The 115,343-nt window shown below is 35.4% G+C and carries 117 protein-coding genes, 15 tRNA genes and 4 other annotated features (1 of these 136 running past the window's edge); of the genes, 117 read left to right on the forward strand and 15 right to left on the reverse strand.

Annotated elements, in window-relative coordinates:
- The first annotated feature begins 30 nt into the window (after positions 1-30).
- The 17 genes from FC66_RS00005 to FC66_RS00085 all read left to right on the forward strand — a co-directional run bounded on the left by FC66_RS00005 (position 31) and on the right by FC66_RS00085 (position 9,071).
- A tRNA-Asn gene (locus tag FC66_RS00005) sits at positions 31-103 on the forward strand.
- A gap of 17 nt (positions 104-120) precedes the next feature.
- Positions 121-210 (forward strand) — tRNA-Ser (locus tag FC66_RS00010).
- 9 nt (positions 211-219) lie between these two features.
- Positions 220-291 (forward strand) — tRNA-Glu (locus FC66_RS00015).
- 27 nt (positions 292-318) lie between these two features.
- Positions 319-391, forward strand: a tRNA-Val gene (locus tag FC66_RS00020).
- A gap of 6 nt (positions 392-397) precedes the next feature.
- Positions 398-470 (forward strand) — tRNA-Asp (locus FC66_RS00025).
- 6 nt (positions 471-476) lie between these two features.
- Positions 477-549: transfer RNA gene (locus FC66_RS00030), tRNA-Phe, on the forward strand.
- A 16-nt stretch (positions 550-565) separates the two neighbouring features.
- Positions 566-636: transfer RNA gene (locus FC66_RS00035), tRNA-Gly, on the forward strand.
- 13 nt (positions 637-649) lie between these two features.
- A tRNA-Ile gene (locus tag FC66_RS00040) sits at positions 650-724 on the forward strand.
- 13 nt (positions 725-737) lie between these two features.
- Positions 738-825 (forward strand) — tRNA-Ser (locus FC66_RS00045).
- An 11-nt stretch (positions 826-836) separates the two neighbouring features.
- Positions 837-908: transfer RNA gene (locus tag FC66_RS00050), tRNA-Glu, on the forward strand.
- A 12-nt stretch (positions 909-920) separates the two neighbouring features.
- Positions 921-994 (forward strand) — tRNA-Met (locus FC66_RS00055).
- Between the two features lie 2 nt (positions 995-996).
- Positions 997-1,069, forward strand: a tRNA-Asp gene (locus tag FC66_RS00060).
- Positions 1,070-1,148: 79 nt separating this feature from the next.
- Complete coding sequence (gene metK / locus FC66_RS00065) at positions 1,149-2,336, forward strand: methionine adenosyltransferase (protein WP_057973327.1); 1,188 nt, start codon at positions 1,149-1,151, stop codon at positions 2,334-2,336.
- A gap of 42 nt (positions 2,337-2,378) precedes the next feature.
- Positions 2,379-3,842: an MDR family MFS transporter gene (locus FC66_RS00070; RefSeq protein WP_057973328.1), complete on the forward strand. Its 1,464-nt coding sequence runs from the start codon at positions 2,379-2,381 to the stop codon at positions 3,840-3,842.
- 28 nt (positions 3,843-3,870) lie between these two features.
- Positions 3,871-4,076 (forward strand) — a binding site (T-box leader).
- Positions 4,077-4,133: 57 nt separating this feature from the next.
- Entirely contained in the window at positions 4,134-6,548 is a 2,415-nt protein-coding gene (gene leuS, locus FC66_RS00075) for a leucine--tRNA ligase (RefSeq protein WP_057973329.1), read from the forward strand.
- 146 nt (positions 6,549-6,694) lie between these two features.
- A complete protein-coding gene (locus FC66_RS00080; RefSeq protein WP_057973330.1) occupies positions 6,695-8,344 on the forward strand; it encodes a putative polysaccharide biosynthesis protein in 1,650 nt (549 codons plus the stop codon).
- A gap of 13 nt (positions 8,345-8,357) precedes the next feature.
- Complete coding sequence (locus FC66_RS00085; protein WP_057973331.1) at positions 8,358-9,071, forward strand: 16S rRNA pseudouridine(516) synthase; 714 nt, start codon at positions 8,358-8,360, stop codon at positions 9,069-9,071.
- Positions 9,072-9,104: 33 nt separating this feature from the next.
- Here the strand turns inward: FC66_RS00085 and FC66_RS00090 are convergent, their stop codons facing one another.
- Complete coding sequence (locus FC66_RS00090) at positions 9,105-9,911, reverse strand: NAD(P)H-hydrate dehydratase (protein WP_057973332.1); 807 nt, start codon at positions 9,909-9,911, stop codon at positions 9,105-9,107.
- A gap of 123 nt (positions 9,912-10,034) precedes the next feature.
- Between FC66_RS00090 and pepV the strand changes: the two genes are divergently transcribed.
- Entirely contained in the window at positions 10,035-11,432 is a 1,398-nt protein-coding gene (pepV, locus tag FC66_RS00095; protein WP_057973333.1) for a dipeptidase PepV, read from the forward strand.
- 228 nt (positions 11,433-11,660) lie between these two features.
- Here pepV and FC66_RS00100 read toward each other — a convergent pair.
- The 4 genes from FC66_RS00100 to FC66_RS00115 form a co-directional block, all read right to left on the reverse strand.
- Positions 11,661-11,744: transfer RNA gene (locus tag FC66_RS00100), tRNA-Leu, on the reverse strand.
- Between the two features lie 8 nt (positions 11,745-11,752).
- The gene (locus tag FC66_RS00105; protein WP_057973334.1) at positions 11,753-12,031 is read right to left on the reverse strand and encodes a hypothetical protein; all 279 of its coding nucleotides are present in this window, start codon (positions 12,029-12,031) and stop codon (positions 11,753-11,755) included.
- 103 nt (positions 12,032-12,134) lie between these two features.
- Complete coding sequence (locus tag FC66_RS00110) at positions 12,135-12,383, reverse strand: hypothetical protein (RefSeq protein WP_057973335.1); 249 nt, start codon at positions 12,381-12,383, stop codon at positions 12,135-12,137.
- A 126-nt stretch (positions 12,384-12,509) separates the two neighbouring features.
- Positions 12,510-13,034 carry a GNAT family N-acetyltransferase gene (locus tag FC66_RS00115; RefSeq protein ID WP_057973336.1) on the reverse strand — a complete coding sequence of 175 codons (525 nt, stop codon included), beginning with the start codon at positions 13,032-13,034 and terminating at the stop codon, positions 12,510-12,512.
- Positions 13,035-13,138: 104 nt separating this feature from the next.
- Between FC66_RS00115 and FC66_RS00120 the strand changes: the two genes are divergently transcribed.
- From FC66_RS00120 to FC66_RS00150, 7 genes are all read left to right on the forward strand, one after another.
- Positions 13,139-13,585, forward strand: a complete 447-nt coding sequence (locus tag FC66_RS00120) for a universal stress protein (RefSeq protein WP_057973337.1) — start codon at positions 13,139-13,141, stop codon at positions 13,583-13,585.
- A gap of 116 nt (positions 13,586-13,701) precedes the next feature.
- Positions 13,702-14,025: a hypothetical protein gene (locus FC66_RS00125; protein ID WP_057973338.1), complete on the forward strand. Its 324-nt coding sequence runs from the start codon at positions 13,702-13,704 to the stop codon at positions 14,023-14,025.
- Between the two features lie 94 nt (positions 14,026-14,119).
- Positions 14,120-14,473, forward strand: coding sequence for a hypothetical protein (locus FC66_RS00130; protein ID WP_057973339.1), 354 nt, complete (start codon positions 14,120-14,122; stop codon positions 14,471-14,473).
- 157 nt (positions 14,474-14,630) lie between these two features.
- Positions 14,631-17,639 (forward strand): YhgE/Pip domain-containing protein, encoded by a 3,009-nt coding sequence (locus tag FC66_RS00135; protein WP_057973340.1) that lies wholly within the window; start codon positions 14,631-14,633, stop codon positions 17,637-17,639.
- A gap of 84 nt (positions 17,640-17,723) precedes the next feature.
- The gene (locus tag FC66_RS00140) at positions 17,724-18,164 is read left to right on the forward strand and encodes a MarR family transcriptional regulator (RefSeq protein WP_057973341.1); all 441 of its coding nucleotides are present in this window, start codon (positions 17,724-17,726) and stop codon (positions 18,162-18,164) included.
- A 174-nt stretch (positions 18,165-18,338) separates the two neighbouring features.
- Positions 18,339-19,526: an acetate/propionate family kinase gene (locus FC66_RS00145; protein WP_057973342.1), complete on the forward strand. Its 1,188-nt coding sequence runs from the start codon at positions 18,339-18,341 to the stop codon at positions 19,524-19,526.
- 183 nt (positions 19,527-19,709) lie between these two features.
- Positions 19,710-19,904, forward strand: a complete 195-nt coding sequence (locus FC66_RS00150) for a hypothetical protein (protein WP_057973343.1) — start codon at positions 19,710-19,712, stop codon at positions 19,902-19,904.
- A gap of 54 nt (positions 19,905-19,958) precedes the next feature.
- Here FC66_RS00150 and FC66_RS00155 read toward each other — a convergent pair whose 3' ends face one another.
- Positions 19,959-20,579, reverse strand: a complete 621-nt coding sequence (locus FC66_RS00155) for a DedA family protein (RefSeq protein ID WP_057973344.1) — start codon at positions 20,577-20,579, stop codon at positions 19,959-19,961.
- 155 nt (positions 20,580-20,734) lie between these two features.
- On the opposite strand from FC66_RS00155, the gene FC66_RS00160 reads away from it, so the two are divergent.
- From FC66_RS00160 to FC66_RS00235, 16 genes are all read left to right on the forward strand, one after another.
- Positions 20,735-21,466 (forward strand): LicD family protein, encoded by a 732-nt coding sequence (locus tag FC66_RS00160; protein ID WP_235804028.1) that lies wholly within the window; start codon positions 20,735-20,737, stop codon positions 21,464-21,466.
- Positions 21,467-21,620: 154 nt separating this feature from the next.
- Complete coding sequence (locus FC66_RS00165; RefSeq protein WP_057973345.1) at positions 21,621-21,812, forward strand: hypothetical protein; 192 nt, start codon at positions 21,621-21,623, stop codon at positions 21,810-21,812.
- Between the two features lie 15 nt (positions 21,813-21,827).
- Positions 21,828-22,697 (forward strand): SPFH domain-containing protein, encoded by an 870-nt coding sequence (locus FC66_RS00170; RefSeq protein ID WP_057973346.1) that lies wholly within the window; start codon positions 21,828-21,830, stop codon positions 22,695-22,697.
- 56 nt (positions 22,698-22,753) lie between these two features.
- On the forward strand, positions 22,754-23,203 hold the full coding sequence (locus FC66_RS00175) for a YaiI/YqxD family protein (protein ID WP_057973642.1): 450 nt from the start codon (positions 22,754-22,756) through the stop codon (positions 23,201-23,203).
- A gap of 29 nt (positions 23,204-23,232) precedes the next feature.
- On the forward strand, positions 23,233-24,597 hold the full coding sequence (locus FC66_RS00180) for an MATE family efflux transporter (RefSeq protein WP_057973347.1): 1,365 nt from the start codon (positions 23,233-23,235) through the stop codon (positions 24,595-24,597).
- Positions 24,598-24,644: 47 nt separating this feature from the next.
- Positions 24,645-24,715 (forward strand) — tRNA-Gly (locus FC66_RS00185).
- A gap of 260 nt (positions 24,716-24,975) precedes the next feature.
- Positions 24,976-26,631 (forward strand): ABC transporter ATP-binding protein, encoded by a 1,656-nt coding sequence (locus tag FC66_RS00190; protein ID WP_157051979.1) that lies wholly within the window; start codon positions 24,976-24,978, stop codon positions 26,629-26,631.
- Entirely contained in the window at positions 26,631-28,400 is a 1,770-nt protein-coding gene (locus tag FC66_RS00195; RefSeq protein ID WP_057973349.1) for an ABC transporter ATP-binding protein, read from the forward strand. The genes FC66_RS00190 and FC66_RS00195 overlap by 1 nt, the downstream gene beginning before the upstream one ends.
- 388 nt (positions 28,401-28,788) lie before the next feature.
- Positions 28,789-30,480, forward strand: a complete 1,692-nt coding sequence (gene argS, locus FC66_RS00200; protein WP_057973350.1) for an arginine--tRNA ligase — start codon at positions 28,789-28,791, stop codon at positions 30,478-30,480.
- Between the two features lie 286 nt (positions 30,481-30,766).
- On the forward strand, positions 30,767-31,477 hold the full coding sequence (locus tag FC66_RS00205; RefSeq protein ID WP_057973351.1) for a Crp/Fnr family transcriptional regulator: 711 nt from the start codon (positions 30,767-30,769) through the stop codon (positions 31,475-31,477).
- 70 nt (positions 31,478-31,547) lie between these two features.
- Positions 31,548-32,015 (forward strand): arginine repressor, encoded by a 468-nt coding sequence (locus FC66_RS00210; protein WP_057973352.1) that lies wholly within the window; start codon positions 31,548-31,550, stop codon positions 32,013-32,015.
- Between the two features lie 146 nt (positions 32,016-32,161).
- On the forward strand, positions 32,162-34,288 hold the full coding sequence (locus tag FC66_RS00215; RefSeq protein WP_057973353.1) for a PBP1A family penicillin-binding protein: 2,127 nt from the start codon (positions 32,162-32,164) through the stop codon (positions 34,286-34,288).
- A 76-nt stretch (positions 34,289-34,364) separates the two neighbouring features.
- Positions 34,365-34,709: a YlbF/YmcA family competence regulator gene (locus tag FC66_RS00220; RefSeq protein ID WP_057973354.1), complete on the forward strand. Its 345-nt coding sequence runs from the start codon at positions 34,365-34,367 to the stop codon at positions 34,707-34,709.
- 72 nt (positions 34,710-34,781) lie between these two features.
- On the forward strand, positions 34,782-36,002 hold the full coding sequence (locus FC66_RS00225; protein WP_057973355.1) for a metallophosphoesterase family protein: 1,221 nt from the start codon (positions 34,782-34,784) through the stop codon (positions 36,000-36,002).
- The gene (locus tag FC66_RS00230) at positions 35,989-38,679 is read left to right on the forward strand and encodes an ATP-binding protein (protein ID WP_057973356.1); all 2,691 of its coding nucleotides are present in this window, start codon (positions 35,989-35,991) and stop codon (positions 38,677-38,679) included. Before FC66_RS00225 ends, FC66_RS00230 begins: the two co-directional genes overlap by 14 nt.
- Positions 38,680-38,689: 10 nt before the next feature.
- Positions 38,690-39,664, forward strand: coding sequence for a 3'-5' exoribonuclease YhaM family protein (locus FC66_RS00235; protein WP_057973357.1), 975 nt, complete (start codon positions 38,690-38,692; stop codon positions 39,662-39,664).
- 96 nt (positions 39,665-39,760) lie between these two features.
- Here FC66_RS00235 and FC66_RS00240 read toward each other — a convergent pair whose 3' ends face one another.
- The 3 genes from FC66_RS00240 to FC66_RS00250 form a co-directional block, all read right to left on the reverse strand.
- Positions 39,761-40,666 (reverse strand): peptidylprolyl isomerase, encoded by a 906-nt coding sequence (locus FC66_RS00240; protein WP_057973358.1) that lies wholly within the window; start codon positions 40,664-40,666, stop codon positions 39,761-39,763.
- A 133-nt stretch (positions 40,667-40,799) separates the two neighbouring features.
- Positions 40,800-41,123 (reverse strand): hypothetical protein, encoded by a 324-nt coding sequence (locus tag FC66_RS00245; RefSeq protein WP_057973359.1) that lies wholly within the window; start codon positions 41,121-41,123, stop codon positions 40,800-40,802.
- On the reverse strand, positions 41,123-41,554 hold the full coding sequence (locus FC66_RS00250) for an HIT family protein (protein WP_057973360.1): 432 nt from the start codon (positions 41,552-41,554) through the stop codon (positions 41,123-41,125). The genes FC66_RS00245 and FC66_RS00250 overlap by 1 nt, the downstream gene beginning before the upstream one ends.
- A gap of 113 nt (positions 41,555-41,667) precedes the next feature.
- On the opposite strand from FC66_RS00250, the gene FC66_RS00255 reads away from it, so the two are divergent.
- From FC66_RS00255 to rpmF, 32 genes are all read left to right on the forward strand, one after another.
- Entirely contained in the window at positions 41,668-42,405 is a 738-nt protein-coding gene (locus FC66_RS00255; RefSeq protein ID WP_057973361.1) for an ABC transporter ATP-binding protein, read from the forward strand.
- A complete protein-coding gene (locus tag FC66_RS00260) occupies positions 42,402-43,619 on the forward strand; it encodes an ABC transporter permease (protein ID WP_057973362.1) in 1,218 nt (405 codons plus the stop codon). The genes FC66_RS00255 and FC66_RS00260 overlap by 4 nt, the downstream gene beginning before the upstream one ends.
- 65 nt (positions 43,620-43,684) lie before the next feature.
- Positions 43,685-44,473 (forward strand): phosphotransferase family protein, encoded by a 789-nt coding sequence (locus FC66_RS00265; protein ID WP_057973363.1) that lies wholly within the window; start codon positions 43,685-43,687, stop codon positions 44,471-44,473.
- A 73-nt stretch (positions 44,474-44,546) separates the two neighbouring features.
- Positions 44,547-45,206 carry a tRNA (guanosine(46)-N7)-methyltransferase TrmB gene (gene trmB, locus FC66_RS00270; RefSeq protein ID WP_057973364.1) on the forward strand — a complete coding sequence of 220 codons (660 nt, stop codon included), beginning with the start codon at positions 44,547-44,549 and terminating at the stop codon, positions 45,204-45,206.
- Between the two features lie 193 nt (positions 45,207-45,399).
- The gene (gene pepA, locus FC66_RS00275) at positions 45,400-46,479 is read left to right on the forward strand and encodes a glutamyl aminopeptidase (RefSeq protein ID WP_057973365.1); all 1,080 of its coding nucleotides are present in this window, start codon (positions 45,400-45,402) and stop codon (positions 46,477-46,479) included.
- 5 nt (positions 46,480-46,484) lie between these two features.
- A complete protein-coding gene (locus tag FC66_RS00280; protein ID WP_057973366.1) occupies positions 46,485-46,805 on the forward strand; it encodes a thioredoxin family protein in 321 nt (106 codons plus the stop codon).
- A gap of 15 nt (positions 46,806-46,820) precedes the next feature.
- The gene (locus FC66_RS00285) at positions 46,821-47,279 is read left to right on the forward strand and encodes a universal stress protein (protein WP_057973367.1); all 459 of its coding nucleotides are present in this window, start codon (positions 46,821-46,823) and stop codon (positions 47,277-47,279) included.
- 2 nt (positions 47,280-47,281) lie between these two features.
- Positions 47,282-47,920, forward strand: a complete 639-nt coding sequence (ytpR, locus tag FC66_RS00290; RefSeq protein WP_057973368.1) for a YtpR family tRNA-binding protein — start codon at positions 47,282-47,284, stop codon at positions 47,918-47,920.
- Positions 47,921-47,986: 66 nt separating this feature from the next.
- Positions 47,987-50,491: a DNA translocase FtsK gene (locus tag FC66_RS00295; protein ID WP_057973369.1), complete on the forward strand. Its 2,505-nt coding sequence runs from the start codon at positions 47,987-47,989 to the stop codon at positions 50,489-50,491.
- An 80-nt stretch (positions 50,492-50,571) separates the two neighbouring features.
- The gene (gene murC, locus FC66_RS00300) at positions 50,572-51,903 is read left to right on the forward strand and encodes a UDP-N-acetylmuramate--L-alanine ligase (protein ID WP_057973370.1); all 1,332 of its coding nucleotides are present in this window, start codon (positions 50,572-50,574) and stop codon (positions 51,901-51,903) included.
- A 136-nt stretch (positions 51,904-52,039) separates the two neighbouring features.
- Positions 52,040-52,741 (forward strand): Bax inhibitor-1/YccA family protein, encoded by a 702-nt coding sequence (locus tag FC66_RS00305; protein WP_157051971.1) that lies wholly within the window; start codon positions 52,040-52,042, stop codon positions 52,739-52,741.
- A gap of 151 nt (positions 52,742-52,892) precedes the next feature.
- Positions 52,893-55,574, forward strand: a complete 2,682-nt coding sequence (gene polA / locus FC66_RS00310) for a DNA polymerase I (protein ID WP_057973372.1) — start codon at positions 52,893-52,895, stop codon at positions 55,572-55,574.
- Positions 55,575-55,595: 21 nt separating this feature from the next.
- A complete protein-coding gene (gene mutM / locus FC66_RS00315; RefSeq protein WP_057973373.1) occupies positions 55,596-56,429 on the forward strand; it encodes a DNA-formamidopyrimidine glycosylase in 834 nt (277 codons plus the stop codon).
- Between the two features lie 2 nt (positions 56,430-56,431).
- Positions 56,432-57,031, forward strand: coding sequence for a dephospho-CoA kinase (gene coaE / locus FC66_RS00320; RefSeq protein ID WP_057973374.1), 600 nt, complete (start codon positions 56,432-56,434; stop codon positions 57,029-57,031).
- A gap of 33 nt (positions 57,032-57,064) precedes the next feature.
- A complete protein-coding gene (gene nrdR, locus FC66_RS00325) occupies positions 57,065-57,538 on the forward strand; it encodes a transcriptional regulator NrdR (protein ID WP_057973375.1) in 474 nt (157 codons plus the stop codon).
- Between the two features lie 21 nt (positions 57,539-57,559).
- Positions 57,560-58,957, forward strand: a complete 1,398-nt coding sequence (locus FC66_RS00330; RefSeq protein WP_057973376.1) for a replication initiation and membrane attachment family protein — start codon at positions 57,560-57,562, stop codon at positions 58,955-58,957.
- 2 nt (positions 58,958-58,959) lie between these two features.
- Positions 58,960-59,898 (forward strand): primosomal protein DnaI, encoded by a 939-nt coding sequence (dnaI, locus tag FC66_RS00335; protein ID WP_057973377.1) that lies wholly within the window; start codon positions 58,960-58,962, stop codon positions 59,896-59,898.
- Between the two features lie 328 nt (positions 59,899-60,226).
- Positions 60,227-62,173 carry a threonine--tRNA ligase gene (thrS, locus tag FC66_RS00340; protein ID WP_057973378.1) on the forward strand — a complete coding sequence of 649 codons (1,947 nt, stop codon included), beginning with the start codon at positions 60,227-60,229 and terminating at the stop codon, positions 62,171-62,173.
- Between the two features lie 60 nt (positions 62,174-62,233).
- Positions 62,234-62,372 (forward strand) — a sequence feature (ribosomal protein L20 leader region).
- A 56-nt stretch (positions 62,373-62,428) separates the two neighbouring features.
- The gene (infC, locus tag FC66_RS00345; protein WP_057973379.1) at positions 62,429-62,929 is read left to right on the forward strand and encodes a translation initiation factor IF-3; all 501 of its coding nucleotides are present in this window, start codon (positions 62,429-62,431) and stop codon (positions 62,927-62,929) included.
- Between the two features lie 26 nt (positions 62,930-62,955).
- Positions 62,956-63,156: a 50S ribosomal protein L35 gene (rpmI, locus tag FC66_RS00350; RefSeq protein ID WP_057973380.1), complete on the forward strand. Its 201-nt coding sequence runs from the start codon at positions 62,956-62,958 to the stop codon at positions 63,154-63,156.
- 57 nt (positions 63,157-63,213) lie between these two features.
- Positions 63,214-63,573, forward strand: a complete 360-nt coding sequence (gene rplT / locus FC66_RS00355; RefSeq protein ID WP_057973381.1) for a 50S ribosomal protein L20 — start codon at positions 63,214-63,216, stop codon at positions 63,571-63,573.
- 73 nt (positions 63,574-63,646) lie between these two features.
- On the forward strand, positions 63,647-64,306 hold the full coding sequence (tenA, locus tag FC66_RS00360) for a thiaminase II (protein WP_057973382.1): 660 nt from the start codon (positions 63,647-63,649) through the stop codon (positions 64,304-64,306).
- Positions 64,307-64,460: 154 nt separating this feature from the next.
- Positions 64,461-64,994 (forward strand): YqeG family HAD IIIA-type phosphatase, encoded by a 534-nt coding sequence (locus FC66_RS00365; protein ID WP_057973383.1) that lies wholly within the window; start codon positions 64,461-64,463, stop codon positions 64,992-64,994.
- Entirely contained in the window at positions 64,987-66,123 is a 1,137-nt protein-coding gene (gene yqeH, locus FC66_RS00370; RefSeq protein WP_057973384.1) for a ribosome biogenesis GTPase YqeH, read from the forward strand. The genes FC66_RS00365 and yqeH overlap by 8 nt, the downstream gene beginning before the upstream one ends.
- 17 nt (positions 66,124-66,140) lie before the next feature.
- Positions 66,141-66,455 (forward strand): ribosome assembly RNA-binding protein YhbY, encoded by a 315-nt coding sequence (gene yhbY, locus FC66_RS00375; protein ID WP_057973385.1) that lies wholly within the window; start codon positions 66,141-66,143, stop codon positions 66,453-66,455.
- A gap of 26 nt (positions 66,456-66,481) precedes the next feature.
- Complete coding sequence (locus tag FC66_RS00380; RefSeq protein WP_057973386.1) at positions 66,482-67,129, forward strand: nicotinate-nucleotide adenylyltransferase; 648 nt, start codon at positions 66,482-66,484, stop codon at positions 67,127-67,129.
- The gene (yqeK, locus tag FC66_RS00385; RefSeq protein ID WP_284060665.1) at positions 67,119-67,715 is read left to right on the forward strand and encodes a bis(5'-nucleosyl)-tetraphosphatase (symmetrical) YqeK; all 597 of its coding nucleotides are present in this window, start codon (positions 67,119-67,121) and stop codon (positions 67,713-67,715) included. Before FC66_RS00380 ends, yqeK begins: the two co-directional genes overlap by 11 nt.
- 10 nt (positions 67,716-67,725) lie before the next feature.
- Complete coding sequence (gene rsfS, locus FC66_RS00390) at positions 67,726-68,082, forward strand: ribosome silencing factor (RefSeq protein WP_057973388.1); 357 nt, start codon at positions 67,726-67,728, stop codon at positions 68,080-68,082.
- On the forward strand, positions 68,082-68,822 hold the full coding sequence (locus FC66_RS00395; protein WP_057973389.1) for a class I SAM-dependent methyltransferase: 741 nt from the start codon (positions 68,082-68,084) through the stop codon (positions 68,820-68,822). The genes rsfS and FC66_RS00395 overlap by 1 nt, the downstream gene beginning before the upstream one ends.
- Positions 68,823-68,824: 2 nt before the next feature.
- Positions 68,825-69,976 carry a nucleotidyltransferase gene (locus FC66_RS00400; protein WP_235804029.1) on the forward strand — a complete coding sequence of 384 codons (1,152 nt, stop codon included), beginning with the start codon at positions 68,825-68,827 and terminating at the stop codon, positions 69,974-69,976.
- Between the two features lie 80 nt (positions 69,977-70,056).
- On the forward strand, positions 70,057-70,605 hold the full coding sequence (locus FC66_RS00405; RefSeq protein ID WP_057973391.1) for a YceD family protein: 549 nt from the start codon (positions 70,057-70,059) through the stop codon (positions 70,603-70,605).
- 55 nt (positions 70,606-70,660) lie between these two features.
- Positions 70,661-70,840, forward strand: coding sequence for a 50S ribosomal protein L32 (gene rpmF / locus FC66_RS00410; protein WP_057973392.1), 180 nt, complete (start codon positions 70,661-70,663; stop codon positions 70,838-70,840).
- A gap of 82 nt (positions 70,841-70,922) precedes the next feature.
- Here the strand turns inward: rpmF and FC66_RS00415 are convergent, their stop codons facing one another.
- The gene (locus FC66_RS00415; RefSeq protein ID WP_057973393.1) at positions 70,923-71,426 is read right to left on the reverse strand and encodes a hypothetical protein; all 504 of its coding nucleotides are present in this window, start codon (positions 71,424-71,426) and stop codon (positions 70,923-70,925) included.
- A gap of 185 nt (positions 71,427-71,611) precedes the next feature.
- On the opposite strand from FC66_RS00415, the gene gndA reads away from it, so the two are divergent.
- The 3 genes from gndA (at position 71,612) to FC66_RS00430 (ending at position 75,544) form a co-directional block, all read left to right on the forward strand.
- Entirely contained in the window at positions 71,612-73,033 is a 1,422-nt protein-coding gene (gndA, locus tag FC66_RS00420; RefSeq protein ID WP_057973394.1) for an NADP-dependent phosphogluconate dehydrogenase, read from the forward strand.
- A gap of 316 nt (positions 73,034-73,349) precedes the next feature.
- Positions 73,350-74,036 (forward strand): response regulator transcription factor, encoded by a 687-nt coding sequence (locus FC66_RS00425; RefSeq protein WP_057973395.1) that lies wholly within the window; start codon positions 73,350-73,352, stop codon positions 74,034-74,036.
- Positions 74,037-74,074: 38 nt separating this feature from the next.
- Positions 74,075-75,544, forward strand: a complete 1,470-nt coding sequence (locus tag FC66_RS00430) for a HAMP domain-containing sensor histidine kinase (protein ID WP_235804030.1) — start codon at positions 74,075-74,077, stop codon at positions 75,542-75,544.
- A gap of 29 nt (positions 75,545-75,573) precedes the next feature.
- On the opposite strand, the gene yidC is transcribed toward FC66_RS00430, so the two are convergent.
- Together yidC and FC66_RS00440 are read right to left on the reverse strand one after the other, a co-directional pair.
- Positions 75,574-76,506 carry a membrane protein insertase YidC gene (gene yidC, locus FC66_RS00435; protein WP_057973397.1) on the reverse strand — a complete coding sequence of 311 codons (933 nt, stop codon included), beginning with the start codon at positions 76,504-76,506 and terminating at the stop codon, positions 75,574-75,576.
- 86 nt (positions 76,507-76,592) lie between these two features.
- Entirely contained in the window at positions 76,593-76,868 is a 276-nt protein-coding gene (locus FC66_RS00440; protein WP_057973398.1) for an acylphosphatase, read from the reverse strand.
- Between the two features lie 133 nt (positions 76,869-77,001).
- On the opposite strand from FC66_RS00440, the gene FC66_RS00445 reads away from it, so the two are divergent.
- From FC66_RS00445 to FC66_RS00480, 8 genes are all read left to right on the forward strand, one after another.
- The gene (locus FC66_RS00445; RefSeq protein ID WP_057973399.1) at positions 77,002-77,766 is read left to right on the forward strand and encodes a TrmH family RNA methyltransferase; all 765 of its coding nucleotides are present in this window, start codon (positions 77,002-77,004) and stop codon (positions 77,764-77,766) included.
- 119 nt (positions 77,767-77,885) lie between these two features.
- Complete coding sequence (locus FC66_RS00450) at positions 77,886-78,386, forward strand: HD domain-containing protein (RefSeq protein WP_057973400.1); 501 nt, start codon at positions 77,886-77,888, stop codon at positions 78,384-78,386.
- 118 nt (positions 78,387-78,504) lie between these two features.
- Positions 78,505-78,849, forward strand: coding sequence for a winged helix-turn-helix transcriptional regulator (locus FC66_RS00455; protein WP_057973401.1), 345 nt, complete (start codon positions 78,505-78,507; stop codon positions 78,847-78,849).
- 44 nt (positions 78,850-78,893) lie between these two features.
- Positions 78,894-79,127 (forward strand) — a binding site (T-box leader).
- Positions 79,128-79,193: 66 nt separating this feature from the next.
- A complete protein-coding gene (gene pheS, locus FC66_RS00460) occupies positions 79,194-80,240 on the forward strand; it encodes a phenylalanine--tRNA ligase subunit alpha (RefSeq protein WP_057973402.1) in 1,047 nt (348 codons plus the stop codon).
- Positions 80,241-80,246: 6 nt separating this feature from the next.
- Positions 80,247-82,667, forward strand: coding sequence for a phenylalanine--tRNA ligase subunit beta (pheT, locus tag FC66_RS00465; protein ID WP_057973403.1), 2,421 nt, complete (start codon positions 80,247-80,249; stop codon positions 82,665-82,667).
- A gap of 53 nt (positions 82,668-82,720) precedes the next feature.
- Positions 82,721-83,857: an endolytic transglycosylase MltG gene (gene mltG / locus FC66_RS00470; RefSeq protein WP_057973404.1), complete on the forward strand. Its 1,137-nt coding sequence runs from the start codon at positions 82,721-82,723 to the stop codon at positions 83,855-83,857.
- 83 nt (positions 83,858-83,940) lie between these two features.
- Entirely contained in the window at positions 83,941-84,423 is a 483-nt protein-coding gene (gene greA / locus FC66_RS00475) for a transcription elongation factor GreA (RefSeq protein ID WP_057973405.1), read from the forward strand.
- A 79-nt stretch (positions 84,424-84,502) separates the two neighbouring features.
- Positions 84,503-85,171 (forward strand): potassium channel family protein, encoded by a 669-nt coding sequence (locus FC66_RS00480; RefSeq protein WP_057973406.1) that lies wholly within the window; start codon positions 84,503-84,505, stop codon positions 85,169-85,171.
- A gap of 49 nt (positions 85,172-85,220) precedes the next feature.
- On the opposite strand, the gene FC66_RS00485 is transcribed toward FC66_RS00480, so the two are convergent.
- Positions 85,221-87,857, reverse strand: a complete 2,637-nt coding sequence (locus FC66_RS00485) for a YfhO family protein (RefSeq protein ID WP_057973407.1) — start codon at positions 87,855-87,857, stop codon at positions 85,221-85,223.
- Between the two features lie 235 nt (positions 87,858-88,092).
- Here FC66_RS00485 and FC66_RS00490 point away from each other — a divergent pair, with 235 nt between their 5' ends.
- From FC66_RS00490 to FC66_RS00515, 6 genes are all read left to right on the forward strand, one after another.
- Positions 88,093-90,171 carry a peptidoglycan D,D-transpeptidase FtsI family protein gene (locus FC66_RS00490; RefSeq protein ID WP_057973408.1) on the forward strand — a complete coding sequence of 693 codons (2,079 nt, stop codon included), beginning with the start codon at positions 88,093-88,095 and terminating at the stop codon, positions 90,169-90,171.
- 154 nt (positions 90,172-90,325) lie between these two features.
- Positions 90,326-90,475, forward strand: coding sequence for a 50S ribosomal protein L33 (gene rpmG, locus FC66_RS00495; RefSeq protein ID WP_057973409.1), 150 nt, complete (start codon positions 90,326-90,328; stop codon positions 90,473-90,475).
- A gap of 110 nt (positions 90,476-90,585) precedes the next feature.
- The gene (locus FC66_RS00500) at positions 90,586-91,260 is read left to right on the forward strand and encodes a rhomboid family intramembrane serine protease (protein ID WP_057973410.1); all 675 of its coding nucleotides are present in this window, start codon (positions 90,586-90,588) and stop codon (positions 91,258-91,260) included.
- Between the two features lie 20 nt (positions 91,261-91,280).
- Positions 91,281-91,481, forward strand: coding sequence for a YqgQ family protein (locus tag FC66_RS00505; protein ID WP_057973411.1), 201 nt, complete (start codon positions 91,281-91,283; stop codon positions 91,479-91,481).
- Positions 91,482-91,511: 30 nt separating this feature from the next.
- On the forward strand, positions 91,512-92,477 hold the full coding sequence (locus FC66_RS00510) for an ROK family glucokinase (RefSeq protein WP_057973643.1): 966 nt from the start codon (positions 91,512-91,514) through the stop codon (positions 92,475-92,477).
- A 20-nt stretch (positions 92,478-92,497) separates the two neighbouring features.
- Positions 92,498-92,905, forward strand: a complete 408-nt coding sequence (locus tag FC66_RS00515) for a rhodanese-like domain-containing protein (RefSeq protein ID WP_057973412.1) — start codon at positions 92,498-92,500, stop codon at positions 92,903-92,905.
- A gap of 48 nt (positions 92,906-92,953) precedes the next feature.
- Here the strand turns inward: FC66_RS00515 and FC66_RS07840 are convergent, their stop codons facing one another.
- Positions 92,954-93,130, reverse strand: coding sequence for a DUF3042 family protein (locus FC66_RS07840; RefSeq protein ID WP_083478910.1), 177 nt, complete (start codon positions 93,128-93,130; stop codon positions 92,954-92,956).
- Positions 93,131-93,256: 126 nt separating this feature from the next.
- Here FC66_RS07840 and FC66_RS00520 point away from each other — a divergent pair, with 126 nt between their 5' ends.
- The 10 genes from FC66_RS00520 to FC66_RS00565 all read left to right on the forward strand — a co-directional run bounded on the left by FC66_RS00520 (position 93,257) and on the right by FC66_RS00565 (position 101,309).
- Entirely contained in the window at positions 93,257-93,994 is a 738-nt protein-coding gene (locus FC66_RS00520) for a glycerophosphodiester phosphodiesterase (protein ID WP_057973413.1), read from the forward strand.
- 2 nt (positions 93,995-93,996) lie between these two features.
- Positions 93,997-94,920 carry a tRNA (adenosine(37)-N6)-dimethylallyltransferase MiaA gene (gene miaA / locus FC66_RS00525; RefSeq protein WP_057973414.1) on the forward strand — a complete coding sequence of 308 codons (924 nt, stop codon included), beginning with the start codon at positions 93,997-93,999 and terminating at the stop codon, positions 94,918-94,920.
- 21 nt (positions 94,921-94,941) lie between these two features.
- The gene (locus FC66_RS00530) at positions 94,942-96,195 is read left to right on the forward strand and encodes a methionine gamma-lyase family protein (RefSeq protein ID WP_057973415.1); all 1,254 of its coding nucleotides are present in this window, start codon (positions 94,942-94,944) and stop codon (positions 96,193-96,195) included.
- A 100-nt stretch (positions 96,196-96,295) separates the two neighbouring features.
- Positions 96,296-96,685: a MerR family transcriptional regulator gene (locus FC66_RS00535; protein ID WP_057973416.1), complete on the forward strand. Its 390-nt coding sequence runs from the start codon at positions 96,296-96,298 to the stop codon at positions 96,683-96,685.
- 25 nt (positions 96,686-96,710) lie between these two features.
- Positions 96,711-98,054 (forward strand): type I glutamate--ammonia ligase, encoded by a 1,344-nt coding sequence (glnA, locus tag FC66_RS00540; protein ID WP_057973417.1) that lies wholly within the window; start codon positions 96,711-96,713, stop codon positions 98,052-98,054.
- Positions 98,055-98,206: 152 nt separating this feature from the next.
- Positions 98,207-99,091, forward strand: a complete 885-nt coding sequence (locus FC66_RS00545; RefSeq protein WP_057973418.1) for a hypothetical protein — start codon at positions 98,207-98,209, stop codon at positions 99,089-99,091.
- Entirely contained in the window at positions 99,091-100,023 is a 933-nt protein-coding gene (locus tag FC66_RS00550) for a hypothetical protein (protein WP_057973419.1), read from the forward strand. Before FC66_RS00545 ends, FC66_RS00550 begins: the two co-directional genes overlap by 1 nt.
- A gap of 49 nt (positions 100,024-100,072) precedes the next feature.
- Positions 100,073-100,615 carry a dUTP diphosphatase gene (locus tag FC66_RS00555; protein ID WP_057973420.1) on the forward strand — a complete coding sequence of 181 codons (543 nt, stop codon included), beginning with the start codon at positions 100,073-100,075 and terminating at the stop codon, positions 100,613-100,615.
- Between the two features lie 254 nt (positions 100,616-100,869).
- Entirely contained in the window at positions 100,870-101,067 is a 198-nt protein-coding gene (locus tag FC66_RS00560) for a DUF378 domain-containing protein (protein WP_057973421.1), read from the forward strand.
- 32 nt (positions 101,068-101,099) lie between these two features.
- Complete coding sequence (locus FC66_RS00565; protein ID WP_057973422.1) at positions 101,100-101,309, forward strand: CsbD family protein; 210 nt, start codon at positions 101,100-101,102, stop codon at positions 101,307-101,309.
- A gap of 1,056 nt (positions 101,310-102,365) precedes the next feature.
- Here the strand turns inward: FC66_RS00565 and FC66_RS00570 are convergent.
- Positions 102,366-102,439, reverse strand: a tRNA-Arg gene (locus tag FC66_RS00570).
- A gap of 173 nt (positions 102,440-102,612) precedes the next feature.
- On the opposite strand from FC66_RS00570, the gene FC66_RS00575 reads away from it, so the two are divergent.
- From FC66_RS00575 to FC66_RS00655, 17 genes are all read left to right on the forward strand, one after another.
- On the forward strand, positions 102,613-103,245 hold the full coding sequence (locus FC66_RS00575) for a TetR/AcrR family transcriptional regulator (protein ID WP_057973423.1): 633 nt from the start codon (positions 102,613-102,615) through the stop codon (positions 103,243-103,245).
- A 53-nt stretch (positions 103,246-103,298) separates the two neighbouring features.
- Positions 103,299-103,384: a sequence feature (ribosomal protein L21 leader region), on the forward strand.
- An 18-nt stretch (positions 103,385-103,402) separates the two neighbouring features.
- Positions 103,403-103,711, forward strand: a complete 309-nt coding sequence (rplU, locus tag FC66_RS00580) for a 50S ribosomal protein L21 (RefSeq protein ID WP_057973424.1) — start codon at positions 103,403-103,405, stop codon at positions 103,709-103,711.
- Positions 103,712-103,732: 21 nt separating this feature from the next.
- Positions 103,733-104,062: a ribosomal-processing cysteine protease Prp gene (locus FC66_RS00585; RefSeq protein WP_057973425.1), complete on the forward strand. Its 330-nt coding sequence runs from the start codon at positions 103,733-103,735 to the stop codon at positions 104,060-104,062.
- 22 nt (positions 104,063-104,084) lie between these two features.
- A complete protein-coding gene (rpmA, locus tag FC66_RS00590) occupies positions 104,085-104,372 on the forward strand; it encodes a 50S ribosomal protein L27 (protein WP_083478911.1) in 288 nt (95 codons plus the stop codon).
- 72 nt (positions 104,373-104,444) lie between these two features.
- On the forward strand, positions 104,445-105,506 hold the full coding sequence (locus tag FC66_RS00595) for a M24 family metallopeptidase (protein WP_057973427.1): 1,062 nt from the start codon (positions 104,445-104,447) through the stop codon (positions 105,504-105,506).
- A gap of 80 nt (positions 105,507-105,586) precedes the next feature.
- Complete coding sequence (gene efp / locus FC66_RS00600) at positions 105,587-106,147, forward strand: elongation factor P (protein ID WP_057973428.1); 561 nt, start codon at positions 105,587-105,589, stop codon at positions 106,145-106,147.
- 20 nt (positions 106,148-106,167) lie between these two features.
- The gene (locus FC66_RS00605) at positions 106,168-106,599 is read left to right on the forward strand and encodes an Asp23/Gls24 family envelope stress response protein (RefSeq protein ID WP_057973429.1); all 432 of its coding nucleotides are present in this window, start codon (positions 106,168-106,170) and stop codon (positions 106,597-106,599) included.
- Entirely contained in the window at positions 106,599-107,045 is a 447-nt protein-coding gene (gene nusB, locus FC66_RS00610) for a transcription antitermination factor NusB (RefSeq protein ID WP_057973430.1), read from the forward strand. The genes FC66_RS00605 and nusB overlap by 1 nt, the downstream gene beginning before the upstream one ends.
- Positions 107,046-107,149: 104 nt before the next feature.
- Positions 107,150-108,001, forward strand: a complete 852-nt coding sequence (folD, locus tag FC66_RS00615; protein ID WP_057973431.1) for a bifunctional methylenetetrahydrofolate dehydrogenase/methenyltetrahydrofolate cyclohydrolase FolD — start codon at positions 107,150-107,152, stop codon at positions 107,999-108,001.
- Positions 107,994-109,337, forward strand: a complete 1,344-nt coding sequence (xseA, locus tag FC66_RS00620) for an exodeoxyribonuclease VII large subunit (protein ID WP_057973432.1) — start codon at positions 107,994-107,996, stop codon at positions 109,335-109,337. Before folD ends, xseA begins: the two co-directional genes overlap by 8 nt.
- Complete coding sequence (locus FC66_RS00625; RefSeq protein WP_057973433.1) at positions 109,338-109,571, forward strand: exodeoxyribonuclease VII small subunit; 234 nt, start codon at positions 109,338-109,340, stop codon at positions 109,569-109,571.
- Entirely contained in the window at positions 109,564-110,454 is an 891-nt protein-coding gene (locus tag FC66_RS00630) for a polyprenyl synthetase family protein (RefSeq protein ID WP_157051972.1), read from the forward strand. Before FC66_RS00625 ends, FC66_RS00630 begins: the two co-directional genes overlap by 8 nt.
- Positions 110,455-110,462: 8 nt before the next feature.
- Positions 110,463-111,287, forward strand: coding sequence for a TlyA family RNA methyltransferase (locus tag FC66_RS00635; protein WP_057973435.1), 825 nt, complete (start codon positions 110,463-110,465; stop codon positions 111,285-111,287).
- Between the two features lie 86 nt (positions 111,288-111,373).
- Entirely contained in the window at positions 111,374-111,829 is a 456-nt protein-coding gene (locus tag FC66_RS00640; RefSeq protein ID WP_057973436.1) for an arginine repressor, read from the forward strand.
- A 59-nt stretch (positions 111,830-111,888) separates the two neighbouring features.
- Entirely contained in the window at positions 111,889-113,568 is a 1,680-nt protein-coding gene (gene recN / locus FC66_RS00645) for a DNA repair protein RecN (protein ID WP_057973437.1), read from the forward strand.
- A gap of 56 nt (positions 113,569-113,624) precedes the next feature.
- A complete protein-coding gene (locus FC66_RS00650) occupies positions 113,625-114,824 on the forward strand; it encodes a betaine/proline/choline family ABC transporter ATP-binding protein (protein WP_057973438.1) in 1,200 nt (399 codons plus the stop codon).
- Between the two features lie 2 nt (positions 114,825-114,826).
- Positions 114,827-115,343, forward strand: the 5' portion of a protein-coding gene (locus tag FC66_RS00655) for an ABC transporter permease (RefSeq protein ID WP_057973439.1). Its footprint extends 113 nt past the window's final position; only the first 517 of its 630 coding nucleotides appear in the window; it begins with the start codon at positions 114,827-114,829; the stop codon falls past the right edge of the window.

Consider the following 115,343-nt stretch of genomic DNA (forward strand, 5'->3'; position numbering starts at 1 on the left):
GACGTTGCCATGCTTTTTTTATTATTTTATTCCGGCATAGCTCAGTTGGTAGAGCGCTTGACTGTTAATCAAGATGTCGCAGGTTCGAGTCCTACTGCCGGAGTTCTATTTTTGTAATGTGGAGAGTTGTCCGAGTTGGTCTAAGGAGCATGATTGGAAATCATGTAAACGAGGTTTCTCGTTTCAAGGGTTCGAATCCCTTATTCTCCGTTGCAAATTGACCCGTTGGTCAAGTGGTTAAGACACCGCCCTTTCACGGCGGTAACATGGGTTCAAATCCCGTACGGGTCATATAAGTATATTGTTAGAAAGCATGTTGGAGGTTTAGCTCAGTTGGGAGAGCGTCTGCCTTACAAGCAGAGGGTCACAGGTTCAAGCCCTGTAACCTCCATATGAAGGTCCTATGGTATAGGGGTTATTACGTCCGCCTGTCACGCGGAAGATCACCGGTTCAAATCCGGTTAGGACCGTTTAATGGCTCAGTAGCTCAGTTGGTAGAGCAATGGATTGAAGCTCCATGTGTCGGCAGTTCGATTCTGTCCTGCGCCATTTATTTATATATTTTGCGGGTGTAGTTTAGTGGTAAAACCACAGCCTTCCAAGCTGTTGTCGCGAGTTCGATTCTCGTCACCCGCTTTTTTATGATTTTGGGCCTATAGCTCAGCTGGTTTAGAGCGCACGCCTGATAAGCGTGAGGTCGATGGTTCGAGTCCATTTAGGCCCATCAATTATTTTATGGAGAAGTACTCAAGTGGCTGAAGAGGCGCCCCTGCTAAGGGTGTAGGTCGTGAAAATGGCGCGAGGGTTCGAATCCCTCCTTCTCCGTTTTAGTTTATGACCCGTTGGTCAAGTGGTTAAGACACCGCCCTTTCACGGCGGTAACATGGGTTCAAATCCCGTACGGGTCAGTTTAATATTATCGCGGGATGGAGCAGTCTGGTAGCTCGTCGGGCTCATAACCCGAAGGTCGTAGGTTCAAATCCTGCTCCCGCAATTGGTCCTATGGTATAGGGGTTATTACGTCCGCCTGTCACGCGGAAGATCACCGGTTCAAATCCGGTTAGGACCGTCATACAGGTATTTATTGGAACCTAAACTTTTATAGTTGAGGTTCTTTTTTAATTTCATACACTTTTAAGGAGATAAAAATGACTGAAAAACATTTATTTACATCGGAATCAGTATCAGAGGGGCATCCGGATAAGGTCGCAGATCAAATTAGTGATGCAATATTAGATGCTCTTTTAGAAAAGGATCCTAATGCCAGAGTCGCTTGTGAGACGACTGTGACAACCGGATTAGTACTTGTAGTTGGTGAAATATCTACGAATGCATACGTAGATATTCAGCAAGTAGTTAGGAATACAATAAAAGAAATTGGCTATATTAATTCTCAGGTTGGTTTTGATGGTGATAATTGTGCCGTCATGGTTGCTATAGATGAACAATCTCCTGATATTGCATTAGGTGTTGATACATCGTTAGAAACAAGAAATGGCGATTTAGATTCGTTTGATCAGATTGGTGCGGGCGATCAGGGATTAATGTTTGGATATGCGGTAGATGAGACACCTGAGTTAATGCCATTACCAATCGCAATTAGTCATAAATTAATGCGTCGTGTTGCAAGTTTACGAAAAAATGAAGAACTAAAATATTTGAGACCGGATGCAAAGGCCCAAGTAACCGTAGAGTATAATGAAAAAGGCCAACCATTTAGGGTAGATACGGTTGTTATTTCTACGCAGCATGATGAAAAAACAGGATTAAAACAAATTCAAGAAGATATGATAGAAAAAGTCATTAAAGTCGTTATCGATCCTAGTCTACTAGACTCGGAAACGAAATACTACATTAATCCAACGGGCCGATTTGTTATTGGTGGTCCAAAAGGTGATGCCGGGCTTACCGGAAGAAAGATAATTGTTGATACATATGGTGGGTATGCTCATCATGGTGGGGGCGCATTTTCAGGCAAAGATGCGACAAAGGTTGACCGATCAGCTAGTTATGCTGCCCGCTATATTGCAAAGAATATTGTTGCAGCTAAAATTGCCACACAAGTTGAAGTTCAGCTTGCATATGCAATTGGTGTAGCACAGCCAGTTTCAATTAATATCAATACATTTGGTACTTCTAAGTATAATGAATTAGATCTAGTTGGAGCCGTTCGAAAAATATTTGATTTACGTCCTGCGGGAATTATTAAAATGTTAGACTTACGTCGCCCAATATACAAGCAGACAGCAGCTTATGGGCATTTTGGACGTACTGATATTGAGTTACCTTGGGAAAAAACGGATAAAGTTCAAAGTTTACTCAACGAATTATATTAAATTAATATTTAATATAATCGTTTTTTATTTAGGAGGCGTTTCATGAATTCAAAAACTAATGTACGTTTAGTTACGGTTGCTATCTTTGTTGCAACATTTTTGACTGCAGTTGAAGGGACTATAATATCAACCGCAATGCCCACAATTGCTGGGGAACTTCACGGTGTATCGTTAATGAATTGGGTTTTTTCAATTTATTTATTAACCAACGCCATGATGACACCAATATACGGTAAACTCGCAGATGTTTTAGGACGTAAGCCAGTTTTTATATTTGGTCTTGTAGTTTTTCTGGTTGGATCAACACTTTGTGGCTTTTCCAATAGTATGGCTACCTTAATTGTTTCACGTGCAATACAAGGTATTGGTGCTGGGGCAATAATGCCAGTATCTTTTACCATTATTGCTGATATTTACTCTGTTGAAAATCGAGCAAAAGTGATGGGATTGAATGGATCAGCTTGGGGAATTGCCTCAATAGTTGCACCTTTGTTGGGTGGTTTTATTGTGGATCATTTAAATTGGCATTGGGTATTTTTTATCAACCTGCCAATAGGTTTGATAACGATAATAATGATTCAGATGTTTTTTAAAGAAGAACGTAAAATAATGAGTTCAAAAATAGATTTTTTGGGTAGTTTTCTTTTGATGACTGGCATCCTAGCGATTTTGTATAGCTTCCAACGATGGGGTGATGTTGGAATGGATTTAGTTGTTTTACTCTGTTTCTTTGGTTTTATGGTTTCGCTTTTTTTATTCATTAAATGGGAAAAAAGAGTAGAGGATCCAATTATTTCGTTAAAACTTTTTAATAACAGAACGTTTGTAATTCAAAATATTGTAGCCGCACTAATATCGGGATTCTTAATTGGATTTGAGGTTTATATTCCAACATGGACCCAAGGAATACTTGGATTAAAAGCTTCTATGGCAGGATTTGCGGTGACACCAAGTTCTATTCTATGGATTGCGGGTTCTTTTTTTGCAGGCAATATGATGGCGGCATGGGCACCAAAGAAAGTGTTATCGATTAGTTTGCTTTTTATTTTAATTGGATCCGTTGCGCTTGGTCTCTTGCCAATAAATACACCATTCTACCTATTTTTAATTATTTCCGCAATATTGGGAGTTGGATTTGGAATAACGATTACAGCGACGACGGTTACTGCACAAAGTTTAGTACCACAGTCTGATATTGGCGTGGCGACATCATTTAACACGCTAAGCCGGACTCTTGGACAAACATTGATGATTTCAGTATTTGGAATTATATTTAATATGCAAATGCATAAAGAAATAGTAAAAGCTCCAGGAACAAAGGATAGTATGATGGACATTTTAATCAATCCACAGACTGCAGATCAATTACCAAAGCATTTGATACCTAAGTTACGTGAAGTTCTGTATCAAGGTCTTCATGGTATATATTTGGCAGGAATTTGTATTGTAGTTCTCGCAATGATTATTAATTTATTCGATAAAAAAACTAAAGATTATTTGCAATAATAAGATTCGTTTGCTACACTGAAATTAATATAAAACGATTAAGAGGAACTAGTAATTTAACCAATTATTTTAGTGAGTATATGGTAGTGAGAATATACATAAATGGTTATTTGAACTCATCCTTGAGTTTTCTCACTGAACAATAGTAGGTGCGAACGTTATTTCACGTTATGAAAAAGAGTCAGTAATTTATACTGGAATAATAGGTGGTACCGCGGAAAATTCGTCCTATAGAAGTTAATCTTCTATAGGACTTTTTTGTATATATAATCAGAAAGGAAGTTAGTATACATGACTTATAATCACAAAGTAATAGAACAAAAATGGCAAGCATTTTGGGATGCCAATCAAACATTTAAAACGACTGAAAATCCTGAAAAGGAAAATTTTTATGCGCTTGATATGTTCCCATATCCATCTGGTCAGGGACTTCATGTGGGGCATCCAGAAGGATTTACAGCTACAGATATTTTGGCTCGAATGAAAAGAATGCAAGGATTTAACGTTTTGCATCCAATGGGATGGGATGCTTTTGGACTTCCAGCCGAACAATACGCGCTAGATACTGGACACAGCCCTAAGGCATTTACGAAAACAAATACAGATAATTTTAGGCGACAAATAAAATCTTTAGGTCTTTCATATGACTGGAGTCGTGAACTAAATACGACTGATCCTGATTATTATAAATGGACACAATGGATTTTTGAAAAGTTATACGAAAAAGGATTAGCTTATGAAGATGAGGTTGCCGTTAACTGGAGTCCTGATTTAGGTACTGTTGTTGCTAATGAAGAGGTAATTGATGGTAAAACAGAACGAGGTGGTTACCCAATCGTTAGAAAACCTATGCGTCAATGGGTTCTAAAAATTACGGCTTATGCAGACCGTTTACTAGACGATTTGGATGATTTGGATTGGCCAGATAGTATTAAAGAACAACAAAGAAATTGGATTGGTAGGTCAACGGGCGCAAGTGTCAATTTTAAGGTTGATCAATTTGACGATTTAAAAATAGAAGCTTTTACAACACGCCCCGAAACTATTTACGGTGTTTCTTATATTGTTATTGCACCAGAGTTGGATATCCTTGATAAAATCACAATAGATTCTCAAAAAGAAGCCGTTAAAGCTTATCAAAAAGCAATTGAAGTTAAGTCTGACTTGGAACGAACTGATTTGGCAAAAGATAAAACGGGTGTATTTACGGGATCGTATGCAATAAATCCTGTAAATGGTGAAAAATTACCAATCTGGACTGCTGATTACGTTTTAGCATCATATGGTACTGGTGCTGTTATGGCCGTTCCTGCACATGACGAGAGGGATTTTGAATTCGCAACAAAATACGGATTAAATATTTTATCTGTCATTGAAGGCCCCGAAATTACTGATGAAGCAAACACAACTCCCGGCAAGTACATTAACTCTGGATTTTTAAACGGTTTGGAAAAAGCCGAAGCTATCGAAAAAGCTATTGCTTGGATGGAAGAAAATAATGTTGGTCAGAAGAAAATAAATTATAAATTAAGAGATTGGTTATTTTCAAGACAACGATATTGGGGTGAACCAATTCCTATTATTCATTGGGAAGATGGTGAAACGACAACAGTTCCTGTTGACCAATTACCACTTGAGTTACCTGAAGCAACGGATATTAAACCATCTGGCACAGGTGAAAGTCCCTTAGCTAATTTAACTGACTGGATTAACGTTGTCGATGAGAACGGTCGTAAAGGTAAGCGTGAAACGAATACAATGCCACAATGGGCTGGTAGCTCATGGTACTTTGTTCGTTTTATTGATCCTCATAACCCAAATGAAATTGCTGATCGTAAAAAATTAAAAGAATGGCTTCCCGTTGACGTTTACGTTGGTGGTGCTGAGCATGCTGTCTTACATTTGCTATATGCAAGATTTTGGCATAAATTCTTATACGATATTGGTGTCGTGCCTACTAAAGAACCTTTCCAAAAGCTAGTTAACCAAGGAATGATTTTAGGTGATAACCATGAAAAAATGTCTAAATCTAAAGGTAATGTCGTTAATCCAGATGATATAGTTGAGCGTTTTGGGGCAGATACGTTACGCCTTTATGAAATGTTCATGGGACCATTAGATGCTTCAATTGCTTGGAGCGAAGATGGATTGAATGGGTCACATAAATTTATCGAGCGCATTTGGCGATTAATCATGACCGAAGATAATAAGATTAGCTCAGCAGTTGTTGATGAAAATGACGGTGAACTTGATAAAATATATAACCAAACAGTTAAAAAAGTAACTGAGGATTATGAGGCCCTTCACTTTAATACGGGTATCTCACAGTTAATGATTTTTGTTAATGACGCTTATAAAGCTAAATCGTTAGCTAAGGAACAAATTGAAGGATTTATTCAATTAATCGCGCCAATCGCACCACATATGGCTGAAGAAGTTTGGTCACTATTAGGACATGAAGAATCTATTAGTTACGCTAGTTGGCCTACATTTGATGAAAGTAAACTTGTTGAAAATACAGTTGAAATTGTCCTACAGGTTAACGGTAAAGTTCGTCAACATAGTGTTGTTTCTAAAGATGCTACTAAAGATGAATTAGAAGAATTGGCTTTAAATGATGATAAAATTCAAGAAGAACTTAAAGGGAAAACAATTCGTAAAGTGATTGCTGTTCCCGGTAAATTAGTTAATATCGTTGCAAATTAAATAACATAAACGGGTATCACAAATTAATTATATTTTGTGATACCCGTTTATTTTTTGATTAAAAATAAAAAAATAAATTGCAACTGAAATTTAAAAGCTATAAAATGGTAAGATTAAGTGTTATGGGAAAGTAGGGTACAAAAGTAATGAATGAAGATGTAAAATTAACAGATCAAATGGCGTCTGAACAAAGTAATGCTAAACGAAAAATGTTGCAAGGGTCAGCCTGGATGACTGCGGGTAGTATTTTTTCAAGAGTACTGGGAGCTATCTACATTATTCCATGGAACATGTGGCTGGGTCCAGATAGACTACAGGCAAATGCTTTGTACAGTATGGGATACAATGTTTACAGTTTCTTTCTAATGATTGCAGTAGCGGGAGTACCTTCTGCCGTCGCTAAACAAGTTGCGCATTACAATGCACAAAATGAGTATGGCATTGGGAGACGATTATTCAAATATGGAATGGCATTGATGGCTATAATGGGCGTCGTTTGTGCGGTTATATTATGGATTATTGCACCATACATCACGAGTGGGGATAAAAATGTTATCCCTGTTTTTAGATCATTGTCTTGGGCCTTATTAATCATTCCAATGATGAGTTTAATACGAGGTTTTTTTCAAGGTTATCAAGAAATGGCGCCATCTGCTATTTCGCAATTTTTTGAACAAATTGCTAGAGTGATTTACATGCTAGCTGCAACATTTATTATTATGAAAGTTAGCCATGGTAGCTATATTACCGGTGTGACACAATCAACTTTTGCGGCCTTTATTGGTGCATTGGGCGGTATGCTAGTTTTAGTCTGGTACTTTTACCGTCGAAAACCCGAACTAGATCGATTAGTCGCAAATAGTGATAATAAATTGACGATTTCTACGCAGCAAATCATTAAAGAAGTTATTCGAGAATCAATTCCCTTTATTATTATCGGTGCAGCCATTACAATATTTGGGTTAATTGACCAATATACTTTTTTTGGTATTATGACACACGTTACTAATTATACGCGAACTGTTCAAAATGAATTATGGGCATTATTTAGTTTTAATGCTAACAAATTGGTGATGATTATCATTTCCATTGCTTCAGCAATGTCAATTACAGCTATACCGCTACTATCAGAAGCGTACACACGAAATGATAAAAAAGCATTGAGTGAGCAAACTTCGGATACATTACAATTATTCTTTTTTGTAATGTTACCATGTGCTCTAGGAATGGCTGCCGTAGCTCATCCACTATATGTTATTTTTTATGGATACGATCCAGTCGGAATTTACGTTTTACAGTTCTCAGCATATGAATCGATTTTCTTAGGATTGTTTACGGTTGTTTCTGCCATTTTACAAGGCGTTTATCAAAATAAGAAGGCAATTGTTTATTTCTTCATTGGGATGATAATCAAATTAATCGTTCAATATCCTTTAGTTGCCTGGCTTGGTGCATTCGGACCATTGGCGGCTACAGCGATTGGTATGGGTGTGAGCTCATGGTTAATGATCCGATCGTTACATAAAATGTTCCATTTAAATGTAAGACTGATACAGGCAAGATTAAATAAAATGATGATTTATGCACTTATAACATTTTTTATCGCACTTTTGGCAGTAAAAGTTATCTACCTATTTTTACCGATGGACAGTCGAATTAGTGCTATTATAACAATTATTATCGCTGCCGGTTTGGGCGGGTATGTTTATGTCTACTGTAGTTTAAAAACAAGATTAGCTGATAAGATATTAGGCGATCGCGTTGCTGGACTACGACGGAGATTGAGAATTAAGTGAGGTTTAAGCTGAAATGAGAATTGATAAATTTTTGAGCGAAATGCAATTTGGTACGAGAAGTGATGTTCGTAAACTCATAAAAACGAAGCAAGTAGTTGTTGATGACGAGAAGGTGACCAGTGCAAAAATTCAAATTAATCCGGTAGAATCAATCGTTCAGGTAAATGGAGAAGTAGTTCAATATCAACAATATTATTATTACCTTTTGAACAAACCGGCGGGTGTATTGACGGCGACTAAAGATAAAAAGCAAAAAACAGTAATGGATTTATTTAATCGTGTGGACTACCGGGATGATTTGTTTCCAGTCGGACGCTTAGACAAGGATACAACTGGATTATTGCTTATTACAAATGATGGTCAATTAGGTCATCGAATGCTCTCACCAACACGCCACGTGGACAAGGTGTACTTTGCTAAAGTTGAAGGGCATGTCACCGATGCTGATGTGTCAAAATTTGAGACGGGACTTTTACTGAAGGATGGCACACGAACAAAGCCTGCCAGATTGAGCATAGCATCTTATCAAAGTGTTACAAATATATCTGAGGTTTTTGTGACAATTACCGAGGGGAAATATCACCAGATTAAACGCATGTTTGGGGCAATCGGGATGAGGGTCATCCGACTTGAACGTAAGAAAATGGGAACCTTAGAATTAGAACAAACATTGTCTTTAGGTCGTTATCGTGTTTTAACGGACGAGGAAATTGAATCGATTCAATAAAAAATTGCCGACTAGTTAAAGTCGACAATTTTTTTATAGCGTAAATTCTTTTAAAAATAAGGGAATGTTATCAACGATACGTGAAGGAAGAGCCGGGAATTGTGAACGAGAGATTTGATCTTCGATGTAACCATGGAGGTAAATGGCTGCTGCAACTGTTTCTGACGTATTAGAGGATAAAGTAGCGAGTCCGGTAATTATCCCAGTCAAAGAATTTGTGCTTGTTTGTGACGTTTTTAATGGGCTCGTTAGAACGGAACCATCTTTTAAATATAATTCAGTATTCGTCTTTTTTATGACAATTATGGCGTTATTTTTTTGTTGGAAAATTTCCATTGAATCTGATGTTTGTTGTTCGATTGGGACATTAGAAAAATTAGCCCATTCTGCTTCATCCATAACCAAAATTAAGTTAGTTTTTGGAAGAGGATGCTCCGATTCTTTTATTATTTTAAGGGCGGCGTCGCTCAAAATTAGTGTCTGATTGAGTGACGCATTTGCAAGAACAACATCTAGAATATCAGAACTTCTTAAATCAGATCCTAATCCGGGACCCGCGACAATAACTGATGCATTTGATATCGCATCAGCAAGTAATACTTTGTCGAAATAATTAATATAGTCAGTTTCGGGTAGGTTCGCGTACAAAGCACCTAAATTTAATTTGTCTGTTGCTGTTGTGACTGGATTCCCACTACTATACAAAGCAGATTTTGCAGTTATAAAAGCAGAGCCACCACCATTTTCATTGCCGCCAACGACAACAATACGTTGCTGAGTAACTTGTTTTTCTTCCTCATTAAATATGTTCGTTAAAATCGATTTAGATATTTTTTCCATTTTCGACACTCCTTTATTGAATGACTAGAGTATATCAATTTATTTGATTTAATGCGCTTTTGAATACCGATTATTAAAATTTTGTGATAAAATGGTCTTACTAATATTATAGGAGGAAGTCAAATGAGTATAGATTGGAAAGCAGAAGTTGAAAAGCGTCAAGATGCCTTATTAGAAGATTTATTTTCAATGTTAAAAATTGAAAGTGTTCGTGATGAATCAATTGCAACAACCGAAGCCCCCTTAGGTCCTGGACCTAAAGCTGGGTTGGATAAATTTTTGGAAATTGGAGCACGTGATGGTTTTAAAACCTTAAACCTTGATGGTTTGGCTGGTCATATTGAATTTGGTGAAGGGGACGAAACGTTGGGAATTTTAGCTCACGTTGATGTTATGCCTGCCGGAAACGGCTGGGATACTGATCCGTTCTCTCCAGTTGTTAAAGATGGCCGAATTTATGCTCGTGGTGCTTCAGATGATAAAGGGCCAGGAATGGCTGCATACTATGGTTTGAAAATCATTCAAGAGTTGGGATTGTCCGTTTCAAAAAAAGTTCGTTTTATTATTGGAACTGATGAAGAGAGTGGCTGGAGAGGGATGACACATTACCTTGAAAATATGCCCGAACCAGATTTTGGATTTTCGCCAGATGCATTCTTCCCAATCATTAATGGTGAAAAGGGAAATATCACTTACTTCTTGAACTTTAATGGCTCGAATGGTGAAAAGGATCAATTGCTTGAATTTGATGCTGGACTCCGAGAAAACATGGTTCCTCGCGATGCTAAAGCCGTGATTAAAACGGAAAATGGTGCCGAGATGGAAGAAGTCTTTAATGAATTTATAGCTGCTAACGTCGTTACCGGCGAGTTAGAACGCCATGATGATATGGTAACTATTTCGATGGTTGGTAAAGCTGCCCATGCGCAAGAACCTAAAAACGGTGAAAATGCGGGAACTTTCCTAGCATTATTTTTAAATCAATTTGATTTTGGTGGTGACGCGGGTAATTATCTACGTCTAGCTGCTGACTACTTACACAAAGATTCACGTATGAATAATTTTAATATTGCCTTTACTAATGACATCATGGGTGATTTAACAATGAACTCTGGAATATTTACTTTTAAAGCTGATAAGGGTGGGCAAATGGCCTTGAATTTCCGCTTCCCTAAAGGTATGACAGAAGTTGATATTAAACGTGGAATTGAAAATATTACGAATGAAATGGACGTTACAATTGAGGCCGGTCGTCTACAAGGCCCTCATTATGTATCACCAGAAGATCCTTTGGTTAAAACGTTATTAGGCGTTTATACGAAACAAACTGGCGAAAAGGCCGAAGGTTTAGTTGTTGGTGGCGGAACTTATGGTCGTCTCTTGAAACGCGGTGTTGCCTTCGGAGCGATGTTCCCAGGCGTTCCCGATACGATGCATCAAGCTAATGAATTTATTCCATTGGACGATGTGTTCAAAGCTGCAGCTATTTACGCTGAAGGAATATATGAACTGATCAAGTAGAGGAATATAATTATTAAAAAAAGTGTGCGATTTTGCTAAATGCAGAATCGCACACTTTTTTATTTGTTAAATTTTAAGATTTAACAATGAATTTAATCAAAAGATTAACAAAATATTTAATTCAGCTAGATTGTTAAAACAAGTTAAAGGTTATTTGGTTAAAATAAAAAATCCAATTCGTAAATGGATACGAATCGGATTTAAACACTGGTGTATCAACGTTGATGATGCGCCTGACAGGAATCGAACCTGCACTTGGAAACCCAAACAGCGATCTGAACGCTGCGCGTCTGCCAGTTCCGCCACAAGCGCGTATAAATTTATTTAGAAAACTCGATAACGGTACCATAACCATGCAAGACTAAGAATCTAGGCGCAATTGTTACGCGAACAGTTTGTGGTTCAAAGTGGACGTTAATAATACCATCGCCGCCTTTATTAATTGCTCGTTCGGCTAATTCAGCGCGAACGTCATCGTATAATGAATCAAAATCGTCAACACGATCAATTTCGTCGGCTTCTAATATAAGTTTAGCCGTCGCATTTACAATGCCTTTAATAGCATATGAACGATTAACATCTCCAGTAGTTAAAAACATAAGAATCACCTCTTAACTAATAGTTTAAGATAAAAACGTCGAATTGACAAGAATTAAAAAAACTAGCCCCCAAAGTTAGTCTCAACCGGGCTAGTTTTGTGGGTTACATGAAGATACGGTAATTACGTTTATTAATTGAGATTAATTCTTTTGCCTTACTCTTTGAACTGAACTTAAGTAAGTTCTTAATTAGACGTTCGAGTTTTTCATCATCCTTAGAAACTTTTTCAAAAATATCATTGTCAATCTTTATTGTTAGATCTTCCTTTTTGCTTGGAACCTTAAATGTTTTAGAAGTTTCATCACTCGTGATGAAGTTTTTCTCAAGATCTGCTAATAAATTTTTGCTCATATGTTTTATTCCTCCAGTTTCTTACTATTTAATCATAACACCTAGATGGCCAAAATCATAGGAAATGAAAGAAGATAACCAAATGTTAGTAAGAAATACTGGATACATGTTAAATAATTTTCTAATTTAAAGTGTTAATTTAGAAAGAATAGCGGGGATGTTACTCCCATCAGAACTTTTTAAAACTAATGGTTGCTGATCAATGAACCCTAATTTTTCTAATAATATTTGATTTGTTGTTTCTTGTTCATATTTTAAAGTTTGAACATTTGTGAATTGTTCAGATTTAAGAGACTTAAAAAATGCTTTTGATAAATGGGTGGCAATCCCTTTTCCTTCATCGGCCTTCGAGACAAGAAATAAACCAATCCAAACGGTCTGAACTTGAGGGTAATCTGTTAGAAAATCAATAATAGCAACAAGTTTTTCATCTTTAAAAAATCCAAGAGTCCATTTTTGATTCTGGTTAACTGAAAGAGGGACAGATGTTAAGTCGGATTTGATTTCATCAATTGTTAAGTCAGACTTTCCTTGAAACTTTAAGTAATCCGCCTGCCTTTTTTCTAACGCTAACATTTGAGGTAAATCTTTTTCCGTTAATTCACGAACGGAATAGGGAGCGCTAAAAATAGAAATTCTTTTTAATAACATAGTAGGAACCTTCTTTATTTCAAATTTTGTAGGTAAAACGCTAACATCTAATACAATTTTAATGATATACTGTAATCATAAATAAAAGATATGGGGTGGCAAATATGGAACAAGAATATAAAAATATTTTAGTCCCAGTTGATGGATCAGATTCAGCTGAAAAAGCATTACGTCGTGCTGTAGAAAGTGCCAAAGCTAACCATGCACATTTAGACATTTTAAACGTTATTGACACACGTCAATTCTCTGTTAGTTTTTCAGGGATGATGGACGGTGGCGGTTCAATCGTTTATCAAACATTTGAAGATACAGAAGCATATATGAATGAATTGAAAGATAGCATCGTAAAAGATGGTTTCACAGATGTTGACATCCACATCCGTTTTGGAAGTCCTAAGACGGTAATTGCTAAGGACTTCATTGAGGATCACCATTCAGATTTAATTATTATGGGACAATCCGGTTTGAAGGCAGTCGAGCGAATGCTAATGGGCGCAGTTACAAATTATGTTACCCGTATAGCACCTTGTGACGTTTTAGTTGTAAAATAATGGATGGGTTGCGGTATCTTAGCAACTCTTTTATTATTTTACGGCATAAATTAAGTATAGAGGAAAAAGTGATTAAAGGGTAGCTGTATTAAACTAAAAAGAGAGTAGGGGTGCTAATGGAAACAATTTTGTATTTAATTATGGCAATATTGATTATTTATAATATTAGATTGTCATTACAATTAACCAAAGTACGTCAGGCTAATGTTAGAAGTGTGGATTCATTAGGCCCAGAAGAAACTAAAATATTAGCGGATTACGCAATTGAGAAACGAAAATGGCAGATTCTTGGTAATATTTTGTTCTCACTGGCGCTTGTTTGTGCCTTTATTGGAACGACCATCGAAACCTCTTTTTTTGTCACACTTTACGTTGTGACGATGATTGCTGTAAATCGATCAAGAATTAGGGTAAATAAGTTATTACAACTGGATAATTAACTTAATAAATACTAAAGGTTTTCACTAAGTATCAGCGTTTTTGATTAAATTATGCTAATCTAGAGTGAACAAGAAAAATCTCTGGAGGGTCATTGTGAAACGATTTAAATATTATTCAGTATCCTTACTTAAAGGGTTGGTTCCTTTAATCATTCTTTTAGCGATTGGGAACTTGTGGAGTGCACCAAATTGGCGGTTATTAATCAATTATTATTTGATATTAAATTTTTTAACTTTTTATCCATACAATCTTGAATTAAATGGATTTAATCAAAAAGAAATAAAAAAAGATAAAGAGGATGAGACACCTCAGTCGAGACAGGAAATGAATACGCGTGAAATTTCAACTGAAAATGTGACTAAATTATTAATTTTCGTTGTTCAATTTGCCGGACTAATTCTTATTGCGCCTGGTCAATTTATCTATTACTATTTGATCAAAAATTAAATTATAAGAGATTCCACTCATTGTTATTGAGTGGAATTTTTTTGTAAAATCATTTGACAAAAGAATTGAAAACGAATATAGTCATAATATTGTTAACGAGGTTAACGAAGTGAATAATCGTTAATGCCATTAACTAAAATAGAAAGGGTGGATGATTTTGTTCAAAGAACTTATGTCAAAGAATAAGAGGTTGATTGGCTACATTGCAATCGCGTGCTTAATCCCGAGTTTAATTGCGTACGGGACGTACAAATTAGTTTCAAGTAAGCAACAAATGGACACAGGTAATTTAAAAGTTGCTATTATAAATAACGATAAAGAAGCATCATTCAAGGGTAAAAAAATAAACGTTGGTGAGGAAGTTACTAAAATTCTTAAAACCAATAAACAAGCGAAATGGGAGTTTGTCAGTGCAGATACTGCGAAGAAGCATTTAGATTCAGGTGATTATACAATGTCGGTCACCTTACCAAATGATTTTTCATCAAATGCAACAACAGCACTTGATGAAACACCAAAAGTAAGTTTGTTAAAAACTAAGCAATCGGATACAAATAACTATGTTTCTCAATTAATTACAAAGCAAGTGGCCGAACAATTGAAAACACAAGTTCTTACGAATATTCAAAAAGCATATGATTCCGCATTACTTGGTTCTGTTCAACAATTAGGGTCAGGCGTTAAAGAAGCTTCAACCGGAGTTAAAACGTTGAACAAAGGAACAATCAAGCTTAAGAACGGGAGTAAAGAGGTTACAAGAAATTTAGATACATTAGCAACAAGTATGGTGACCTTTGATAAGGGAAATCAAACATTAAAAACCGGATTAAATACGTATACTAATGGTGTTGATACATTGGCTGACGGTGTAAATACGTATGCTAATGGTGTAAATACGTATACAAACGGTGTAGGTACTTTAGTTAATGGGAACCAACAACTATCAACCGGTATTAATACACTTGTTGCTAGTGCACCAAAATTATCAGACGGTGTCACTCAGTATGTTGATGGGAATAAAACATTAGATGCTGGATTATCTACTTTACAAAGTGGAGGCGCAACCTTAGCGGGTGGTGTTGATAAATTAGCCGCTGGAGCAAGCACGCTTGATTCTAATTCATCAGCCTTAAACAGCGGGGTAAAAACGTTAGCTGCAGGAATGTCGGGTAGTCAATCATTACCCATGGCCGTTGCAGGATTAACAGCATACTCAACTGGGATTAAAACGGGTGTTACACAAATTCAAACGAAGCTGAGAGCCCGCAGTGAAATTATTGAACATATTCCAGAACTTATCTCACAAATAAAAAATGCACGACAAGGATCAAAAGAACTAAAGGCCGAACTTGCTGAAATTCAAGAGTCAATGACGACATTGAAAGCATTACCTGCCTTGGTAGAACAATTAATGGCGGCAGGTGATCAGTTAGAGACTGTACAGGCTCAACTGAATAAAATTAATGCAAGTACAACTGGTAAGATGGCAAGCGCATTAATTTATAATGGCATGGCCACAAGTTCTAATGATAAAGTTAGTGAATTAATTAATGCATCAACGACGATGAGTCAAGATGAAAAAAATGCAGTCTTGAAACAAGTTACAACGACTGGTAAAGATATTGAAAAAGTTGGTACAAATGCAAATGGAATAAAAGATAATTTATTAACAACAAAAGCTATCCTAGAGAAGACTATGGGTGAGATGGGTTCACTCATGGCTGAATTTAAATCAACGATGGGTAACGTGGATCTTAAAGACCTCTTAACTAAATTTGATACAATTACAACGCACGCTAATGCATTATTAAATAGTACAGATACATTAACGAGTGATTCAATGATTGGTCTCTTGGGTGATACAAAAGACTTAAGTGATCAAATTGATGAGTTAGTAACAGCTTCTAATTCAAATGAAGATGTTGCTAAGAAATTAAACGCTAGCGTTAATGGATCAAGCGTTGATACAACAAGTGCACAAACAATTAAAGATACAATTAATCAATCAATCATGACAAATAGTGTCGGTAAGTTATCTGCTGGGATTTTAGCTTATACGGCCGGAACTTCTCAAGTAGCAGGTGGGATTAATCAATTAAACAGTAACGTTCCTACCTTAACAAGTGGTGTATCGGCGCTTAAGGCTGGTTCACAAAAACTTGTTACAGCTGGCGGACAACTTGAAGCCGGAACACAAACATTAGTTGCGGGTGGAACTCAGTTAAAAGCGGGTTCTGATAAAATTGTTGACGGTGGCTCACAATTAACGGCCGCTACGCCACAATTAGCAGCAGGTGGTTCACAGTTAACAGCAGGTGGTTCACAATTAACGGCTGCTAGCTCACAATTAACAGACGGTGAAACACAATTAGCAGCAGCTAGTCCACAATTGGCAGATGGTTCGAAAAAATTAGCCGATGGATCAAAACAAGTAACAGATGGATTAGGAACAGCAGATGCAGGTGTCACATTATTGAATACTAAATTAGCCGATGGTGCAGCACAAGTTGGTAATATTAACTCATCACCAAAAAATGTGGCACAATTCGTTGAACCTGTTAAAACTCAGGTTGAAAGCGACAATCTTGCTAAAACATTGAAGAATACGTTTGCCCCATTAGTGATTGTATTATCATTATTTGTTGGTGCAATCGTGACTCAATTAATTTTATTCAGATACCGTAAGAAAAATGAATTGTCACCAAATTGGTTACAAAATCTTTTCTTAATGCTATTCATCTCTTCTATTCAAACAGCGGGCGTTCTGTTGTTAACATTATTCTTTGGTGTAACAATCGAACATCCAATTAGTTTTGTAATCTTTACATTCCTTTCAGGATTAATCTTTACGCTCCTATGTGTCGTTATCGATGAACTTCTTGGAACGATGGGAATTCTCTTATCACTAGCATTATTACTTGTTCAATTAGTTATCACAGGACAAGTTATTCCAAATACAATGTTATCAAATGCTTATCAAGTATTTGCAGCATTCTTACCTGTTACACATGTTTTAAACGGCTTTACCTATGCAATTAATAGCCAAGGTACGGGCATGATTGGATCAGTACTCGCATTAATGGTCATGGTCGTCGTATTGGGTGCAATTTGGGTTTTTGTAAATCGCAAACAATTGGCTGCGCAAACTGAACAAGCAGAAAAATAAAAATACAATCATTTAGGATAGTAATTAACCGTGTTGTGTGCTAAATTTAACTATACGTAAACGTATGCAAGAGGAGAATTAGCAATGACAACAACTAAGTTAATGGAAGACTATATTGACATGTATTTGGGAACATTTAAGTATGTGGAAGGATTTATCTCACAACCTACTAGTGAGTATAATTTGTCTTTTGAACAGTTTTTAATTTTAAAAGATATTCAAAATACTGAAAACATTAGCATGGTTGATATTGCAAAAAAAAGAAATGTTTCAAGGAGTGCGATTGCACGCCAATTGAACGTTTTGAAACAATTACAATATATCTATCAAGAACAAGACACGATTGATAGAAGAAGAATAAATTTACGTTTATCTGATCAAGGTGCAAAAGTAGAACGTGTTGTTACCGAGTCAATCAAAAAAAGATTTGATACTTGGGTAGACGTTTTAGGTGAAGGTAAAGTCGTGGATTTGCTTGGATTAATGAGAGAATTCGGACAAAAAATAATGGTAGACGGAAGATAAAATTCCGTGTACCATTATTTTTTTGGAAAATATTGTATGCGTTTTCTAAAAGAGGTATGCTAGCATAATACATTACCGAAAATATAATAGATTTTGATTGCGTTTTTTTGGGATTAAAGTAATATAAACAGTATAATAATGTTAATTAAACGAAATCATAACTGGAGGAAGAATATGTCAAAAATTATTGCAATCAACGCAGGTAGTTCAAGTTTGAAATTTCAATTGTTTAGTATGCCGGAAGAAACCGTCATTGCCAAAGGATTGATTGAAAGAATAGGACTTAAAGACTCAATTCTTACAATTAAGTATGATAATGGTAAAAAATATGAAGATGTATTAGATATAGATAATCATTCGGTTGGGGTCCAATTATTATTAAAACTTTTACTTCAATTAGATATTATTGCTGATTTTAACGAGATATCTGGTGTTGGTCATCGTGTCGTTGCTGGTGGTGAATTCTTTAAAAAATCAACATTAGTGAATGCTGATACGATTGCAAAAATTGATGAATTATCAGAATTAGCACCATTACACAATCCGGCGAACCTTTTAGGTATTCAAGCCTTTGAAGAAATCTTACCTACTGCAACGAGTGTCGCAGTATTTGATACAGCATTTCATCAAACAATGCCTGAAGAAAGTTACATGTATAGTGTTCCTTATGAATGGTATGAAAAGTATGGCGCAAGACGTTATGGTGCCCATGGCACAAGCGTTCGTTATGTTGTTTCAGAAGCTGAAAAGTTATTCGATAAGGATCCTAAAGAATTAAAATTGATTACTTTACATTTGGGTGCTGGGGCATCCATTACAGCGACTGTTGGTGGTAAATCTATTGATACATCAATGGGCTTCACACCACTTGCTGGTATCACAATGGCAACGCGCTCTGGAGACGTAGACGTGTCATTGGTCGCTTACATGATGAGACAATTAAAAATTACGGATATAGATGAAATGGTCAACATTTTGAATCGTAAGTCAGGTTTACTTGGTATTTCAGGTATTTCTCCTGATATGCGTGACGTTAAAGCGCAACTAGGTAAAAATCCGCGTGCCGATTTAGCAGTAAAAATCTACGTTCAAAATATCATTAAATATATTGGCCAATACATCGCAGAAATGCAGGGCGTTGATGGCATTATTTTCACAGCCGGACTTGGTGAAAATGATCGTATCGTTCGTCGCCGTGTAATAGAACATTTATCTTACTTAGGTATTGGGTTTGATGCCGAAAATAATGAAAAAATGGGTGAACAGGTAATGCTTAGTACGCCAGAATCTGCCGTTAAAGTTTTCGCCATACCTACTGATGAAGAATTAGTAATTGCGCGTGACGTTCAGTCGTTAATGTAAGAAGAAAATGTCAAAAAGAAGACTATAAAGTGAGGAAGATATCGCATTGCGATATCTTTTTTATTTTGTAACAGAACGGTAATATTTAAGGGGTTAACAAGCAATTGAAAAAGTGTTAAATTAGACCTTATAAATAATTAATACTGGCAACAAATAGTTGTCATCATTCGGAGGCGTAACATAATGAGTAGGTGTAAACTTGATATTATGAGTGAGTATCAAGCAGCAATGCAAAAACTTGCTGATCTTAGAAGTAACATTGGAAACAGACAACAATCATCAATTCGAGATAGCTTTTTCCAAGAGGAAAAATCGCTTGAAAGAGAATGTTCAGAACTGAACATTTTATTAGAAGCTATCGATGTTGCGGAAGATTAACCCAACTTTTTGAAAAATAAAAGTAGTAAAAACGATTAAATTCAAATAATGAATTTAATCGTTTTTTTTGTCTCTATTTAATTTGATTAATTTATAAATACCAAAGAATGACAAGATGATTAAAACAATCCCAACTAATGTGGCGAAAATATCAACCGTTGCAGCAACTTTTGCCCATGCATTACCGGCAAATGCGCCAAGATAAATCAACGCAGTATTCCAGATTAATGTTCCAAAGAATGTTAATGGAATAAAGAAACGTAACTTATATTTTGTAATACCAGCGGGTATTGAAATCAAACTGCGGACAATTGGCACGAAACGGCCCAAGAAAACGGCTCGATTGTCATATTTTACGAAAAATTCGGTGGCCTTTTCAATATGAACCGGTTTTAGACCAAGCCATGAGCCATACTTACTCGCAAAAAAACGATTTAAGCGGTCAGTACTTAAAAAACGGCCAATGGAGTATAGAATTAAAGCACCAATGGTCGCGCCGACCGTAGCGGATAAGATGAGACCAACTGGTTCAAGATTGCTTGATAATGTCATAAATCCAGCAAACGTTAAAATGATTTCGGAAGGAATAGGTGGGAAAATGTTTTCAATTGCGATGAGTAACGCAACACCTAGATAGCCATGTTGGCCGATTAAGTCAATAATGGTTTCTTGCATTTGGACACCCCTTTTATTTAATAGATTAAGCATAACATGACGCGAATAAATAAAGTAATGAAAATGATTAGCTTAATAGAAATTAAATATTTTCGTGTTTTGTATTTAATTTGGTACAATTAGGAAAAGAAATCAGACGACATAGGGTGATAAAAATGGAAATTGAAGAACTACACAAAGTGGAATTGGATTTAATTCAGGAAATTATTGAAATTTGTCAAAAAAATCAAATTAAATATTTTATGATTGGTGGTAGTTTACTTGGCGCGGTCAGGCATCAAGGATTTATTCCATGGGATGATGATGTCGATATTGGTATGGTACGGGAGGATTACGACCGATTCTTACAGGTTGCACCTGCTGAGCTCAGTCAGCCTTATTATTTTCTACAAACGGATCAAAGTGACCAAAACTACGCGTTTGGTTACGCAAAACTACTAGATGAGTCAATATATATTGAAGAGAAAAGAAATATAAATGATGCGAGAAAAGGTGTCTTTGTTGATATCTTTCCGTTTGATAAAATACCGATGGGAGATGTTGAACGGTCGATTCAACAGTCTCGATATAAATATCTTAATGCTAAAATTATTTTAGCAAGTAATTATCGATTGATAGACACTGAAATTACCGCAAAAATTAGAAAGATGCAACCTGACCAAAGTCGTAAAACAAGGGAATATAAAGAAAAAAGAGATGAGCTAGCAAGGACTTACAATCAAGATGAGACAATTCAAGAATATAAAAATTTAGCTTCACAGTACTCATATGAAAAAGAATTGCTTTCAGAAAAGGAATTGGCAACCGTAGTTGAAGTTCCTTTTGAAAAACCTTACGGTAACGATTCTAAGTGCTTACGATGCTATTTTGAGCCGTCTATACGGTGATTATTTACAGTTACCACCTGAGGATAAGCAAATTGAAAAACATATAGAGAAAGTGACTATTTTAGATCGTAAAGAATTTACTTTCGACAATAGAATAAATTGATTTTGTGGTCTAAATAAGATACGTTAAGAGTAACAAATGGAGGGTTTTCAGATGGATAAGGAATCAATTATTGATGAGCGACTAATTAATCGAAAATTTAAAATTGATCATGACAATATTCAAGGAACCATTACTTTTTTTGGTATCTATTACCACTACTTCAGTGAGGAAACATTGGAAATTGGGGATACCGTTCAGATTATCGGCACACATGTTGAAGGATTAAACGTCAAAAAAATATAAAGGTGGTTATATATTATGTTGGGGCTTTTAGCTGTTATTATTATTGTTGTTTTATTGGTGCTTATTTTACCCGCAACAATTAGAATTATTAGACAACCACATCAAGGGGTTGTCATCACTCTAGGAAAATATGAGACGACGTTAGCTCCAGGGTTGCATTTCATTAAACCATTTATTTCTTCCGTAATTCGTGTCAGCACGGCGCAACAACCTCTAGATCTTGATAAACAGGTGGTTATTACAAAAGATAACGCTGAGATTGAAGTTAAAATTTCGTTGAAATATCACGTTACTGATATTCAGGATTTTGTATTTAAAAATGAGGATTCTGTGCGCAGTATGATACAGGATACACGTGCATCATTGCGTGGTATTATCGGAAATAAAATGTTGGATGAAGTTTTAAACGGAACGCAAGAAATTAACCGCGGCTTGTTTGGCGAAATTTCAAATGTTACAGCCGGGTACGGCTTAAATGTCGACCGTATCAACATTGACACGGTTAAACCTTCAGTTGAAATTCAAGATTCAATGAATAAATTATTGAAGGCTGCTAGAAATCGTGATGCAACCGTTGCTGAGGCCGAAGGTTACAGTAAATCAGTTGCGCTAAAAAACAAGGCTGATAACGATGCATGGGTTAATTCTGCACAAGCTAAAGCGGAGGCTGTTAAAAAGACCGCCGATGCTGAAGCATACCGAATTGATGCCGTTAATCTTTCATTAAATAAAGTTCATGATGGTTATTTTATTAGTCAGAACATTGAAGCATTTAAAGAGCTTGCAAAAAGCGATGCGAATACTGTTGTGATGCCTAGTAATGCCATCGATAGTTTGGGCCAAATTCCGGCTATTAAAGCATTATTAAAATCAGAAGCTAAATAAAACTTTCAAGAGGTCATTCTTTGAAGGTTTTTTTACTAGATGTGAGAGGTCACAAATTGAAAATTATTATTGACGGGGATGCGTCTCCAGTAAAAAAAGAAGTCATTGCTGAAGCAGGACTCAGGAACATCAACGTCTTGTTGATAACAAGTACGCCACATTTTTCGACCAAGGAATATCCCGAATATGTTTCAGTTAGTTATGTGGATCAGGGACCGGATGCGGCAGATTATCGAATTGTTAAATTAGCCGAAAAGACGGATATCGTTATTACGCAAGACTATGGACTTGCATCACTCTTATTACCTAAAGGAGTGATTGTTATGCACCATAAAGGTTTTGAATATACAAATGATAATATTGACCGCATGTTGGATTCAAGATATATGAGCGCTATGGCAAGAAAATCAGGTCAACGAACAAAAGGACCAAGTGCATTTTCTAATCAAGACAGGGCGGAATTCAAGAAAAAATTTATTTTATTATTGAACGAAAAAGGGTATTAAACAAAATTTAGAGTAAAGAAGGGGCTTATTTGCGATCGTTAACATCGGGTAATCCAGCAAAATTAATTTTTATGTTTACAATACCATTATTGGTAGGTAATTTATTTCAACAATTGTACAGTATTTCGGATACATTAATCGTCGGACAAACTTTAGGTGTAGACGCATTGGCCGCAGTCGGATCAACCGGGAGTATTCAATTTTTAATTATTGGGTTTGCACAAGGATTGACTGCTGGCTTGTCTATCATCACCGCGCAACGTTTTGGTGCGAAAGACTATCGTGGCGTTAGAAAGAGTTTTGCGGCTGGTCTTTTAATTAGTTTAGTTGCGACAATTGTTTTAACAGCAGTCAGTTTATTTTTTGTAAAAGATATTTTAACACTTATGAAGACGCCACCCGAAATATTTGGAGATGCTCAAACGTTTATAAGTATCATTTTTGGTGGTATCTTTGCGTCAATGGCGTTTAATATTTTATCGAATGTTATTCGAGCATTAGGCGACAGTCGTACACCGCTATATTTTTTAATATTTGCTAGTATTATTAATGTTGGCTTAGAATTATTATTTATTTTAGTCTTCCATTGGGGCGTAGCGGGAGCTGGTTTTGCAACAATCATTGCGCAATCGTGTTCGGTTGTATTTTGTTTAGTTTATATTTATCGGAAAATTCCGATCTTACATATTGGTCATCATCATTTTAAAGAAATTACAATGAAAAATATTAATGAACATCTTTACGTTGCTTTACCAATGGCTTTTCAAGCCTCAATTATTGCGATTGGCGCGATTATGTTGCAATCCGCATTAAATGGGTTGGGTACTACCGCGGTTGCAAGTACAACCGCCGCATCAAAGATTGATCAACTGTCTACGCAACCGATGATGTCATTTGGAATTGGGATGGCTACTTTTACGGCCCAGAATTATGGTGCGAAAAAATATAGCCGTGTCTTAGACGGGGTTAAAAAATGTTTATTAATGTCAGGAACTTTTAGCATTATCGCGAGTTTATTAGTTATATTATTTGGACAGCAGTTAGTGACTTTGTTTGTTGGGAACAACGCACCAAAAGTCGTGGCGTTATCACAGGTTTATTTTAATATTAACGGATCGTTTTATCTTCTGTTATCAGTCTTGTTTGTTATTAGGTATACCCTTCAAGGACTAGGACAAAGTATTGTACCCACAGTTGCAGGGGTTGTTGAGTTATTAATGCGATCTTTTGCGGCAATCTTTTTGGCTGGAGTATTTGGGTATGCCGGGGCGTGTTTTGCAAATCCGTTAGCGTGGGGTGGATCATGTGTCGTTTTGATTTATTCATACGTGAAAGCCGTTAAAAATTTGAAACGATTAGATCTTGAACAAAAGTCGGAAAACGAGCTGGCTTAATTAATTATGACAAAGATGGGGAAATATGCTATACTAAGCAACGTTCTGCGGGCGTAGTTTAGTGGTAAAATTCCAGCTTCCCAAGCTGATGTCGCGAGTTCGATTCTCGTCGCCCGCTTAAAAGAAGTCGAATAAAGTCTATTTAAATCCAAGATGATTAATCTTGGATTTTTTTGTGTCATTTTTTAATGAAAAAAGGTTAAGAATTAATCAAAATGATTGCAATTGCGCGTTATTTTTGATAGGTTTAGTAACTGATATTAGTTATTTTTTACTGAAAATAACATTTAAAAGTGTACAGAATTAAGGGGGAAGAAATTGGATATTTTACTAAAACATGCTAAAAAATACCGTGTAGATATTTTTTGGGCAGTTGTCATGGTCGTCATTATGGCCGTTTCCACATTATGGCAACCTAAATTGTTACAAAAAGTGATCGATGCTATCTTGAAAGATCAAGGTGATAAGATTACGTCTCTTGGCATATACTTAATCGTTGTTGCCGTTATTGGTTTGTTGGCAGGGGTCGTGAATACGATACTCTCAGCAAAAGTAGCGCAATCAATGAGTGCGGATATTCGTGAAACAGCTTTTAGAAAGATTCAAACATTTTCGTTTGGTAATATCGAACGATTCCAGGCTGGTAATATTGTGGTGCGTCTTACCAATGATATTACACAAATCCAAACATTAATTATGACAATTTTACAGACACTTATTCGAGTACCTATACTTTTTGTTGGTGCATTTATTTTGGCAATGGATACAATTCCTGATTTATGGTGGATTATTGTTATATTAATTGTGGCTGTTTTGGGTATTTCAATGTTAACTTTTGGTCGCATGGGACGTCATTTTGGTCTTATGCAAGGATTGATTGACCGTGTAAATGAGTTAGCAAAAGAAAATCTAATGGGCGTGCGTGTTGTTAAGTCATTTAATCAAGAAACGAATGAAGAAAAACGTTTTGATAAAGTTTCCGATGATTTAAATGCACAAAATATTTACGTTGGGACGTTATTCTCTGTTTTAATTCCAGCATTTACGTTAATCGGAAACATGGCTGTTGTAGCCGCCATTTATTTTGTAGGTGACTTAGCTAAGGCGGATCCAAGTACGGTGACGGCTATTACATCATTTATTAATTATTTGATGCAAATTATGTTTGCTATTATTATTGGTGGAATGATGATGACCTTCAGTGCTCGTGCAATGGTTTCAATTAAACGATTACGTGAAATTTTGGACGAAGAACCAGATATTTACTACACAGATGTCCCAGAAGAAAATTTAACGGGTTCTGTTAGTTTTGAAGATGTTTCATTTTCATATGAAGGCGACGATAAACCAACGCTTAAACACATTAACTTCGAGGTTAAACCTGGAGAAATGATTGGGATTGTTGGAGCCACGGGTTCAGGTAAAACGACATTGGCACAAATGATTCCAAGATTATTTGATCCTCAAGAAGGAATGGTTAAAGTTGGTGGAAAGAACCTGAGAGATATCAACGAAAAATCATTACGTAAAACAGTTGCGTTTGTTTTACAAAAGGCTATTTTATTTTCTGGAACTATTGCAGATAATTTACGCCAAGGTAAAGAAGATGCGGCTGAAGAAGATATGGATGTTGCAAGTCAAATTGCGCAGGCATCTGAATTTATTAATCGCTTACCGGCACGTTATGATGCAGAAGTTGAAGAACGCTCTGCCAATTTCTCGGGTGGTCAAAAACAACGTTTATCAATTACGCGTGGCGTTATCGGTAAACCCAAAATCTTAATTTTGGATGACTCAACATCAGCACTTGATGCGCAGTCTGAAAAATTAGTTCAAAAGGCGTTAAATAATGAATTAAAAGCAACTACAACATTTGTTATCGCTGAAAAAATTTCATCCGTGATTAATGCTGATCGAATTTTTGTCATGGATGACGGTGAATTGGTTGGCGAGGGTACACATAAAGACTTAGTTGAAAACAGTCAAATTTATCAAGAAATTTATAACACTCAAAAAGGAAAGGAGACTGTCTAATGAAAGATATAAATAGATCTATGGCATTCTTCTTCCATTACTTGAAAAGCTATAAATTAGGATTTACGGTTATGACTATCGCAATCATCGCGTCAACTTATTTCCAAGTTAAAGCACCCGTGTATATGGGGAAAGCAATTACGGCTTTAGCTGATTATGTGATTGGATTGACAAGAGGGGTAAGTGATAAAGGTAACTTTGTAAGTTCATTATGGATGTTATTCTTATTCTTTATTTTCTCAATTATTGCGATGTTTTTCTCAAATATAATTGTGACATTTATTACAGGTAATTCAACAAACAGAATGAGAAAAGGGTTGTTTGGAAAATTACAAAAAATGACTATTCGTTTTTTTGATTCACATAAAGATGGAGATATCTTAAGTCGTTTTACAAGTGATTTAGATAATATTTCGAATGCGTTGAATCAAGCTTTAGGACAAATTATGAGTAATATTGCCCTAATGATTGGGATTATTATTATGATGTTCCAACAAAACGTTCAATTGGCTTGGGTGACGATTGCGTCAACGCCAATTGCAGTAATTCTTGCCGTGATCTTGATTGCTAAAACACGTAAGTATGTTGATATCCAACAAAAAGAAGTTGGTAAGTTAAATGGGTACATCAATGAAAAAATTAGTGGTCAAAAAATTGTTATCACTAATGGTCTTCAAAAAGATGCCATTGATGGATTCTTGCCATATAACGAAAATGTTCGTAAAGCAACCTTTAAAGGGCAAGTATACTCAGGAATGTTATTCCCAGTTATGAATGGTCTTTCATTGGTTAATACAGCTATCGTTATTTTCTTTGGTAGTTGGTTAGCATTGAATGGTGATATGGGTCGTACAACTGCTTTAGGACTTGTTGTTGTGTTCGTTCAATACTCACAACAATTTTACCAACCAATTTCACAAATATCGTCGCTATACAGCATGTTCCAGCTTGCCATAACGGGTGCTGGTCGACTGAACGAGATGTTTGATGAACCTAATGAAGTTAACTCAAAAGACAAACAAAAATTAACAGGTTTAACAGATGGTGTTAAATTAAAGAATGTTGATTTTGGATATAGTCCTGATAAAGAAATATTACATGATGTTTCCATTAACGTTGATAAAGGTGAAATGGTCGCATTGGTTGGACCAACTGGTTCGGGTAAAACGACTATTATGAATTTATTGAATCGATTCTATGACGTTACTGGTGGTTCGGTTGAATTTGATGGTGTAAACGTTAAAGACCTTGAACTACAAAGTCTGCGTGACCATGTTGGAATTGTTCTTCAAGAGAGTGTTCTATTCTCGGGGACTATTCGTGATAATATTGTTTTCGGTAAACCTGATGCCTCAGATGAAGAAATGATTTCTGCTGCTAAACAGGCTAATATCCATGACTTCATTATGAGTCAGGATAAAGGTTACGACACAAAAGTTTCAGATGAAAATTCTGTTTTCTCAACCGGTCAAAAACAATTAATTAGTATTGCTAGAACTATTTTAACTAACCCAACGCTTTTAATTTTAGATGAAGCCACTTCGAATGTTGATACGGTAACAGAAGCTAAGATTCAAAAAGCAATGGATACAGTTATTCAAGGACGGACTAGTTTTGTTATTGCCCATCGCTTAAAAACAATTTTAGATGCTGACAAAATTGTTGTTTTAAAAGATGGAAAAGTTATTGAACAAGGAAATCATCAAGAATTATTAGATCAAAAAGGTTTTTATTCAGAATTGTATAATAATCAATTTGTATTTGAATAAATAAGTGTGAGTGGGTTCTTAGACAACCTTCAAATTTGAAGGTTATCTAAGAACCTTTTTGTATAAATAATCAAAATCTTAGACCGGTACGATGGATAATATGACTTGGTAAAAGTGAATATAAATTATGAAATAACTATCTTTTTTTGTAGTAGTTTGTTACAATCAAACTATAAATTCGATAATAAAAGCTAGTAAACTAATTAATTTCAAAGCAAGTCTAGGTTGATGGAAGCTAGATAAAAGCGTTAGTTGAATCGTACTTTTTAGAAATAACTGAATACTTTGAGTGGATATTAATCAATTAGAGTGGTACCGCGGGAATTCTCGTCTCTTACATAATTATTTGTAAGGGGCTTTTTTTATACAATTTTAGGAGGAATGGAAAATGAATTATAAACAACAAGTTGCACAAGCATTGGTTGCTATCGTTGATGGGAACTTAACTGAAGAAGAAATTATTGCCAAAATTGAAATCCCTAAAAGTTCTGAGATGGGAGATTACGCATTTCCAGCTTTTGCATTAGCTAAGGCCTTTAGAAAAGCGCCACAAATGATTGCTAAAGATCTTGTGGAACAAATTGATCAGAGTCAATTTGAGTCAGTTGCTGCAGTTGGTCCATATGTTAACTTTTTCTTGAACAAATCTGCATTTAGCCAAGATATCATTGAACAAGTCCTTTCAAACGGAAGTAAGTATGGCGCATCAGACGTTGGTCATGAGGGTAATGTTCCTATTGATATGTCATCACCTAATATTGCTAAACCCATCTCAATGGGCCATTTACGTTCAACAGTAATTGGTAATTCAATTGCGAATATCTTGGCAAAAATCAATTACAACCCAATTAAAATTAATCATCTGGGTGATTGGGGAACTCAATTTGGTAAGTTAATTACAGCTTATAAATTATGGGGTAGTGAGGCCGAAGTTAAGGCTGATCCAATTAATAAATTGCTTGAATACTATGTCCGTTTCCATAAAGAAGCTGAAGAAAATCCAGAATTAGACGTTGAAGCTCGTGCCTGGTTTAAAAAGCTCGAAGATGGTGATGAAGAAGCTATTGAACTCTGGACTTGGTTCCGTGCAGAATCATTGTCTGCTTTCAACAAGATTTATGACATGCTTGGTGTTCAATTTGACTCATTTAAAGGGGAAGCCTTTTATAATGATAAAATGGATGAAGTCGTAACCATGTTAAAGGATAAAAATTTATTAAAAGAAAGTCAAGGCGCAGAAATTGTTGATCTTGAAAAATATGATTTAAATCCAGCACTAATTCAAAAAACTGATGGGGCAACTCTTTATATTACCCGTGATTTAGCTGCTGCAATTTATCGTAAACGAACATACAATTTTGTTCAATCACTCTATGTTGTTGGAAATGAGCAAGCTAATCATTTTAAACAGTTAAAGGCAGTTTTAAAGGAAATGGGTAACGATTGGTCAGACGATATGCACCATATTCCATTTGGCTTAATTACACAAGGTGGTAAGAAATTATCAACTCGTTCAGGCCGTGTTATTTTACTTGAAGAAGTTTTGAATGATGCAACGGACCTTGCTAAAAAGCAAATTCAAGATAAAAATCCTGATTTGCCAAACGCTGAACAAGTTGCTAAGGATGTCGGTGTTGGTGCCGTTATCTTCCATGATTTGAAAAATGAACGTATGAATAATTTTGATTTTGTTTTAGAAGAAGTTGTTCGTTTTGAAGGTGAAACGGGACCTTACGTGCAATATTCAAATGCTAGAGCTCAAAGTATTATCCGTAAAGCAGGTGACGTTACAATCAGTGAAAGTAACAATGAACTTTCTGACCCTGCTGCATGGGATACGATTAAGTTACTTGGTGACTTCCCTAAAATCATCAAACGTGCTGCTAAGGAATATGAACCATCTGTTGTAGCGAAATACGCAATTCATTTATCAAGAGCATTTAACAAGTATTATGCAAATTCAAAAATATTAGTTGATGATGATCAAAAACTAGCTCGTTTAGCACTTGTTCAAAGTGTGAGCGTTGTTTTAACAGAATCGTTAAGCTTATTGGGTGTAAATGCACCAAAAGAAATGTAATTTATAAAAAAGTTAACTTAATTGTTAACTTTTTTATTTTGGTTAGATGTTGGTAGGTATACTTTCTCGTGCTAATTGTGCGTTTGGACACAAGTTGAGTGTGCGAATGAGACTAATTGATTTTTTAATTTTTGATAATATTAGTTTAACGATTTAGGACTATCAGTGAATCGAAAAAATAAACCAGGGTCTCCAAAATCCGAAAAAATAAATCGACATTCCATATTTAATCTGATAGTGTTGATAGTTATACATCGTAAATATGGGTAATTAAGGGAGTAAAGGGATGATTACAGAAAAAGAAGTACAGAGGTATCGATCAGAAATTTCTGATCATAAGTTATTTGGGTGTTTAAATGGGGATGAGCAAAGTGCTTGTTTGGAGCAAATCACATTTAAACGATTTCTAAAGGGGAACGTCATTTTTGATGTTAATGATAAGCGCGATTTCATTTATGTTGTATTGGATGGGCTCGTTAAAATTGAGCGCGGTGATCGTGCGGGTATTTTTCAAAATTATATGTATGCGACGCCAAATCAAATATTTCCAATTGGCGGCATGTTGCAAAGTGAATACTACACCGTTTCAAGTCGTGCTGCCACAAGATTAACGGTGGCAAAAGTTCCCGTAAAACTGATTGAACGGCTAATTAAGACTCATTATGAAGTATCCGCATACTTATTTGAACAATTTGAAAATATTTTAAATAATTCTGAGATATTAAGATTAAGAACGGTATGTAGTAATACGACCACTCGAATTACGCAGGCATTACAATATTTAAGCGAAAATTTAGCCGATAAGCATGGTGAAAGTAGTTTACGAATTCCCTATGTCATCACACATGAGGACATTGCAACGATTAGTGGAACGCGACGTGAAACAGTTGGGCGTGTTATTCAAAATTTAATCGGAGAAGGGTACATTGGCAGAGACTCAGGAATGTTTATATTTGAATCAAAATTCAATAAAATGAATAAAATTGTGCTTAATTAATCGTATTATTTCAGTATTTTGATGTATTTTGCTATACTAAGAATAAATACTCATTCAAAGAGGGATTCTTATGAAGAAAGAGATACGTCAAACTAAAATTGAACAGTTAATTAATAAAAAAATAATCGCAACACAAGATGAACTGATTTCAGAATTGGACCGTACGGGCATCAAGGCGACTCAAGCAACCATTTCTAGAGATATTCGAGAAATGAAAATTGTTAAGGCACAAGATGAGCAAGGAAACTTGAAGTATGCGATTTTTAAATCAGGTAATCTCAGTGAAGAGGTTCATCTGTTTGAAATTATTTTTGAGGTGGTCACTAGTATCACTGAAATTCAATTTATGAACGTCGTTAAAACAATCCCAAGTAATGGGAATCTGCTGGCAGCGATTATTGATGATTTTGGTTTCTCCGATATTGTTGGAACCGTAGCTGGTCATGATACAATCATGATTATCAGTCCCAATGAACAAGCTGCTCAACGCGTGCATACCATTTTTATGAATCATGCGAATCCGGATAATTTAGTTTAAATAATTAAAGATTGAGAAATGCGAAAGCTATTTCTTGATCTTTTTTAAGTACTTAAAAATATCATAATAAATTTGGCATTTAGCCTTTAAATACAGAGCTATGGTAAAATAATGTAAGAGATTAAGATTAAGTATGAGGATAAATTATGGAAAATGAAAATAAAAGAAGTAAAACTGAAGATAAAAATTGGCTTGTAACGCATTTAATCCAATTTAAAAATTGGTTTAAGAGGGCTTGGCATTTTTTACATGGATGGCAGTGGGTAACCATTTTAATTTTAACAATTATTTTAGGTTCCAGTGCGTATTTAACTTATGTAGCGAAAACGACGAACGTCAGAGGGCTAAAATCTGCCTTACAACAATCAACTGAAATTTTTGATAAAGATGGTGACAAAGCGGGATCACTTTACTCCCAAAAAGGGACCTATGTTTCATTGGAAAAAATTTCACCGAATATTCAAAATGCGGTCCTGTCATCGGAAGACCGTAATTTTTATCATGAACACGGATTTTCAATTAAGGGGATGGCACGTGCTGCTGTTTCTTTGGTTAAAAATCGGTTGATGGGTAGCCATGAAATTAGTGGTGGCGGAAGTACAATTACGCAGCAGCTAGTTAAGAATGCATTTTTGTCTCAGGAACAAACGTACAGTCGTAAGGCGAAAGAAATATTTATTTCGGTTCAGACAGAGAAGGTATACTCAAAAAATGATATATTGACGATGTATCTAAATAATGCGTATTTTGGTAACGGAGTTTGGGGTGTCCAAGATGCATCAAAAAAATATTTTGGAAAGAGTGCCTCAGATTTAACTGTTAGCGAATCAGCCGTCATTGCAGGGATGCTAACCTCTCCGGGCGCATTTAACCCAATAGATCATCCTGTAGCAGCAAAACAACGACGAAATATTGTGTTAGACGTCATGTATGAGAATAAAAAAATATCTGGTTCTGAATTATCGGGTGCTAAGCAGACTGCTATTACGTTGAATGACACATATGATTATCAATCGGGCTATAAATATCCTTATTATTTTGATGCTATCATTAGTGAAGCAATTAAAAATTACGGATTAACTGAATCTGATATTATGAACCGCGGCTATAAAATTTATACGGCAATGGACCAAACGCATCAGGAGACGATGCAAACATCATTTGACAATTCAGAGTTATTTCCACTAGACGCCGATGATGGAACGAAAGCCCAGGGTGGTTCTGTCGCAATTAATTCAAATACGGGTGGTGTTACGGCAATTGTTGGTGGTCGAGGTAAACATGTCTTCCGAGGATATAATCGAGCAACGCAGATTAATCGGCAGCCTGGATCTACCTTGAAGCCAATTGCAGTTTATACACCGGCACTTGAGGATGGTTATTTTTACGATTCGGAATTAAAAGATAAAAAACAATCGTATGGCTCAAATAATTATTCACCTAATAATTATGATAATCAATATGCAGGAAAAATTCCAATGTACCAAGCGTTGGCGCTTAGTAAAAATGCGCCAGCAGTTTGGTTACTAAATAAAATTGGCGTTGAAAAAGGGTATGATTCGGTTAAAAAGTTTGGCATACCAGTCAAAAATTCCGATAAAAATTTAGATTTAGCTTTAGGCGGATTAACAACCGGGGTCTCACCATATGAAATGGCTAGTGCATACACTGCATTTGCTAATGGCGGTGTCCAAAAAAAGGCTCATTTTATCACTAAAATTGTCGACGCTTCTGGTAAAACGGTCGTTAATAATTCGGATGATGGTGAAACTAAGGTTATGAGCAGTAAGATAGCTAAATCAATGACAAGTATGATGATGGGTGTCTTTGAATCTGGAGGAACTGGTGAGTCAGCCGCGCCGTCCGGATACACAATTGCCGGAAAAACTGGGAGTACTGAAGCAAAAAAAGGTTCTACAAATGGAACAAAGGATCAATGGGTTGTTGGATACACACCAGACGTAACTGTAGCAACATGGGTTGGGTTTGATACAACGGACGATACGCACTATTTGAAAAATTTAAGTGGAGATATTGTTAACTCATTATTTAAAAGTGAAATGACAGGAATCCTACCCAATACAGCTAAAACAAGTTTTTCAACAAAATCGGCTAATGAATTGGCGAATAAAACAACTTCGAATGACGATGGAGAAAGTATTTTAGGGTCAGTTGAAAAGCAAACAGATGAAATAAAAAATAAATTATCAGATACTGCCAAAAAAGCCCAAAAATGGCTTAGCGATGGGTTTAAAGGTATGTTCGGAAATTAGAATAAATCAATGCAAATTATGCCTAAAAATGATACACTGATTAGGTTAATATAAACTATTATTGGAGGAATCAGACATGGTTGTTAATATTTATGATACAGCGAACCAAATGGGGCAAGATCTTAGTAAAACAGAAGAATATAAGGCATTGAAATTAGCTTATACAAAGATGCAAGAAGATGAAAAAGCGTATAAATTATTTAAGGAATTTCAAACAATTCAAATGTCGTTACAACAAAAGCAAATGAATGGTGAAGAAATGACGGATGAAGAACTTGAAAATGCGCATCAACTTTCAGAAAAAATTGGTGAGTTTGAAGCTATTAAAGATTTGATGGCCAAAGAACAAGTATTAAGTGAAGTTATGAATGAAGTCAATTCAATTATCACAAAACCAATACAAGACTTATACCGTAATTAATTCAAATAAGAATCCTGGGGGCAAAGCAGTCTATGTTTTGTACCAGGATTTTTTTTATAAAGGAGAAGAAAAATGAAATTTATTCATGCGGCCGATTTACATCTAGATAGTCCATTTGGCGGATTGAAAAATGTACCCAAGCAATTAATGAATTCAATTTATCAATCAACATTTAAAGCGTTGAGCAATCTTGTGGACACGGCTATTAGCGAATCCGTTGATTTTGTCTGCCTGGTTGGTGATTTATATGATTCAGATGAAATGAGCATTGTGGCACAGACAACGTTAATTGAACAATGTGAACGACTTCAAAAGGCCGGCATAAATGTTTACTTAAGTTTTGGTAATCATGATTTTTCCGATAATAGGCAAAATCATTTGACATTCCCTTCGAACGTAACGCTTTTTACAAGTGAAGTTGAAACAGTGACACATGTTTTGGGCAATGGTGATGAGGTTCAATTAACTGGGTTTAGTTACGCACATAGATGGGAACCATCAAAAATTGCAGACTACCCAGTTCGGGGAAACGAAAAATGGCATATTGGATTGATCCATGGATCAAATGAAGGGTCAAGTTCAACGGTCGATGAAAGTTATGCACCATTTACTATTAAAGAGTTGTTACAGAAAAATTATGATTACTGGGGACTGGGCCATATTCACGTACGACAGGTTTTAAGTGAAGTGCCACCAATTATCTATCCAGGGAATACGCAAGGCCGCCATCGTAAGGAATCGGGCGATAAAGGCTTTTATTTGGTGAATAGCAAAGGAAGTAAATTATCTCCTGAATTTGTGACTTCTTCTACAATTGATTGGGAAACGGTTAACGTTTCTATGGCAACAATTAACTCACTATCAGATGCAATTGATAAAATTGATCTTGAATGCCAAAAATTTTCTGATAATAAAGCGTATTTAATGGTGATACAATTAACCGATTTAGATGATTTTAGTGAGTTATTATTAAATCGAATTCAAAATGGGGATCTGCTAACAGCGTGGATTCAAAAACATTCATCAGATAATTATTATTGGATTGTTAAAATGAAAATGTTGGTTAATGAGAAAATGATCTTTGAATCAATTGACCAGGAGTACTGGGAAAAAAGTGCGAAGCGTGTTTTTACGAATGATAAAATGACTGAGCTAGCTGATAAATTATTACAAATTCCGGAACTAAATACGTACCTGTTAGGTAAGGAACACATAGAAGAATTACAGGAAAGTGCGAAAGCATTGCTTCATGAAAATCAAGCGATTGAGGGCCATGATAATGAAAATAACTAAAGTTACAATTTATGGATTTGGAAAATGGCACGATAAGACATTTGACTTCAGTCAGACGAATCAAGTTATATTTGGATTAAATGAGGCGGGCAAGTCAACATTAACAACATTTATGTTAAGTATGCTGTTTGGATTTGCTACTGCTAAAAAGAAATATCAGCAGTATTTACCTAAAGATGCATCTACATATGGCGGAGAATTAGAGTTATTAGTAGACGGCGTTTCCTACAGATTGACAAGAACACAGGGGAAATCCGGTGGAAAAGTAACTATTATTAATAATCAGTCCGGTGCGAGAGTCGCAAGTAGTCAATTACAGGAGTGGTTAAAACCAGTGGATGAAAATCTGTATAATCAAGTATTTTCATTTAATCAACAGGCGTTGAATCAAGTGTTTGATTTAACGAATGAAGATTTAAATGAATACTTAACGACTATGGGTGCGGTTGGCAGTCAAGAATGGTTAGAGTTAATTAAACAGATACAAAAAGATGCAGATCAAGTCTATAAGCCGGCTGGTCGAGTAACGGAGTTAAATAAGGAAATTGCAGCATACAACAATTTAGTTGATAAGATAGATCGGGCTAAACAGAAATTTCCGGAATACGTAACAACGCAGAAAAAACTAGATCAAAATAATGAAGAGGTTAAAAAATTACAAGCGGCACAGCAAAAGGTGGCAACGGATAAACAACGTTATGAACAACTAAAACAAAATTGGCCAATTTATGCGCAGTCAAAAACATTAGCAAATGAGCTAGAAAAAGTTGATGGGAATGAAATGATTTCCGGCGATAATTATCAAACGATGCAAAATTTGTTAGGGAAACAAAAAGTGAACGATGAAAGATTAAAATCAATTAATCACAGTGCAACAAGTGAACAAGAGAATTTAGCAGCTTTAAATTTGATCAATTTTTATGAAGATAATCAGGATGCTTTTGATACATTATTTGTTCGTTTGCCAGAGAACCAACAACGCTTAGACAAAACGTTATTGGAACAGACAAACTTAGATCAACTATTAGCTGAACAAGAAAGATTAACGATTCAATATCAAAACTCACAGGGAACCATGCCAACAGCGTTTAGTACGGATGATCTTAAAAAAATTGTCGAATTAGTTAAACTTGAAGAAAATTATAAAGTAACTTTGCAAAAAGTTGAACAAAAACAATTTGCGAAAAAGCAGGACGTTCTAGAGTTAAATCAAAAAATCAATCAAGAAAATCAACCGAAAAAAAATAAATGGTCTATACAACAAATGATGATAATGGGTACAATAGATGTTGCAATTGTTCTAGGTATATTGATCTTTAATCCATCAAAATTAATCGGGTGGCTAGGAACAGTTATAGCAATTGTATATACCATATATGCATTTAAACAGCATAATTTAAAAGGTAATCCGAGTTCATCACAATTAACGCAAGCTCAAACTGAGCTTCAGACTATTAGTGCAGAAATCAATGTAGAACAACTGAAAATAGATGAATTAACGGAACAATTGAGGCAGGTTGCGGATGAGTTATCTGATTATCAGGCACAATATGGATTAACCAATTTTCCAAAAAACCAATGGATTCCGATGCAAAATGATTTAAATCGACTCGATTCTCTGATGAGCCAAGTTAATCAAAAATCGATCGAGATTGATAATCTACTAAATTTAATTAATATCTATCTGAATCAGGCAAATTTTGCCGATAGTTTTTTAGCTCTTAATAAAAATAATCTGGCAGACAGCTTAATTAGAATTAGAGATTTTAATGATAAATTAAAACCATTAATTACTGAATCGCAGTCGATTAAGAATAAAATGAGTTATCTAGATGAGCAAAAAAAATATGAAAATAAAACACACGATGATATTTCGAATCAAATTAATGAATTATTGGCGCAGTATCAGTTAACGGACGTTAATCAGTTTGAAAAAAATTATGATTCACAAAAACAACTTATTCAAGATAAATCTAAGCTAGATACGATTAACGCCCAATTACCTCCAGAAGTTAGAGCAGTACTTGATACATATGAATCTGAAGAAATTTTGAACGAGCATCTTGTTGAATCCACAGAGCAAGCAGCTCAAATCCAAAATGATATTTTGGATTTAAATCAGACTATTATTGATCAAAAAACAACGTTACAAACTTTGAAAGCAGAAGGTAATTATACAGAGCTCCGACAAGATTTGGCTGAAAAAGTAACTGTTTTGAGTGAACTGGCCGATAAATGGTTAACTCAAAAATTAACGATTAACTGGATTAATGCGGCGCTACAAGATTCGTCTGGTGTTAGAATGCCACAGATGATTAAATTAGCTAACCATTATTTTGAATTATTAACACTAGGTCGTTTCAAACAAATAAATAATTCAATGGGATTATTAACCGTCGTTTCTTCTGATATGGTATCATTTGAAGTGGGAGAGTTATCACAAGGGACAGCAGAACAGCTTTATATCGCGCTTAGGTTTGCTTTAGTGATGACAATTAATGAATCAATTGAATTACCACTTATTATTGATGATGGATTTGTTAATTTTGATGAAAATAGAAAAAATGCGGTTCTGCGACTCATACGAGAAATTAGTGAGACAGTTCAGATTATATATCTGACGGCCGATAATTCGGGACTCGCCGAATTTGATAATGATAAGATAATCAAACTATAGGAGGATTGACATGGCACAAGAAAAAAAGATATTTGAATATAAAGTTGATGAAAACGTGGCACTATTCGTTTTAATAAAAAGTGCAGAAGTTCGAAATACGAAGAATAACAAGCAATTTATTGCGTTTAATTTTGAGGATAGCTCTGGTCAAATTAGTGCTAAGCTTTGGGATGCAACACCAGAAGCAATTGAGCAATTTCAAACAGGTAAAGTAGCCTTCATTAAAGGAAAACGAGAGGTTTATCAAAATAATCCCCAGATGAAAATATATCATATCAGATTGACTGAAGAAGGCGAACCTAACGACCCAAGCCAGTTTGTTGTTAGCGCGCCAATGAAGAAAGACGATATGGAAGAAGAATTCAACAAGGTTATCTTCGAAATTACTAATCCAAACTGGAACAGGATCGTGAGATACTTAATAACTGAAAAACATGATGACTTTTTCAGTTATCCAGCGGCAAAGAAAAATCATCATGCGTTTTCCGGCGGATTAGCCTACCACACGCTTTCAATGCTTCGGTTAGCTAAATCTATCGTTGCCGAGTATGGGGATGTAATTAATGCGCCATTATTGTATGCGGGTGTCATCTTACATGATTTAGGTAAAACAATTGAATTATCGGGTTCGGTCGCAACAACTTATACATTAGCCGGAAATTTAATTGGACATATTGTATTAATTGATGAAGAAATTGTTAAAGCGGCTGGTGAACTTAAAATTAATCTTGAATCTGAAGATATGATTCTATTACGCCACGTTGTACTTGCTCATCATGGTTTACTGGAATATGGGTCACCCGTGCAGCCGCATTTAATTGAGGCGGACGTTTTACATCAAATTGATAATCTAGATGCTTCAATTCAAATGTTGAAGGGATCACTGGCTCATACTGAAGAGGGCGAGTTTTCTGAACGGATTTTTGGGATGGACGGTCGTAATTTTTATAAACCGCATCTCACTAATGATGAACTAAATAATTAGACCAACTAAAATAGACTCAGTGAAAGGCAAATCTCCTTTCATTGAGTCTATTTTTTGTAAAAAAAACATCAGATTTAATCTGATGTTTTAAATGAATTATTTTGCAGATGATGAAGATGATGATAAGTAACTTGAAAGAACATCTTTTAAGTCTTTATCTTTAATTGACACGTTACCTTTTTTAAGAACTTTACCAACTATTTTTTGTAATTTAGTTGAGTCAGCCATAGTTTCAGTAACAATTTGTTCTTTTAAGTCAGAAGTATGGTCGGCTTTTTTACCTTTACCGGCATTCTTAACACTTAAGATAACATCGTAACCTGAGGCTGTCTTAACTGGAGTAGTCGTATATTTACCTTGCTTCAAGTCAAATGCAGCTTTTTTGAATTCTGCTGTTAATGTTGTATCAGTGTTGTTGAATGGAGATAACGTACCACCAGTACTTGCAGAAGTTGTATCAGTTGATTTTTCTTTAGCTAATGCAGTAAATTTATCAGTTAACTTCTTAGCAGTTTTTTGTTCATCAAGTTGTTTGATGATATCTTTGGCGTCTGATTCTTTAGCAACTTGAATGCGTTGAACAGTAATAGTTGGTTGGTAAGCTTCCCATTGTTTATTTACAGCTGAAGTACTTAAGTCACTATAATCTTTAACGGCAGCTTTTAAAAGCAAGTTAGAACGTAATTCTGCTTTAAAACTTGTTTTTGTCATGCTGTTTTGTGATAAAACAGATGAAAAACTTGATCCGTATTGAGCTTTATAAGTATCATATTGTTTTGTAACTTCTTTATCGGAAACGTCTTTACCATATTCTTTTTCCAATACTTTGTTCAAAATCATTTGTTGTAAGATTGATGTACCACTTGACGTTTTCTTCAAGCTGTCATAGTAAGCACTTTCTGTAACTTTACCACCTGAGGTAGTTGCAACTGTTGAGTTCCCACACCCCGCTAATGTAAATGTTAATAATACGCCGGCTAAAGCAACAAGCCATTTTTTCATAACCTAACACATCCTATTTCTTAAATTTTTTGTCTTTTCAAAGAAAGACTAATATGCTTAATATAACATAATTATCGTGTAATGAAAGTAATTGCACAAAAATTCACAAAAAAATCAAACTTTAAACCGCTTGTTATTGGTACTTTTCTAATTTTTTATTAATTTTACGCAAGTTTGGCTCAATTTCGTAACTAAACTCGTTGATACGATCATTAATGGCATCAATAATGGGTGCAGTTTCATCAATAACAGTATTTAAACGATTTGTCGCGTCTAATAATTTTTTTGATGAGTTGGCAACGCGACTGATATCATTTTGATAGTCAGAAAAATCTTCTTTCGCCTTTGCTTTTTTTTCTGTGATAAAAGTACTAAGCTCATCCCTATGCGTGTAAGCATAGTAAGCTGATCCACCAATGATTGATAGTAAAGTGAAACGTTTAACCGTTTTTGACATTATTTTTCTCCAATCATATTTTTGATTGATGACATCATTGATTCAAGTTGATCTGGCGCATACTTTTTTGAATTGTCCTTGAATGATATCTTAAAGGTATCTTTTGTCGTGTATCTAGGAATTAAGTGGAAATGTGAGTGGAAAACAGATTGGTAGGCAATTGCGCCATTATTATTAATAATATTCATACCCTGAATATCTGGATTACTTGCCTTAATTGCGGATGCAATCATGGGTATTTTGGCGAATACAGCACTTGCAAGTGCTTGGTCGTATTCAAAGATGTCAGCAACATGTTTTTTCGGAATAACAAGTGTGTGCCCTGGTGTTGTTTGCGAAATATCAAGAAATACCTTAATATTTTCATCTTCATAAATGGTAAAACTAGGTATTTCATTAGCAACAATTTTACAAAAAATACAGTCAGTCATATGTTTACCTTCTTTCAATGTTAAGTATGAACATATTATACATCATGAATGATAATTCAGCATAATATGATATAATTAGAGTCATAAATAAAATGTAAATGGGGAATCGGCAAATGACATTAGAAGTTAAAAATTTAGTGGGCGGTTACTCTCAAATACCAGTTTTAAAAGATATTTCTTTTGCAGTTAAACCTGGAAATGTAGTGGGTTTAATTGGACTAAATGGTGCTGGTAAATCAACCACAATCAATCATATAATTGGATTATTAACCCCACAAAAGGGCTCTATTAAATTAAACGGAGTGACGTTAAGAGAAGACAGTCAGGCTTATAAATCACACCTGGCCTATATTCCGGAGACGCCAATATTGTATGAAGAGTTAACATTGAAAGAACATATAGAACTTTCGATAATGGCTTATGGCCTGGACAATGATCGAGCTTGGAAGAAAGCTAACGAGTTACTAAAAATATTTAGACTCGATAATAAATTAGATTGGTTTCCGGCTAATTTCTCTAAGGGAATGAAGCAAAAAGTCATGATTGTTTGTGCTTTTTTAACGGAATCAGATTTTTATGTTATTGATGAACCATTTCTTGGCCTGGATCCTTTAGCGATTAATGATTTACTTGAGTTAATTGTTTCTGAGAAAGAACGCGGGGCGAGTGTTTTAATGTCAACTCATGTTTTGGCTACCGCTGAAAAGTATTGTGATTGGTTTATTTTGTTAAATAAAGGTGAAATTAAAACACAGGGAACTATGGTTGAATTGAGACAGGCATACAATAAATCTGATGCTTCTTTGGACGAAATATATCTCGGTTTAACTAAGGACGAGGTAACGAGATGAAAGACTTATGGACTAATCGTTTAAAGAGTCATCAATTATTATTATTAAAGTATTTAAGGTACGTCTTGAATGATCATTTTGTGGTTGCGATTATGTTCTTCGTTGGTGGATTAGGATTAGCATACTCTAACGGATTAAAAGTCATGCCAATTAATTTAATTTGGTATCGACCTGCTTTGATTGTTGGATTACTAGTCATTTTACAAATTGGTCGATTAAGTACTTTATTGAAAGAAGCAGATATTGTATTTCTATTACCACAGGAATACACATTAGGTACCTATCTAAAAAAAGCGAAACGATATTCAACAATTATGGCTAGTTTGATGCAACTCGTGTTTATCGTTCTTCTTATTCCTGTCATGATGATTGGTATGAAGATTACGTTGATGGATGTTATTTTTTTAATTTTTACGCAGCTCTGTTTAAAAAATAATTGGCTGACAGTTTCTTTATTGGAAAAATATCAAAATAATCGATTTGGTAGATTAAATAAGACGCTAGTTACTGGGCTCTTACCAATTGTTATTTATTCGATTGGCTTGTATGGTAGTTTTATTGTGAGTTTTATCATTGCTGTGTTGAGTAGCTTAATATTAAGCTATCTATCGGTTCAGGATTTTAAAGAGATTTTTGATTGGAAAAAAGCCATTAGCTTTGAAGAGAATAGAATGCTGGGCATTTACCGCTTCTTTAATTTATTTACTGATGTACCAATGGTTAGGGGACAAGTTAAAAGGCGGGCATACCTTGATTTTATTTTAAATCGAGTGAGGAAAGATGACAAAAATGTGTACATGTTTTTATATGCACGAGGGTTCATTCGTGGTACTGAATTTAGTGGCTTATTTATTCGATTAACATTAATTGGTGCACTAATTATCGCGTTTATACCGGTCGGATGGCTGGCAATTGCCTTTTTAGTTTTATTCATCTATCTAATTGGCTTCCAACTATTACCATTTGCAAAGCATTATGACAATATTATTTTTACAAGATTGTATCCAAGGGGAAAAGACTTCCAAATTAAAAACTTTAAAAAATTTACTTTAGTCGTTTTAGGGATAAGCGCGTTATTTTTAAATATGGCACTTTACATTGGTACTGGACAATTAATGATGCTTGGCTACGGTATTTTGGCAAGTTTAATTGAAATAAGTTTGTTTACGAAATTTTACTTAGTTACTAGAGTAAAAAAAATCCTTGACGTATAATGTCGATGTTTGTAATATAAAACTATAGGGTCAGAGGTCAGTCGAGAAGAAGAGGTAGTAATAAGATGGATTTCAACTTAGATCCCGGTTGGCAATTGTTACCAATTGGTGGAGATACGGGTACCGCATACATGGGAACTAGAGCTCAAGAAAAGGTATTTCTAAAACGAAATATGTCACCTTTTTTAGCTGCATTATCGGTTGCTGGTATTACACCAAAATTAATTTGGACTAAACGTATCTCAAGTGGGGATACATTGACTGCTCAAGAATGGTTAAATGGGCGAAATCTGAATTCTGACGAAATGAGCCAGAAGATGGTTCCTGAATTATTATCTAAAATACATCGTTCAAAACAACTTAGAAGCATGTTGAGTCAGGTTGGTGGAGAAATAATTACGCCAAGTGGCCTTTTGGCAGATTATTTTGATGATCTAAGTAGTGACTTAAAAAATCATCCTTTGTTAACTGATATTTTTCACCAATTAAATGAACAGCAACCTGGGTTATCAACCGATAATTATACAGTTTGTCATGGTGATTTAAATCACAGAAATTGGTTGCGATCAGATACAAATCAATTATATTTAGTTGATTGGGAATCTGCAAAAATCGCCGATCCAGCCATGGATTTGAGTTTAGTGATGTCCGAGTATATTCCTAGTTCGCAATGGCGTGATTGGTTAAAATCATATCACGAATCTTTGGAAGATAATGATTTACTGAACCGAATTAATTGGTACTATAAAATGGCAATCTTACAACGGATTAAAAAAGCACATGGACTTGGTCGATTCCATGAGATGAACCAAGCGCTTGTAGAACTACAAAAATATAACGCAGAAATGAATTAAAGAGAAGTGGGGCTAAAACGATTAAACCGTTCTAGCCCCACTTACTTTATCAAATGAAATGAGGACATATAAGTTGAGATTAAGAAATAAGGCATGGGCTGAACCACTGATTGCTGAACATCCAGAATTACTTGTGACGTCACCGAATCAGTTTAAAGGTAAATGGCAGTCAAGATTTGAAAAAAAACAACCTTTATTTATTGAGATAGGCATGGGCAAAGGTGGATTTATTATGGGGATGGCTGAAAAGTTTCCCGAATATAATTTTATTGGTATTGAATTACAAACGACAATTGCGGCAATTACGTTAAAAAAACAAGTTGAAGCCAAGATTCCCAATTTACAATTAATATTAGGAAATGGTGATTCAGTTACCGAATTCTTTGATGATAACGAAGTTGATGGCGTCTATTTGAATTTTTCAGATCCATGGCCAAAAACGAGACAAGCCAAGCGCCGCCTCACACATGGTAGCTTTTTAAAGGGATATGAACAAGTTATGAAAGCGGATGGTCATCTTGAATTTAAGACGGACAATCGAGGATTATTTGAGTATTCATTAGTTAGTTTAAATGAGTATGGAATGGCTTATGATCAGGTTTGGCTCGATTTACATGCAAGTATAGAGGCTGAAGATAATGTGATGACAGAATATGAAGAAAAGTTTAGTAAAAAGGGTCAACCAATCTATAAATTAGAGGCACACTTTATGCCGACTGGAAATCTGGAATAATAATTCCAGATTTTTTTGTACTTATTATTTTCAATAATAAAGAATGTGAACTAGATTAGTGGCCCAAATGGTAAAGAAGATACATTCTTAGCTTCTTTTATGGTAGTATTATATAATATAAATTAAGTAATACTACGGTAGTAAATAAAAATATAACCAATTTTTCAGACAAAATGAAAAGGGGATTTTAATGATGAATGATAAAACGTTTAATTTAGTTAAGACAATGACAGAACTTCAAGCAACAAGTGGGTTTGAAAATAATGTTCGGGATGTTATGCGCGAAAAAATGACACCGAATGTTGATGAAGTTGTCCAAGACGGTTTGGGTGGCATTTTTGGTATTCGTAACAACGCAGATACAAATGCACCTAAAATTATGACTGCCGCTCATATGGATGAAGTTGGATTTATGCTTGCTGCAATTAATGATAACGGTCTATTTTCAGTTCGTCCCCTTGGCGGATGGAACCCATTCGTTGTTTCTTCACAACGATTCACATTGACAACTCGATCAGGTCAAACATATCCAATCATCTCATCTTCGGTATCACCACATTTATTACGTGGTGATAATCATCAAAATGCGACACCACAAATTAATGATATCTTATTTGATGGGGGCTTTGAATCAGCCGCTGAGGCAAGAGAATTTGGTATTGCACCTGGTGATTATATTGTGCCGGATGTTGAAACAATTAAAACGGCGAATGGCAAAAACATTATTAGTAAGGCTTGGGATAACCGCTACGGTTGTACAGCTGTATTAGAAACGCTTGAAAAATTAAAAGATACAACATTACCCAATACATTATTTGCTGGTGCCAATGTTCAAGAAGAAGTCGGCTTACGAGGTACACCGGGTGCAGTAAATATGTTAAAACCAGATTTGTTCTTTGCTGTTGATTGTTCTGCAGCAAATGATCTTGAAACAACAAAGGGAACGTTTGGTCATCTTGGTGAGGGCACATTGATTAGAATTTACGATCCAAGATTAGTGACACTTCCAAGATTAAAAGAATTCTTGTTAGATACTGCTTCAGACAATAATATTCCATACCAATACTTTGTTTCTCAGGGTGGAACTGATGCCGGTGCTGCACAAACCGAAAATAATGGGATTCCAAGTTCCGTGATTGGTGTTTGCGCGCGTTATATTCACACGCATCAAACAATGTTTTCAATCAGAGATTACGAAGCAGCGAAAGAATTGCTTGAAAAAACAATTTTAGGATTAGATCGTTCAACCGTTGATACAATTATTAAGGGGTAGTAAGCTTGGAAAAATTAGAAGTTTTAGAAACCAATAAATTAAATGAATTGTTGGCAAATGGAAAGTCTTTATTTTACTTCACCGCAGGTTGGTGTCCAGATTGTAATTTTATTGAGCCAATGATGCCCGAGATTGAAGCAGAGTATACTGATTTCAATTTTTACAAAGTTGATCGAGATGAACAGATTGAACTTTGCCAAGAATGGGGTATTTTTGGCATTCCAAGTTTTGTTGCATTTGAAAACGGAAATGAACTTGACCGTTATGTAAGTAAAGATCGTAAGACAAAGGAACAGATTGAAGCATTTATGAATAAATTAAACTAATTGGGGGTGATGGCCATGTTTGAGCAAATTTATAAAAAAGTAATGGTAGGGATTGATGGCAGTGCACAATCTGAGCGTGCATTCAATCAAGCTGTCGATAGCACTTTGAAAAATGAAGCAAGTTTGTTAATCGTACACGTTGTGGAACGCAGTGTTGATAATACATTTTCAGAGGACGAGGATGACGTTACGACTGAAGTTAGACGGTTAAATGATACATTGGCCGACTACAAACAAGTCGCGTTAGATAAGGGTGTCAATCATGTTGAAACGATATTGGCTTATGGGTCTCCTAAAGTGTTATTAAGTCGAGAAATACCAGAAGAAAAACATGTTGATTTAATTATGGTTGGTCAAACTGGTGCTAATGCCGTTGAGCGATTTGTGAATGGGTCAACGACGGATGCAATTCTTAGAAATGCGTCTTGTGATGTTTTAGTCATCAGTGATAAAAAGAAGGGAATTAACAAATAAATATGTTGATATCAAGTTATAATTTAAAAAATGTTGGTGATACATTAATGGTCGTTTTACGTGAAGACGTGGAACAACAAAGTTCAGAGTTAAAAAATAATGTTGTTCGTATTTTTGATGGAAAATCAAATATGACTTTAGGATTTAATTTTTTGAAAATTTCTGAAGCGTTACCCAATTTAATTGGTAACGGACAAGTTTTTTTAACTGAAAATCAGGTTGAAAAATTAAATGAATTAATCGCTTCTGCTGGATTTGATGATAAACTGGTTCTTGATGAAGATCCTAAGTTTGTCGTTGGATATGTAGCAGAATCTACGGAACATCCTGATTCTGATCATTTACATGTCACAAAAATTCAAGTTAACAACAATGAGATGTTAGACATCGTTTGTGGTGCACCTAATATTGAACAAGGCCAACTTGTGGTTGTTGCTAAAGTTGGTGCGATGATGCCAACTGGTGCTATTATTTGGCCGGGTAAGTTACGTGGAATTGAAAGCTACGGGATGGTCAGTTCAGCTCAAGAATTGGGTATTCCAAATGCGCCCACCGCTCATGGTATTCTAGTTTTAGATGATAAGACGAATCATGTTGGCGATGCGTTTGATTTCGAAAAGGTAGCTAGATTATTTGCATAATATAGATTTATAAAAACTAATTGCAGTTATTGGCAATTAGTTTTTTACATAGTTAGGATGAAATTAATGGAGCGTTATGATGGACCCGCATTTTATAAAAAAACAATAAAAGAAGAGAAAACGACGCCTCGTAATGATGATCAATTTATCCGAAAAGAAGCTAAAACGGATAGTCAGAACGAGAAATCACAAATTAATCATTACTCTAGAGGGTTCAGACCAAAGCAAATACCCACATTCTTTACGAGTAAAAAACAAAATAAAAATGTTAAATATCGTCAACTTTTGGTTCAATTGACAAAAGCGAAAGATACTTATTTGTTGTTTGATGATCAAGCTGATAATTACTTTAGTGAAGGGACTGTTGAGTTACCACTTCATGCTGATTTAAGCACAACTGATGACGCAGCTAGTGAGAGTTTGGTATCACCAAATGAAGTTATACCGGTTGTTGAAAAAAGAGTGGTACAGAACGAGTTCTTGGCGAATATGACGCCAATACCTGAAGTTACGCCTATAGTAGATGTGACTCCAAAAATAGTTGCTAATAACAAACATGCATTAGCTAGGGGTCTATTTGAGATCACTAATTCTGAAAATGAAGCTCAAAAAGAGCTTGCTGTATTTAAAGATAAACCTGAAGTTTCATCACGAGAAGAACTTGCATCTGTTGGAACTGATTATCAAACTAAACAAGAAGTACAAGAAGTACAAGAAGTACAAGAAGTACAAGAAGTACAAGAAGTACAAGAAGTACAAGAAGTACAAGAAGTACAAGAAGTACAAGAAGTACAAGAAGTACAAGAAGTACAAGAAGTACAAGAAGTACAAGAAGTACAAGAAGTACAAGAAGTACAAGAAGTACAAGAAGTACAAGAAGTACAAGAAGTACAAGAAGTACAAGAAGTACAAGAAGTACAAGAAGTACAAGAAGTACAAGAAGTACAAGAAGTACAAGAAGTACAAGAAGTACAAGAAGTACAAGAAGTACAAGAAGTACAAGAAGTACAAGAAGTACAAGAAGTACAAGAAGTACAAGAAGTACAAGAAGTACAAGAAGTACAAGAAGTACAAGAAGTACAAGAAGTACAAGAAGTACAAGAAGGTTATTACGATGACCAGTCTGATGAAGAAATAGTAATTGCAGATGCGACTTATCAATTTCCATCCCTTGATTTATTACCAGATCCTATCTTAGAGAATGCTGGCGAATTAGATGAGTGGGTACTTTCTCAAATTGATGTATTGAATAATACATTAGAGGCGTTCCATGTGAACGCAGAAGTTGATGGATGGACAGTTGGACCTACTGTTACACAATTCGAAATTTCACTAGCTGCCGGTGTTAAGGTAAGTAAGATTACTAATCTTGTTGACGATTTGAAGTTGGCATTAGCCGCAAAGGATATTCGTGTGGAAGCGCCAATTCCTGGACGGAGCAGTGTCGGAATCGAAATTCCTAATTTGAAATCGAGACCGGTTCTCCTTTCTGAAGTATTGAGATCTGCAGTCTTTATGGAAAATAAATCACCGCTAACGGTTGCCTTAGGTGTTGATTTATTTGGTGAAGCACAAGTAACTAATCTACAAAAAATGCCGCATGGATTGATTGCTGGAGCTACAGGTTCCGGTAAATCAGTTTTTATTAATAGTTTGCTAGTTTCTATTCTATATAAAGCAACGCCTAATGAGGTTAAGCTTTTATTAATTGATCCTAAGGCAGTCGAGTTAGCACCATATCATGATATTCCACATCTATTGGCACCAGTTATTTCAGACGCAAAAGCAGCTTCAGCAGCATTGAAGTGGGCTGTTGATGAGATGGAAGAACGTTATCAAAAATTAGCTGCTGCCGGTGCTAAAAATATTGGTAACTTTAATCAAAAAGCGGAAGCAAATGGTGATTTTGGCTTAAAAATGCCATATATTTTAATTATTATTGATGAGTTAGCCGATTTAATGATGGTTGCTTCAAATGAAGTGCAGGATTATATCGCTAGAATCACGCAAAAAGCTAGGGCAGCAGGAATTCATTTGATTCTTGCGACGCAGCGTCCAAGCGTTGATGTTGTCACAGGAACGATTAAAAATAACATTCCAACCCGAATAGCATTTATGGTTTCTAGTCAAATTGATTCAAGAACAATCTTAGATACTGCTGGTGCTGAAAAATTACTGGGTCGAGGAGATATGCTATATCTCGGTAATGGATCGAGTCAAGCTGTTAGATTGCAGGGAACATACATTGAAGATGAAGTTGATTTAATTACGGATTTTGTCAGAACGCAAGGGAAACCAAGATACGCATTTAATCCGGATGGATTGAAGAAAATGGCAGATCAAAATGAACAACAGGATGATTTGCTTCCAGGTATTTTAGATTTTATAGCACATGAACAGACGATTTCAATTTCTAAGTTACAACGTGTTTTCTCAATAGGTTATAACAGGGCTGCGAATATTATTGATGAGCTTGAGAACCAACAACATATTTCGCATGCTAAGGGTTCAAAGCCACGAGATGTCTATTTAAATGAAGATGAGCTCAGACGAATGAGAGAAGAATTTTAACGACAATCTGAATATTAACTCATTTTAAGGATTATTTATGGTAAAATTATGAATGAATAATGTTAGAAAAGAGGATAATAATGAATAATCAAAAAGTATATTACTTTGTAGGAATAAAAGGCTCAGGGATGAGTTCTTTAGCCTTAATTTTACACGATCAGGGCTTTAAAGTTGAAGGGTCTGATATTGATCAATATACGTTCACACAACGTGGATTAGAGTTGGCAGGAATTAAGGTCTATTCATTTGATGAAAATAATATGCATGAAGGATTGACTGTAATCGCAGGTAACGCGTTTACCGCAGATCATCCTGAACTTAAAAAAGCGCGTGAAATGGGATTAGATATCGTTAGCTATCCTGAAATGTTGAGCTGTCTAATGGAAGGTTACACAAGTATTGGTGTAGCCGGATCACATGGTAAAACAAGTACAACGGGACTTCTTGCGCATGTCCTTAGTGGTATTGCACCAACAAGTTACTTGATTGGTGATGGTACCGGTAAAGGGAAACCAGACGCAAGATTCTTTGTTTATGAAGCTGATGAATATCGTCGTCATTTCGTTGCTTATCATCCCGATTATTCAATTATGACTAATATTGATTTTGATCATCCCGATTATTTTACCGGTATAGATGATGTTTTCGATGCCTTTGAAACTGTTGCAAAACAAACGAAAAAAGGTATTTTCGCTTGGGGAGATGACCCATTACTTCGCAAAATAAAAGCTGATGTACCAATTTATTACTATGGAACAAAGGATTCTGATGATTTTCAAGCTCGTGATATTAAACGGACGACTAAGGGTTCAGAATTCGACGTTTTCTATCATGATGAACCTTTAGGTCATTACCAAATCCCTATCTTTGGGGAACACAACATTTTGAATAGTTTAGCCGTTATCGCTGTTTCACATTTTGAAAAAGTTGATTTGGAAGAGATTGCAAAAGAATTATTAAGTTTTAAAGGTGTTAAACGTCGTTTTAGTGAAAAATATATTGGTGATATGACAATTATTGATGATTATGCACATCATCCATCAGAAATTAAAGCAACAATTGATGCCGCACGTCAAAAATATCCTGATAAAGAATTAATTGCTGTTTTCCAACCACATACTTTTAGTAGAACGATTGCGTTAATGGATGATTTTGCGGTTAGTTTAAATCTTGCCGATAAAGTTTATTTAACTGACATTTTTAGCTCAGCTCGCGAAACGTCAGGAAATGTTTCCAGTGAAGATCTGGGTGCCAAAATTGTTAAGGGTGGTGATATTATTAAACTTGATAATATTTCGCCATTACTGGATTATAGTAACGCAGTGGTTATCTTCATGGGTGCCGGTGATGTTCAAAAATATGAATATGCTTACGAAGAGTTATTGAGTAATTTAAGTTTTAAAAATAATTAATGAATTCAGTAAGGAATGACGTAAAAGTCGTTTCTTTTTTATTAGTTAATTCTTTTTTAAGAAAAGCGAAGATTCTTGATAATATTAAATAATTTGATACACTTGTGCTTATACAATGAACCAGGAGGAAAAAGAGATGGATAATCAAAATAGAGTTATTATTAACGAAAATGATGGATTAAATAATTTTTTATCAAAACTATATGGGTATATGGCGCTTGCAGTTGGCGTTTCCGCCATTACGTCGTTTCTAACCTTAACGGTCTTTCAAGAATCAGTTTTTGGGTTTATGGCTGAAAATCGCTGGTCAATCTGGGCGTTATTTATCGTTCAGTTGGTGGTTGTCTTAAATATTAATGTTAAGGCTTCAAGGGCACCTTTCGTAACCTTCGCTTTATTAATGGGTTATTCGGTACTTGAGGGCGTGACGCTTTCGTTAATTATATCAATGTATTCGGTTGGGAACATTATTGCCGCGTTTGCTGCAAGCTCAGCCGTATTCGTTACAATGACTATTTTAGGAAATGTAACGAAACGAGACTTAACCAAGTTGGGTACTCAAGCATTAGCTGCTTTAGTTGGGTTAATTGTCGCTTCGTTTGTTAATTTATTCTTACAAAGTGAACTGATTAACTACGTATTCTCATATGTAGCAGTTATTATTTTCACTATTTTAACGGCTTGGGATACACAAAAATTAAGACAGATATTTTTACAACGTAACAGTGATATTTCAGTTCCTAATCTGGCAATGACGGGTGCATTAATGTTGTATCTTGATTTTATCAACCTATTCATTTCATTCTTGCGAATATTCGGTTACGGTGGTAGAGATTAGTAATTAATAAAATAAGTCGTTTAAACCTCTAAGTTAGTCATTCATAACTTAGGGGTTTTTATTACTTTAGAGATATTGCGTGATAAATTATTAATCATGGCTGATGTTTGTTAAAATGGGGATAGAGATTTTAAAAGGAGACGGATATCAGATGACGAATACTAATGAAAAACTATTATTAATTGACGGAAATAGCATTGCGTACCGTGCATTTTTTGCACTTTATCAATCTGTAGATCGATTTACGAATCAAGCAGGGTTACATACAAATGCGTTATATGGTTTCAATAATATGTTGAATGTCATATTGGATACCGAAAAACCCACGCATGTTTTAGTTGCTTTTGATGCTGGAAAGACGACATTTAGAACAAAAAAATATGACAATTATAAGGCCGGAAGATCAAAAACGCCACCAGAATTAAAAGAACAAATGCCTTATTTCAAAGAATTATTGGCTGGATACGGAATTAAAACGTATGAACTAATTGATTTTGAGGCTGATGATATTATCGGAACAATGGCCAAAAAGGGTGAAGCAGCGGGGTATGATGTTACAGTTGTAACTGGAGATCGTGACCTGACACAGTTAACGACTGATAAAGTAACTGTTTCAGTTACTAAAAAAGGTGTTAGCGAAATAGAAAAATTTACGCCGGCACATGTAATGGAAAAGTTTGGGTTAACACCGTTACAAATTATTGATATGAAGGGGTTAGTTGGGGACACGTCTGATAACTATCCCGGTGTCACTAAAGTTGGTGAAAAAACAGCAATTAAGTTGTTAACTGAATATGGTTCAATGGAAAATCTTTACGATAATATTGATCAATTAAAGAAAAGTAAGATGAAGGAACATTTAATTGAAGATAAAGATCAGGCATTCATGAGTAAGGATTTAGCAAGAATTAGACAGGATGCACCTATTACAATTGATTTTCCTGATACAAAATGGGAAGGACAAGACCTAGATAAATTAGTTGCTTTCTATGAAGAAATGGACTTTAAAAAGTTTTTAAGCCAGCTGAATTTAAATCCGACATCTGATAGTCTTGAACTAAATTTGTTCCCAGAACCCAAAAAGACGAATTATGTTACATTAACAACTGATAATTTGGATGACTTAAAGCAATTATCACAACCAATTTCATTTTATTTAGAGATGTTAGATGATAATTATCATACAGCGGATTTCGATGGATTTGCTATTGGCGATGGCGAAAAATTCTTTGTGACTCAAGATGTTGCGTTATTAAAATCGGCTACTTTGGTTAATATTCTTTCGGATTCCTCAATTTCAAAGAATGTATTTAATTTTAAACGTAGTTATGTTGCTTTAAACCGTTTAGGGATTCAACTTGATGGAACTGGATTTGATCTTCTATTAGCCTCATATTTGTTAGATACAAGTGATAATAGTGATGATCTTAGCAAGGTTGCACAAAAACATGACTATTATGATGTTAAGACGGATGAGGAAGTATATGGAAAAGGTGTTAAGCGTGGAATTCCAGAAGACGAAGCTACTTTCTATAATCATATGGCATCGAAAGTCGAGGCTTTGCATCTTTTAAAAGCCCCATTGATGGCGGGATTGGCCGACCATGAGCAACTTAATTTATATACAGATATGGAACTTCCACTATCACTTGTATTAGCCAAGATGGAAATCCAAGGAATTACCGTGGATGCGGATCGACTAAATACCATGCAAGGCGAGTTTTCAACTATTTTAACGGAGATGGAAACTAAAATATATGCCGAAGCGGGTGAAGAATTTAATATTAATTCACCAAAGCAGCTGGGTGTTATTTTATTCGAAAAATTGAAGTTACCAGTTGTTAAGAAAACTAAAACGGGTTACTCAACTGCTGTTGATGTTTTAGAACAACTTAGTACAGTAGCACCAATCGCGGACCTAATTTTAAAGTATCGACAAATTGCAAAAATTCAGTCGACTTATGTTGAAGGATTATTAAAAGTTAGACATGCCGATAAAAAAGTTCATACGAGATATTTACAGACATTAACGGCAACGGGACGGTTATCATCTGTTGATCCTAACTTACAAAATATACCGGTTCGCGTTCCCGAAGGTAAAAAAATTAGACAGGCGTTTGTCCCTGAACACAAGGGATGGAAAATATTCTCATCTGATTACTCGCAGATTGAATTACGTGTTTTGGCGCATATTGCCCATGACGCTAACATGCAAGAAGCGTTTAGAGAGGGAATTGACATTCATGCCAATACTGCAATGAGAATCTTCGGATTAGACTCACCGGATGAAGTAACGCCAAATATGCGTCGGACGTCTAAGGCCGTTAACTTTGGAATCGTTTATGGGATTAGTGATTTCGGGTTATCGAAAAATATTGGTATTACTAGAAAACAGGCACAAACGTTCATTGATACTTATCTAAATGAATTCACAGGTGTCAGGGATTATATGGAAAATGTTGTACGCGAAGCTAAAGATAAAGGTTACGTTGAGACACTATTTCATCGTCGTCGTTATTTACCAGATATTAATAGTCGAAACTTTAACTTACGTTCATTCGCAGAAAGAACAGCGATGAATACACCTATTCAGGGAAGTGCTGCTGATATTATTAAAGTGGCGATGATTAATATGAACAAAATGCTTGAAGAAGAACATTTACAAGCTAAAATGTTATTGCAAGTACATGATGAATTAATTTTTGAAGCGCCAGAAGAAGAAATTGCTATTTTACAAAAGAAAGTACCTGAAGTTATGGATGCCGCTGTTTCTTTAGAGGTTCCTCTAAAAGTTGAAAGTGCATTTGGCGATACTTGGTTTGATACTAAATAAAAGTGGTGAGGAGGAGATAGTATGCCAGAGTTACCAGAAGTTGAAACGGTTCGAAGAGGTCTTAGTCAGTTAGTTATTGGCAAGACAATTAAATCCATAGACGTCTTGTGGCCCAAAATTATAAATGGGGATATCATTCCTTTCAAACATGAATTAGAAGGACGGAAAATTGAATCAATTGATCGGTTGGGTAAATATTTACTTTTCCGGTTTGATAATCAAATGACAATGGTATCTCATCTTCGAATGGAAGGTAAATATTTCGTTCGCGCCACAGATGAACCAATTGAAAAACATTCACATGTCATCTTTCACTTAACCGATGGCCAAGACTTAAGATATAATGATGTTCGTAAATTTGGTCGAATGCAGTTAATTCCGACCGGGCAAGAACGTGAGCTTTCGGGTCTTAAAAAATTAGGACCGGAACCGACTGAAAATGAATTTAAACTCAGCAATTTCAAGAAATATCTAGCGCGGAAACATATGTCTATTAAGCCTGTGTTACTGAACCAGGAAGCAGTTGCCGGTCTGGGGAATATTTACGTTGATGAAGTATTATGGATGAGCAAAATAAATCCAGAACAACCAGCAAATTCAATTTCCGATAGTAAATTAAGCAGTTTACGTAAAAATATTATCCTTGAATTAGCTACTGCGGTTCAAGCTGGTGGGACAACAATCAGATCTTATACCGGCGCGTTTGGTGAGACTGGACTGTTTCAATTTGACTTAAATGTTTATGGCCAAACTGGTAAACCATGCCCTAGATGTGGGACACCCATAGTTAAAATAAAGGTGGCACAACGGGGAACCCATTATTGTCCGCACTGCCAACCACTGAGGAAAGTCTAAATATGACCTATATACTTGGATTGACTGGTGGGATTGCGACGGGTAAATCAACCGTTAGTCATATTTTTAAGAATTCAAATGTGCCTGTTATCGATGCAGATATTATCGCAAGGCAGGTTGTTGAGCCAAAATCGGAAACTTTGAAAATGATTATCAATGAATTTGGTGAGAAGTATCTCATGGAAAATGGCGCTTTAAATCGTAAAAAATTAGGGAAATTAGTTTTTAATGATGGTGCGGCGTTAGAAAAGTTAAACGGTGTTATTCATCCCGCTATTAGAAAAGAGATTTTAACGCAAATTCAGTTTCAAAAAAAATTAGGTAGTCCGGTAATCGTTTTAGACATGCCGTTGTTATTTGAACAGAATTATCAAATAATCTGTGACGCCGTTATGGTTGTTTTCGTACCTGAAACAACCCAGTTAAAACGATTAATTAATCGAGATGGCTTGACTTCCGACGAGGCGCAATTAAGAATTAAGGCACAATGGCCAATTCAAAAGAAGAAAGATTTAGCTGATTTTGTGATTGATAATTCGACAACGGTTGCCGTCACGAGGGGTCAAGTGCTAAACTGGCTTAGTAATCAAAATAATGACTAAATAAATGTAAATAAAAAATAATGAGGTGTCACAATGAAATGTCCACATTGCCAACATAATGGCTCTCGAGTCGTTGACAGTCGACCAACAGATGAAGGTCGCGTTATCAGACGACGTCGCGAATGTGAAAATTGTGAATTTAGATTCACAACATTTGAACGGGTTGAAGCTACACCATTACTTGTTATTAAAAAGAATGGAACGCGAGAAGAGTTTAACCGTGAAAAAATTCTTAAAGGGATTATCAGATCTGCTGAAAAACGACCAGTTTCAATGAAGGATATTACTCATCTTGTTGACCAAGTTGAAAATAATGTTAGAGCATTAGGCGAAAATGAAATTTCAAGTCAACTTATTGGTGAATACGTCATGGGACTACTCGCTGATGTTGACGAAATTGCGTACATCAGATTTGCCAGTGTTTATCGTCAGTTTAAAGATATGAGCGTTTTCCTTAAAGAATTGAATGAGATGATGGATCGGGATAAGACACCTACCGATAAGTAAGATTTGAAGGAATGATAATCAATGATTGAAACATGGGAAAATATGAGTCCAAAGGACGGCTACGTCGTATTAATGGATGAAAAGGTTACAAATGATGATATAGAACGATTAGACTACTTGTATCAACCTATTATGGGTGTGATTGCGAGTGGTCTATTTTCACTACTAAAGGGTGAAGCAAACCAAAATCCACAATTGTCTAATCGGAAGATGCATAACGAGTTGCTCTCATTATTGAATATTGATTTAGCAGCATTCTATGAAGCTAGAAGTTCACTTGAGGCTTTAGGTCTTTTAAAAAGTTTTGAAAAAGATGATATTATGGGAAAAGTGATGGTCTATCAATTGCGTCGGCCTTTAGAAGCGACAGATTTTTTTACAGATGACTTGCTTAGCATCCTGTTATGGGAATCGATTGGAGATACACGGTATAAAGAAATTACTGCGCGATTTGCATTACCCGTGTTAAAGTTAGACGGATTTAAAGAAGTTTCGAAAAGTTTCTTGGATGTTTTCCAAGTTAGCCAAGTACATCTTTCTAATAAACCTGATATTATTTCCGAGAGTAAAAAATCGTTTTTAACTAATATAAAAACTCCGCAAAAATTGATTGAATCAGACAATGTTGACTCATTTGATTTTAAATTTTTTATTGAATTATTGAAAAAAAGTTTTGTGTCTTTAGATGAAATTAATAATCAACAAGATTTGATCGTTTCAGAGCATCTCTTATATGATATTGACGAGATTGAAATGGCGCAGTTTATTGGTGATGCGGCTGATTTATCAACCAATGAAGTTGATTATAATGCCTTTAAGCAAAAGATTGCTCATAAATATAATCAACAGGTTAAACTAAAAAAACAAGAAGATCCAACGAATGATGATGAACAGGATGGCGGTCATAAATCAGTTGAGACCCTAAAAAAGGTTGGCTTTTCACAAGAAGATTCGCAATTAATTCTCGCTAGCGATGCATACAGTCCCTTCGATTTTTTGAAATCATTGAAGGAGAGTAAGGGCGGCTACGTAACCGATAATGAATCTTATCTGTTACAACAACTTGTACAACGCCAAATATTTACCAATTCAGTGATTAATATTTTGATACATTATATTTTAATTGATCGAGACTTAGCAACGCTTAATAAATCATTTGTTGATACTATGGCCAATGACTGGTCACAGCAAAAAGTGAAAACACCTGAAGACGCGATTAATCAGGTTCGTCATTTTAATACGAAAAAAACTGAAACTAAAGTAACAAATCAGCGTCAAAGAAAAATAATAAAAAAAGAAACGTTGCCTGATTGGGCAAAGGATGATTATCAAGCACCTGAGGCAGATACTGAGATTGATAAAGCTGCATTGCAACGACAACTTGATGAGTTTAATAAAACGGCACCAAAAGGAGGATGACAATGGAGGATTTAGGGACAGAAATTAAGAAATTTCTAAAAAATGAAAACTTAAGTGAACGATATCCTAACGTGAATTATCGTGATTTGATGAAGAAAGTTTACGAAGATCCAGACGTGATTGCTTTTTTGGATAAAAACAAAGCTGAATTAACGGAGTCTAATGTTCAAAGGGCCGACGCTAAATTGTATGAATTTTTATCTGAAAAAAATAAAATTATTTTAGGTAAAGGGATGATAGCGCCCGGTTATAAACCTCAGTTAGTTTTGAATAATCATATGATTGATGTATCTTATGTACCAACGGATGCGCTCATTGAGACGCAAAAAAGTAAGGCGTTAGCTAAGCGTGTTAAATCTATGAGTATGTCTAAAGATATTAAAAATGCAACGATGAATGATTTTGATATGGATGGGCGAGGGGATGCCCTCAGCCAAAGTCTGAAATTTATAACTGGATTTGTGGCTAATCCTAACGCCTATCATCAAGCGATGTATTTTTACGGTAGTTTTGGAGTTGGGAAAACGTATCTCTTAGGTGCTATGGCCAATGAGTTGGCTAACCGTGGCTATCAAACAACCTTAATGCATTTTCCCAGTTTTGCCGTTGAAATAAAAAATGCAATTAGTGATAATCGCGTTTATGATATGCTAAACGCTGTTAAAAAATCTGAAATTCTAATGATTGATGATATCGGCGCGGATGCAATGTCCAGCTGGGTTCGAGATGACATTTTAGGCGTTATTTTGCAGTACCGTATGCAAGAGGAATTACCAACTTTCTTTAGTTCTAACTTTTCGATGAAACAATTGGAAGATGAACATTTGCGTATTAGTCAAAAGGGCGAAGATGAACCGCTTAAAGCAAAAAGAATCATGGAACGCGTTCATTTTTTAGCAAAAGAAGTTAAAATTGTTGGTAAGAATAGACGACCTAAGTAAGATTAGTAGTTGCTAAAATGAACTAAAAATGGTTAAATAGTTATTAAATTGATACGGAAGATTACATTCTTTTTTTATGTCCGCAGGGAGAGAAAGCATAGCTGAAAGCTTTCTTGGCAGAGAATAAGTGATGACCACTTCCATAATGTTGCCTGACTTTTTGTTGGGTCGGATTGAATCCGTTAAAATCTATGGAGAAATTTTTGTTTCGGCAAAGATTTGAATTTGGGTGGAACCACGTTAATCGACGTCCCTAATACACAAGCTTATTTGTGTATTAGGGACTTTTTTTGTATCAAAAAATAGATAAATAATGGAGGAAGTTAACATGTCAAAAATAAATATTACATTTCCAGATGGCGCAATCAAAGAATTTGATGCGGGCATTACAACAGAAGATGTTGCTAAATCAATTAGTCCTAGTTTAGCTAAGAAATCAATTGCCGGTAAATTCAACGGTGTTTTGGTTGATTACCTTCGTCCATTAGAGGCTGATGGTGCTATTGAAATAGTCACTAAAGATTCTGAAGATGGATTGGTTGTTTTATGGCATACTGCCGCTCAAGTTTTGGCTAATGCTTTACAACAATTATATCCAGGTATGAAATTTGGAATGAGTTCTGATATTGAAAATGGATTCTATTTCGATACAGATAATGGAGAAACACAGGTCAGCGTTGATGATTTGAAAAAAATCCAAGACAAAATGAAAGCTATTGTTAAAGAAAACTTAAAAATTGAACGTCAATTAATTTCAAAAGCTGAAGCGCTTGAACTATTCGCTGGAGATCCTTACCGTGCTGAATTAGTTGTAGAAGCAACTGATGAAAATGGCCAAGTTGAAGTTTACAAACAAGGCGAATTTGTTAATTTAAGTGATGGTGCTCAATTACGCTCAACGGCAGACGTTAAAATTTTTCAACTATTGTCAGTTGCCGGTGCATATTGGCAAGGTAAATCAAGTAATCCAATGTTACAACGTGTTTACGGAACATCATTCTTTAAACAAAAAGACTTGGATGCAGAATTAGTTCGTCGCCAAGAGGCACGTGAGCGTGATCACCGTGTAATCGGTAACGACTTAGATTTATTCTTTGTAGATCCTAAAGTTGGTGCTGGATTACCTTACTGGTTGCCTAATGGTGCCACAATTCGTCGTACGATTGAACGCTACATTGTTGATAAGGAAGTTTCAAATGGTTATGACCACGTATACACACCTATTTTGGCTAACTTAGATTTATACAAAACTTCAGGCCATTGGGATCATTATCGTGAAGATATGTTCCCACCAATGGATATGGGAGATGGCGAAGAATTGGAATTACGTCCAATGAATTGTCCTTCACATATTCAAGTGTACAAGCATCATATCCGTTCATACCGTGACTTACCTATCAGAATTGCTGAATTAGGTATGATGCATCGTTATGAAAAATCAGGTGCGCTTTCAGGATTACAACGTGTACGTGAAATGACGTTGAATGATGGACATACATTTGTTGCACCTGATCAAATTCAAGAAGAATTTAAAAGTGTACTTCGTTTAATGATGGAAGTTTATGCTGATTTTGGGATTGCCGACTACTCATTCCGTTTAAGCTATCGTGACCCAGCTAATACAGAGAAGTACTTTGATGATAATGAAATGTGGACTAAATCACAAAATATGCTAAAAGGTGCTATGGATGACTTAGGTCTTGATTACTATGAGGCTGAAGGTGAAGCAGCATTTTACGGTCCTAAATTAGATGTTCAAACAAAAACGGCATTGGGTAATGATGAAACATTGTCAACAATCCAATTAGATTTCATGATGCCTGAAAAATTTGAATTATCATACATCGGTGATGATGGTGAAGAACATCGTCCAGTCATGATTCATCGTGGACTTGTTTCAACAATGGAACGTTTCACTGCTTACTTAACAGAAATGTACAAAGGTGCGTTCCCAACATGGTTAGCTCCTAAGCAAGTCACAATTATTCCCGTCAAGAATGATCTCCACGCTGACTATGCGCATGATCTACGTGCTAATTTAGTTGCTCGTGGCGTCCGTGTAACGGTTGATGAACGTAATGAAAAAATGGGTTACAAGATGCGTCATGCACAAGTAACTAAAGTTCCTTATATTTTGGTTGTCGGTGATAATGAAGTGGCGGAGAATACCGTTTCTGTTCGTCGTCATGGTGAAGATGATTCTAATGTGTTCACAAAAGAAGACTTTATTAATAACATTTCAAAAGAAATTGCGAACTACAGTCGTAAGGCGTAAAAAAGATTCGTTTCAATTGGCTTGACAAAATGTTACCAACTTGTTATGATTTAAAAGTTAAGAAAAAAGCAGAGGCTCCCGCTTCTCGCCTGAAGGGACAAAAGAGTCTCTGGGCAGAATATTATTGAAATTAAATTCCAATTAAAATGGATTTCAAGCGGGCTGTGATAATTTATTATTACTGCCCGTTTTTCTGTGCTTTTTCTCAAAAAAATTTGGAGGTGCATTGCCATAGCAGTTGATAAAGTAGACAAAATGGTCAATGAAGGTATCCGCGCGTCGGAACTTCGTTTAATTGGTGACGATGGTGAACAGCTTGGTGTTAAAACCAAACAAGAAGCATTAGATATGGCAGAAGCTGCCAATTTAGATGTTGTTGTTGTTGCTGCTAACTCGAAACCACCTGTTGCTAAGATCATGGATTATGGGAAATATCGTTTCGAATTACAAAAGAAACAAAGAGAAGCCCGTAAAAACCAAAAAATTGTTAATGTTAAAGAAGTTAGACTTAGTCCAACGATTGATATTAACGATTTCAATACAAAATTGAAAAATGCCTCAAAATTCCTTGCAAAAGGTGATAAGGTTAAAGTATCAATTAGATTTAAAGGCCGTGCAATTACGCATAAAGAAATCGGACGTGATGTCTTGAATCGCTTCGCTGATGCTGCTAAAGAAGCTGCAACGGTTGAATCAAGAGCGAAGATGGATGGACGTAGTATGTTCATGATGCTTGCACCTAAGGCTGAAAAGTAAAGCTATATTAGGAGGATATTAGGATTATGCCAAAACAAAAGACTCATCGTGCATCAGCAAAACGTTTTAAACGTACAGGAAATGGTGGCTTAAAACGTTCTAAAGCTTATACAAGTCATCGTATGCATGGTAAAACTAAGAAACAACGTCGTCAATTAAGCAAATCAACTACAGTGTCAGCATCAGATAACAAGCGTATCAAACAAATGCTTTCACAAATGAAATAATAAATATAAATTAGACAATTGATGCCATTTTAAATGGCTCAATAAGGAGGAATTTTCATGCCACGAGTTAAAGGTGGAACTGTTACACGTCAACGTCGCAAAAGAATGCTTAAATTAGCAAAAGGTTACCGTGGATCAAAACATATCCAATTTAAGGTAGCTAAACAACAAGTAATGAAATCGTACCAATATTCATTCCGTGATCGTCATCAAACAAAACGTAACTTCCGTCGTCTATGGATTGCACGTATTAACGCTGCAGCACGTATGAACGGTTTAAGTTACAGCAAGATGATGCATGGCTTGAAATTAGCAGAAATTGAAGTTAACCGTAAAATGTTAGCTGAATTAGCTGTTAAAGATTCAGCAGCATTTACTGCTGTTGCAGATGAAGCTAAAAAAGCATTAAGCAAATAATAAATTCAAGAGGGTACTTGACCAATCGTCAAGTGCTCTCTTTTTTTAATAAATTTCTGTAAAGGAGTTAAGCATGTTATTTTCAGAAAAGGTACGACGAGAATCAAATGATTGGTGGGAGCGGAGTTTTGAACATCCATTTATTAAACAACTAGTTGATGGTTCCTTACCTGCGGAGACTTTTAGATATTATTTAATTCAAGATCATTATTATCTGAAACACTTTAGTAAAATTCACCAATTAGTTGGGGAGCAATCAGATGATGCAGAAATCAAAAAATTAATGTTTGCTTCTGCTGAAGGATTAGCACAGAGTGAGTCAGCAATTAGAGATGATTTTTTTAAAGAGTTAAATATTACGGATGAAGAAATTGAGCAAACCGGAATTGCACCAACTGCGTACCATTACGTATCACATATGTATCGTCAATTAGCTGAATTTAATCCAGAAGCTGCATTTTCTGGCCTTTTACCATGTGCTTGGCTCTATTTAGAGATTGGTTACAAGTTAATTGGTAAAGGCTCTCCGAATCCGATGTATCAAAAATGGATTGAAACGTATTCAACTGATGAATTTAAAGAATCCGTAGATAATCAACGACGCTCATTAGATAGAGTCGCAAAGGAATCGAATCCAGAGACTGTTGAAGCAATGGCGAATGCGTTTAAAATAAGTAGCATTGAAGAATATAATTTTTGGGGAATGGCGCTTGATCATCAGACTTGGGAGTAAAGATATTTTCATAAACGACCAGGATTGACGAAGGTTTTGAGCGTTTCTTTCATTGTAAAGTGAAATTAAATTCAATTGTTTTCATAGAAAACATGCAATTTAAGTGAAAGTACATTATACTTAGATTATTATTCTAAAATTGAGGTAACTAAACATGCTTGAGAGATATAAACCAACCTGGATGGTTGAATCAATCTATGATTTAACGCCAGAAGATTTACAAAACCATGGCATTAAAGTTGTTATGACTGATTTAGATAACACATTAATTGCGTGGGATAATCCAAATGGAACACCTGAATTAAAGAGTTGGCTTGAGATTGTTGCTGCGGCTTCAATTCCAGTAATTGTTGTGTCAAATAACAGTCATGAGCGTGTTGAAAAGGCATTGGAACATATAGGATTGCCATTTGTTTCACGAGCACTGAAGCCCTTTACAAAAGGAATAAACCAAGTTAAAGATGAATTTAAGATGGATAACCAAGATTTAGTCTTAATTGGTGATCAGTTAATGACCGATATTGCTGCAGCTAATAATGCGGGAATTAAAAGTATTTTGGTGAAACCGCTTGTTGAATCTGACGCTTGGAATACGAAACCTAATCGTTTCATTGAAAAAAGAATTAAAAATCATTTGATTAAAAAACATGACTTTAAAACTAAATGGGGGAATTCATTGGATGACTGACATAATCGAAGTACCAGAAGTTGACGAAGATCTTTTTTGTATTGGTTGCGGCTCGAAAATTCAAAGTGAAAACGTTGATGAGTTGGGCTATACACCTAAGTCTGCAGTAAAAAAAGGACTTGAAACAAATGAATTATATTGCCAAAGATGTTTTAGATTAAGACATTACAACGAAATTGCTGACGTTAAGTTAACAGATGATGATTTCTTAAAATTATTGAATCAAATTGGTAGCGCTAATGCGTTAATCGTTAATGTTATTGATATTTTTGATTTCAATGGTAGTTTAATTCCTGGGTTACACCGTTTTGTGGGTGATAATCCCGTGTTAATGGTTGGAAATAAGGCTGACTTATTACCTAAATCATTAAGACGCTCGAAGTTAAAAGATTGGATGAGACAACAAGCTAACTTACAAGGATTGAGACCTATTGATGTTGCATTAACAAGTGCGACGAAGAATTTTGCGATTGATGAGTTGTTGGAATTAATTGAAAAATATCGTGAAGGTCGTGATGTTTACGTCGTTGGGGTAACTAATGTTGGTAAATCAACGTTAATCAATCAAATTATCAAACAAAGAACGGGTATTCAAGACTTAATAACAACGTCAAGATTCCCAGGAACGACGCTTGATAAGATTGAAATTCCACTGGATGATGATCGTGCTTTAATAGATACCCCTGGGATTATTCATCAGGATCAAATGGCCCATTATTTATCTGGTAAAGCATTAAGATTAGTTTCTCCACAAAAAGAAATTAAACAACGTGTTTATCAATTAAATGATAATCAAACGTTGTTCTTTGGGGCTGTTGCTAGATTTGACTACATTTCTGGTGGAACACCAGGAGTTGTCGTGTATCTTGATAACGATTTAATGATTCATCGAACAAAAACGGAATCGGCAAGCGAATTTTATGAAAAACATGCTGGCGGTTTGTTAACCCCACCAACAGATGATGAAATGGTTGATTTCCCAGAATTAGTCCGTTTTGAATTCAAAGCAACACAAAAAAGTGATTTAGTTTTTGCTGGTCTTGGATGGGTAACCATCAATGAAGGTGCAAAAGTCGCTGGCTGGGCACCAAAAGGTGTTTCAGTTCTTTTACGAAAAGCAATGATATAAGAGGAGTTAACTAACATATGACATTAAGAGGCAAACAAAAAAGATATTTACGCAGTCAAGCACATCATTTACGTCCACTTTTCCAAGTTGGAAAAGAAGGCGTATCGATTAGCTGGTTAAACCAGATCCGCGAAGCAATTGAAAAACGTGAATTAATTAAAATTAACATGTTACAAAATGCTTCAGTTGATACAAATGAAGTCCGTGTTTTCATCGAATCTAACAGTTCGATTCAAGTCGTTCAAGTAATTGGACATACTTTAGTTCTTTATCAAGCTGCAACAGATGTTGAAAATCGCGATATCTCTGATAAGGTTAATTTACTCGCTTAATTTAAAATTATGAGGAGGTTTTTGACTTGACCATTCAAGTACAAAAATTAAAAGAAATTAATTTAGTCACGGAATTTAAAACAGCCCCCATATTGGCTAGCGAAAAAAAACGCGTTGGTATTCTCGGAGGAACGTTTAATCCACCTCATATGGGACATTTAATAGTTGCTGATCAAGTTTGTCAACAACTAGGATTAGATGAGATTCGATTTATGCCGGATGCTGCGCCACCACACGTAGACAAAAAAGAAGCGATTGATGAAAAATATCGTCTTGATATGGTCAATCAAAGTATTGCTGATAATGTTAATTTTAAAATAGAAGATGCTGAGCTTAAACGCGGAGGTGTTAGTTTTACGTATGACACAATGGTTGCTTTGAAAGCTGAGCATCCAGAAAACGATTATTACTTTATTATTGGTGGCGATATGGTTGCCTACCTACCTAAGTGGTCTCGTATCGATGAGTTAGTAAAATTAGTTCATTTTGTTGGTGTTAAACGAACGGGATTTGAACAAAAGAGTCCGTACCCGATACTCTGGGTAGATGTCCCAACGATTGATATTAGTTCGACTCAAATTCGAGATAAGATAAAAGAAGGGCGTTCAATTAATTATTTAGTCCCTAAAGCTGTATCTGACTACATTGAGAAAGAAGGCTTATATCGTGAGTAATTTAGTTTATTCTAAGAACCTTTTCAGTGGAACTAGAGAAGAATTAGTACAAATTTTAAGAGATACTTTAAGTGAAAAAAGATTTCAACATGTATTAAATGTTGAAAAATCAGCAATTGAACTTGCTGAACGTAATAATGGTGATAGAGAGAGAGCCAGTATTGCAGGGTTAATTCATGATTATGCCAAGGAACAATCAGATGAAACGTTTATCACAGTAATTAAACAAAAACACTTGGATCCCGATTTGTTGAATTGGGGAAATGCCATTTGGCATGGTATTGTCGGTGCTGAGTTGATTCATGATGAATTAGGTATTTCAGATAATGAAATACTGACTTCAATTGTGAAGCACACAACCGGGGATGTTGATATGACTTTATTGGATAAAATCGTCTATGTAGCTGATTTCATTGAAGAAAGTCGAACTTTCCCCGGGGCCGTTGAAGCACGTAAAATTGCGGCTGTAAACTTAGATGCAGCCGTTGGATTTGAAACGAAACACACGCTAAGTTATTTAATTGATACCGATAAAAAAGTGTATCCTAAAACAATTTTGACCTTTAATAAATGGGTCGCAGAATAGAGGAGTAATAATGAATAGTATAGAAAAATTAGAAGTTGCAGTTAAGGCTGCTGACAGTAAACGTGGCGAAAAAACGGTAGCTATTGATGTTCATGAAATTAGCTTATTAGCAGATTATTTCATGGTAACGCAGGCTGATTCGGCTCGCCAAGTTAAGGCAATTGTCAAAGAAATACAGGACCAAGAAGAACTCGCAGGCGTTGAAGTTCGTCGCATTGAAGGACGTAACTCAACTAGCTGGGTTTTATTAGACTTTGGTGATTTAATTGTTCATGTATTCAAAACTGAATCACGTGAATTTTATGATCTTGAAAAATTCTGGTCTGAAGGCGCATCTGTTGATTTATCAGCTTGGATTGAAGAATAATGATTTACACCACCTTTTCAAAATTATATGATCAATTAATGGATCCTGATTTATATGATTCTTGGCAGACATTTGTCGAGGCACAAGTTCCCAATAAAAAAACAGAGATACTTGAACTAGCTTGTGGCGCAGGACAGTTAGCTATCGCGTTAACGCAGTCTGGTTATTCAGTTGTCGGGTTAGACCTATCTGAAGAGATGTTATCAATTGCTGATCAACATGCACAAGATACTAACGTGTCTTTACCGTTGCTACAAGGCGATATGATGGATCTAGAGGATTTGGAGTTACCACAATTTGATGCGGTGACTTGTTTTGCTGATTCTTTTTGTTATCTACCTGACGCTCAGTCTGTGGGCAAAGTTTTTAAATCAATCCATGGCCTATTACGAACGGATGGTCGGTTTATTTTTGACGTGATATCAACGCACCAAACAGATGATATTTATCCGGGGTATATGTATAACTACCAGGATGATAGCCAGGCTTTTTTATGGTCGACTTTTCAAGATGAACAACCACATAGCGTCGTTCATGAATTAACTTTTTTTGTTAAAAATGAGAGTAATGATCAATTTGAAAAAATCACTGAAGATCACCATGAAAGAACGTATTCTGTTGAAACGTACACTGAACTCTTAAAAAATGCCGGATTTAAAAATATTCAAGTTTCTGCTGATTTTGGTACAAGTAAAATCGATGATAAAACGACAAGATTATTTTTTGTCTGCGATAAATAGGAGTGAAACGTTTGGACACTACAGGGGTTATCGTTGAATATAATCCATTTCATAACGGACATTTGCATCAAATTAATCAAATAAGAGCACAATATCCTGACACAACGATTGTTGCCATTATGAGCGGACAATTTTTGCAGAGGGGTATTCCAGCGGCACTTGATAAAGAGAGCCGTACAAGGCAGGCATTACAGTCTGGTGTAGATTTAATGATTGAGTTACCCGTTGCGTTTTCTGTCCAACCGGCCGATTTATTTGCTAAGGGTGCAATTAAGTTATTATCGGGGATGAAAATTACCCGACTTGTATTTGGCGCCGAGCATCCAAAAATAGACTTTAAGTCTATTGCAGTTAAGATTCAAAATATTGATGGTGATTTTGATCAATTTAATGAAACTTATGCTAGTCAGTATCAGCAGGCCGTTTTTGATAGTACGGGCATTCATATTGACGAGCCAAATGATTTGTTGGGTCTGGCATATGCTGAAGCCTGTTTATCAGAAAAAGCTGAGATTCAATTATGTCCTATTCAACGGATTGGTGCAGGCTATCACGAAACCATATTTGATGACTCGCAAGAAATTGCAAGTGCCACCGCGATTAGACTGGCAATTAAAAATCAAGAATCCATTGAAAATGTCGTTCCAAGTCAGACGAAGATTGATGCAGAAAATGAAAAATGGATTGATTGGTATGATTTTTGGCCTTATCTTAAATATCAGTTGAGTCTATTAACGCCTGAGCAATTATCGACGTTTTATGGCATGTCTGAGGGAATTGAGTACCGATTGCTACAGCAGTACGAGAAATTACCTGAAGACGCTAGTTTTGATGATTGGGTCCATGCAGTAAAGTCAAAACGAGTAACTTATACAAAAATTTCAAGGCTCGCAACTTACATTTTATTAAAAATAAATAAAAATGAAATTGACAAACAATACAAGCAGCCTTATTATCATGTCTTAGGGTTCTCTAAAAGAGGTCAGAGTTTACTTAAGTATTTGAAGAAGGAAGTCCCATATCCAATACTAACTAAAATTAGTAAAAAAGATAAAGAGGGTCTTTATTCTTTAGATTATCGAGCAGGAATTATTTATGGCTTAGTTAGCCATAAGAAATCTGATCTTTTTAGACACCCCGTGCAAATTAATTAACAACCTGTCAAGGAAATATCATTGACAATGTTTTTAATCACAGGTATAATCATAAGCGTTGCATTAGGAGGCATATTTGCATGAAATGGTCCTTAGTTGAGTTAAAAAAACAAAGTGATGAACCACTTCAAGTTGACGAAATGTTAAACCTTTCCGAAGGATTAATGTTGCGCAACAAAATAATTACGTCGGTATCAGAAGTCCATGTTACGGGTATTCTAACGGCAGACCATCAAGATGTCATCGGCCATTTTAACGTTAGTTTGACAGTTAAGATGCCATCAACACGTTCGCTAGAGAGTGTCGATGTCCCATTGGATTTTTCAGTTGATGAATTTTATGTGGGTTATCGCGATAAAGCACTTGAACGATTTGATAAAAATGATGTCGTAATTATTTTGGAAGAAGATATGCTCAATTTGAATTCTGTGATAGAGGATAATGTTTTATTACAGATTCCGATGCAGATACTGACTGATGATGAGAAAAAAGCAGAAGAACTACCCGCCGGTGACGACTGGGAAGTTCTTACTGAAGATAAACTCGTACAGGTTAGAAAAGAAAAAGTTGATCCTCGATTTGCGTCGTTACAGAATTTTTTCGATAACGACGGTTCTGAAGAGGAATAAACATAACAATACTTTTATTAAAAGTTTTGGATAATTTTAAAGGAGGTGTTTGATAATGGCAGTACCAGCACGTAAAACATCAAAAACACGTAAGAGAATGCGTCGTACGCATTACAAGTTGACAGTCCCAGGTATGAGCGCTTGCCCTAACTGTGGCGAATTAAGAAAATCACATTATGTATGTCCTAGCTGTGGTTTTTATGACGGAAAAGAAGTTGTAAAAGTAAACAACTAAATTTACGCTAAGTAAAAAGCCTTAACAACCATGGTGTTAAGGCTTTTTCTGTACAAAAAAAACGATGACATTCAGTTGAATGTCATCGTTTTTCGTTAATTGTTAAACTCATGATTTTAAAGTCAGTCTCTGGGTCAAAGAATTGAAAAGGTAGTTTAGCTTGGCCTTCAATATAATTCACATTCTTGGCCGGTGTTTTAACGGACTTAAAAGTTGATGAATTAATTGATTTAATTAAGTCTATTAAATCTAAAAGTAGTAATTCAGGTTTATTACTAAGATTTGACCAACCCGAGAATTCAGAGCGGTAATTTTTGAAGATGGCTTTTCTAATTGGACTGATAAAAGCATTACTGCTGTCGTTTTCATAAGGAATTGACTGAGAAGCAATTGTATGTTGACTCGTTGTACTATAAATTTGGATACGACTGTCTTTTAAATCTAAAAAATCGGCCGTTAATAATTTTCCGTCAACTTGAACAACTAGGTCAAAAGTGGGAATGTGGTTAGAAAATTCAGCCTTTGCTCGACTGTATAAAAAGGTATCGATAGCGTAGTATAACTCTTGAACTTCAACTAATTTCATATTTGAATGACCTCCTGAAATCAGTATAACAAAAAAAGACAAAATAGATAGGAATTTTTGTTGTCTGGTGTATAATTGACGTTGAAAGTTAAAATGGGTTTATTGACGAAGTCGGTAGCTGATACTTTCTTAGATTACATGGTTTTTGATTCACAAAAAATTAAAGAAATGTAGGGGGTATTATGATGGATAAGGCACAAATTGGTGTTATTGGAATGGCTGTCATGGGTAAGAATCTTGCCTTGAATGCTGAGAGTCGTGGACATACTGTAGCAATCTATAATAGAACAGGGGCTAAAACTGAGCAAGTTATGAAAGACCACTCAGAAAAAAACTTAGTACCTAGCTACTCAATTAAGGAATTTGCAGATTCATTAGAAAAACCTAGAAGAATTATCATTATGGTTAAAGCTGGGAAACCAACTGATGCTGTTATCGCAGAATTATTACCATTCTTGGATAAAGGCGACGTTTTAATCGATGGTGGAAATACTTACTTTGAAGATACTGTACGTCGTAATGCAGAATTAGATAATTCTGGGATTAACTTTATTGGAATGGGTGTTTCTGGTGGTGAAATTGGTGCCCTTGAAGGACCATCAATGATGCCAGGTGGCCAAAAAGAGGCATATGACCTCGTTGCACCAATTCTTGAGGAAATGTCAGCTAAAGCTAAAGATGGCGCTCCATGTGTAACTTACATCGGTCCTAACGGTGCCGGACATTACGTTAAAATGGTTCATAATGGAATCGAATATGGTGATATGGAATTAATTTCAGAATCATATCATTTATTGAGAGACTTATTAGGACTTTCAGTGGATGAAGTTGCTAGTATCTTCTCTGACTGGAATGAAGGCGAATTGGACAGTTACCTTATCGAAATTACGGCAGATATTTTAACACGTAAAGATGATTTAGGTACTGGTAAACCAATTGTTGATGTTATCTTAGATCGTGCCGGTAATAAAGGTACGGGTAAATGGTCATCACAAAGTGCCCTTGAATTAGGTGTTCCTCAATCAGTTATTTCTGAATCAGTTTATGCACGTTACATTTCAGCAATGAAAGAAGAACGTGTTGAAGCAAGTAAAGTATTACCTAAACCTGAAGTTAAATTAGGTGAATTGGATAAAAAAGAATTAGTTGAAAAAATTCGTGAAGCATTGTACTTTAGTAAAATTATGAGCTATGCTCAAGGATTTGAACAATTGCGTGTCGCTTCAGAACATTACGAATGGGACTTGAACTTTGGTGATATGGCTAAGATTTGGCGTGCTGGATGTATTATTCGTGCTCGTTTCTTACAAAATATTACTGATGCATTTGACGAAAAAGCTGATTTAAATAACATCTTATTAGATGGTTATTTCAAAGATATTGTTAAAAAATATCAAGAATCAGTTCGTGATATCGTAGGTATCGCCGTTAAAGCTGGTATTCCAGTTCCTGGATTCAGTGCAGCAATTACTTACTACGATCAATATCGTTCAGAAGTATTGCCCGCTAACTTGATCCAAGCACAACGTGATTACTTTGGTGCGCATACGTATGAACGTACTGACAAACCAGGTTCATTCCATTACACATGGTATACTGAACAATAAATCATTAAATTAAATCTACTAAAAACAGGTAACGACATTTTAAAATGTTGCTGCCTGTTTTTTTATAAAATTTAATTATCCAGGTGTTTTTCGATAGATTAAATGGTATTTCGATGAAAAACGTATACGGGTAAATGTTTATTTTTAGTAAACTATATTCAGTGGAAAAGCTTATAAACGGCTATCTAATTTGGATAAACCAAGGTGTATGCAAGAATATCATTTAATGGTAGAATAAGAAAAGTAAGATATCGGTTAAAAAGTATCTGGATTTGAATGAGAAAATAAAATTAAACTAACGGGAGATCATGAAAATATGAGTCGTATTCTAATAATTGAAGATGAAAAAAATTTGGCACGCTTTGTTGAATTAGAATTACAACATGAGGGATTTGAAACTGAGGTTCATTTTGATGGACGAACAGGTTTAGAGGCGGCACTAAATGGCGATTGGGATTCAATTTTGCTTGATTTAATGTTGCCTGAATTAAACGGACTTGAAGTTTGTCGTCGTGTACGACAGGTTAAAAACACACCTATTATTATGATGACGGCTCGTGATTCAGTCATCGATCGCGTATCTGGATTAGATCATGGTGCAGACGATTACATCGTTAAACCATTTGCAATTGAAGAGTTATTGGCACGTTTACGTGCATTATTACGTCGTATCGACATCGAGGGTGAACAAAACGTTGCTAAACAAACGACGGTTACCTATCGTGATTTAACAATTGAAAAAGAAAATCGTGTCGTTCGTCGTGATAAAGAAGTAATTGAACTAACAAAACGTGAGTATGAATTATTGTTGGCTTTGATGGAGAGCGTCAATGTCGTTTTAGCGAGAGATGTTTTATTAGCTAAAGTTTGGGGTTACGAATCAGAAGTTGAAACAAATGTTGTAGATGTTTATATTCGTTATTTACGAAATAAAATTGATCGCAGCGGTGAAGAAAGTTATATTCAAACGGTTAGAGGTACAGGGTACGTAATGAGATCATGAAAAATAAAATAATCCAGCATCCAAAAGAAGTAAGACGCATGTCACTCAAATGGAAATGGGCATTGGGAACGGCAATAGGAGTATTACTTATATTTGCCGTTTTTTCTGCGCTTATTTTTCAGAGCTTTAGCGGCGTTTTATTAGATAAAGAAAAAAAGGATGTACAAAATACATTAAGAACGGTGACGCAACAGTTAAGTCGCGAAAACCAAGAGTTAACCGTCGCGAGTACTGAACAACATCTAAAACCAATAAATTCAGACCCTAGTCCGTCTAAAGATGAAAATAATCTATATTCAAATGCCGTTATTGTTAATTTATCAAAAGAAAATATTGCGGTTGGCATCTATGATTTGAACCAAAGGGAAGTTTTTGCTTCAAGAAATTTGAATGTGCCATTTATTAAAAAAAATGAAATGACTTTTACCAGTCAGAAAATTGATGGTGTGAATGGTTATGTCGCTAGAAGAGCCATCTATTCGTCTAAGACGGGTAAAAAAATTGGTTATGCACAAGTGGCTAACGCGTTAGAAAATTACCACAAAATAAGTAATAAACTAATTCTAATTTTCATAGTTTTAATCGTTACGGCTACATTTGGTAGTGCGATGTTAGGGTATGTTCTTGCATCTTGGTTACTAAGGCCGATTGACGTCGTAAATGAGACGATTGACATCATAAATGAAGGGGATACGCCAATTGGACACGTCCGCGTACCCGACTTGCATCGAAATGATGAATTATCTGATTTAACCGATTTATTTAATAGTATGTTAGATCGGATGGAGCGTTATGTCGATCAGCAACAACAATTTGTTGAAGACGTTTCACATGAACTAAGGACACCCGTCGCGATAATTCAGGGACATATGGAATTATTGAATAGATGGGGTAAAGATGATCCGGCAGTTTTGGCCGAATCTATCGAAGCGTCTCTACAAGAAATTAATCGAATGAAGAGTTTAGTTCAAGAAATGTTAGATTTATCACGGGCTGAACAAGTTGAAATGACATTTAAAAATGAATTAACCGATGTCCGACTAGTAGTTTTACAAATTTTTAACGATTTTAAAATGATACATCCAGATTTTACTTTTATTTTGGACGAAGATTTTAAAGGAAAAAGTTTAGTAAAGATATCGCGTAATCATTTAGAGCAAGTTTTAATTATTTTAATGGATAATGCAGTTAAATATTCAGAAACAAGAAAAGAAATTCATATTTCGGCGTCGAAAGACCTGAAAATGGTTCAAATTGCGATTCAAGATTTTGGTGAGGGAATTTCTAAAGATGATTTAAAAAATGTCTTTAATCGCTTCTACCGTGTTGATAAGGCGAGAAGTCGTGACAAAGGTGGTAATGGGCTTGGATTATCAATAGCACAAAAATTGATAATGGGTTACAAAGGAACTTTAGTGGTTGAGAGTGTTGAAAAACGTGGATCAATCTTCAGAATTTCATTACCTTTGACTTCAGAAAAAATTACTGAGGATACAAAAAACGATTAAAACTTCAAATCGAAGTTTTAATCGTTTTTTTATTTTCTATTTTGTTTACCTGCGTTACGATTACGATTCTTTTTTGCCGTATCTGAAATGTTATCTTCAACATTATCAAGTGTACGTTCAACTGTTTCTTCGACATCGTCAATGATCGTATGTTCTCTAACGATGGGTGGGTTCTTAGCAAGCTCTGCTTGGATTTCTCGACGAATTCTTGGACGCATTAACATAATAATAAATGTTTGGATACAAGCAAAGATTCCACCAATGAAGAAGTAGAGACCAATACCTGCAGGAGCACTTAATGTCACAAAAACCATCATAACGGGACTTGCAATTAACATCATTTGCATTGTTTTCTTTTGTTCTGGTGGTAAGCCAATTATTGAGATGAATCCTTGACCTAAGTAGACGATAAAACATAAAACAGTAAAAATGATCGACGGTGAACCTAATTTGATACCGAAGAATACGGCACCGTTTAATTCTGCTGAGTAAAGGATGGCCGCGTAGAGGGCTGCAAAGATTGGCATTTGGATTAATAATGGTAAACAACCAATTCCGCCGGTCATGCTGACGTTATTATCTTTGTAAAGGGCCATCATTTCTTGATTAATTGCCGCTTTATCTTCTGGTGATTTCGCAGCTTTTTGACGTTCTTGAATTACTTTTAATTGTGGTTGAATGGAACCCATCTTTTCTTGTTGGACCGTTGCCTTTTTTGATTGATTAATCATCATTGGCATCAAGGCCATTCGGATAACGAATGAGATCACGATGATTGCAAAACCATAGTTGTTACCTAGATGAGCTGATAACCATTCAATTAATCCCTGGGTAGGTTTTGCTAAGTAGTCGTAAACCATTCCGTAAGGATCACCATTTTTGTCTTGGCGTACACATCCTGATAAAAACAAGATGATCGCCATAAATATTGGGAGCATTGTCAAACGTTTAAGCTTTTTCATTAATTTATTTCCCCTTTTAATATGACTATACCGATTACTATACTTTAAATATAAAGGGATTTCAATGAAATATAGACAAATACTGGTTAGTAAAGAACGGTAAATTCAGTCGGATTATAATTAGTTAAGGGGGTTTCTGTATATTCAGTGACTTTACCAGCTGGCGTGGGTGATTTTTTTATTCTTTGTATGAATTTTTCTAGCTGGGTACTGTCTGGACTGCTTGCTTTAATTGTGACGCTGTCATCAAAATTATTTTGCACTGACCCATAGATACCTAAGTTGTCGGCTAACCTTTTGGTTGTATATCTGAATCCGACACCTTGAACACGGCCAAAAACGGTAATTTGAATTGCATTCATTATATAATCCTCCATAACTTAAGATTAGTGTAAGCCCTTTTATTACCTCAGTATAACTTGAAAAGATGAGAACTACCAACTAATGACATTTTAATTATGATATAATTATGATAATAGTAAGAGGGGTAACATTATGGAAAAAATTAATTCAACGCAGAATGCTAAAATAAAATATTGGAAAAAATTGCAAACGAAAAAAGGTCGAAAAAAAGAAAATAAGTATTTACTAGAAGGTTGGCATCTTGTTAAGGAAGCACTAATGGTAGATGCTAAAATTGAGTATTTACTTGTTACAAATGATTTCAGATATTTTGATGACATTATAAATACGGAGATCGAACAAGTTGAAATTTCGTCCGAAGTAAGCTTGTACCTTGCCGATACGAGTACACCGCAAGGAATCTATGCAGTTGTTAAAATGGAAGAAAATCGTCAACTAACAATTGATAACCTCGCCGGTGGTTGGTTAATGCTCGATGGTGTCCAAGATCCTGGTAATATTGGTACGATGGTGAGAACTGCTGATGCCGCGGGTTTAACTGGCGTTATTTTTGGTGAAGGCAGTGCAGACAGTCATCACCCTAAGGTTTTGCGCTCAATGCAGGGAAGTCAGTTTCATATTCAATTGGTGAATGCTGATTTAATGGAAGTTGCAACAGTATTTAAAGAAAATCATATTCCTCTTTATGGATCTGAATTAAACGAAGATGCACGTAGTTATCGCGAAATACCTGCCGCCGCTAATTTTGGCTTAATTATGGGTAATGAAGGTAATGGGATGCGTAATGATTTGTTAAATACAACAGATGCCAACTTATATATTCCAATTAAAGGCCGTGCGGAATCATTGAATGTAGCCATTGCCGCTGGTGTGCTAATGTTTCAACTTAAGGCCTAATTGTAAACGATATAACAAGATTATTACGATTTGTTAAAGATAGGAGATTACGCTTGCATTGGCTGCTTAATCAGTCATGATGGAGGTATGAAAAAATGATTCTGGGGGCGCGTTAATAGATGAAAAAAGATTCGTATCTTGATGATGAGCTGTATATGAGTTATGTTGGCGATCTTTTGGCAAAACCAGAAGTTCAAAGACTAAGTGAGTATACGCAACACCATTTCTCCACTAGATTAGAACATTCAATTTCGGTTTCCTATGACAGTTATCGTATTGCAAAGAAATTGCATTTAAATGCTAAAGCAACGGCAAGAGCTGGTTTGTTGCACGATTTATTTTACTACGATTGGCGTACAACAAAATTTGATCGTGGTACGCATGCCTGGATTCATCCTCGTATCGCAGTTAGAAATGCAGAAAAATTAACAACATTATCTGATTTGGAAAAAGATATCATCATTAAACACATGTGGGGCGCGACAATTGCACCACCTAAGTATCCAGAAGGTTACATTGTGACAATGGTCGATAAGTATGAAGCAACGAGCGAGGTTTCTTCACCAGTGAAGAATAAATCAAAACGTGGTTTCCAGCAGTTAATTGCAATTTTAAAATAAGATTAACAAAGAATGGGTCTTCGGACCCTTTTTTAGTTTATTAAAAAGTAGACCAATTTGTTTACTTTTTGTTAGTTAATGATAAAATATAATAGTAAAGTAATGGAGGAGGGATAAAATGCAAATTATTCAAGAAAAAACGAATTATGAAGTCTGTCCTAAGTTTGAGAAAACTTTCTCAATCCTAGGAAAAAAATGGAACGGTTTAATTATTAATGTTTTGTTGGATGAAGGTCCTCAACGATTTAAAGAATTAGCTCAAAAAGTTGATAAATGCAGTGACCGTGTGTTAGTCGAACGTTTAAAAGAGCTTGAAGAGGTTGGACTTGTTTCGAGAAGTGCGATTGGCGAAACGAGTCGTAGTTCTTATGAACTTACTGAACAAGGTGAGGACATGAAGAATATGATGACAAGTGTTCACGAATGGTCAGAAAAATGGTATACGCTTAAAGATTGCGAGTAGGACTTGACGCTAGGCTTTTATACCTTTAAACTATGAATATAGTGTTAAAGGCTTAGATAGAAAATAGTAGGTATCTTACTTCGGTAACAAAGGGATGGGCAGCTAGACTGAGACTGACCAATAAAATAAGATATTGAATTCACTTCTGGAGCTGTTAATTAACGTAATTTTTAATTTAAGTAAAATAATTAACCGGTTAATGGCCGTTATCATTTTGAGTGTTTGGGGTCTTTTTGTCTCCAAAAACAAGGGTGGTATCGCGAGGCCTCGTCCCTTTTTAGGGATGGGGCCTTTTTGCGTCCAAAAAATCTGGTAAAAACAATCAAACGAAGGAGTCGATATTAATGGATTTAAAAGAAAAGTTACTTGAACTACAAGAAAAAGGCTTAAAACAAATTCGTGAATCAGAAGATTTAAAACAAATTAATGATATTCGTGTTAATTTACTTGGTAAAAAAGGTCCTATTACGGAAGTATTAAGAGGAATGAAAGATTTATCTGCCGAAGAACGTCCTAAAATCGGTAGTTTTTCTAATGCTATTAAAAATGAATTAGCAGAAGCAATTCGATTAAAAAATGAAGAACTTGAAATTAAGAAGACGGCTAAGAAATTAGAAAAAGAGAAAATAGATGTAACCTTACCGGGAGCTCAAATTCAATTGGGACAACCACACGTAATTGCGCAAGTAATTGAAGAATTAGAAGATCTCTTTTTAGGAATGGGATATCAAGTTGTTTCTGGTCCTGAGATTGAAGAAGATCATTATAATTTTGAAATGTTAAATTTACCCGCTGATCATCCTGCACGCGATATGCAAGATACGTTCTATATTACGAAGGAATTATTAATGAGAACGCAAACGTCACCCGTTCAGGCAAGAACAATGGAAACACATGACTTTTCAAAAGGACCATTAAAAATGGTATCGCCCGGTAAAGTATATCGACGTGATACAGATGATGCGACTCATTCACATCAATTCCATCAATTTGAAGGATTAGTGATTGATAAACATGTAACGATGGCTGATTTAAAAGGAACGATTGAATTAATTGCTAAAACAGTATTCGGTGAAGAACAAGAAATCCGTTTACGACCAAGTTATTTCCCATTTACTGAACCATCAGTTGAAGTTGATGTCACTTGTTTTAAATGTCATGGTAAGGGATGTTCAATCTGTAAGTATACGGGTTGGTTAGAGGTATTAGGTGCCGGAATGGTCCATCCAAACGTCTTAAGAATGGCCGGTGTTGATCCTGAAGTTTATGGTGGGTTTGCCTTTGGCTTAGGACCTGATCGTTTTGCGATGCTTAAATATAGTATTGATGATATCCGTAATTTCTACTTGAATGACAATCGTTTCTTGTCACAATTTACGAAGAGGGGTTAGAAAATAATGAAAGTATCTAAAAATTGGTTAAACGAATATTTAACATTAGACATTGAACCTAAAGTTATTGCTGAAAAAATAGCACGAACGGCTGTTGAAATTGACAGCGTTAAACGTCCCTCTGAAGGACTTAAAAAAATCGTTGTTGGATATGTGGATAGTTTAGTGCCACATCCAGATTCAGATCATCTGAGTGTCTGCCAAGTTGACGTCGGTGAAGAAGAATTGATTCAAATTGTCTGTGGCGCACCAAATATCGCGGCAGGACAAAAAGTAATCGTTGCGCTCCCAAATTCTAGAATTGCGGACAACGTTAAAATAAAACGTGGTAAAATGCGTGGACAAGCCTCAGAAGGTATGATTTGTGCGTTACAAGAAATTGGATTTTCTGAAAGTGTCGTCCCTAAAGAATTTGTTGAAGGAATTTACGTAATGCCAGAAGATGCGGTTCCTGGTGAACCAGTGTTTGATTACTTGGGTATGAATGATGATATCATTGATATTGATGTTACACCCAATCGTGCTGATATGTTAAGCATGCGCGGTGTGGCTCATGAATTATCTGCAGATTACGACGTACCAGCTACATTTAAACATCCAGATTTAAAAGAAACTTCTGATGAAAAAATTGAAGATTACATCTCTTTAGCTTTACCAGATAAGACATTAGCACCAACATATTCTATGCGTGTTATTAAGGACCTAACCGTTAAAGCAAGTCCAATGTGGTTACAGATTAGACTCTGGAATGCGGGTGTTAGACCAATTAATAATGTTGTTGATGTTACAAATTATATGTTAATGGATTATGGTCAACCTTTACACGCATTTGATTATAATAAATTAGGCAGCAAAGATATTTTAGTAAGAACGGCAAATGCCGGTGAAAAAATAACGACGTTAGATACTGAAGAACGTGAATTGAAAGATTCAGATATCGTTATTACAAATGGCGATAAAGCCATTGCAATTGCCGGCACAATGGGTGGAGAATCAACTCAGATAACAAACGAAACGGTTACGGTTGCACTTGAGTCTGCCGTATTTAACAATTCAATGGTTAGAAAAACGGCACGTTCTCAAGGCATTCATAGTGAAGCATCAATGCGTTTTGAACGTGGGATTAACGTTGCCACAGTTCAAGAATCTCTTGATGCGGCTGCTGAGTTAATTGCTGAACTTGGTGATGGAACAGTCGTTACCGGTACGGCCAGCGCAAGTCGATTAGAAGCTGAATCAACTTTTGTGGACACAACGACGACGCATTTAAATAATGTGATGGGAACTGAATTATCGGAAACGCAAATCACTAAATTATTCCAACAATTAGGATTTACCGTAACCACTCGAGGATCAGTTTTAAATGTTGAAGTGCCCGCAAGACGTTGGGATATCAGCATTGAAGCAGATCTAGTTGAAGAAATTGCTCGGATTTATGGCTATGACAATATTCCTTCAACTCTTCCAACGGGTGAGATGACACCTGGTAAATATACTTACAAGCAAAAATTGATTCGTCAAGCACGTCATATTTTGGAATCTGCCGGATTGTCGGAGGCTATCAGCTATGGCCTAACAACTGAAGAAAAAGCTGGTAAGTTTATTTTTGAAGAAAAAGATGTGTATACAACTAATTTAATGTTCCCAATGAGTTCAGAACGAACAACTGTAAGGATGAATTTAATTAGCGGTTTATTAGACGATTTAAGCTATAATGAAGCACGTAAATCAGATAATATTGCTTTTTATGAACAAGGTAGGGTCTTTTTCCGTAGTGAAGGTGAAGATCGACCCGTCGAAATTGAACATATTGCGGGTGCAATGACAGGTTTATTCAAACTTGCTAACTGGCAAAGTGATAAACAACCAGTTGATTTCTTCATGATTAAAGGAGTCGTTGAACAACTTTTGACACAACTACAATTAACTGACGATGTTACATACGTAGCATCTGAAAGTCACGAAGACATGCATCCAGGACGTACAGCAGATGTATATCTAAAAGATGAATTAATCGGGTTCGTTGGACAAGTTCATCCTAACGCGGCTAAAGAATTTAATTTAAAGGAAACATATGTCTTTGAATTAGATCTTCAAAAATTAGTTGATGCAAAAAAAGAAGAACGGTTATTTGAACCTATTTCTAAATTCCCAGCAGTTACCCGTGACGTAGCTTTAATGGTTGCTAATGAATCAGCTAACAGTGATATTGAAACATTAATTAAAAACCAGGGTGGAAAACATTTAATTGACATTCATTTATTTGACCTTTATCAAGGATCTCATATTGAATCCGGTATGAAATCTCTTGCCTACACGTTAACTTATCAAGATACCGCTAAGACGCTGGTTGAAGAAGACGTGACGAAAGATTTTAATCGTGTTATTGAGGCCTTGAAAGAAACATTTAAGGCAGACATCCGATAATTTTAAACGCGGCATAATGACACCATTATTATACAGCGCGAGGAGGTTAATTAATGAAAAATGAGGATGTCTCTCCGGAATTGCCACCAGAGAATAATAAAAAGCAGGCTAAAAGAATTATTGTAGGAGTAATAACGTTATTATGCGTTTTACTGCTGACAATATTATTTATGACCTATAATTATATAAAAGCGTCATTAGATCCTCTAGATAAAAATAATAATAAAATTGAACAAGTTTATATTCCAATCGGATCGAATACAAAACAAATTGGAACCATTTTAGAAAAAAATAAAATTATTAAAAGTGGGACTGTTTATACTTATTATGTGAAACAAAAAAACGTTTCACAATTTAAAGGTGGTTATTATCAACTTAAGGCATCTATGAGTTTAGATAAGATTGCATGGACCCTTCAGCAAGGTGGTAGTAGTGAACCTATTCAAAATACGTTAACTAAAGTTTTAGTTAGTGAGGGAACGACAGTCAATGAAATTGGTAAAGCTATTGCTAAAAAAACCAACTTTTCGTATGATGATTTTATCAAACTAATGAAAAATAAAACTTTTTTAACGTATCTGGACAAAAAATATCCGGACCTTTTAAATTCCTCTATGGCGTCTAAAAATGTCAGATATCATTTAGAGGGTTATCTGTTCCCTGCAACGTACACTGTTTATAAAAAAACGACGTTGAAGGATCTTGTTGAACAAATGATTGTTAAGGCCAATGATGAATTGTCGCCTTATTATGAAACGATATCAAAACAAAAGTTAACGGTTCAAAATGTTATTGCGCTTTCTTCACTAGTTGAAAAAGAGACGGCAAATCATGCCGATCGACAGAAAATTGCGGGCGTTTATTTTAATCGGATTGATGCAGAGATTCCTTTGCAATCGAACATTTCAGTTAGTTACGCTTTGAACACACCGCAGAGAGAGTTAACATCGGCGGACTATTATACGGATAAACCATATAATTTGTATGTCTACAAAGGATTTGGACCGGGTCCGTTTAATAATGCCAGCTTGGATTCTATTCAGGCCGTATTAAAACCGTTGGACAGGAAGAAAGATAATATCTATTTCATTTTCAACTCAAATTCTAAAAAAATAGAGTATTCTAAGACATACGAATATTATCAAGCCTTTTCTCCTACGACTCAAACGGATAATGGTTACGTGCAATAATTTACGTAACCGGTTTACAATCGCAACATTAAATGTTAATCTGATAGGCATATTGAACATATCAATTTTAAGAGGAGTAAGTAATGGCAGAAGATAAAGTATACCCAATGACCGTAGACGGTAAAGTTAAACTTGAAGAAGAACTTGAAACATTAAAAACAAAAACACGTGCAGAAATTATTAACCGAATTAAAATTGCGCGTAGCTATGGTGATTTATCAGAAAATTCAGAATACGAATCAGCTAAAGATGAACAAAGCTTTGTTGAAGGTCGTGTTAAGACAATCGAACATATGCTACATTATGCAGAAATTATTGATAATGCTGGTATAGACGACGATGAAGTTTCAGTTGGAAAAACAGTTTCATTTATGGAACCCGGTGAAGAAGCGGAAACGTATACGATTGTTGGCGCGGCAGAAGCTGATCCAATGTCTGGTAAGATTTCTAATGAATCACCAATTGCCAAGGGATTACTTGGTCATAAATTAAATGAAACAGTGACGATTGAAACACCAAATGGTAATTTTGATGTTAAAATTACGGATGTTAAAGATAATTTATAAAAGTTAAATAGAAAAGATTAAGGTGCAAATATATTTGTTCTTAATCTTTTTTTATTAAAATTAAGTGGGGTGAAATAAATTGAAAAAAAATTTTGCAATAATTGGATTGGGCCGATTTGGTTCAAGCGTTTGTCAAACTTTGATTGAATCTGGACAAGAAGTTCTGGTTATTGATAAGGATGAAGCGAGGGTAAACGACTATATGGATATTGCAACGCACGCCGTTGTTGCGGACGCTCAAGATGATGAAGCGTTAAAGTCAATTGGGATTCGTAATTTTGACCATGTAATTGTTGCAATTGGTGAAGATATTCAAGCGAGCATCTTAGTTACGTTAATGGTTAAAGAATTGGGCGTTCCCGTTGTGACGGCTAAAGCTTTAAATGAATATCATGCGCGAGTACTCCAAAAAGTTGGAGCAGATCATATTGTACATCCCGAACGAGATATGGGAATAAAGCTTGGTAGGGCATTAAGCTCCAATCATTTGCTAGACTATCTAGATTTAGATGATGGGTATCGACTGGCTGAAATTGATATGACAGACCCAAGATACGTCAATAAAACATTAGATGAGTTAAATTTTAGGTCAACGTTTAACTTGAATGTGATTAGCATTAGACGTGGTAAAGAAATGATTATTTCGCCATTGGCGGACCAAGTTATCTTACCAAACGATCAATTGCTAATTATTGGAGAAACAAGATTTGTTACAGAATTTGATGAAAAAATGAATAAAACAAAATAAAAGGATAAGATTGCATATCGCAATCTTATCCTTTTGTATTACGCAAAAACTATTTAATCAGTCTTTTGATGGTGTTAATAATTGGACCAATAAGAACGATTAATACGGCTAGAATCGAAATTAGAAAGCCAATACCCATGTAAGGTGGCCAATAAACGAGCTTAACAGTATGTTTACCAGGCGCAACGCTAAAGGCAAGGAAGGTATCCATAGATTTAGTTGTTGAGACCGACTTACCGTCTATTTTTACATGCCAACCTTTGCTATACGGAATAGTTGTGAAAATAGCCTGATGAGTCTTTTTAACATTTACTGAGCCAGTAATTGAATGTTGATTATATTTTTTAACGTTTAATTCATTTGCCTGCAAATGATTAATTTGTGTTTCAAATGACCTTACGTCCATTCGATATAGCGTAAAGTTTTCTAAGAAAAGGGTTCTTTTCTTTAATTTTGCCGTTAAAGTGATTTTTTTACCTTTATCATTTGATGCAATATTTACAACAACAGTATTTCGATAAGTTTTATACTGTTTCAATTCATGACCATTTAACTTAAATAGGACATTATCTGTGCTTAATCCGGCGCCTAAAGTTAAGTAGTAAGCATCATTTGTTGTTGGCGTATAAGTAAAGTTTACAATTCCAGGTTTACTCAATTTAGTTTTAGTTAACATAGAGTCAGTTAAATTGGCTTGTGAACCAACGTTGTCAAAGTTAACGGTATTAAAATTGATTGGTGAGAATAAGGTACTATTGTCTGCACCTGTAAGAGAAGTTAGCCAGTCCGATTGATATCTCAATGGGTTAGTTGCCTTGTTTTTCTTCGAAATAACAGTATCATTTGCCACGTAACCAATTGATAAGGCATACGGATTTTTAACTGTCTCAGTTAATGAATCACTTGAAACAGTATTGTAGTAAGACGTATCAGGTTTTTCAGTCAGTGGTGTTAGAGTTTCTAGTTGTGTTGTAAGAGCTTTTGACGATTTCATTTGTTTCGGAGTGAACACGTATTTCATGTTTAACAGAGCATCTGTCAGTAAAGTACCATTTGAATAGGTGACATAGTTATCGCCGTCTGGTTGCCCAATCTTACCGTAAAAGGTTGGAATAGATTTCGAGAAGGCGGAGCTAAAGTGAGATCCGCTGAAAAAATCGGCTGACATTGCATCATTTTTGGTACGACTATATGTTTGAGCAACACGATAGAAAGAATTGTCTATTTTCTTTAAAGACTTACTTTCTGTTGCTAAAGCTGATGTTGAAACGTCGTACTCACTCGTAGATAAATAACTAATATTATCTAACGAATAAACGGCATTACAAGACATTTCGGCAATAACACCCATACATAATAACCATTTAAATGAAGGTGATGAATGGTCTTGAAACTGAATTAATATTAGCATTAACAAAATAAATAGAATCGATAAAAATAAGGTTTCGTTTGATAGATAATTGTATGTTGTTCCCGATAAGAATAGGTAAGTGAACATGCCAATGAATAAAATGCTTATGATACCTATCTTCCAATATTTAACAGGATTAAAGTATTCGAACTGTTGAGCAGCCAATAGAATAATCCAAAAACAGAATACGAACGAAAAGCGATAAGGGTACCAAACTGGGAATTGCATCCCGTGCCACAGCAAATCTAAAGGTTCAAAACACATAGATAAAACGAGGAAACTTGTGATTAAGAAAGCGACGACTCGTTCTCTAATAGAGAAACGATTATTCATGAAATATAAAATAAAACCAATTAAAACTAAGCTTCCGACAAAGATATTTGGAAAGCCAGAAGGCATTTGATCAAAATTAAAAGAGCCAATTACAAATTTTGACAGCATTGCTAATGGGTTATACTCAAACTTCGCTTTAATAGATTCTTCAGTATATTGGCCCTTGCTCGAAAGTAAGGAAAATAGGGTTGGAAATAAGATAACGGCCGAAATTGCTACAGAAATTAGTGATTTATATGTAAAGGTCCAGGCCTTTTTTAGGAATTGTTTAAATGTTATGCTTACACGACTTGTGGTATACAAGAAGTATAAAATCATAAAGAGACAAACCATATAACCCATGTAGTAATTAGCAACTAAAAGTAATGCAAGCCACCAAGTGTATGCCCAACTCTTAGAATTATTTTGTAGTTTTTCAAAACCTAAAATGACAAGAGGTAATAAAATCACCGCATCTAGCCACAACAGATTAAGCTGGTTTGCAATCGTCCAGCCCATTAAGGCGTATGCCGTAGCAAAGAGTGGAATGTAAAATGAGTTCATTCTCGTTGTTTTTTTCAGGAGTAATCCAAAAGTAAGGCCCGATAAAGCATATTTGAGGAGTGTAACCACCATAACCCCGGCGACTATTGATTTACCCGGAAAAAGTAAAAAGATGAGATTAAAAGGACTCATCAAGTAATATGCCCATTCACCTAACATGTCACCGCCAATGGCTTGTGAAAATGAGTAAAAGAAACTTGTAGGATGGTGAAGAAGCGTCGCTCTAAAGTATGAGAAAAAATCAATATATTGCTGACCTAAATCAACAGTTAATAAAGAACTGTTTCCAAATGGATACATTTTTCGACCAATGAAGTAACAAAGCATGATGGTGAACGGAATAAGAAAGCTTAAGAGAAGAACATGATGTTTTTTTAGGTAATTTTTTATTGGGAGCATTTTAAAACCTCTCTGACTATTAATGTATGGTAATAAGAATAGCATATTTAGGCGTTAATCACATGAATCAATAATAGATGTAAGCACCAAATTAAAAGATAATTAAAGTTTTTATTACAATACAATCCGTTCTCTCGCTTATGATCACAATGGGTCTCAAAATGTGGTAATATGATAAGTGATATATTTATACGAACTAAAAGACTAATAATGATACAGTGAGAGGTAATTAAACGTGAAACTTCCAAAATCAAAGCAGGGTCGAAGTAAACAAAATAAATCGCATATTCCATTCAGATTAAATTTCTTATTCTTTATCGTTTTCTTACTTTTTGCAGCATTACTGGCACAATTAGCTTATCTGCAAATTTTAAACGGGGCTTCATTTGAAGCAACTGTCAATAGCACGGATACGACAACGGAAACTAAGAATGTTCAACGAGGGATGGTTTATGATTCAACGGGTAAAGTATTAGTTGGCAACAACTCTTCGCGAGCAATCACGTACACAAAAGGATCAGGGGTTTTGTCGCCTGATTTATATAAGATTGCCAATAACTTAGTAACATATGTCAGTATTGATACAAAAAAATTGACGGATCGTAATGCTGCTGACTACTACTTGGCAGATAAAAAACATCTATCTACGGTTACCGCTGCAATTAAAAAAGAAAAAAATTTAACCAATGCTGATATCAACAAATTAGCTAGTGCCGATTTTAACGCAATGGCGGTTGATTATGTTGTTCAAAATAATATCGACTCATTAAATGATAAAGAAAAAGAGGCCGCCGTTGTTTTTGCCAAAATGACAGGTGCATACTCATTATCAACGGTTTATTTAAAAACGACTGATGTATCGGATACAGAAATGGCCGAAGTTGGTGAACATTTATCAGGCATGAATGGCATTAAAATTGGGACTAACTGGTCAAGAAGTTATCCAAATGGTAAAAGTATGAATAGTATCATTGGAAATGTTACTAGCGAATCGACTGGGTTACCTAGTGATAATATCGAAACATTAATGGCTGAAGGTTATTCAAGAAATGATAGTGTTGGGCAGAGTTACTTAGAGAAACAGTATGAAGATGTTTTAAAAGGAACGAAGTCACAAACAAAGGTTGAAGTGGCCAATAGTAAAATTGTGAAACAGGCGCAAGAATACAGTGGCGAAAAAGGGGACAATCTTGTCTTAAATATTAATGCTGAATTCCAAGCAGAAGTACAAAAAATTATGAATGATAGTGTAAAATCAATTGCCGGAAGTAACCCATACAATCCCGGTGCTTACGCCGTTGTTATGAATCCTAATACTGGTGCAGTTTATGCCATGGCTGGAGTTAATCGGAATATTAAGACTGGCAAGGTTACCGATGATGCACTTGGGTCAATAAATCAAGTGTTTACAATGGGTTCAGTTGTTAAAGGAGCGACAGTTATGGGAGCCATGATGGACGGTGTGATTACGCCATCAAGTAATACAATAACTGATGAGCCGATTAGGCTTGCCGGAACAGCACCTAAATCATCGTGGTTTAATACTTCTGGTTCCGCTAATATGACGTTATCAGCATCTGATGCGTTAATGGTCTCTTCTAACTCGTACATGATGCAATTGGCAATGCGAGAGGGTGGATTTAAGTATTCAAGCGGATCTTCACTTGATATGGCAAATTCTATCTTCCCAAAAATGCGTGGTTATTTTAACCAATTTGGACTAGGTATCAAAACAGGTGTTGATTTACCTGGGGAATCAACTGGATTTGAAGGGGTAGCTAACCAAGAAAATATTGGTAAAGCACTTGATTTATCTTTCGGAAATTATGATTCATATACGACAATTCAATTAGCGCAATATATGGCAACGATGGCTAACGGTGGGACAAGATTACAACCACAAATTGTTAAAGCAATTCGTTCAACGAACGAAGATGGTTCATTAGGATCTGTTAAAACGGAGATGACGCCTAATATTTTAAGCACGGTTAATGCAACAAAATCTCAATTTGATGTTGTTCAATCTGGATTCTATAAAGTTGTTCATGGATCAAACTCATTGAGGACTGGTGGTATGATGAGCGACGCCACACCATCAATTTCAGCTAAAACAGGTACTGCACAAACATTCTATGGGACGGCTGAAACGGAAGCGCTCAGTTTGGCTTCATATGCGCCATCAAATAAACCTAAAGTGGTTGTGGCGTTGGTATTCCCTGGTATGGCTAACAATACGGGTAGCGGTATTAATTCGCAGGCGGCAGTTAAAATTTACTCAGCGTTCTGGAAAATGGTAGAATCTAGTGATAAATAAGCATCATAGTTAGTGATTTTGTTGCTGTAAAGTAAATTTCCTTAACAAATAAAAAAAAACACTAGCGTTTACTTATTAATAATGATATTATATAAGACGTTAAAGACTAATATGTCTTATGAAATTATGAAGAAATATATGGAGGGTTGCAACCATGCGTGTACACATTACATTAGAATGTACGGAATGTCATGAACGGACATACCTATCAAGTAAAAACAAACGTAATAATCCAGATCGTGTTGAGCTTAATAAATTTTGCCCACGTGATCGTAAGGTTACTTTACATCGCGAAACAAAATAACAACAGGGATTTTCCTGTTGTTTTTTTATTTTAAATAACTTTTATACTATTTGAAACAAAATCTTGTAAACGTTATTTTGTAAATTATTAGATAAATAAGGAGCTATTTCATGAATTTGGCAAAATATAAAAGCACACCATTTATGACGTACTTCTTCATAGGACTATCGGCAATTATTTTTGTCATGATGACGATTGCTGGTGGTAGCCAGGATACAAACGTCTTAATTGAATTTGGTGCGAAATATAATCCACTTATCATAAATGGTGAGTGGTGGCGATTATTTAATCCCATATTTTTGCATATTGGTTTTGAACATATCGTACTTAATATGTTTACGCTATATTTTATTGGAATTCAGATTGAGACAATATTTGGACATTGGCGTTTTACGGGTATTTATTTGCTGGCAGGTATTGCCGGAAATATCGCTAGCTTTACGTTCAGTCCAGATACCATCTCGGCTGGCGCTAGTGGTGCTATTTTTGGGTTATTTGGTGCTTTTTTAATGCTAGGAGATAACTTTAGAGAGAGTGCTTATTTCAGACAGATGTCACAGCAGTTTCTATTATTTATTATGTTAAATTTGGTATTTGGATTTATGTCATCAAGTACGGATAATGCCGCCCATATTGGTGGTATTTTATCCGGATTCTTAATTGCAACTACTGTGGGTGCACCAAATTTGGCACAGATTAGTCGTGTTAAACAGGTAGCAGCATTTATTATTTTTATCGTGATTAATTTAGTTCTAATCAGAATTGGTGTTTCTAACAGTATTTAGCTTAAGGTGGTGGCTACCAAATGAAAGATTTATATGATGTCCAACAACTATTGAAGCAATTCGGTGTGTATGTCTATGTTGGTAAGCGAATGTGGGACATAGAATTGATGGCGTTAGAGTTAGATAATTTACATCGGTCAGGTGTGATTGATGATAAAATCTATGCTAGGGCTAAAATCGTACTATCTCACGAACACAGAATCGAAGAACAAAATAATTGAGAGCATAAGTGGAGGAATTGAATAATGGCAATCGAAAAAAAATTAATCGGTGTTGATTTAGGTGGCACAACGGTTAAATTTGCAATTTTAACAGAAACAGGCGAAATTCAACAAAAATGGAGTATCGAAACAAACGTCCTTGATGAAGGGTCACATATCGTACCAGACATCATTGATTCAATTAATCATCATATCCAATTATTTGATATGACTGCAGACCAATTCAGTGGTATTGGCATGGGCTCACCAGGTACAGTTGATCGTGCAAATGGAACTGTCATTGGTGCCTACAACTTAAACTGGAAAACATTGCAAAATGTTCAATCAGAAATTGAAGCAGGTACTCAAATTACATTTGCCATTGATAACGATGCTAACGTTGCTGCTTTAGGCGAACGTTGGAAGGGTGCTGGCGAAGATGATGATGAAGTTGCCTTTATCACACTTGGAACTGGTGTTGGTGGCGGAATCATTGCTAACGGTAAATTAGTGCATGGTGTTGCCGGTGCCGGTGGTGAAATTGGACATATTACAGTTGAACCAAATGGTTACATGTGTACTTGTGGCAAAAGAGGTTGTTTAGAACAATACGCATCAGCTACGGGTGTCGTACGTGTTGCTCGCGATATGGCTGAAGAATTTGCTGGTCAATCAAAATTAAAAGAAATGTTAGACGATGGTCAAGAAATAACATCAAAATTAGTTTTTGATTTGGCTAAAGATAACGATGCTTTGGGTAAAATGGTTGTAGATAGAGTTTCTTATTACTTAGGTTTGGCTTGTGGGAACTTGGGTAATATGTTGAACCCTGCCTATATTGTTATCGGTGGTGGTGTTTCCGCTGCCGGAACTTTCTTGTTGGATCAAGTAACAAAATACTTTAAACAATTCTCATTCCCAACAGTTCGTTCATCAACATCATTAAAATTAGCACAATTGGGAAATGAGGCTGGCGTTATCGGTGCCGCTTCACTTGCTCGTCAGTTTATTAAATAATAATTGAGGGGAGAACCATCATGATTTTAGGAGCAATGAAAGTTAATGTAATCATTAATATTATTTTAATTATTATTTTAGTAGGTCTTGCTGGTAATCAATTTTACCTTTGGTACATGGGCCGTCGTTCAGCTAAATTAGTTACAAATGAAGAATTTAATGAAGGTATGCGCAAAGCGCAAATCGTTGATTTACGTGAAAAGAGTGAATTTGATGCTTCTCACATCATGGGTGCTAGAAATATTCCGTATTCTCAATTTAAAACGGCAGTTGGTGGATTAAGAAAAGACTTACCTCTTTATCTATATGATCAGGGTAAATCGATTAGTACTCGCGCTGCTTTTAAGTTGCATAAACAAGGATATACAGATATTACTATTTTGAAAACAGGTTTTTCAAAATGGGATGGGAAAACTAAAAAACGTTAAATAAATAAAAGCATCGAAGAATTTTTATTCTTCGATGCTTTTATTAGTTTATGAATGATGTGATGAGCGACTCTTACGTGTTGCACGTTTACGATTATCTTCAATCATTTGTTCTTTTTCTTCAAGAGGTGCAACGACGGTTTTTTTAAAGGCAACAACACTACCAATTAATGCGCCTACAGTTGCAGCTGCTCCAACAAAGAATCCTTTTGAGAAGTTTTTCATTATGTAGACCTCCTTATTCATTTGACCCCTTCATTATGACTTATTCCGGCTAAAATTGCCACTAAAAGCACCGCTATTTTTTGATTAATGATATAATAATTTTTGGAAGTTAGGGGTGGGTTGCGAATGAAGACGAAAATTTTTGCACATCGTGGTAGTAAAGGAACTAGACCAGAAAATACATTAATTAGTTTTCAGGCCGCAATAGATGCAGGTGCCGATGGCATTGAAACCGATGTTCAGTTGTCCAAAGATGGCAAACTAATCATTATGCATGATGAAAAAATTGATAGAACAACTAATTTAACAGGTAGAGTAACTGATTTAACTCTAGCTGAATTAAAAAAAGCAGATGCTGGCGTTAAATTTAGCGACGAATATCGGGGAGAACAAATTCCAACTTTGGAAGAAGTTATTGAATTATTGAAGCGCAATAACTTTAAGGGGACATTTAATTTAGAATTGAAAACAAATCATATTGAGTACCAAGGAATTGAAGAACTCGTGAACGAACAAATGAGACAATTACCAGCGGATATTCATCTTTTGTATTCGAGTTTTAATCCAAATTCTATTCGAAGAATGCAGAAAATTAATCCTGAAGCCGAATTTGCAAGTTTATTTCAATTTAAAATTAAAGAGTCGCGTCTTTTGGCTAAGAATCATTTGATTACTAGCTTACATCCTGATGTCACTTGGTTAAGAGAACGGCATGGTTTATTTTGGCCAAAGTTATTAATTCGTCCTTGGACAGTTAATTCGACTAAAAATATGATCTATTGTTTTAAAAAGAAGTATGACGCTATTTTTACGGATTACCCGGCAAAGGCGTTGGAAGTACGAAAGAACATTCAAGGAGATTAGAAATGACACAAAAAGTATTGCTGATTGTTGGACCGACTGCAGTTGGTAAAACTGATTTATCAATCAAGTTGGCGAAAAAATTCAATGGTGAAATTATTTCGGGTGACTCTATGCAAGTCTATCGTAAGTTGGACATTGGAACCGCTAAAGTTACGGAAGACGAGATGGATGGAATACCACATCATTTAATTGATCATAAAAATAGCGATGAGCGCTATTCAGTTGCCGAGTTTGTAGAAGAAAGTCGCGTGGCTATTGCCGATATTGCTATCAGAGGGAAACTACCGATAATCGTTGGAGGAACTGGATTTTATTTGCAAGCTCTGCTTGATAATTTTCAGTTAGGTACAAATAATGACGATGATTTAAGCCTTAGAGGAAAGCTCCAAGAACGTGCCGAACAACTGGGCCCTGAAGCGATTTGGCAGGAGTTAAACGATTTGGATCCAAAAGCTGCATTAAAGATTCCAATCAATAATACACTACGGGTAATTAGGGCTTTAGAGGTTATTCAGAAATCAAACGAATTGTTCTCGGCACAGGACGACAAAAAAACGAATGAGTATGATCCGTTCATTATCGGCTTATCTACAGATAGAGCCATATTATATGAGCGAATTAACCAACGTGTTGATTTAATGATTCAATCAGGACTTGTCGATGAGGCAAGATGGCTCTTTGACCAGAAAATTGATGATCTCCCGGCCGGAAAAGGAATTGGCTATAAGGAGCTGTACCCTTACTTTGAAAACACTCAATCGCTTGAAGAAGCAACGGAATTAATTAAACGAAACTCAAGGCGCTATGCGAAAAGACAGCTAACTTGGTTTAGGAATAAGATGACGGTCAATTGGTTTGATCTAATTGAATACCCAGAGCAATTGGCTATGATAGAGCAACAAGTGACCGATTGGTTACGAAACTAAAGGATATCAGGAGACGAATACATGAAAAAATGGACAGATAATTTACCAGATAAATTGGTTGAGATTGTGGCAGAAACTGATACTCAGATTGAATCGAAGTTAAAAGAAATTGATGAACAAGTTCTATTTAATCAACAAAAAGTTTTAGAAGCATTTAAGAAGAATAATGTTTCTGAAACTTATTTTGCCGGATCAACGGGCTATGGTTATGATGATATTGGTCGTGATGGACTTGATCGTATCTATGCAGATGTTTTTAAAACAGAATCGGCAATGGTGAGACCACAAATCGTTTCTGGCACGCATTCAATTTCAACGGCCCTTTTTGGTATGTTACGACCTGGGGATGATTTATTGTACATCACAGGGATGCCATACGATACGATTCAGGCAGTTATTGGTGTTTCCGGTACTGGTATTGGTTCAATGAAAGAATACGGCATTGGGTTTGATTATGTACCGTTGACGGATGATGATCATATGGACATTGAAGGCTTAAAAGAAAAACTGACTGATAAAGTTAAGGTTGTTGCCATTCAACGTTCTCGAGGGTATGCGACCCGGGATAGTTTTGTTGTCTCTGAAATTGCAGACATGATCAAAGAAGTACGGAACATTTCGAAAGATATTATTATTTTTATTGATAATTGTTATGGCGAATTTTCTGAAACCATTGAACCAACAGAAGTTGGAGCTGACATTATGGCAGGTTCTTTAATTAAGAATGCAGGTGGTGGGCTAGCTAAAACGGGTGGTTATATTGTTGGTCGAGCAGATTTAATTGAACAGGCTGGATATCGGTTAACAACTCCCGGTACAGGTAACGAAGAGGGCGCAACTTTAAACGTTATGAGAGATTTCATTCAAGGGTTCTTTTTATCACCTCACGTAACAGGCGAGGCGATTAAAGGTGCTATTTATACAAGTGCTTTACTCGAAAAAATGGGGTTAGATGTTTCGCCTAAATGGGATGCACCTCGAACAGATTTAATTCAGACGGTTAACTTTGGTAAACCGGAACCCATGGTTAAATTTGCGCAAGCAATCCAACATGAATCTCCCGTAGATGCTTATGTTGAACCTAAACCAAGTGAAATGGCCGGTTATGAAGATAAAGTTATTATGGCTGCGGGAACTTTTGTTGAAGGTGCAAGTGTTGAATTATCAGCCGATGGTCCACTAAGAGAGCCTTATACACTCTATGTTCAGGGCGGATTAACGTATGCGCATGTCAAGTTGGCAGTTACGGCAGCCGTAGAAAAAACATTTTATTAAACAGTTAGCTACAAGTTATGTTATAAAATCTAACATTGCGCGTTGACAGCGATTTATTTCCTTGTTACTATAAGACTGTAATTAAAGAGGAGGCTTGTTTATGAAAGAGAAGGAACTCAGAAGGTCATTGGCGGTTCTACCAATTGGAACGGTAATGAAGTTAACGGACTTAACAGCTCGTCAGATTCGTTATTATGAGGAGCAAGAATTAATTATGCCTCAAAGAAATGATGGTAATCGTAGAATGTATTCACTGAATGATATTGACAAATTATTTGAAATTAAAGATTATTTAGATGAAGGCGTAAATATGGTTGGCATTAAGGAAATTTATATTGAAAAAGAAGTGCGCGCTAAAAGACAACGTGAATTGTTAAAGAAACCTTTAAGTGATAACGATGTTAGACGTATTTTTCAAAATGAATTTCTTTCAGTTAGTGGACTAAAAAATCCTGATGAACCTTCTTTTAACGCAAACAAGCCTCTATAAATTATAAATAATGAGGAGAGATAAAATGGCAAAAGCTGCATACACTAAAGATGATATTGTTTCACTGGCAAAGAAAGAGAACGTTAAGTTTTTAAGACTAATGTTTACAGATTTATTCGGAATTATTAAGAACGTAGAAGTTCCGATTAGCCAACTAGACAAATTATTGGAAAACAAATTAATGTTTGATGGTTCTTCAATCGACGGATTCGTTCGAATCGAAGAGAGTGATATGTACCTATACCCAGATTTATCGACTTGGATGATTTTTCCGTGGGAACATGAACATGGTAAAATTGCGCGTATTATTTGTGAAGTATATAACGCCGACAGAACACCGTTCCAAGGCGATCCAAGAAATAATTTAATCCGTGTTTTAAAAGAAATGAACGATTTAGGCTTTACGGAATTTAATATTGGACCTGAACCAGAATTTTTCTTATTTAAATTAGATCCCATTACGGGGAAACCAACAACACAGTTAAATGATAAAGGAAGCTATTTTGATTTAGCACCAGTTGATTTGGGTGAAAACTGTCGTCGAGATATTGTTTTAGAACTAGAAAACATGGGCTTTGACGTTGAAGCCTCTCATCATGAGGTCGCACCCGGTCAGCATGAAATTGATTTTAAATACGCGGATGCACTACAAGCCTGCGATAATATTCAAACATTTAAATTAGTCGTTAAGACGGTTGCCAGAAAACATGGCTTACACGCAACATTTATGCCTAAACCATTGAACGGGATTAATGGTTCAGGAATGCATATTAATATGTCACTATTCCATAAAGATGGTAATGCCTTTTTTGATGAAAAAGACGAGATGCAATTATCTGAATCGGCTTATCAATTCCTCGGCGGATTATTACAACATGCGCGTGGATACACGGCGGTAACAAATCCTACAGTTAATTCATATAAACGCCTTGTTCCCGGATTTGAAGCACCTGTTTACGTTGCTTGGTCTGGTCGTAATCGTTCACCATTAGTGCGTGTTCCAATCGCACGTGGATTATCAACTCGTTTAGAGTTAAGAAGTGTTGATGCGACAGCTAATCCTTACCTTGTTATTGCTGCTATCTTAGAAGCAGGACTTGATGGACTTAGAAATAAGGTTGTTCCACCGGCATCTGTTGATAGAAACATCTACGTGATGAATCGTCAGGAACGTCAAGATAACCAAATTGGTGATTTACCATCGACGTTGCATAATGCCATTAAAGCGCTAGAGAAAGATGATGTTATGGAAAAAGCGATGGGTCCTCATTTGTATCCAAGCTTTATCGAAGCTAAACAATTGGAATGGTCCGCTTATCGTCAAGAAGTTTCTGAATGGGAAAGAGATCAATATTTAGAACTTTATTAAAAAAAGTGTAATAAAGATTTGAAATGACTAACTAAATGATTGATAATGAAACTAGAGCAAGTAAAATTGTTTTAGTTTTTTTGATTATGCAAAGAATAATAAAATACATAGTAAAAAAAGCAACAATTAAATATGAAATAAAGGGGTAAAACATGATGAAAGACAACCAATTTAGTTTATCAGATCATGATGAAGCTACCAATAATATAGAATTCGCACTCTCTAAAAAAGTTGAATATTTAAATCAACTAAGAGAGGCCATTAAACAACAAGATGATCGCTTAGTTTATCAATTAATTAACCAATCACGTTATGCGCAACTTTTATTAAAAAAGAGAAGCGTTTCAGAAATGGCCGTTCAAGAAGAATTGGTCGTTAAAGATTATCCGCAAATTCAACAATATTTAAGCTTGAAACTTATTTCATATTTACGTGATGCTTATCCATTCTTCTATTTTGAAGAAATGACAGTTGGAAAATTTAAAATTCATTTTGGTAACTGGTGGGATCGTAAAGAATTTGGATATTTAGACGTTTTAAATGTTGAATTTAAATTCGATGAAGAAGAGCTAGCTAAGTTGGCTAAATCATTTGAACTAGAATCAACGAATAAACGTGTTAATACGGATAAGATTAATCAAATTTCAACTCAAAATAAAGAACGTCAAGAATTGGTTGATTCTCAAGATGAACGTGATGCTGAGAAAGATAAAATTCGTGAAGAAATGAAACGTAACTCGCAAGAAAAAGGCCGTCCTTGGGATGCTGGACGTATTCGTGAAGAACGACGTGTTCTGAAAGAACGTCTGACGAAATTAACTGAAATGGACGAAGAAGCTAATAGCGCCTATCAAGATATTAAATCAAGCGAGACTGATGTTTTAAGTTTAGCAAAAGAAGATACGTTAATTGGTTATGAAAGACAGAGTGTTATAGGTGTATTTGGTGACTTTGAAAAATTTACTAAACATAATAATGAATTATATAGCAATTATTTATCTCACCTAATTAGTCAAAAAGGACAGGTGACTGAATAATGGCAGAAAAAGAAAAGAAATTAATTTCAACAAAATCTCGTTTAGTAGAATTTAATGAACAAATTAAATTGAGCTTAAATAACGGTATTAAATTTACTGAAACATTAGACATTTTGATGAACACACAAGATAAAGTTGAATTAATTGATGCCGCAATGAGCCTAATGGGTTATCAATTAGATACAAGCTATTTAACTTTCCCACAAAAATATAGTGCTGCAGATTATTGTTTACTCTTCTTTAATCGCTTAATGGACTTACATGATAATGAAACAGCTATTTTACATTTTTCGGAACCTAGAAAAGCACTTGTTCATGAAATTCCTGGAATTAATGCTGTCGATAGTTTTTCATTCAAAATTGATGATAGCGATGGTGCTTATTATGTTGCACAAGAGTCGGGCGCTTCGCTTTTTTATCTGAATTTACGTAAGAGAATGATTCGGATTAATAGTTCAGCCATTACGAATGTCTTAATCGTTAGTTACTTAGAGAAGTTAGATGCAAAAGCAATTAAGCACCTTGAAATGATGTTGATTGATTTTGCAACGTATTTAAAAGAGGATTACGGATTCAGTGTTGATCTTAACCTCTTGGATTCGGGTAATCCGGCAAGGTATGAATTAGCCGAAGATATGCTCAAAAGAGATGTTATTGATGAATTATTTGTACTCGCCTCAGAGAATGAGTTAATGGTTGAGGCGGGCGCTAACAACAGTGCTGTTCTAAAACTAGCAAACTCAGAAATAACAATTTATGATCAGAAACAAATGGGCGAAAATGACAATGAAAAATGGGTTATCGCAGTTATGGATACAACTCAGGAAATATCATGGTTTGATATTTTATTAAATGAACCTTTCATTAGGAACTGGTATTTAAATAATATTAGTGAGTTAAGTATTAAATCAGATCCCTTAATATTTAAATAATAAGATAAAATCTGTCCTTTAATGGACAGATTTTTTTGGAGGAAAATAAGTGAATTTAACAGATATGATCCAAATGGAACGAAAATTTGACCGAGATGTTATCCAGGATAAAAAAATCAGATGGAGTCCAGAAGAAAGGTTATTTAACGCTTATGTAAGTTTAGACGTTGAGTTATCAGAATTGGCAAACACAGTTGAATGGTTCAAGGTTTGGAAAGATAATCGGGGACAAAAAACTGAAGCAGGTAAGACGCATGAAGAAACGGTACTTTCAGAATATGTTGATGCGATGAGCTTTTTCTTTAATATTGCAAACCAAAATAAATGGACATACCTGCTATTAATCAGCGATGACGAAATGGCTGATTTTGCAAAAAAACCAATGACGATATCTCTAAATAAAGTTTTTTTATCACTAAAATTAATGATTTCTAAAAGTTTGTTTAGTCATAAATTGGAAGATTTTAAACATGCTTGGCATCTTTTTATAAAATTTGGATTGGTTGATCTTAAATTATCTTGGGATGATATTGAAGAAGAGTTTGTTAAAAAAAATATTGAAAATGTTGAAAGACAAGAAAATAACTATTAATTTAATGTTTTACAATAAATAATATATGTTTATTATAAAATTCATTCAACGAAGTGCCCTCCGATGCCAGACGTAAATCTGATATTGAAGGGCTATTTATATACTTTTTATTTAAGAAAGGGTATTAGCATCCGTAATTATTAATTTTGATATACATTCATTTTTAATTATGGTTATTATAATCATATTAATTGATTTTTGATGTTGGGATGGTATACTTAAAGTGTACCCAAATAGTAGAGGGGGAGACAGAGATGAGAATGCTTAATAATATTTTGTTTAGTCTATTAATTGTTGGTGGCTTAAATTGGTTATTAGTAGGTATTTTTAGATTTGATCTGATTGCCTTTCTATTTGAAGGTGCCATCCCCACTAGTTACGGTGTTATATATATTCTCGTAGGTGTAATTGTTATCTGTTCATTAAGTCTTTTTAAGAAAACCAACGATTGAGTTGGTTACGATAAATAAAAGGAGGAAGTACAATGACAAAAGAAGATAGATTTGATGCGAAGATGGATCAAGTTAAGGGTAAAATCACGGAAACTAAGGGTAAGATAACCCATGATAAACAAGAAGAAGTTAAGGGCAGGGCAGAAGGTTTACTTGGTAAAGCTAAAGAGAAACTAGAAGATGTTAAAGATGATGTCTCGGAAAAAATAATTGAAGTTATGGATAAAAGTAAGAAGAAATAATTAATCATTAGAAATAGCCCCCACATTAGAAGTGAGGGCTATTTCTGTGTCTGATCTTAATAGAGTTATCTATTATTTCTTAAGACGATATATAAAGTATACGCAGAAATTAATAAAGCAATGACGCTTATTGTGATAGAAATAGTATTCATTAGTTATTCTTCCTTTTTTGTATATTTTCTACTTTAAATAAATATTTTGTGAGCGTATTTTCGTATTAGAATGACATATCAGAAAGCTTATATCTTTCTGATATGCCATTATATTTTATGATTTCCCTCATTCTGGTATTATAGTGCAATTGTTAATTAATAACCCTTTAACTATAAATATTATCATACTGAGATTTTTAATAGCATTCAAAGCTTAATTACCAATAAGGGTATTTGTGACAAATGAAATCAACGAAACCAATGATTAAATATGGCTATTTTAGTCTGATACCGGGGGCACTTCATCCTACTACTTTTTAAATCTTGTTCTGTAGAAAGTGGTTAATGATCCAACGGCAATTATAAATATAAGCATTAAGCCCCATTGATGCGTAAAGGCGGATATAATTAAAGCGATAGCTATTAAGATTTGAAGTAGAATAAAAAGAATTTCCATTAAATATACCTCCTAATTTTTTGATTGTTAGACACTATTATACAGAAGAAAACATCATTTTAGAATGAAAACAGGATGATAAAGATTTATTTCCTTAGCTAAAATAAATTTCTCTGAACACCAGTCTTACTATGGAGTCCCTTTTCCCGAATTAGCTTAAAATATTTTTCCTTCTATGTGACATAAAAATGAATATAATAGCAAAGGTACAGCTGACACGCCAATAAAATTTTCTAGCATCCATTTACAAAAATATAACGTTCAAAAACGGATGGAAGATACGAATGATTTTACTGATATTTTTCATTCTAAAGATATCCATGCAACAAATATGCAACAAATGTTTTCACCATCCTATGCTTTTTAGTTCTTTCTCAGGTAAAAAAAACAGGAACACCTATTTAAAGGCATTCCTGTTTTTTTAAATCGTTCTAATGTGACTATCCATGACTTGGGTGAGATTCGAACTCACGACCGTCCGCTTAGAAGGCGGATGCTCTATCCAGCTGAGCTACCAAGTCATAACAACATCCAATAGTATATGATAAAATACCGGTGTTTGTCAATCAAAATTAAGGAAACTCTTTTAACAATATTAAATGTAAATGAAATTTTTAATGAAATGTATTATACTAGTAGAGTAATATACACAAATAGAAATTAAGTCTAATTAAAATGAATGAAGAGGTTGGAAATGGTTGATTCTAATGATCCAAGAGTAAAAAGAACAAAACAAAATTTAAAAAAATCATTAGTGGTCCTTATGCAGCATTATAAAGTTGAAAATATTAGTGTTCAAAAAATTACTCAAGAGGCAAATGTAACTCGAGGAACATTTTATTTACATTATCATGATAAACAGGATTTTATTGATCGAGCAATGGATGAAATTTTGGATGATTTTTTTGATAATATTATGATTATGTCAAAGCAGACGCCGGACAAAAAATATGTCTATTCAAATCCAGTGGAAGTTTGTTGTCTGGACAGAGTGTTTAATTACTTGCAGGATGAGTCAATGATGTTTGGCGTTCTTTTGAATAGTCAAGAAGATGTCGCTTTTTCTGATAAAGTATATGATCGATTAGTTATTTATTTGAATAACTTCAGGGAGCAATTGGCTGGCGATTTTGAAGTATCTAAGATACCTAATGAGCTACAAGTATCATATGTGGCTTCGGCCCACCTAGGGTTCATTAAGCGCTGGTTGCGGGATGATATGATTTATACACCGCATTACGTTGCCAAAGTACTAAAAGAAATAACGGGTGTTGACACAAGTAATGGCGTTAATCTGACACATTTCTTTGTTGAAAATGAAGGATAGCGTTGACTTAATAACTCACATTTGATACTATAATAACGTTGTATTTGTGAACACCACAACTGCAACCGCACGTTTTAAGTTTTTAAGCGTTGGATTATTACAATCCGACCACTAAATTACGGCGAGTCTAAGTAATCTATAAGGAGGTGTAATACACATGTACGCAATTATTAAAACAGGTGGCAAGCAACTTAGAGTTGAAGCCGGAGAAGCTATTTACATTGAAAAATTATCAGCAGAAGCTGGTGAAAAAGTTACATTTGATGAAATTGTTTTAGTTGGTGGCGAAAAAACCGTTATTGGTGCTCCTTTTGTTAAAGGTGCTACAGTAACTGGTACTGTTGAAAAGCAGGGCCGCGAAAAGAAAGTTGTTACTTTCAAATACAAGGCTAAGAAACATTCTCATACAAAACAAGGTCATCGTCAACCATATACTAAGGTTGTTATTGATGCCATTAACGCATAATTTTGAAAGTAGGTTACTAGTATGATACGTGCAGTTGTTTCCCGGAGAGATGCCAAAATCATCGATGCGTTTGAAATAACAGGGCATGCTGATTCTGGTGAATATGGTCAAGATATTGTGTGTGCTGCGGTTTCAGTGTTGACCATTAATACGGTTAACAGTTTAACCGAAATTGCTAAAATCGACCCTGAGGTTGAGATGGACAAAGAAAACGGTGGCTTAATGAAAGTTAAGTTACCGAATTCAGAGCTAACCAATCCCAACGGACAATTGCTTTTAGAAAGTTTAGTCTTAGGACTACAGTCAATTGAGCAAAACTATCAAGATTACATTGAATTAACACTTAAATAATAAACTATAACAAGGAGGTGCATTGATTATGTTAATGAATTTACAATTTTTCTCACATAAAAAAGGTGGGGGTTCTACTTCTAATGGTCGTGACTCTGTCGGTAGACGTTTAGGTTCTAAGAGAGCTGACGGACAAGAAGTAACAGGTGGTTCAATTCTTTATCGTCAACGTGGAACACGTATTTATCCTGGTGTTAACGTTGGTAAAGGTGGAGATGATACTTTGTTTGCTAAAGTCGATGGTATCGTTCGTTTCGAACGTAAAGGCCGCGATAAGAAACAAGTCTCTGTATACCCTGTAGCTGAATAATAATAATTTAAAGGAAATCTCTTCATTTATGACAGAGATTTCCTTTTTTTGTACATAAAAAGGAGAACTTAAATGAATATCAATAGAATTGAACAATTAAGATCAACGTTTGAAAATCTCTCGATTGATTCATTTTTGGTAACTGATATCGTAAATATAAACTATCTGAGTGGATTTGAAGGCGACGGTGTATTATTAATTACGGACAAACAACAATTTATAATCACTGATCTTAGATACGAATTGGCGTTAGAAGATTACGACAATAGATTTGAAATTGAATTTACTCGGAACTATCTGGGCGTTGCAGCCGATATCATTGAAAAAAATGGACTCACCGTCATGGGATTTGAGTCTTCAATATCGTTTTTAGAATACGAGCAATTGGATGAAGAGTTGACTAGCGATTTAGTATCACTTACTAACATCGTTGAGGAGTTACGACGTATTAAAGACAAATTTGAACAAGAAAAATTAGTTAAGGCAGGACAACTGGCCGATGAAGCATTTGATTACATTGTTGGAACAATAAAAATCGGGCAAACAGAAATTGAAATCGCTAATCGATTAGACAGTTACTTGAAGAGTTTAGGTGCGTCAAACGAATCATTTGAAACAATTGTGGCAAGTGGTATTCATTCAACGTGGCCACACGCGACAGTTTCAAATCGGAAAATTCAAAAGCAAGATTTAATTACGATTGATTTTGGTTATTATTATCAGGGGTACACGTCTGATGTAACCAGAACCGTTGCTATCGGATCGATATCTGATGAATTAAAAAAAATATACGATACCGTATTAATGACACAGGAACATGTTATTTCGCTAATTAAACCGGGATGTAGATTGAGTGAGTTAGCAAGGGTCGCGAATGAAATGATTGCGGAGGCCGGATATGGTGACTACTTTAATCATGGTATCGGTCACGGGATTGGCTTATCAATTCACGAATTACCTAATATCAGGATCAATGACCAAAATGGTGTTTTAATGGTCGGAGATGTTATCACAATTGAACCAGGTATTTATGTACCGAAACTTGGTGGTGTACGAATTGAGGACGATATTTTGGTTGTTGAAAATGGCCATCAATTGTTAACGGATTCTTATAAAAAATTAATGATAATATAGACTTTAACTTGCTTTTATATGTTCATTATTGCTATTATTAGAACTATGAGATACACGAGATACTAGGAGGAATTTGCTTTATGATGTCCGTTAATGAATTTAAAAATGGTGTTACGATCGAGGTTGATGGTGATTTATGGCGTGTTGTTGAATTTCAACATGTTAAGCCAGGTAAAGGTTCAGCCTTTGTCCGTTCAAAATTAAAGAATCTCCGTACAGGCGCAGCACAAGAAAAGACATTCCGTGCCGGTGAAAAAGTTCAAAAGGCACAAATTGATAACAAAAAAATGCAATATCTTTATGCGGATGGTAGTAACTACGTGTTTATGGATATGGACACATATGAACAATTGGAATTACCTGAACAACGTGTACACGAACAGTTGAACTATTTAAAAGAGAACTTGATGGTTAACGTTATTATGTTTGGAACAGAAACAATTGGTGTCGATGTTCCTAACACGGTTGAATTAAAAGTGGCATCAACCGAAGCTGGTATTAAAGGTAATACACAGTCGGGTGGTACTAAACCAGCAGTTCTTGAGACAGGATTAGTCGTTCAAGTGCCATTCTTTGTTAATGAAGATGAAATGTTAATTATTAATACACAAGATGGGACATACATTTCCAGAGCACAATAAATCGATGGAGGTAAAAACCTATGGCTGAAGAAACAAATATTGTTTTAAAAAGTACTGAACCTTCTTTAGGTGACATTAAGATTGCACCTGAAGTGATTGAAATTATTGTTGGAATAGCCGCTAATCAAATTGATGGCGTCTACTCAATGCGAGGAACAATTGCTAAAAATTTAACTGAACTATTTGGTCGTAAAAAATCACTCGGTAAGGGCGTTAAATTAGACTTGGCAAATGATCAATTAAATATTGATGTCTTTGTTTACCTTGACTATGGAGTATCTGTGCCTAAAGTAGCCTTAATGATGCAGGAAAAGATCAAACAACAATTATTGTTTATGACAGGTTTAGAAATTATTGAAGTGAATGTTCATGTTGAAGGGGTTATTCCTGAAAAGGAAGTCGACAAACTGAATACGGACGATTTATTTTCAGAAAAAGATGGTGAAAATTAGTGAGTGTAATATTAACTAGACATGCAATTCGTGAGAAAGCATTTCAAGCGCTTTTTGCGTTAAAATCTAACCCAGATGCTGAGAGAGAAGCTATTTATCGTGAGTTGTTAGAAGTTCCTGATGAAGAATCGGCAGTTATTCCACCATATTTAGAAGCATTAGTATCAGGCGTTAGTGACAAACAAACGGAGATAGATGCTGTGATTGAGGCTAATCTAACATCACGTTGGAAATTATCACGTTTGAATAATACGGATTTAATCATTTTAAGACTTGCCATCTATGAAATGAATTATATTGATGATGTACCAGCTAAGGTTGCTTTGAATGAAGCTTTAGAGATTGCTAAAGAATTCAGCGATGATGAATCAAGAAAATTCATTAACGGTGTGTTAGATCCTGTCGTTGAAAAAATGCCAGCCGAAACTGAAGAAACAAATGAATAATGATAATTGAGAAGTGTTGCATTTTTGCAACGCTTTTTTTTTAGAAATAAATGTCTTAAATATGATAAAATATAAGAAGTAAAAAACGAAATAGAGGTACTAATATGGTTAAAATAATTGATGGTAAAGAATTAGCGCAAACAACTACTGATAACTTGAAATTCGAAATTGAAAATTTAAAGAAAAAAGGGGTCATCCCTGCGTTGGTCGTTATCGTAGTTGGAGAAGACCAGGCAAGTCAAATTTACGTTAAAAATAAACATCGAGTTGCTGAATCAATTGGTATCAAATCAATCATCACAAAATTACCAAGTTCAACATCTGAATCGGACTTATTAGCACTCATTAGTGAGTATAATGAAAATCCCGACGTTCATGGTATATTAGTGCAATTACCATTACCAAAACAAATAAATGAAAAGAAAATAACTGAATCTATTAGACCGGAAAAGGATGTAGATGGCTTTCATCCGGTTAATATTGGTCGGTTAGTTATGAATGATCCATTAGCAATTCCTTGTACGCCAATGGGAATTATGAGAATGTTTACGGCATATGATATTGACGTAGAAGGTAAAAATGCGGTTGTTGTGGGTCGTAGTAATATTGTTGGTAAACCAATGGCAGCACTGCTTTTGAATGCTAATGCTACGGTAACCGTTACGCATAGTCATACGCAAAATTTGTCGGAGATAACTAAACAGGCCGATATACTAGTCGTTGCAATTGGTCAAGCGAACTTCATAAAAAAAGCGGATGTAAAACAGGGAGCCGTTGTAATAGACGTTGGCATGAACCGTCTGGATAGTGGCAAATTGGCGGGGGACGTTGATAAAGATGTTTCTGATGTTGCTGGATATTTAACACCGGTACCAAAAGGTGTTGGACCTATGACGATTGCAATGTTGATGGAACAAACAATTGAATTAACAAAACGGAGTGTTGGAATTGGATAAAGAAAATTATTTATCAGTTACATCGTTAACCACATATCTGAAGAAAAAATTTGATGCCGATCCTTATCTCGGGACCGTTTATTTAACTGGTGAAATTTCAAACTTACGCCCTCGACCTAATGCGCACCAGTATTTTAGCTTAAAAGATGATCATGCTAAGATTAGTGCAATCATGTTTCGTTCAGCTTTTGATAAAATAAAATTTCAACCTGAGGACGGGATGAAAGTGTTAGTTGTGGGTCGTATATCTTTATACGAAGCGACTGGCAACTACCAGATTTATATTGATCGAATGGAGCCAGATGGTGTTGGGGCCTTATATCAGGCTTATGAACAGTTAAAAAATAAGTTACAAGCTGAGGGACTTTTTTCGGCGCCAAAACAACCATTGGTTAAATACCCAAAACGAATTGCGGTTATAACGAGTCCATCGGGAGCAGTCATCAAGGATATCATGACAACGGTTAACAGACGTTACCCTATTGCTCAGTTAGTTTTATTTCCCGCTATTGTGCAAGGTGATAAAGCAGCCGGCGACTTAATAAAACGCTTGGAACAAATTAATAAATTGGGCAATTTTGATACAATTATCATTGGACGAGGCGGGGGATCAATAGAAGATTTGTGGCCCTTCAATGAAGAACTAGTCGCACGCGCAATATTTGATAGCCAGATTCCAATTATATCTTCGGTTGGACATGAAACGGATACAACAATTGCCGATTTAGTTGCTGATGTTCGAGCAGCGACGCCAACAGCTGCAGCAGAATTGGCTGTTCCTGTTTACGCCGATGAGTTAATCAAAATTAATCAATTGAAAGTTAGATTGTTACAAGTAACGCAAAATTTATTGAACTTAAGAAGACAACAATTAAATAAAATTAGACAGTCTTACGTTTTTCAGCAGCCTAATCGTTTATACGAAGGTTACCTGCAAAATTTAGATAATCTATCGCAACGTTTGACACAAATAACTAAACAAACAATTATGGTTAAAAAGCAACAATTTGAACAAGTCCGTAATCAGTTGAGTTACCAAAATCCACAACAACTAGTGGAACGATTACAGGACCAAGTTCAGCAACAAGATAAGCAGCTTCGTCAAGTAATGACTTATCTACTTGAAACAAAGAAACAACAAGTTGGAGAAAAAATAAGTGCATTGGACCTATTAAGTCCATTGAAAATTATGGGCCGAGGGTATAGTTATGTTTCCATGGATGAAAACATTATTAAAAGTGTTGAATCGGTGAAGGTCGATGATAAAGTTGTCTTACATCTTGCTGATGGGCAAGCGCAAGCGAAAATTGAAAAAATTGAAAAGGAGACTCATTAGATGGCTGAAAAAAAAGCAACATTTGAAGATAACTTAGTGGAACTTGAAAAAATTGTTACGGAATTAGAACAGGGAGATGTCCCTTTGGAAAAAGCATTAACGCAATTTCAAGATGGGGTTAAACTGAGTTCAAAATTACAAAAAACGCTAGAAAATGCAGAAAAGACATTAACAAGCGTAATGAATGATTCTGGCGAAGAAATTCCATTTGAGCAGGATGCAAAAAATGATTAGTTTAACCACTTTTTCTGATGAGATTTTACCAAAATTTAATCATGAATTAGTTGGCCGCCTGCGGGATTTAGATACTGAAAAAGCTTTAAAAGAATCAATGATTTATTCAGTTGAGGCCGGTGGAAAAAGGATGAGGCCGTTATTAATTTTTGTGATTTGTCAGATGTTTAATCATGAAATTGATAACGGGGTTTATTCGGTGGCTGGTGCGTTAGAATTAATTCACACGTATTCATTAATTCATGACGATTTACCCGCGATGGATAATGATGATTTGAGACGTGGAAAGCCAACAAATCATATTGTTTATGGTGAGAGTATGGCCATTTTGGCTGGAGACGCCTTAAATACGTTAGCGTTTGAGTGGATTGGTCGTTCTGATGTGGTGGGCGACGCACAAAAAGTGGCCCTTATGTCTCGATTGGCTCAGTTGGCCGGACCAGAAGGTATGGTTGGTGGTCAAGTAGCCGATATTGAAGGTGAGCATCAAGTGTTATCACTGACGCAGTTGAAACGAGTTCATAAACGTAAAACGGGCGATTTAATTGAGTTTGCGGTTTATGCGGGTGGTATACTTGGGAATGCAACTACCGAACAACAGGCAGAGCTCATTCAATATGGTCGCCAATTTGGGTTAGCGTTCCAAATTTATGATGATATTATGGATGTTGTTGGAACTTCTGAAGAAATGGGCAAGGCCGTGCATAAAGATAATCAGGAAAATAAAAATACCTATCCTGGACTAATCGGATTGGATCAATCTTATGACACGTTGAGAAATGTAATTGATCAAGCCAAGGTAGCCATTCAAAATCTCAAAAAAACTGGCCTGGAAACCGGGTACTTAGAAGAATTATTGCACTACTTTAAATTAAAAAACTAGGAGTCTTTATGAAAAAAGAACGTATTGATGTTTTATTAGTTCAACAAGGCTTGTTCGAAACTCGTGAACAAGCTAAACGCGCGGTTATGGCCGGTGAAATATTGGGTGAAAATGAGGAACGCTTGGATAAACCAGGCGTTAAAATTTCTGTAGAAACGGAACTTCATTTTAAAGGGAAGAGACTACCTTATGTGAGTCGTGGTGGATTGAAATTAGAAAAGGCACTTAAAGTCTTTGATGCGACGGTTCAAGATAAAACAGTCTTAGACATTGGGTCATCAACTGGCGGATTTACTGATGTTGCTTTACAAAATGGGGCAAAATTAAGTTATGCATTAGACGTTGGTACAAACCAGCTTGTTTGGAAATTACGACAAGATCCAAGGGTTGTGGTTATGGAAAATACCAACTTTAGATATAGTAAAAAAGAAGATTTTAAATCCGGACAACCTAATTTTGCGACAATTGATGTGTCATTTATCTCATTACATCTTATTTTACCTGCTCTAAAGAAAATTATTACTGAAAATGGGGACGTTGTAGCACTAATTAAACCTCAATTTGAAGCCGGAAAAGAAAATGTCGGAAAACGTGGGATTGTACGAGATGAAAAAATTCATCGTAAAGTTCTTGAAGACATTGTTCAATTCTCTGTTACAACAGGGTTTGACGTTGCGGACCTAAGTTACTCGCCTATCAAGGGTGGCGAAGGTAACATCGAATTTTTAATCCATTTAAAATCGGCGACAAATGAACAAGGTGTCATTATGAATAAGGTTAGTATTGATGCAACCTTAGCTGACGCATATGATAATTTGAATGCCGTTAAATGAGGATTTGAAGTGAATTTCTTTAATAATCATCAATATTACGTTATACTTACTGCATGAGTAATGGGTCAAGGGCTGGGGGGACTTTAATGAAAAAGCAAGAACGACAACGTTATATCCGGGAATTATTGAAGGCAAATAATATTGATAAACAAGAAGATTTTGTTATTTTGCTAAAAAAAGAAGGTATAACCGTCACGCAGGCTACAATTTCTAGAGATATTAAAGAAATGCAATTAATTAAAGTTCCGGCTACTGATGGGACCTATAGTTATAACTTACCTGTTCAAAAACAATTAAATACAGAAAAAAAATTAACAAAAACGTTAAAAGATGCTTTTATTTCAACGGATGTTCAAAATGAAATGTGTCTTATTAAGGTGACCCCGGGAAGTGGGCCAGCAATCGTATCGTTAATTGAACAAATGAACTATTCATTTGTTTTTGGGACTTTAGGTGGAGATGGTTCGGCGTTAATTATTTGTCATTCAAATAAAGACGCATTGAAACTAAGTAGAATCATAAATGAAATCGTAATTGAATAAACAAACGAAAAATCTGTGACATTCTGTTTCAGATTTTTTTATTTTAAAGGGGTGAACATATGTTACAAGAATTGACAATCAAAGATTTTGCCATTATTGATTCTTTGAATATCGATTTTATGGCTAATATGACTGTTTTAACGGGTGAAACGGGTGCCGGAAAGTCAATTATTATTGATGCATTAGGTCTTCTATCAGGCGGTAGAGGGTCACAAGAATTTATTAGAAAAGACGCAAAAAAAATGGTCCTGCAAGGTCTATTTATTCCGGCGAAACAGTCAAATACATTGACAAAATTAGATCAACTAGGTATTGGACATGATGACAATTCTGTTATTTTGCAACGCGAAATACATAGATCTGGAAAAAACATCTGTCGTATCAACGGGATGTTGGTCAATACGAGTACGCTTAAATCAATCGGTGAAACATTGGTTGATATTCATGGTCAAAATGAACATCAAGAATTAATGCAACAAGACAAACATTTAGGCATGCTAGATGAATATATCAAAAATGATATTCAAACATTGACATCAAAGTATCAAGATGCATTTGAACAATATCAAAACTTACACAAATTACAAGTTAAGCGACAAACGAACCAAAATGAATGGGCACAACGCTTAGATATGTTACATTTCCAAAAAGATGAAATCGAGAGCGCTGATTTAATTGAAAATGAAGAAGAGCTACTTAGTGCCGAAAAGGAACGATTAGAGAACTTTCAAACAATTAATCAATCGTTGGATGCCAGTTACCAAGCATTATCGGGTGAGGATGAGAACACAGTTGATCGTGTTGGTGTGGCAATGTCTAATATGCAAAAGATTGATAATTTGGATAGCGAATACAAAGAGCTAGCGGAGCGTTTGTCATCAGCTTATTATATGTTACAAGATGCCTCCAGTGACTTGTTACGACAATTGGATGCTTTAGAGTGGGACGAACAACGATTAAACGAGATCGAAAATAGACTCGAAATTATCGTTCAGTTAAAACATAAATATGGTGATTCCGTTGAAAAAATTTTGACATATTTAAAAACCATTTCAGAAGAATTATTTGAAATGGAGGCGACTGAAGGGACAGCCGATAATTTAGACAATCAGGTTAACTTGGCCAAAAAAGAAGCTCAAAAAATAGCTGATAAATTAACTAAAACGCGAAAAAAAGCGGCTCTTGTTTTACAAAAAGAGGTACACAAGCAATTAAGTGAGCTCTATATGGATAAGGCAATCTTTGAAGTTAAATTTGAGACGTTAAGTCAATTGAATAATTCCGGACAAGATAAAGTTGAATTTTATATTCAAACAAACGTTGGGGAAACAATGGGGCCGCTCGCTAAGATTGCTTCGGGTGGCGAATTATCTCGAATGATGTTAGCGTTAAAGACTATTTTCTCTAAGACGCAAGGCGTTACGAGTATCATATTTGATGAAGTTGATACGGGCGTTAGCGGTCGTGTTGCGCAAGCAATTGCCGAAAAAATTAGTCAAATTGCTCAAAATTCACAGGTGTTATGTATTACGCATCTGCCACAGGTAGCCGCGATTAGTGAACACCATTACTTTATATCCAAAGAAGTTATTGGTGAACGCACAGAAACATCTATTAAGTTATTGTCTAAAGAAGAACGAATTCAAGAGATTGCTCGCATGTTGGCTGGTTCTGAAATTACTAAGTTAACGGTTAAACATGCCGAAGAGCTATTGAATATGGCCCAAAAAAATAATTAGACCAAGGTAACTTTATAACTGGGTAATAACTAGTTATAAAAAAGGAGAGTGTTAATATGCTTAAGTTTGACAATATATCAAAAATTTATAAGGGTAATAAGGCTGTAGATAATTTTAATTTAGAAGTTCAAGATGGCGAATTTATCTGTTTTATTGGAACTTCAGGTTCGGGTAAAACCACCACAATGAGAATGATTAATCGGATGTTGACGCAAACGTCCGGTACAATCACAATTGATGGTAAAGATATCGCAAAAATGGATCCAGTTAAATTACGTCGTCAAATTGGTTACGTTATTCAAAATATTGGATTAATGCCACATATGACGATTCGTGAAAACATAACATTGGTGCCAAAATTGTTAAAATGGCCCGAAGAAAAAAGAAATGAACGTGCCAAAGAAATGATTGAATTAGTTGAGTTGCCAGAATCATATCTGGACCGTTATCCATCTGAACTTTCAGGTGGGCAACAACAAAGAATTGGGGTTGTCCGTGCCCTAGCTGCTGATCAAGATATTATACTAATGGATGAACCTTTTGGTGCGCTTGATCCGATTACTAGAGAAGCTTTACAAGATTTAGTTAAGGATTTACAAGAACGTTTAGGTAAAACATTTATTTTTGTGACACATGATATGGATGAAGCTTTAAAATTGGCAACACGTATCGTTGTTATGTCTGAGGGGAAAATTGTCCAAGCGGATACGCCAGATAACATTTTAAAAAACCCGGCCAATAAATTTGTTGAAAACTTGATTGGACAAGATAGATTGATTCAAGCGCGTCCAAGTATCACAACAGTTGGACAGGTGATGTTGGCTAATCCGGTATCAATTACGCCAGGTAAATCATTAGTAACGGCTATTCGTTTGATGCATGATCGTCGAGTTGATACATTGTTGGTTACTGATGATGCCGGCATTTTGAAAGGTTATATTGATATTGAGAGTTTAGATTATAATTTCAATACGTCAAGTAGTGTTAGCGATATTATGAACAAAGATATTTTTTATGTAAAAGAAGATTCATTAGTTCGTGATACCGTTGAACGTATTTTAAAACGTGGTTTTAAGAACGTGCCAGTTATTAATAAAGAAGGTATTTTGGTCGGGATTGTGACCCGAGCAACGTTAGTTGATATTGTTTATGATGCACTTTGGGGTGACGAAAATAGTGCGCCACATGAAGAGGTGTCAGGAACAACGACTGAAACTGCAAATGAGAATAACCCAAGTTCAACGAAGGAGGGTTAATAATGACTTCATTTTTACAAGAATATGGCGCGATGATTATCTCAAAATTATGGGAACATATTGAAATTTCTGGGATGGCACTGTTCCTCGGAGTTGTCATAGCCGTTCCGTTAGGCGTTCTGTTAACGAGATTGCCCAAAACGGCAAGTGTTGTAATTGCGATTGCGAGTATGTTGCAAACAATCCCTGCCTTGGCTCTATTGGCCATGATGATTCCATTATTTGGAATTGGTAAATTTCCAGCCGTTATCGCATTATTTGTTTACTCATTATTACCAATTTTGAGAAATACGTATATTGGGATTAACGGTGTTGATCCGGTGTTGAAAGATGCCGCAAAAGGAATGGGAATGACTAATTTACAATCTATTATGCAAGTTGAATTGGTAATGGCTTCACAAGTTATTATGTCAGGAATTCGGTTGGCAGCGACGTATGTCATTGCTTGGGCAACGTTGGCTTCATACATTGGTGCCGGCGGATTAGGTGATATGATTTTTAATGGATTGAACCTATACC

This window comes from Dellaglioa algida DSM 15638 (genome assembly GCF_001434695.1).
Classification (GTDB): domain Bacteria; phylum Bacillota; class Bacilli; order Lactobacillales; family Lactobacillaceae; genus Dellaglioa; species Dellaglioa algida.

Excerpts from the sequence above, each read along its gene's own strand:
- metK (WP_057973327.1), top strand. The coding sequence starts at position 1,149 with ATGACTGAAAAACATTTATTTACATCGGAATCAGTATCAGAGGGGCAT.
- FC66_RS00070 (WP_057973328.1), top strand. The coding sequence starts at position 2,379 with ATGAATTCAAAAACTAATGTACGTTTAGTTACGGTTGCTATCTTTGTT.
- leuS (WP_057973329.1), top strand. The coding sequence starts at position 4,134 with ATGACTTATAATCACAAAGTAATAGAACAAAAATGGCAAGCATTTTGG.
- FC66_RS00080 (WP_057973330.1), top strand. The coding sequence starts at position 6,695 with ATGAATGAAGATGTAAAATTAACAGATCAAATGGCGTCTGAACAAAGT.
- FC66_RS00085 (WP_057973331.1), top strand. The coding sequence starts at position 8,358 with ATGAGAATTGATAAATTTTTGAGCGAAATGCAATTTGGTACGAGAAGT.
- FC66_RS00090 (WP_057973332.1), bottom strand. The coding sequence starts at position 9,911 with ATGGAAAAAATATCTAAATCGATTTTAACGAACATATTTAATGAGGAA.
- pepV (WP_057973333.1), top strand. The coding sequence starts at position 10,035 with ATGAGTATAGATTGGAAAGCAGAAGTTGAAAAGCGTCAAGATGCCTTA.
- FC66_RS00105 (WP_057973334.1), bottom strand. The coding sequence starts at position 12,031 with ATGTTTTTAACTACTGGAGATGTTAATCGTTCATATGCTATTAAAGGC.
- FC66_RS00110 (WP_057973335.1), bottom strand. The coding sequence starts at position 12,383 with ATGAGCAAAAATTTATTAGCAGATCTTGAGAAAAACTTCATCACGAGT.
- FC66_RS00115 (WP_057973336.1), bottom strand. The coding sequence starts at position 13,034 with ATGTTATTAAAAAGAATTTCTATTTTTAGCGCTCCCTATTCCGTTCGT.
- FC66_RS00120 (WP_057973337.1), top strand. The coding sequence starts at position 13,139 with ATGGAACAAGAATATAAAAATATTTTAGTCCCAGTTGATGGATCAGAT.
- FC66_RS00125 (WP_057973338.1), top strand. The coding sequence starts at position 13,702 with ATGGAAACAATTTTGTATTTAATTATGGCAATATTGATTATTTATAAT.
- FC66_RS00140 (WP_057973341.1), top strand. The coding sequence starts at position 17,724 with ATGACAACAACTAAGTTAATGGAAGACTATATTGACATGTATTTGGGA.
- FC66_RS00145 (WP_057973342.1), top strand. The coding sequence starts at position 18,339 with ATGTCAAAAATTATTGCAATCAACGCAGGTAGTTCAAGTTTGAAATTT.
- FC66_RS00150 (WP_057973343.1), top strand. The coding sequence starts at position 19,710 with ATGAGTAGGTGTAAACTTGATATTATGAGTGAGTATCAAGCAGCAATG.
- FC66_RS00155 (WP_057973344.1), bottom strand. The coding sequence starts at position 20,579 with ATGCAAGAAACCATTATTGACTTAATCGGCCAACATGGCTATCTAGGT.
- FC66_RS00160 (WP_235804028.1), top strand. The coding sequence starts at position 20,735 with ATGGAAATTGAAGAACTACACAAAGTGGAATTGGATTTAATTCAGGAA.
- FC66_RS00165 (WP_057973345.1), top strand. The coding sequence starts at position 21,621 with ATGGATAAGGAATCAATTATTGATGAGCGACTAATTAATCGAAAATTT.
- FC66_RS00170 (WP_057973346.1), top strand. The coding sequence starts at position 21,828 with ATGTTGGGGCTTTTAGCTGTTATTATTATTGTTGTTTTATTGGTGCTT.
- FC66_RS00190 (WP_157051979.1), top strand. The coding sequence starts at position 24,976 with ATGGTCGTCATTATGGCCGTTTCCACATTATGGCAACCTAAATTGTTA.
- FC66_RS00195 (WP_057973349.1), top strand. The coding sequence starts at position 26,631 with ATGAAAGATATAAATAGATCTATGGCATTCTTCTTCCATTACTTGAAA.
- argS (WP_057973350.1), top strand. The coding sequence starts at position 28,789 with ATGAATTATAAACAACAAGTTGCACAAGCATTGGTTGCTATCGTTGAT.
- FC66_RS00205 (WP_057973351.1), top strand. The coding sequence starts at position 30,767 with ATGATTACAGAAAAAGAAGTACAGAGGTATCGATCAGAAATTTCTGAT.
- FC66_RS00210 (WP_057973352.1), top strand. The coding sequence starts at position 31,548 with ATGAAGAAAGAGATACGTCAAACTAAAATTGAACAGTTAATTAATAAA.
- FC66_RS00215 (WP_057973353.1), top strand. The coding sequence starts at position 32,162 with ATGGAAAATGAAAATAAAAGAAGTAAAACTGAAGATAAAAATTGGCTT.
- FC66_RS00220 (WP_057973354.1), top strand. The coding sequence starts at position 34,365 with ATGGTTGTTAATATTTATGATACAGCGAACCAAATGGGGCAAGATCTT.
- FC66_RS00225 (WP_057973355.1), top strand. The coding sequence starts at position 34,782 with ATGAAATTTATTCATGCGGCCGATTTACATCTAGATAGTCCATTTGGC.
- FC66_RS00230 (WP_057973356.1), top strand. The coding sequence starts at position 35,989 with ATGAAAATAACTAAAGTTACAATTTATGGATTTGGAAAATGGCACGAT.
- FC66_RS00235 (WP_057973357.1), top strand. The coding sequence starts at position 38,690 with ATGGCACAAGAAAAAAAGATATTTGAATATAAAGTTGATGAAAACGTG.
- FC66_RS00240 (WP_057973358.1), bottom strand. The coding sequence starts at position 40,666 with ATGAAAAAATGGCTTGTTGCTTTAGCCGGCGTATTATTAACATTTACA.
- FC66_RS00245 (WP_057973359.1), bottom strand. The coding sequence starts at position 41,123 with ATGTCAAAAACGGTTAAACGTTTCACTTTACTATCAATCATTGGTGGA.
- FC66_RS00250 (WP_057973360.1), bottom strand. The coding sequence starts at position 41,554 with ATGACTGACTGTATTTTTTGTAAAATTGTTGCTAATGAAATACCTAGT.
- FC66_RS00255 (WP_057973361.1), top strand. The coding sequence starts at position 41,668 with ATGACATTAGAAGTTAAAAATTTAGTGGGCGGTTACTCTCAAATACCA.
- FC66_RS00260 (WP_057973362.1), top strand. The coding sequence starts at position 42,402 with ATGAAAGACTTATGGACTAATCGTTTAAAGAGTCATCAATTATTATTA.
- FC66_RS00265 (WP_057973363.1), top strand. The coding sequence starts at position 43,685 with ATGGATTTCAACTTAGATCCCGGTTGGCAATTGTTACCAATTGGTGGA.
- pepA (WP_057973365.1), top strand. The coding sequence starts at position 45,400 with ATGAATGATAAAACGTTTAATTTAGTTAAGACAATGACAGAACTTCAA.
- FC66_RS00285 (WP_057973367.1), top strand. The coding sequence starts at position 46,821 with ATGTTTGAGCAAATTTATAAAAAAGTAATGGTAGGGATTGATGGCAGT.
- ytpR (WP_057973368.1), top strand. The coding sequence starts at position 47,282 with ATGTTGATATCAAGTTATAATTTAAAAAATGTTGGTGATACATTAATG.
- FC66_RS00295 (WP_057973369.1), top strand. The coding sequence starts at position 47,987 with ATGGAGCGTTATGATGGACCCGCATTTTATAAAAAAACAATAAAAGAA.
- murC (WP_057973370.1), top strand. The coding sequence starts at position 50,572 with ATGAATAATCAAAAAGTATATTACTTTGTAGGAATAAAAGGCTCAGGG.
- FC66_RS00305 (WP_157051971.1), top strand. The coding sequence starts at position 52,040 with ATGGATAATCAAAATAGAGTTATTATTAACGAAAATGATGGATTAAAT.
- polA (WP_057973372.1), top strand. The coding sequence starts at position 52,893 with ATGACGAATACTAATGAAAAACTATTATTAATTGACGGAAATAGCATT.
- mutM (WP_057973373.1), top strand. The coding sequence starts at position 55,596 with ATGCCAGAGTTACCAGAAGTTGAAACGGTTCGAAGAGGTCTTAGTCAG.
- coaE (WP_057973374.1), top strand. The coding sequence starts at position 56,432 with ATGACCTATATACTTGGATTGACTGGTGGGATTGCGACGGGTAAATCA.
- nrdR (WP_057973375.1), top strand. The coding sequence starts at position 57,065 with ATGAAATGTCCACATTGCCAACATAATGGCTCTCGAGTCGTTGACAGT.
- FC66_RS00330 (WP_057973376.1), top strand. The coding sequence starts at position 57,560 with ATGATTGAAACATGGGAAAATATGAGTCCAAAGGACGGCTACGTCGTA.
- dnaI (WP_057973377.1), top strand. The coding sequence starts at position 58,960 with ATGGAGGATTTAGGGACAGAAATTAAGAAATTTCTAAAAAATGAAAAC.
- thrS (WP_057973378.1), top strand. The coding sequence starts at position 60,227 with ATGTCAAAAATAAATATTACATTTCCAGATGGCGCAATCAAAGAATTT.
- infC (WP_057973379.1), top strand. The coding sequence starts at position 62,429 with ATGGTCAATGAAGGTATCCGCGCGTCGGAACTTCGTTTAATTGGTGAC.
- rpmI (WP_057973380.1), top strand. The coding sequence starts at position 62,956 with ATGCCAAAACAAAAGACTCATCGTGCATCAGCAAAACGTTTTAAACGT.
- rplT (WP_057973381.1), top strand. The coding sequence starts at position 63,214 with ATGCCACGAGTTAAAGGTGGAACTGTTACACGTCAACGTCGCAAAAGA.
- tenA (WP_057973382.1), top strand. The coding sequence starts at position 63,647 with ATGTTATTTTCAGAAAAGGTACGACGAGAATCAAATGATTGGTGGGAG.
- FC66_RS00365 (WP_057973383.1), top strand. The coding sequence starts at position 64,461 with ATGCTTGAGAGATATAAACCAACCTGGATGGTTGAATCAATCTATGAT.
- yqeH (WP_057973384.1), top strand. The coding sequence starts at position 64,987 with ATGACTGACATAATCGAAGTACCAGAAGTTGACGAAGATCTTTTTTGT.
- yhbY (WP_057973385.1), top strand. The coding sequence starts at position 66,141 with ATGACATTAAGAGGCAAACAAAAAAGATATTTACGCAGTCAAGCACAT.
- rsfS (WP_057973388.1), top strand. The coding sequence starts at position 67,726 with ATGAATAGTATAGAAAAATTAGAAGTTGCAGTTAAGGCTGCTGACAGT.
- FC66_RS00395 (WP_057973389.1), top strand. The coding sequence starts at position 68,082 with ATGATTTACACCACCTTTTCAAAATTATATGATCAATTAATGGATCCT.
- FC66_RS00405 (WP_057973391.1), top strand. The coding sequence starts at position 70,057 with ATGAAATGGTCCTTAGTTGAGTTAAAAAAACAAAGTGATGAACCACTT.
- rpmF (WP_057973392.1), top strand. The coding sequence starts at position 70,661 with ATGGCAGTACCAGCACGTAAAACATCAAAAACACGTAAGAGAATGCGT.
- FC66_RS00415 (WP_057973393.1), bottom strand. The coding sequence starts at position 71,426 with ATGAAATTAGTTGAAGTTCAAGAGTTATACTACGCTATCGATACCTTT.
- gndA (WP_057973394.1), top strand. The coding sequence starts at position 71,612 with ATGGATAAGGCACAAATTGGTGTTATTGGAATGGCTGTCATGGGTAAG.
- FC66_RS00425 (WP_057973395.1), top strand. The coding sequence starts at position 73,350 with ATGAGTCGTATTCTAATAATTGAAGATGAAAAAAATTTGGCACGCTTT.
- FC66_RS00430 (WP_235804030.1), top strand. The coding sequence starts at position 74,075 with ATGTCACTCAAATGGAAATGGGCATTGGGAACGGCAATAGGAGTATTA.
- yidC (WP_057973397.1), bottom strand. The coding sequence starts at position 76,506 with ATGAAAAAGCTTAAACGTTTGACAATGCTCCCAATATTTATGGCGATC.
- FC66_RS00440 (WP_057973398.1), bottom strand. The coding sequence starts at position 76,868 with ATGAATGCAATTCAAATTACCGTTTTTGGCCGTGTTCAAGGTGTCGGA.
- FC66_RS00445 (WP_057973399.1), top strand. The coding sequence starts at position 77,002 with ATGGAAAAAATTAATTCAACGCAGAATGCTAAAATAAAATATTGGAAA.
- FC66_RS00450 (WP_057973400.1), top strand. The coding sequence starts at position 77,886 with ATGAAAAAAGATTCGTATCTTGATGATGAGCTGTATATGAGTTATGTT.
- FC66_RS00455 (WP_057973401.1), top strand. The coding sequence starts at position 78,505 with ATGCAAATTATTCAAGAAAAAACGAATTATGAAGTCTGTCCTAAGTTT.
- pheS (WP_057973402.1), top strand. The coding sequence starts at position 79,194 with ATGGATTTAAAAGAAAAGTTACTTGAACTACAAGAAAAAGGCTTAAAA.
- pheT (WP_057973403.1), top strand. The coding sequence starts at position 80,247 with ATGAAAGTATCTAAAAATTGGTTAAACGAATATTTAACATTAGACATT.
- mltG (WP_057973404.1), top strand. The coding sequence starts at position 82,721 with ATGAAAAATGAGGATGTCTCTCCGGAATTGCCACCAGAGAATAATAAA.
- greA (WP_057973405.1), top strand. The coding sequence starts at position 83,941 with ATGGCAGAAGATAAAGTATACCCAATGACCGTAGACGGTAAAGTTAAA.
- FC66_RS00485 (WP_057973407.1), bottom strand. The coding sequence starts at position 87,857 with ATGCTCCCAATAAAAAATTACCTAAAAAAACATCATGTTCTTCTCTTA.
- rpmG (WP_057973409.1), top strand. The coding sequence starts at position 90,326 with ATGCGTGTACACATTACATTAGAATGTACGGAATGTCATGAACGGACA.
- FC66_RS00500 (WP_057973410.1), top strand. The coding sequence starts at position 90,586 with ATGAATTTGGCAAAATATAAAAGCACACCATTTATGACGTACTTCTTC.
- FC66_RS00505 (WP_057973411.1), top strand. The coding sequence starts at position 91,281 with ATGAAAGATTTATATGATGTCCAACAACTATTGAAGCAATTCGGTGTG.
- FC66_RS00515 (WP_057973412.1), top strand. The coding sequence starts at position 92,498 with ATGATTTTAGGAGCAATGAAAGTTAATGTAATCATTAATATTATTTTA.
- FC66_RS07840 (WP_083478910.1), bottom strand. The coding sequence starts at position 93,130 with ATGAAAAACTTCTCAAAAGGATTCTTTGTTGGAGCAGCTGCAACTGTA.
- FC66_RS00520 (WP_057973413.1), top strand. The coding sequence starts at position 93,257 with ATGAAGACGAAAATTTTTGCACATCGTGGTAGTAAAGGAACTAGACCA.
- miaA (WP_057973414.1), top strand. The coding sequence starts at position 93,997 with ATGACACAAAAAGTATTGCTGATTGTTGGACCGACTGCAGTTGGTAAA.
- FC66_RS00530 (WP_057973415.1), top strand. The coding sequence starts at position 94,942 with ATGAAAAAATGGACAGATAATTTACCAGATAAATTGGTTGAGATTGTG.
- FC66_RS00535 (WP_057973416.1), top strand. The coding sequence starts at position 96,296 with ATGAAAGAGAAGGAACTCAGAAGGTCATTGGCGGTTCTACCAATTGGA.
- glnA (WP_057973417.1), top strand. The coding sequence starts at position 96,711 with ATGGCAAAAGCTGCATACACTAAAGATGATATTGTTTCACTGGCAAAG.
- FC66_RS00545 (WP_057973418.1), top strand. The coding sequence starts at position 98,207 with ATGATGAAAGACAACCAATTTAGTTTATCAGATCATGATGAAGCTACC.
- FC66_RS00550 (WP_057973419.1), top strand. The coding sequence starts at position 99,091 with ATGGCAGAAAAAGAAAAGAAATTAATTTCAACAAAATCTCGTTTAGTA.
- FC66_RS00560 (WP_057973421.1), top strand. The coding sequence starts at position 100,870 with ATGAGAATGCTTAATAATATTTTGTTTAGTCTATTAATTGTTGGTGGC.
- FC66_RS00565 (WP_057973422.1), top strand. The coding sequence starts at position 101,100 with ATGACAAAAGAAGATAGATTTGATGCGAAGATGGATCAAGTTAAGGGT.
- FC66_RS00575 (WP_057973423.1), top strand. The coding sequence starts at position 102,613 with ATGGTTGATTCTAATGATCCAAGAGTAAAAAGAACAAAACAAAATTTA.
- rplU (WP_057973424.1), top strand. The coding sequence starts at position 103,403 with ATGTACGCAATTATTAAAACAGGTGGCAAGCAACTTAGAGTTGAAGCC.
- FC66_RS00585 (WP_057973425.1), top strand. The coding sequence starts at position 103,733 with ATGATACGTGCAGTTGTTTCCCGGAGAGATGCCAAAATCATCGATGCG.
- FC66_RS00595 (WP_057973427.1), top strand. The coding sequence starts at position 104,445 with ATGAATATCAATAGAATTGAACAATTAAGATCAACGTTTGAAAATCTC.
- efp (WP_057973428.1), top strand. The coding sequence starts at position 105,587 with ATGATGTCCGTTAATGAATTTAAAAATGGTGTTACGATCGAGGTTGAT.
- FC66_RS00605 (WP_057973429.1), top strand. The coding sequence starts at position 106,168 with ATGGCTGAAGAAACAAATATTGTTTTAAAAAGTACTGAACCTTCTTTA.
- folD (WP_057973431.1), top strand. The coding sequence starts at position 107,150 with ATGGTTAAAATAATTGATGGTAAAGAATTAGCGCAAACAACTACTGAT.
- FC66_RS00625 (WP_057973433.1), top strand. The coding sequence starts at position 109,338 with ATGGCTGAAAAAAAAGCAACATTTGAAGATAACTTAGTGGAACTTGAA.
- FC66_RS00630 (WP_157051972.1), top strand. The coding sequence starts at position 109,564 with ATGATTAGTTTAACCACTTTTTCTGATGAGATTTTACCAAAATTTAAT.
- FC66_RS00635 (WP_057973435.1), top strand. The coding sequence starts at position 110,463 with ATGAAAAAAGAACGTATTGATGTTTTATTAGTTCAACAAGGCTTGTTC.
- FC66_RS00640 (WP_057973436.1), top strand. The coding sequence starts at position 111,374 with ATGAAAAAGCAAGAACGACAACGTTATATCCGGGAATTATTGAAGGCA.
- recN (WP_057973437.1), top strand. The coding sequence starts at position 111,889 with ATGTTACAAGAATTGACAATCAAAGATTTTGCCATTATTGATTCTTTG.
- FC66_RS00650 (WP_057973438.1), top strand. The coding sequence starts at position 113,625 with ATGCTTAAGTTTGACAATATATCAAAAATTTATAAGGGTAATAAGGCT.